The following is a 109,758-nucleotide window of genomic DNA, read 5'->3' on the forward strand; positions in this document are numbered from 1 at the left end:
AAGAGTGAAGAATTAAGAATTAAAGGAAAAAAAATTTAGGCTATGCCTAAATTTTAATCTAATAATTCTTAACTCTTAATTATTAATTCTTAATTGGAGTAAAGATTTCCTGTGTGTATTACTTCATCTCCCAGGTAAATGCTGTATGTTCCGCATGATAGGATATCCATGCCACTTAACAAAAACGGAACTGTAATATCAGTTTCAAAGCGTATTTCTTTTTTTTCTTCTTCTGTGAGGAGATAGCAGAAAGTGTCATTTATGAATACCGGTTTTCCATCAGGAGCTTTTCCTGCATACTGTCCCTTTTCCACTATTTGATAGCTCTTGTAATTTTCAAATACCCAGTCAAACATGGCATAGCTGTCGTTGAACCAGTATTGGTCATCTAAAACAACAACAATTATTTCAGTGCCTTCTTTTTCTGCCGAAGCTACAAGGCATCTGCCTGCAGCTTTTGTGTATCCTATTTTAATGCCGCTTCCGTACTGGTACTGATAAACAACTTTATTTTTATTGTACAGAGTTGTATTCAGGCTTTTTGCCGAATACTTCACCGAAGAAGCTATTTGTTTGAACAAATTGTTTTTCATTGCATACTGGCTTATAATTGCCAAATCATAAGCCGTTGAATAGTGGTTGTCATCATGAAGACCGCTTGGATTAACGAAGTTGGTATTGTATGCACCGATTTCAGCAGCCTTGTCATTCATCATGGCGACAAATCCTTCAGTGCTGTTTCTTCCTGCAAATGTAGCCAGTGTTTCAGCTGCGTCATTGCCTGAACGAAGCATTGTTCCGTACAGCAAATCCATTATGGAAACCATCTGCCTTGGCCTAAGATAAAGGCTTGAACCTTCAATTCCGGTGCATGAGGCTGGAACTTCGATTTTTCTTTCAAGATTACCTGAGTTTTCTATTGATAAAATAGTTGTCATTATTTTTGTGGTGCTGGCAATGGGAAGTTTCTCATCTGCATTTCTTGAGCCAATAATCCTTCCGGAATCAGCATCAATGACTATGTAGGACCTAGCTGCCGAAGAAGGAATTGCTTGGACTGTCTTACAGGCAATCAATGAAAAAGCAAAAATTAAAACAAAGACTTTATATCTATATTTCACTTTCCTTTTTCTCCCTTACATCTTTAATGAATGTCATGATGTTCATAATGGACGATGTCAAATCTGTAGATGTTGTTTCATTATTGATGTTGATGGTCCTTACATCTTTGTTTGGCGATTCATATATGAGAACTTGCGGATTTAACTGCAAATTTACATATGCTGCTCCGGCAAAAGGTTTCAAATCCACTGAACGGAATTTTTTGTCAATGTCACTTCCGCCAATTACGAAATTCATGTTTAGTTTTGAAATAGCAAGATAGTTTGTGTTGTCATAATTTATCTTGCTGCTTATGAGTTTTTCGTTCTCAGTAAGATTGTTGATGTTGTCTAAAGTTGTTTTAATGATGCTTTCTATGTCGTTGCTCATTTTTATCCCCTTTCTGTTTTCATTTTAATACAGTATGCCCTAAAAAAGGAGAAATAAACATTATTCGTTAAGCAGAGATTTTTTTAAAATATTGTTCACTACAACAAATTCCAGTGCAAATGTTGAAGAATCATCACGAATCTCGGGATATAAAGATATGTTCTTTATTATGAATGCCTTCATGATTTTTCTCGCATACTTTCTTACATAATGAATGTAATCAAAATGTGCTTTAACCTTCTTTACTGATTTTGTTCTTTTGTACCTTGATAGTATTTTTTCTGCAAAAACCGAGTAAAATACTTTTTTGTAAATGTAATGTTTTTTTCTGAAAAGTATCATGTATATGTTCAGGCATACAAAAGACGATGCAACATTTAGTTTGCACCATATTTTAACGTTGAAATACACAAATAAAAGTCCCCCGACTGTTAACAAAATTATCCATATTCCCATATTAAAAATAAAAGCAACGTCCTACGTTGCTTTTTTCTCCTCTTCTGTTTCTATTTTCAGTGCAGGAAGTTCGTTAATTGAATTTAATCCAAAATGCCTTAAAAACTCATCAGTTGTGGAATAAATGGCAGGTCTTCCAGGTTTGTCAAGTCTGCCAACTTCCTTTATAAGGTTTTTATCAAGAAGTCCTTTGATTACGTTTGAGCATTTGACTCCTCGAATAAGCTCGATTTCTACTTTTGTAACAGGCTGCTTGTAAGCAATTATGGACAATGTTTCCATAGCTGCTGTTGAAAGGCTCTTGTTTACTGTTGTCTGAAGAAGGCTTTGAATAAAGTCATAATTTTCTTTTTTTGTTGTTATCTGATACGAATTGCCGAATTTTTGTATTACCAGGCCTCTGTCTGTATCTTGGTTGAATGAAATCATCATTTCTTCCAGTATATGGTTAACATTGCCGGTGGACATATCCAGTATTCTTGAAATTTCATTGATGTTCAACGGTTCGCCCCATGCAAAAAGAAGGCTTTCTAACACACTTTTAATATTCATTATTTCTCCTATGCAGCGATTATTATGATGTCGCTGTATGTATTGTCTTGATATATTTTCATTCCTTGTTTGTTTGAAATTTCCAGCACTGCCAGGAAAGTTGTAATGACATATTCCTTTGTAATCTGCTGTTTTTCTCTGAATGTTGAAAACAGAGACACACGGCCTGATAATTTTAACTTTTTCAGCAGTTCGTCAACACAGTCTTTCACGCTGTAATTTTCCCTGTAGACCTTGAAAGTGTCCTCTGTAACTATTTTTATGTTTTGATTTTTTATAAGCGACAAAAATACATTGTACAGCTCATAAATGTTTATTTCATTCAATGAAAGCTGTTCTACCTTCACATCTGAAGTGAGGGCCAGTTCTTCCTTTGGCTTTGAAAAATAGTAACTGCTTTCATCTTCATATTTTTTAAGAGTTTCTGAAACATCCTTAAACAACTTGTATTCCAAAAGTTTGTTGACAAGTTCCTGCCTGGGGTCCTCACTCTTTTCCTTTTGAGGCAGCAACATCTGTGATTTTATTTCAATGAGAGTAGATGCCATTAAAATAAATTCGCTGGCCACATTCATGTTAAACTGCATCATTTGTTCAAGATATTCGATGTATTGATCTGTTATTTCAGCTATGGGGATATCGTATATGTCGATTTCCTTTTTCTCAATAAGGTGGTACAATAAATCGAAAGGGCCTTGAAACACGTTGATGTTTACAGAATATTCCATTTTTAACCTCTGTTATCTTATTATGTTCTCTAACACATTATTTAGATAAAATTTAAAAAAGTTTTCCTTTTCAATGTCTTTCTCAGGATACAGTTTGTACTCGCCCAACATTTTACCATCTTTGTACAAGACTGCTTTTCCTATGGCAATATCTTTGCTTAAAGGAGCTTTTAAATTTTCTTCTAATACATATTCTAAATTAAAATCTTCAGCCTTGCAATTACTTTCTGTAAAATAGTAGATATTTTCTTCGCTCACAACGTTAAAATCATCATTTTCGCCGCAGTATACAGGTGAAGTTCTGATAACATCACCCTTTGAATGGAATATGATGTTTTTGTAATTTGCAAATCCTTCGTTAAGAATCTTTTGAATTTCAGCAAACCTTATTTTTGTTGTGTCGCTGCCCAGAACAACTGCAATTAGAGTTGTGTCGTTTCTTTTGGCTGCTGCAGAAAGGCAGTATTTTGCTTCATTTGTAAATCCGGTCTTGCCTGCTAAAAGACCTTCATAGTTGTTTATTAACCTGTTTGTGTTTACAAGAACCTGTTCTGAATCCTTTTCTTTTCCAACGTATACTGAATCCATCCATGTAAGCATATATTCGTTTACATAATCATACTTCAGTAACTCTTTTGTCATTAATGCAATATCATATGCAGTTGTCAGATGTTCTGGCTCAGGTAATCCTGTTACATTCACAAAATGTGTGTTGTTCATTCCAAGTTCCTTTGCTCTGTCATTCATCGCCTTAACGCATCCTTCAACAGAACCGTACATGAATTCAGCCATGGCCACTGAAGCGTCGTTTGCCGAACGCATGGATATAGCCTTAAGCATATTTTCCACTGTCTGTGTTTCATAGGCTTCAAGATAAATCTGGCTGCCTCCCATGCCCGCTGCGTTTTCAGAAATTGTAAGTTCCTGTTCTAATTTTATTTCACCATTATCCATTTTTTCTGAAATTAAAAGCAAAAGCATTATTTTTGTTATGCTTGCTGGTGCCATCTTGTCACTCATGTTTTTTTCAAACAATACCTGACCGTCATCGGCATTTATAAGCACTGCTGAACGAGATTGAAGACTGCCTGCTTCAAGACCGTACACCGGAATAACAGCAGTATTTGCCGCTAAAAGCATCAAAAAAAATATGGCTATAAATTTCTTCATAAAAAGTACCTCCTTTTTATGATTTATAATAACCATATTTAGCTCATATATACAATTGTACTGCATTCATAGATGAATTTTTTGAAATTATCAATGAAGAAACAGCATGATTACATCTCTTTTAAAAACTTCTGCTTCCATATTAATTACAATTTGTTTATTAATTAAACAAAATACTTGTATTTTGTCGAAAATGTTGTAATTTAGTCTATTTCCTGGAAAATCAACTCAATATATTTCCCAGAAAACTTGTTCCTTCTATATGATTTTCTATTTTAAAAATATCAAGTATTGTCTTTCCAATAGATGCATATGAGTCAACAATTCCAAGGTTGTTATTTTCCTTTATATTTTTTCCGAACACAAGAAGCGGAATATATTCCCTGGAATGGTCAGTGCTTTCCGTTGTAGGATCGCAGCCGTGGTCAGCAGTAATAATAAGAACGTCATCGTCCTTAAGATTTGCTGTTATTTCCAGAAGTTTATCATCAAAATATTTAAGAGCCTGCGCATATCCTTCAACGTCATTTCTGTGTCCGTAAATCATGTCAAAGTCAACAAGGTTCGTGAATATCAGTCCTTCAAAATCTTCTTTCAGAGCTGAAATTGTAGCTTCTATTCCTTCTTTGTTGTTCTTGGTATGATTTGATCTTGTAATTCCTTTGTTCACAAATATGTCTTCAATTTTACCTATTGCATATACTTCCCTGCCGCTGTTTTTGATGTAATCAAGCATTGTATCATGCGGAGGAATCAGAGAAAAATCTTTTCTGTTGCCTGTTCTTGTATAATTTCCTTCAGTTCCTGTGAATGGTCTTGCTATTACCCTTCCTACTCCGTGTTCACCCTGAAGAAGAGCTCTTGCTGTTTCACATATTTTGTATAGTTCATCAAGAGGAACAACATCTTCGTGAGCTGCAATCTGAAAAACAGAATCTGCAGATGTGTAAACAATGAGATTTCCTGTATCCACATGTTCTTTACCAAGTTCTTTTATTATTTCTGTTCCTGAAGCAGGATAATTTCCAATAGTCTTTCTTCCAACTTTTTCTTCAAATTCTTTTATGAAATCATCCGGAAACCCCTTAGGATACGTTGGAAATGGATGTTTAAGAACCAGGCCGCTGATTTCCCAGTGTCCTGTAGTTGTATCCTTGCCCTTTGACTTTTCGTTGCATTTTGCAACCGTGCCAGTGAACTTGTGGTTCTTATTTATGTCTTCGTTTCCGACTATATTTAAAAGCCCCATTTTTTCCAAATTAGGCAGGGAAAAATTTTCAACATTCATATAAATATTTTTAATTGTGTTGCTGCCAACATCGCCGTAATCTGCCGCATCAGGCAGTTCACCGATACCGACGCTGTCTAGTACTATCAATACTGCTCTTTTTATCATATTCTTCTCCTTCATATTGCTATTATAAATGTCCTTATGAAATAAGAAAGTTTCATTTATACATTTTATACATATATTATACTCTCGGAAATGTCTTTTTAAACACTTCCAATGATTTAAATTCTACACTTCCCAAATAATTCTGTGCAGCTGCAAAACTAGACAGACCCATAAGCTCCTGTACAGTTCCTAAATCCGCACCGTGAGACAAAAGATGGACAGCAAAAGAATTCCTTAATATCTGCGGTGAAAGCTCATTTGTAAGATTTGCTTTTTTTTCGTAAAATTTAAGTATTTTCCATATTCCCTGTCTTGAAATTGGTTCTCCGTCTATGTTCACAAACAAAAAGTCAATATGGTCCTTGCAGCGTGTGTTTCTGAAGTTGTTCAAATAGTTTGTGATTGCATTTTTCGCATATTGGCTCAATGGAACAATTCTTTCCTTAGATCCTTCTATGTTTATTATGCCCGCATTTAAGTTTATATGGCTGATTTTTATGTTAATGAGTTCTGTAACCTTTATTCCAGATGAATACAACAGTTCAAGTATGGCACTGTCACGGCTTCCTTTGAATGTGGTTATATCAGCAATTTTCATTAGCTGACTCACTTCATCCTCAGACAGCACAGACGGTATTTTTTTGATTTGTTTTGGGCTGTGAATGCTTGTGGCAGGGTTGTCCTCTATGTACTTTTCCTTTTTCAGAAATTCAAAAAAGTTTTTCAATGCAGAAATAGTCCTTGATATAGTAGAAGAACTTTTGCCCTGTTTTTGCAGATTAACCAAGTATGTCAATATCTGAGCTTTTCTGGTTTTTGTAATATCAAGATTGTAATTATCGTTTAAATAATCCTTGAAACTGTTAATATCATAAATATATGAGCTCACTGTATTTGGGCTCAGTCGTTTTAAATTCAGGTAATGTTTATAATTTTCAATGCTGTTTTCCATTATCTCACCACAATCTGCTTAATATCAATATATAATAACTATAGACGAAGCTGTATGCAACTACAAATAATATGTATATTAAAGAAAGTTTTATATAACTATTTATAATTATATCAAATTTATGGGAAATAGTCTCTATGTTTTTTGTCTTTTTTGTATATTTGGATATGGTGCTTGAAACAAATGTGAAATAAAAAAGTATGGGAAAAAACACAAAGTAATCCGTGAAGTTAAGAACGAAATATTTCACGTCCATGTTGAGAGTTCGGATAAGATAGATGATAGATAAGCCGTAATAAATGCTTATAAGAATAAACAATAAGTTTATGATTTTGCCCTGACCCATGCATGTTAGAAGAATTATTGCTATAAAATATATTAAATTTCGTTTCAAGGTCATAATAAAAACTTCCATAAACAACATTTTGCTTATGCTTTCGTAGTTTATGCTTATTGCTGCTTTTGATCCTGTTAATATGTAAATAAGTGCTGATAATATTAGGGAAATGATTAAAATTATTGTTAAATATAAGAGTCTTTTGTTTTCCGATCTAACCAGTTTCTTCAGTGTATTGTTCATAAAAAAAACCTCCTGCTCTTTTTACAATATATGCTTGTACAGAAGGTTTAATTCTCATTTTTAATTTTCATTAATCCAGTAAAGCATTGCTATTAATGTCTTACTGTCATTTATTCTTCCTGTTTCCACCATTTTTTTAGCTTCTTCCTTGCTTACAGCTATTGTTTCAATAAACTCATCTTCATCAAATTTTGTTGATGTGAAAGTCAAGTTTTCAGCCTTGAACAAGTATATTTTTTCATTGGTGAAACCAGGGGATGTATAAAATTCAAAAATAGAATTTATTATGTCTGCTTCATATCCCGTTTCTTCTTTTAGTTCTCTCAATGCACATTCATCAGGTTCTTCGGCAATGTTCATTATTCCTGCCGGAACTTCATAAATGAAATCTTCGATTGCTTTTCTGTATTGTCTTACTAAAAGCATTTCATTTTTATCGTTTATTGCAACAATAGCTGATGCGCTTTTATGTTCAACAATTTCTCTTTTTGCATATTTCTGATTTTCCAGCTCGACAGTATCCACTCTTAAATTAATCATTCTGCCTTCAAAAATCTTTTCACTTTTTACTGTAATTTCAGTATTCAAAATTGCCTCCTGCAAATTCTTGCAATTTACCTAATTTTCCAATTTTATTTGCAAAATTTTTTGATGTTCGCTTAATTGTAATAATTATAAGGGTTTTTGTCAAGCCCAATTATGAAATACACATAACTCCTTGCCATGGACAAGGAGCAAAGAAAAATTATTATAATTCCAAAAATCTGTTGCTAATTTAAGAAACTTTTTGCTCAAGACGAAGCTTGTTGGCTATCATGGCAATAAATTCTGAATTAGTTGGTTTACCCTTGTTATTATGAATTGTGTAGCCGAAAATGTTATTTATTGTTTCAATTTTTCCTCTTGTCCATGCCACTTCAATTGCATGCCTTATAGCACGTTCAACTCTGCTTGGAGTAGTGGTGTATTTCTGAGCTATCATAGGATACAGTTCTTTTGTGATTGCTCCTAGAAGTTCGACATTATTAACTACATCAATTATGGATGTCCTTAAGTACTGGTACCCCTTTATGTGAGCAGGAACTCCAACTTCATGGAGAATTTCAGTGATCTTCACTTCAAGACTCAGTTCTTCGTTCACTTTCTCATTATATGCTATTTCTTTGCTCTTATTTTGAACTTTTGAAGTTTCCAGTTCAGAAATCTGAATCAGTCTGTCTGCAAAAGATTCAAAATTAAATGGTTTGACAATGTAATACTCAACACCCATGTTAATTGCTCTTTGAGTAACCTTGTCATGACCTACTGCTGATAAAATGATAACCTTCGGAAACTTCTTCAATTCTTTTTTGTGAAGTTTCTCCAATACACCCAGTCCATCAAGATGTGGCATTATAATATCCAGAATCAGGATGTCAGGCTCATACTTTTCAACTGCCTCAAGAGCTTTTAATCCGTCATCTGCCATTTCAACCACATCAAATACATTTTTGCTGATTAAGAAATCCTTTAATATCAATCTGAATTCCTTGTTGTCATCGGCAATTACAACTCTAACTTTTTTTAACATTTAGTAAATCCCCCTGATCTAAAATATATTTCTCATATCAATATACGCAGGAAAACTAAAAACCCTTTTTTTAAAATATTTTTAATAATTTATAAATTTTTCTAAAACCCTATAAAACATTGTTTTTCAGTCTCTTTACTCTAATTATATTACATTTTTACAAAATATACCAAAAATAATATTTTTTTAATGTGTATTGTAAATTTCATCAAAAATCCACTCTATATATATTCCGTATCCTTTAGTAGGGTCGTTCATGAACACATGAGTTACAGCTCCAACAATTTTGTTGTTTTGAATGATGGGGCATCCGCTCATCCCTTGTATTATTCCGTTTGTTAGTTCAAGCAAATCCTGATCCACAATTTTAATCACAAAGCTTTTTTCATCTGGTTTGTTCTGGTAAAAGATTTTTGTAATTTCAATATCATAAACCTGTATTTCATTGTTGACACAAGAATAGATTTTTGCTGGACCAAGTTTCAATTCTTCCTTTTTACCTACTTCAATTAAATCTTTGCTGAAATAACCCATGCTTTTTTCATTTATTTTGCCGTATATTCCAAAATCCGTGTTGTTTTCAACAGTACCAAGGCTGGTTTCATTCTTTAAGATATAACCTATAATTTCACCTGGTTCTCCCTTTTTTCCAAGTTTAATGCTTGTTATGTTTGCCTTGGAAATTGTACCTGTTTCAATATCAATGAGTGTGCCTGTGTCAGAATCGGAAATTCCATGTCCTATGGCGCTGAATTTACCAGTGTCGGGATCAATAAATGTTACTGTTCCTATTCCTGCAATGTCATCTCTTGCCCAAAAACCAAACTTTATTTCATCGCTGTTGTATATTTGAACAGGAGTTACGTCTACATTCATTAATTTACCTGCTCTTTCAATTTTGAAGTCGTAATTTTTTACTCCTTCAATTGCTGTGTAATTAAGTATGTCGTCGGTGTTTCCAATTCGAAGAGAGTCTATTTCTAAAATTTTATCACCCAATTGAACTCCTGCAAGTTTTGCAGGTGATGTTGATAAATTTTCAGTATTTACTATATCAGCCAGGCCTACAACCAATACTCCTTCTGTTTTTAATTCAACACCTATTGTCTGCCCTCCTGGAATTACATACTTACCTTCTGTTTCTGATACTGTCTCGAGTTTTGTTAATACATATGGATGTGTCTTAAGATCAAATCCGAGATAAACAGCTGTCAGAAGCGAAGCAATAAAAAAAATAAAGAATAAAACTCTTCTAGCGAAATTTTTCATCTTGCTCTCCTTAAAGTTTTATCCTTAATTTCTCCATGTGGCTATTAATTTATTCTATAGTTTAGAGTTAATATTTATGAAATCATACTTAAAGGTTTAACTGCAGGAGAAAAATTCGTTAAATTATTGAATATTGTTGTTGGATTCTATGAGTTCTTTGGCATTGTTAAGAGATTTGTCTGTAATCTTCATGCCGCTTAAAAGTCTTGCGATTTCATAAATTTTATTTTCTTCATCAAGCTTTCTTACAGTGCTGTAAGTATTATCTCCAACAACTTTTTTTTCAATGAAAAAATGATTTTTTGAAATTGATGCAATTTGCGGTGAATGTGTAACGCAAATAACCTGATGCTTAGCAGAAATGTAATTCATTTTTATACCTGACATCTGAGAAGTCTTCCCGCTGATGCCTGAATCAATTTCATCAAAAATCATGGTTTGATCACTTTCAATATCGCTTGTAATTTTTTTGAATGCAAGCATTATTCGTGAGGCTTCTCCTCCTGATACAACTTTCTGAACGGAATTTAAATCGCTTCCCACATTTGTGGATATTAAAAACTCCACTTGGTCAATGCCGTCAGCTGCAAAAGAATTTCTTTTTTGTGTATCAACCTTAAACTTAATGTTTTTCATGTTAAGGTCGTCCAGTTCCTTCAGTATTTGTTTTTCAAGCATTGAAGCTGCATTTTTTCTTATTTTTGAAATTTCTTCTGCGCATTTTTTTAAGTCTTTATATAGTATGTCTTTTTCTTTTACCAACATGCTTAGTTTTGTTTCTGCTTCAGTAAGTATGTTTAATTCTTCCTGTGAAGAATTTTTGTATTCAATTATTTTATCAATAGAATAACCGTACTTCCTTTTGAGCCTGCTTATGAGAGACATTCTATTTTCAATGAAATTAAGCTTGCTTTCATCAAGATCAAGCTTTTCTGAATAATCCCTTATGTCATGAGCAAAAAACTGCTGTTCTTCAAGTATTATTTCAAGCCTTGAAAGAAAACTTTCCAGCTTTTCATCATAGCTTTTGATTTTGTTCAGTAGACTGTAAACGTTATTCATGCCGGCACTGGCACTTAAAATTTTATTTGCCTCATAAAGAGAACCTTTTATTTCCTGTACATTTGAAAGCTTTTTAATTTCCTTCAGAAGTTCATCCTCTTCTTCTGCCTTCAAATCGGCCTCTTCAATTTCATTGATTTCATAGTTGAGCTGCTCAATTTTAAGATCCTTGTTTTCAAGCTTATCTTTTATTGTTTCGATTTCACGGCATTTTTTGCTGTGCTCTGAATACAGACTTGAATATACCTCAAATAATGGGCTCAATTCCCTTTGAACAAGACTATCAAGAAGAATTATGTGATTTTCTTTTTTAAATAAACTTTCATGGCCGAACTGTCCGTATATGTCTATTAGGTACTTCCCAACTTCTTTTAACATATTAAGAGGTACTGTTCTTGTATTGATCTTATTTATGCTTTTTCCGTTTTCAAGTAATTCTCTTGAAATTATAAGATAATCTTCCTGGCTTATTTCAATGTTGTTGCTTTCTAAAAACTCTTCGAGATATTTATTTCCTGATATGTCAAAAATTGCTTCAATCAGTGCACTTTTCTTACCTTTTCTTATTAAGTCTTTAGAAGATCTTTCTCCTAATATAAGAGACAAAGCTTCAATTAAAACTGATTTACCGGAACCTGTTTCTCCAGTGAAAACATTAAATCCGTTTTCAAAGTTAATAGTTTCATTTTCAAACACAGCAAAATTGCTGATGTTTAAACTTATCAGCATATTATCACCATTATCTTATATTCTTTTTAAATTCCTGAAGCACATATTCAACACTTTCTAAGGATCTGATTGCAACAAATACTGTGTCATCTCCTGCCAATGTGCCTACAATTTCGTCAACGCCCATGTAATCAATGGCAGATGCGCATATTTGTGCAGCTCCGGGTATTGTCTTAATAACAACTACGTTCATGGCATTGTCAATTGAAACAACGGAGTTTTCGAAAATTTTGTACAGTCTGTCAGTGATGCCTTCCTGGCTTTGTCCGATTGTAGCATATTTGTATTTTCCGTTTTTTGACATAACCTTAACAAGTCTTAATTCCTTAATATCTCTGGAAATAGTGGCTTGTGTTACGTCAATGCCCATGGCTTTCAAACCTTCGGCAAGTTCTTCCTGAGTTTCAACTTCTCTCTTTGAAATAAGCTCAAGAATTTTTGATTGTCTGGTATACTTTTTCATTTGTCACCTCATAAATTTTTTATAATATTTCAAAAGCTTCTTTTATTAAGTCTTTGAAATTGATTGCTTTTTTATCCCTTTTGTGTTTGCTTATTAAAGCAAGGTATTCAATATTTCCGTCTCCGCCTTTTATGGGAGAATAGGTAATGCTTTCTAAATGTAAATCATTGTTGCTCAAGTACTTTTCTATGTTGTTTAAAACCATCAAATGGACTTTCTTGTCCTTGACAATTCCATTTTTTCCTATGTTTTCTCTTCCAGCTTCAAACTGTGGTTTTATCAACACAACAATTTTCGTATTATCGTGACCGATTTCGACAATTTTAGGTAAAATTAAATTTAAAGATATAAAAGACACATCAACAGTAACAATATCAATTGGTTCAGCAAACACTGATGCATCAGCATATCTGATGTTTGTATCTTCCATGTTGATAACTCTTTTGTCATTTTTTAATGATTCATGAAGCTGGTCATGACCAACGTCCACGGCATATACTTTTTTTGCTCCATGTTTTAACAGATAGTCGGTAAAACCTCCGGTGGAAGCACCAATGTCAACTGCTGTCATTCCTTCGAAATCAATTTTAAAAAACTCTGCAGCTTTTTTAAGTTTGTCTGCCCCTCGTCCTACATAGCTGAAAATATTGTTTACTTTTATTAAATCTTCGTCTGTAACCTTAATTGAAGGCTTTTCTGCCAACTTGTCATTGACATACACACAACTTTCTTGAATGAGCTGTTTAGCCCTTTCGCGGCTGCTTGCATAACCTTTGTTGTGCAGATATACATCAAGCCTATATTCTTCCATTAAATACCCTTCCATCACTTTACATAATTATTCTGCAAAAAAAAACAAATATAGGAACAATTCAATAAAATTATAGCATAGTGATTAATAAATATCAATTAATATTTTTAATAATATTTACATTTTATTCATCATTTTGTATGACGTACTTTATTTTTATTCATAAGATTCATCAATTATCTTAATCTTTTTTTGTGTGTCTTCCAATTTCCTGCTGCAATAAGAATAAGCACTCATTCCCTGCTCATAATTCTTAAGCAGTTCGTCAATGGATATGTCTTCGCCACTTTCAAAATTCTGTACTATTCGTTTCAAATCTTCTAAAGCGCTCTCAAAGCTATGGTATTTATCCTTCATTTTGCACCTCCTGCACATTTAGTGTTTCTGCTTGTACTTTGAAGTCTTTAAACCTTAAGTTAAGTACTCTATTAATTACAACCTGATCAATATTTTTTATAACATTTCCTTCCTCATCAGAAACTATGGCAAATCCGTTTTCAAGCTTATTCAGGTAATTGTGCACTGATAGCTTTTCCTGCAAAATATTAAGTTCAAAGTTCAAGTCCTTAAGCCTTCTGACAGCAGAATTTTTCATTATGTTGTTGTAAGATTCAAGCTCCATTTTCAATTTATATAAATTTTCAACAGGAAGATAACTTTTCATGATGTATTTTGACGATTTTAAATCTGCTGACTTAAGTTTAAGCATGTTGTATGTTCCTTGTTTTAAGGAAGACGCCAGTCTTTTCAACCTATCTTCAATATCCTTATAGCCGATTATAATTCTTTCTGCTGCAGCTGTAGGTGTGTGACAGTACACATCAGCCACATAATCAGTGAGCGTTCGGTCCGTTTCATGTCCTATACCGGTTACAACGGGAACATCTGATTTATATACTTCTTCGGCAACTTTAAGGTCATTGAAGACGTTAAGGTCCTCAAAGCTTCCTCCGCCTCTAGAAATTAAAATTACGTCTGCTTTTGTATCATTGAAGTATTTTATTCCGCTTATTATATTTTCTTTTGATTTTTCTCCCTGCACCAATACGTTGTACACAACAACTTCGAAGCTTGACTTTACAGTTTCAAATGTTTTTAAAATATCTTTGATTGCAGCACCGGACTTTGATGTTATAATTCCGATTTTTGCTGGATATAGTGGTATATCTCGGCTACGGTCAAACATTCCCTGGGCTTTTAATTTTTCCTTCAGCATTTCCAGATCAAGAAGAATTTTCCCTAAACCAACCCTCTCAATGTTTCTCACAACAAGCTGGTATGTTCCTTTTGGTTCGTAAACCGAAAGTTCTCCTTCGGCAATTATTTTGTCTCCATTTTTTGAAATTTCATCAGCAAAAAAAGCAACACAATTAATACAGGAAGTTTCATCACACAAGGAAAAGTAAGTATAACCTGTCTTGCTCATTCTTATGTTTGATATTTCCCCCTCTACTCTGAGGTTATTTAAAATTGAGTTGCTCATGAGATACTTTTTGATATACTGGTTTAATACAGAAACTTTAATAGGTTTTAATTTCATTGTACCACCTGTCTATAATGGGAAGAAATGCTGTTCCGACAGCATTGTCAGATGAATTTTCCCTTTGCGGAAGAATTATGTTGTATTCATGTTTAAGATTTTCCAATATCAAATTCCTGATTGTGCTGTTTGATGCTACGCCGCCGGCTATAATGATATTTTCAAAGTCAAATTCATGTTTTATCTGCTCAATGATGCTTAAAATGCAGTCAGCAACATAATTGAACAAGGAAAAGATTATGTCTTGTTTTGAATAATTTTTTTGAGTGTACAAATTGCCGTAAAAGTTTTCCATACCTGACAAGTTGATGTATGGCTCTTTTCTAATGGCAGGCGGCTTGATTTTAATTTCATTTTTTTTGTTTTCTAAATATTTTTCCATGTGAATGCCGCAAGGAAACGGAAATTCCATCATGGTTCCTATTCTGTCTATGAGCTGCCCAAATGTTATGTCCTTTGTTCCTCCGAGAATTTCAGAAGAATATCCTTTGTGAGCTTTCTTAACGCTTAAAAATTCTGTTGTTCCGCCGGACATGTGGATGGCAAGTATTTTGTCATTAATAGATTTATATCCGTTAAATAAAGAAGCAGCAATATGATTTTCCTGGTGAGAATACTCAATATAGCTGCAGTCTAAGGTTTTGGCAATTATTTTTCCATAATTCTGACCAACTGTGAACACGGGCATGTACGATCCGTCAATATTTCTTGGTCTTGAACTTACGGCAACAGTCTTAATGTTTTTAAAATCTGTTTCTATTTCTCCGTATAGCTCATGGAAGTTTTTAAGGTGCTGAAAAACTGCGTCCTGCTGCCTGAGACCTTTTTGTCCAAAAGGAACCAGAAGAACCTTTCTTTTGTCTGCAACAATTTTGTTATTATTTGCATCAACCAATGCAATAGATGTGGTGTATGCACTTGTGTCAATGCCAAGCACATATTCTGTCATTTCTTGTTCCTTACAACTGTGCCGAGAATTCCGTTGATGAACTTGTGTGAATCATCGCTTGAATATTTCTTGCTTATTTCAACAGCCTCATTAATTGAAACACTGTCTGGAATGCTTTCATTGTATAATAGTTCAGCAAGAGCAACTCGTAAAACCGCAAGATCTACTTTAGCAATCCTTGTTATTTTCCAATCTTTTGAATTATCAGTAATATTTTTGTCAATTTCATCCATGTGATCAATCATGTCACTTATTGTTTTGTTGAGATATTCCATATCCACATCATCAAGTTCAAAATGCTCAACATATCTGGACGGACAGATTTTGTCAAATTCCTTGTTCACATCCATGCAATATGCTATTTTAACTGCTTCTTCTCTTGTATCTTTTCGTTTCATATTTCCTCCGTTAATTCTTGTAACAAAATGCTTATGTAACAAACAATTATAGATTGACAATTAATAATTGTCAATCTATATTGTTATATTATTCAATTGTTAAATCAGATTCAACAATTTCTTTTTCTTTATCTTTTTCTTTTTCCTGTATTATATTCTGCACATGTACATTAACGGAAGCCACTTGCAAATCTGTCATTGTTTCTATTTCCTTTTTAACAGCTGCCTGAACTTCTTTTGCTACCTCGCTGATTTTGTAGCCATATTCCACATTTATGAAAATGTCTAAAACAACAGTATTTTCATTTATTTCTACTTTTATTCCCTTAGAGTAATTGTTCTTTGAAAATAAGTTTGAAATTCCTTCAGCTACACCCGTGCGGGCAGTACTTACGCCTTTAACTCCGCTGGTTGCAATACCAGCAATGATTATTACAACATCGTCAGAAATCTTTACCTGGCCATATTCAAAAGTTTCATTATTCATATTAGCACCTCCTTAAATCAGTATATCAGAAGTTGAAAATTTTTACAAATCAATATTATCAAATTTCACTATTTTTATTTGAGAAGGCGTATATTCTGTTTCTGAAACTATTACATCAAGAATCTTTGTTGCATCAGCCTGTTCAATAGTTTCATTTGTAACAACTTTTACAGTGTCAGAGTCTACTATTACCACTGTCTCATTGTATCCCTTAGACTGAAGCATTATTTCAATATTTTGTTCCGCTTCTATGTAAGAATTCTTGTTTAAAAGAAGTGATTCAAACTGTTTTTTTGTATCTTCAGATATTGAAGCATTGCTTATGCTTTCTTCAAGATGATCAACAACGTCCATGTTTTTCTTTTCTTTATTTAGCTTGAAACTTGAAAAGCTGGCACTGAGTGTATCTAAAATGCCTGTAGAAGAAGCTGCAGCTGAATTCATGTCTGTAATGTCAGTTATATCACCAAGAATTTCATAGTCTGATTCTTCTTCAGTATCTTCTGATTCAGCAGTTTCAAAGTCTTCTTTTACAGCTTCACCTTCAGAAGTTTCAACCGGAGTTTCATCTTCTGCAACTTCTTCACCTGCGGTATTTTCTTCACCTTCTACAAATTCAGCAATGTCTTCCTCTAGTGTATCTGCCCCTGGTGCTACAACCTGTGCGTAATCATCAGCATCAAAGGTGTCCTTCGGAGACATGGTCAAATTCACATAGCCAATAATAAATATTATTGCCAAAGAAGTTATAAAAACCAGTGTTTCTTTTTTCATAATCATAATTACCCCCTTAGTTCATTTCTGATAAAATTATTTCAATATCATTTAATTTGATATCTAATAAAGTCTTTACGCTGTTAGCCAGAACAGCATAAATATCTTTACTTCCTCTATAATCTGCAACTACTAAAACTCCTGAAATTTCAGGGTATTGATAAGTTTTTTCCACTACTTGGTTATCGCCTCCCAGAACAACTTGACTTTGTCTGGTCTCACTTTTCACCTCTCTTCTTGTACCGTCGCTGTTCACTTCAATATTTGTTTCATTGCTTATGTTTTCATCATAAACAGGCTCCATTTCCGGAGTTTTCTTTGTGTAAATCATGACATCGACGCTTTTCATATTTTCTATTTTCCCCAGTATTTCTTCTAACCTCTTTTCCAATGATTGTACATAGCTGTCTGTTAAGTCTTCCTGAGTGTTCACATAAACTGTCTTTGCATCGGAGAAATTACCTGTTATTTTCGTGGTGTCAAAATTAAGTATCAAAGAAATGATAACAAGCAATATAAATATGTTTACCGCATATTTAAGATTTTTGTTGTCTTTAAACATTTTAATAAAATTATTCATAGGTTCCTCCTGATGTAACTCTTATATTATCTGAACTGATTTTAAATACTTCAGCTATGTTCTTTTTTTATTTTTTTTGTTGTGTCGGTACTCATAAGCCCTTTTGTTGTTACCAAGACATCAATATCCATGTTTCCTGTAAAATTCAGCTCAATGTTTTTAATCACTTCTTCTCCTTCATAAAAATCCTGATTTAATTTCTCTATGAATTCAGGGTCAATGTTTTGTATGCTCATTTCCCTCTGATAATCCGGTGAAATATCAGGCATATCCAATAAGTTTAAATTAATGCTTCCATTAAGAAATATATTGTCCAATATATAAATCATGATAAAAAGTTTTAAAGAAATTCTGCAAAATTTTTGTGTCTTGCCTTCAGGAAAAATTATCATGATAAGGTTGAACATCAATATTAATACCAGTATGTTTACAATTGTACTTTTCATAGATTACCCGAATATGTTATTCATATAGTTTAGTAAAATGGAATAATAAACAGTCACAATGATTATGGGAGTTAAAAGACATATGAGGTATATGTAAAACAAGTCTGCCATCTCATAAATAAGCTTGGATATATTTTCATTGAACGGCTCTGTAAGAACTCCCACTGCCTTGTACAAAACAAGTGCAAGCGCAATTTTTACAAGAGAACCTCCAAATGCCGTCAGGAGGAAAACAATCACTACAACACCAAGTACATCCTTTATCATCAATATGCTTTTTAAAAACACTCCGAAGAAATTTGTCACTGCACTTCCTATAACAGGCACAGCCGAGGGACTCAGTGCTTTTATGGAACTTATAAAAATATTATCCGTTTTATATAATATATATCCTTGTACAGAAAAATTTATGACAACAATAATCATATAACCGGACAAAATTAAGAGCGTAACCTTTTTTAATGCCCCATAAAAAAGCTTCATGTTTATGAGTTTACTCATGTTGTTTACAAGAATTACAGCAATCATTATTACAGTAACTATGTCCGTGAAGCTGTATACAAACTGTGTTGTTATTCCTATGACATAATTAAGTGATGTCTGGAAGAACTGCAGCATGCTTAACTTACCAAATGTGAGCATTGCGGCCATAAACACGGCATTCATTTCTTCTGTAATGATCTTGAAGCTTGAAAAATCATTTCTAAGCATGTCCTTTATGGACAGCACATCCTTCAATATTATTGTGAATATTATTATTACGGAAAATAAAACCACAATATCTGAGACACTTTGATTGTTTATTTCATCTGCAAAATACTTTATTATGGTTAAAAGCATGCAAATTGCTACTACGTTCATTCCGGTTTTTAACAAATCCCTGTAAAAATCCTTTTTGTTTTCAAGCTCATACCTGATGTAATCCTTCAGGCTTATTTCAAGTTCTCCTTTGAAAGCTTTTTTTATGATGTCCTTTATTTCTATGTTGTTGTATTTAAAGTATGAACTTCCGCTGTTTATATACTCCTCTATGTCATGAACAGGAACTTTATCCAATGCTTCATCCAGAGTATTTGCGTATGTTGTCTTTGTTAAGCACAAAATCAAAACCAGAATTAAAACCATTATTTTTTTTTTCATTTCATCACCCGTTAACAAGCAGAAGTATTTGATCTAGGAAAATCTTTATAACATCCATGGAATAGATTAGTATTATTATTTTTCCTGCAATTTCAACCTTCTTGCCTACGGATTCATAACTTAAATCCTTACAAAGGAGTGATATGAAATCACATATATACGCTATTCCCACAATTTTTAATATGGTGCTGAAATATTCGGTCTTCAGGTTATACCTGTTAAACAGATTTACAATCTCCAGGACATAGGTTCTGAGCTCCCGAAACAGTATGTAAACCACAAGTATTCCGAATATTGCAGTAATGTAGACTTTGAACTCAGGATTGAACTTTGAAATGGTAATGCTCAATATTACTGTTATAACTGCAATGAATATTATTTTAGCAAGCAACATATCATTTTTATCAATACAAGTTGAATACTGATTTAACCTCCATGAACAAATCATTCATCATTCCAACTATGAGAGTCATTACCACTATGACGCCTGCAAGCGTCACAAACATTGCCTGTTCATCCCTTCCGGTTTTAGCCAAAATCTGATTAAATACTGCAACTACAATACCTATTGCACCAACTTTAAAAATTAAATCTACATCCATAGCTCCCCTCCTAAATCAAAATTACAGCAGTCAGGCATCCCACAAGCAATGATATCCTGTTGTTAAGGTTTTTCTTCTCACTGTTTGATATTTCATGTTTTTTCATTGAATTCTCCATTTCGTTCACTGTGTATAAAAGCTTTTTGTCAAGAATATCCGAATAGGTGCTCCCGTAAAAATCAACTACTTCGGCAAAATGTCTGTTGAAATCATCTGGAGTCATCAAAACATTTCCAATCATTGTTAAATAATCTCTTCTACCAGTTTTTTCTTCAAGAGATTCAATCATTTTTTCGCAAACTTTCTTGACTTCATTGCTTTTGAAGTCGTATTGATCGTATATTTCACCTATTGACATTTTCATGTGACAGGAATAAATTCTCAAATATTCAGTGAACTCCGTCAGTTCCTTCATTCGCGCAATAATTTTGTCCCCGGAGTCGTTTATATATTTGAAAATGAATTTAACTGATATTATTATGAGAACAAATATGGTGCTTTTAGCCCACATCACTGTATATCACCTTATTTCTCTGCAAATCATAGATTTCTTTTACGGCGGTTGGTTTATTTGAACTTTTTAAAATCACTGCTCTGTCAAAAAAATTATTTTCTAAAATTGACTTCATATAAATATTTTTTTTCACATCATCGAGGCTGAAGCCATGAGCTGTAGTTATTATATTAACGCCGCTTTTCAAAGCATACTGCACTGTTTCAAAGTCATCCATGGACCCTAGCTCGTCTGATATTATTGCCTTTGGAGAAAGAGATCTTATGCTCATAAAGAAACCCTCCCTTTTCATGCAGTAGGACAATACGTCAGATCTTCTTCCCACATACATTTGTGGAACACCTCCGAACACAGATGATATTTCTCCCCTTTCATCAATGATCGATATGTCGCAGCCTTCAAAATGAGGATTTGAGAATCCATCGCTTAAATTTGCAGCTACATCTCTTATGAATGTTGTCTTGCCCGACATGGGAGGACCTATAATCAATGTGTTGAAAATATTTTGCTTTGAACTGACGAAAAATTTTAGAAAATTTTTAGAACATCCGGGGAATTCCCTTGCAATTCTAATGTTAAGACTTGTTATGTTTTTAAAACCCTTGAATAAATCACCTTCATAGATGCAATCACCTCCAAGACCAATTCTGTGTCCCCCTTCCACTGTAATGTATCCGTTTCTTATTTCTTTTTCATAAGCATGAATCGAGTTTTTTGTTACGATAGAAATTGTTTCATCAATGTCTTTTTTGCTGAGCCTCAAGTCATTATCCATAAAAATTTCATTTCTGATAAATTTTATAAACACAGGGCTGTTGACCCGAAGCCTTATTTCAACGGCTTCCCTTTCAATTAGCTCAGACTGCTTGGACACTATGTTTCTTATGTTGTTTCCCAATAATTTTAAAATGCTGTTCATTTTCATCTCCATCCTTGTCCTCTTAATCTATAATATTATGCTTAATTGATTTTATGATAAAATGTATATATAAATTTATATAACAAGAGATAGTTTTAAATTAAAAAATCAAATTATTTTTGTAAAATGTGTTTACAAATGAAAAATTAATGGTATAATGACTTTGTAAATATCTTCAGGGCAGGGTTAAATTCCCGACCGGCGGTAAAGTCCGCGAGCCGAAAGGTTGACTTGGTGAAATTCCAGGACCGACAGTATAGTCTGGATGGTAGGAGAGATTACTTGCATTTTGTGAGCAAATTACTATCGACATTTAGGCCTCTGAAGATTTCAGAGGTTTTTTATATTCTCTGACAATCTTTATATGCACAAGGAGGAAAATAATGAAAAGTGAAATTTCAGTAAATCAAAGAGGAAGTGCTAAAGTAATAGCAAAAGTAGGTGTATTATCAGCAGTGGCAACAGTTTTAATGTTGTTTGACTTCCCGCTGTGGTTCGCCCCTAATTTTTATCAATTGGATTTCAGTGAGGTTCCTGTTCTTTTAGGAGCATTTGCTTTAGGACCTGCTGCCGGAGCTGCAATTGAACTGGTAAAAATTTTAATTAACTTTGTTTTAAACGGAACTGATACAGGCGGTGTAGGCGAACTTGCAAACTTTATTATAGGATGCTCATTGGTTATTCCTGCAGGTTTTATCTACAAACATAATAAATCTTATAAAACTGCAATCATAGGCTTTATAGCAGGAACACTGGCAATGGCAATTGCTGGAGCATTCATGAACTATTACTTGCTTCTCCCTGTTTATTCAAAAGTGTACGGAGCTCCGGTTCAGGCTTTTATAGAAATGGGAAAAGCGCTTAACCCTGCAATTACAGATTTAAAAACTTTTGTACTTTATGCAGTCGTTCCTTTCAATATATTCAAAGGAATTGTAGTGTCTGCAGCCGTACTACTCATTTACAAAAGAATATCACCGATACTGCACAAATAAATATATGATTTAAAGCCGCGTTAATTAAAAAATGCGGCTTTTTTTGTTGCTTTATTTTTCTTGACTACAAAGCACATTTAATATTATAATTAATTGTTGGTTAACGTTATCATGATATATGATTTATAAATAGAGGGGAATTCTTATGAAAATAAAAATTTATTCGGTTTTATACTTCCTTAATTTTTATCTGTCAGGACTTTTGATTCCTGTACTCAGTCTTCTGTTGATTGAAAAAGGCGCAACGCTTAGCAACCTGTCTATTATTTTAGGATTTTACGCTTTTACTGTTGTCTTGCTGGAACTTCCAACAGGAATCATGGCAGATTTGTTTGGGAGGAAAAAAACTTTCAGTCTTTCACTTATTATTTCAACCATAGGTTTTATAATAATTTTGTTTGGAAAAGGTTTTTTGTTTATGTGCCTTGGAATTATGTTTTATGGTATCAGCAAAGCCCTGGCATCCGGTTCCTTTGATGCCTTATTTATTGATTATTACATAGAACACAACGGAAAAGATCACCTTCACAACATAACAACAAGACTTTCAGTTCTTGAAGCCCTTGGTCTTTCAGCAGGTGCTGTATCAGGAGGTTTTTTCCCAAAAATATCTGCTCTATACTTCCCTGCTTTAGGCATGTATGATTTAAACCTTATTGTAAGAATTGTTTTGTCACTTCTTGTCTCTTGTATGTCCATGATATATATTGTTGAAACAAAAAAACCGGAAAAAACAGAGAGAATTTCAATCAAACAGCACGTAATTAACAGTTCGAATCTTGTGATGAAAAACACAACTGTCATATGTATTTTCATTTCAGTTTTTGCAACAGGAATTTTTCTGAGTTCTCTTGAAACTTATTGGCAGCCGCATTTTATTTCACTTCTCCCTAATGATAACATGATGGGACTTTTGGGTGTTATGGCATTTTTGTACCTGGCTGCTGCAACTGTAGGTAGCATTGCTTCAAACAAATTAATTAAGAAACACAAATTAAACTCAAAAAAATTGTACTTGTTCATGAGGCTTATGATGTCATTGTTTCTTGTGGCTACATCTTTGCAGACAAAAATATATCCCTTCATTGGGTTTTATTCGATTATTTATATGATGTTTGGAATGGCCAGTGTACCGGAAGGAGCAATATTAAACGGTGAAGTTCCAAATGAAATAAGAGCCAGCGTGCTTTCGGTTTATTCTTTCGTCTTTCAAATCGGAGGACTCTCAGGGTCTCTTATTTACAGCATTATAATAAACTATGTTTCAATTCCAATAATCTGGACTATTGCAGCATGTATAATACTTGTAACTGTTTTAATAACTGCAAAGAAATTTTTATCCCATGTTCCTGAAACTTTAACTGCAAAATAAAAACAAGCTGTTTATTATAACAGCTTTTTTTTATACATAGGTCCCCCTAGCGGAGTTGCGGAGCAACTTTTTTATTGAAATTAATGTCACATCTCACTGCACTTTTAGCATTAATACGACACATTCTGTCAATTTGGTCATATGATATATTATTATTGTATGAAAGGAAGAACTATATGAACAACACTTTTAATAGAAATACAAATTTTAATGCACCATCTTTAAATAGAAACACAATGCTTACATCTTACAATTCATATACAAATGATTATGTCAGAGATACAACTCCAATAAATTCAAATTATTACAATCAGTATATTCCCAGTGTTTACGAAAAATATGATTTGAAGAAAAATGCACATTATGCAAAAACAGAAAAAGAAATGAAGGACTATGGACCTGAACCATTCACAGTGAACATTGAAGAAATTACAACGCAAAACAAAAATTTCCGTACTGTATTGTGGACAGGTGAACACTTGCAGCTTACTCTCATGAGCATAAATCCTGGTGAAGACATAGGACTTGAAATTCATCCTGAGCTTGATCAATTCCTTCGAATAGAAGACGGTCAGGGAATTGTTAAAATGGGTGATAATGAGAATAATTTGGAATATCAGGAGGATGTGTTCGAAGATTTTGCATTTATAATACCTGCAGGTAAATGGCACAATATTTTAAATACAGGCACAAAGGCGCTTAAGTTATACTCTATTTATGCTCCCCCTCAGCATCCTTACGGCACAGTCCATAAAACTAAAGAAGATGCAATGGCCGCTGAAGAAAATCACAGTCATTAAAATATTGTCAATTTCACTACCTGCAACATATCTTATAAGAGGAGGTGAAGTAAATAAATGTATAATATACGAGCTTCACAATACGGACCAATAATAGTGAACGGTTATGCATACCCATTTATCAATCAATCGGTTTTTCAGCAATGGACAAATAACATGACATATGTATCTTCTTTCAGTTATGGATTTAACAGAAATGGAGATTTGATTCCATTATTTGACGAGAGTTTAATACAGACAGCATACAGAAACCGCGTAGCGCCTATCATGACATTGACTCCGTTAGATGAAGCGGGAAATTTCAGCAATGAACTGGCCAGCTATGTATTAAATAATGAAGTTTCAAGAAATAGATTGATAAATAATATTTTCAACACTGTCATAAGAAAGGATTATTATGGTGTGGATTTTGACTTCGAGTTTTTGTTTGCTGATGATGCTGACGAATATGTTGAGTTAGTATCGCAGATGCAGCAAAGGCTTAATCCAATAGGAGCTGTGACATTGGTTGCTCTGGCACCAAAGACTTACACTGAACAACCGGGGTTGTTATATGAAGGTCATGACTACAGAGGTCTTGGAGAAGCAGCAGATTTATCGCTTCTAATGACTTATGAATGGGGTTACACCTACGGTCCTCCAATGGCTGTTGCTCCCATAAACAACGTGCGACAGGTACTTGAGTACGGTATAACTCAGATACCACCCAATAAAATATTAATGGGAATTCCAAACTATGGTTATGATTGGACACTGCCATTTGTACAGGGGCAATCTGTTGCTGAAAATCTTTCAAATCCGGAAGCAGTAGCAAGAGCGGCAAGCGTCGGAGCACAAATCCAATTTGATGAAACTGCTCAAACACCATTTTATGAATATACAGATAGTCAGGGACGACAGCATGTAGTATGGTTTGAAGATGAAAGAAGCTTAAGAGCAAAGCTTGAACTTGTAAATGAATACGGTCTGGCGGGAGTAAGCTTCTGGACAGTAATGAATCCGTTTCCTGCTGCCACAAAATTGTTAAATGAAATGTATGATGTTGTTAAGGTTATTTAGAAATTTTTAAATGGTAAAATAAAAAAGTCCGAGAAATCTCGGACTTTATTTATCTAATCACAAATTCCGTTGTCACACATGCAAAATAGAACAACCAATAGCAAGAAGAAAAACAACAATGTTGATCCATCTCCTAAAAATCCGCCTATTCCGCCTATATTATCTCTGTTGCATCCCATGTTTAAACCTCCCAAATAAATTATTTTAACTTATTATATGAGTGGTAGTTTTTCTTGTTACATAGAATCAGAGTAATTTATTTCTTCTTAACAGGAATCCAGACTTCGCTGTAAGCATAATCTTTTAATTTCTCATCCATTTTAGTATAAGAAAATGTTGGGACATTAATAACTTCATAATTTGAAGAAGGAAGCCATTCAGAATATACTTTTGCCATGGTCTCTTGTAATGTGGAAGGAAACGGTCCTTCATTTGGGAATACAGCCCAGCTACATGCTTCTACCTGCACTATATCTAAATGTTCACTTACCTTATTTTCAGTTGTTAAAACACCTATCAGGTGTGTTAAGTCCCCCTCTTCTTTTAAAAAGTCAGCATCTGCATCATAAGAAGCATTGACAATTTCACAAGGCTCCATATTTTGCAAAGAATGCATTTCTTCTTTTTGTTCTTTTGTTATGCTCATTGCAAGCTTTACAATTTCATTGTTGACACCTTCAAATTGCATGGGTACACGCTTACTCACTCCCACTAGATTAAATGCTGGTTTTTCTTCAATCCTAAATTCCATAGATATTCCTCCCTTAACGGTTATTATGAATGAAAGCTTGGGAAATGACTTGCTAATGCCAGTTTTTGTTACATCAGATGGTAAAAATCCACTCCATTTTTTAAATGCTCTTGTGAAGCCGTCCAATGACTGATATCCAAATTTAAAAGCAACATCTGTCACCTTTTCTCCCTTTAACAAATCCTTATTTGCTTCTGACAATTTTCTGTTTTTGATATATTCGTTAAGCGTCATCCCTGAAAGATAAAAAAATATCTTTCTAAAGTGATAATCAGAAACACCAGCATATTCGGAAATTATTTCAAGAGATAAATCATCTGTTAAATGCTCATCAATATAGTCCATCACCTGATTTAATTCTTTTAGCATTGTATCCCTCCTTTTCATGTCTACATAATACCAAAGTAATTTTAATAATGCTCGACATTTTTAATGCAAAAATTATCGGATATATTAATAATAAAAAACACCCGATAACAATCGAGTGTTTAAGTTCGTTTTGGTGAGTAAATACATAAGCCGAGTTCTGTATTAAACAGTCATCTATCTACGCCTGCCGTTACCGGCAGACTCCAGCAACCTACCATTTGGACTGTGACGAGCAGCCACTCTACGGTCCGTTCTTGGTCTTGCTCCAGGTGGGGTTTACATAGCCAATTAGTCGCCTAATTGCTGGTGAGCTCTTACCTCGCCTTTCCATCCTTACCGCTTGCGCGGCGGTCTCTTTCTGTTGCACTATCCTTAAGGTCACCCTCACTGGGTATTACCCAGCACCCTGCTCTATGGAGCTCGGACTTTCCTCATGCATCGCTGCATGCGACTGTATAATTTACTCTATGTTATAATACAGTATTTTTCATTTGTTGTCAAATGAATTATTAACCATTACTGTCATTTATTATTTTAAGTAATTAAGTTTTTTAAGCCACAATTGGTATGAAGCATCGCTTGGCATTCTCCAGTCGCCCCTTGGGGAAAGAGAAACTGAACCAACTTTTACACCATCAGGCATACATGAACGTTTAAACTGTTGAGTAAAAAATCTTTTGTAGAATATCTTCAGAGTTTCAAGAATTACTTCATCAGAAAATTCTCCCTTGAATGCTGTTTTTGCAAGAAAATATATTTTTTCAGGCTCATAGCCGTTACGCATCATGTTGTATAGGAAAAAGTCATTAAGGTCGTATGAGCCAACTGCTTTTTCAGTGAACTGCTGAATATTTCCTTCTTTGTCAGGAGGCAGGAGTTCCGGGCTTACAGGTGTGTCACACACATCAAGAAGCGCAGTCTTTATGTCCCCTTCTGTTTCTTCATCAGCATACCATTTAACAAGGTATCTCACAAGAGTCTTTGGAATGCTTGAGTTTACTCCGTACATGGACATATGGTCTCCGTTGTATGTGCACCATCCAAGTGCAAGCTCTGACAAGTCTCCTGTTCCAACCACAATTCCGTCTTCCTTGTTTGCAATATCCATCAATATCTGTGTTCTTTCCCTTGCTTGGGAATTTTCATATGTTATATCGTGAATATCCATACTGTGTTCTATATCCTTGAAATGCTGAATGCATGCATCCTTTATAGAAATTTCCTTCAGTGTAACACCAAGTTCCTTCATGAGGGTGACAGCATTGTTATATGTCCTGCTTGTTGTTCCAAAGCCTGGCATGGTTACTGCAATAATGTTTTTTAATGGCAGGTGGAGCTTTTTAAAGGCTTCAACAGTAACAATAAGAGCAAGAGTGCTGTCAAGTCCACCGGATATTCCAACAACCGATTTTTGCGAACCGATTTTTTTCATTCGCTGATATAGTCCAGTTGATTGAATGTTTAGTATTTCTTTGCAGCGTTTGTCTCTTTCTTCCCTGTTTGAAGGAACAAATGGCCTGGAATCAATATATCTTTCTATTTTTTCATTTTCGCTGTATCCAAGATCAAAATAAATATTTTCATAATCAAGTTTGTTGTTCTTACCCATGTATGTGTTGAATTTCACACGATCATTCATGAGTTTTTCAAGGTCAATATCACAAATCACAATACTTTCTTCATCAGAAAATCTGTTTTCTTTTAATATTGCTCCGTTTTCAGCAATTATTGCGTGTCCTGAAAATACAACATCAGTTGTGCTTTCACTTTGTCCTGCAGAACTATATGCATAAGCAGTGATGCATTTTGCAGACTGAACTTTCACAATATCTTTCCTGTAATCATTTTTAGCAATGGTTTCATTGCTGGCAGACATGTTCAATATAAGATTTGCACCTTGAAGAGTGTGATAGGAGCTTGGTGGAATGTTGACCCATAAATCTTCACAGACATCTATTCCAATGCATAAATTTGATAAATTGTCCTTGAAAAGAATGTTCTCATTGAAAGGAACACTTTGTCCGCACAACATGACACGGTTGCTTATTCTTGAAATTGAAGAAGCAAACCATCTTTTTTCATAAAATTCATTGTAATTTGGAATGTATGTCTTAGGAACTGCTCCAAGAATTTTACCATTTTTGAAAACTACGGCACAGTTAAAAAGCTGATTGTCTGCCTTCACAGGCATTCCCACAGCTATGACGGCATCAAGGTCTTTTGTTTGTTCAAGCAATATCACAAGTGCTTCTTCTGCTCCTGAAATAAGTGTTTTTTGATTGAACAAATCTGCACAAGTGTAACCTGTAACAGAGAGTTCAGGAAACAAAATTACTTTTGCTTTGTCTGTTACTGCTGCTCTTCTAGCCATTTCAGCAATTTCTTTAGCATTATAATCCGGATCTGCAACTTTTACAGCAGGTACAGCTGCTGCAACTCTTATGTATTCAAAGCTTTTCATGTCATTACCTCTATATTATTATTTCTTCTACAGTGTTTGTTTCATAAATTATAACATTAAGATCTGATTTTTTCTCAATTATTGTTTTTATAAATTCTATCACAGGAAATTCAGTGTTGAAGTGCCCTGCATCTATGATGCATAAATTTTTTTTTAGAGCTGTTTGAGCCTGGTGATATTTAATATCTCCTGTTATGTAGACGTGGGCACCTTTTTTTTCTGCATCAGGAATAAAATCGCTGCCGCTTCCCCCGCAAAATGCTGCCTTTGTTATTTTTAAATGTTTGTCCGGTGTATATAATTTTATCATGCTGCAGTTAAGTGATTGTTTAACTTTCTTTGTAAATTCTAGAATTCCTGTTTCTTCTATATCTCCAATGCCGCCGTAACCGCTGCTGTCTTCATTTATCTCATGCAGAACACTGCAGTTATTAATGTTTAATTTTTCAGCTAAAGCCCGGGTTACTCCCATATCAGCCATGTCAAGGCTCGTGTGCATGCTGTATACGTTTATGTTGTTTTGAATTAATAATTTGATTATTTTTCCGTCATAACTGTTCAAGTCAATTGATTTTATGGAATCAAACAAAAATGGATGATGGGCAAGAATTAAATCAACATTTTTGTCTTTTGCGTAATTTACAGTATTTAAATCCAAGTCAAGAGTTAACATAACTGTTTTTATGTTACAATCCATGTTACCTATCTGCAGTCCGCTGTTGTCCCAATCTTCCTGTTTTTTCAACTTTAAAGAGTCTTCCAGCAATTTAACAATTTCATGAAATTTAATAAGACATCAGCTCCCTTATTTTATTGTTTTTATCTTTTAGTGCTTTTATTTTTTCATTATATTCCTCATTGCTGTTTTTTTCAATACTTGCAATTATATTTTCATTTGTCTTAAGAACCTTTTTAAGATATTCATGCATGAGAGGGTCTTTCTTTTCAATGAGATGGCGGCTGTATTCGTAAAAAAACTCATCTGGTTTTTCAGCTGCACTTGGAATTGCCTTTATGATAAAATAGTAGTGGTGGTATTCCTTAACAATTTTCTCGTCTTCAATAACAAATCCATTTTCATACAGATATTTTCTTAATACTTCAATTGCTGACATAGGCTGAAGAACAAGTTCACGAGCATTAAGTGCAGTTATTTTTGAAGTTTCAATAATTCCTGAAATTAAATCTCCTCCCATTCCTGCAATTATCAATAATTCTGCTTCATGTTCCCCAAGGACTTCAAGTCCGCTTCCAAGCCTGAAATCACACCTGTGGGCTAATCCTTTTGCTGTAAGATATTCAGTAGCCCTTTTTAATGGACCGTGATTTAAATCTGTTGCAATGACCTTTTGGCATGTGTCATCAGAGAGCAGCATTTCTGCCACATATCCGTGGTCCGTACCAATGTCCGCAGCAGTACCGCACTTTATACACATTGACTTAATACATTCTAATCGGTTCATAACGCCTCCGGATTCTTTAATTAAGAATTAAGAGTTAAGAATTGTTGTAAGAATTTAATCGAAGAATAAATTCTTTTTAAATAAATAGAAAACAAATGGAATGTCTACATTCCATTTGCTCCATAATTCTTAATTCTTCATTCTTAATTCTTCATTCTTAATTCTTCATTCTTAATTCTTCATTCTTAATTCTTCATTGAATAAAATTGCAGTGCAATTTTATTCCAGATAGTCTTTCAGTTTCTTGCTTCTGCTTGGATGTCTTAATTTTCTCAGAGCTTTTGCTTCAATTTGTCTTATTCTTTCTCTTGTTACGTCGAATTCTTTACCCACTTCTTCAAGAGTTCTTGCTCTTCCGTCATCAAGACCAAATCTCAGCCTCAGTACTTTTTGTTCTCTGTCTGTCAAAGTAAACAACACAGCAGAAAGCTGTTCTCTTAGTAGTGTGAATGTGGCCACATCAGAAGGTGCCTGAACTTCGTCATCAGGAATGAAGTCTCCCAAATGGCTGTCTTCCTCTTCACCTATTGGTGTTTCCAAAGACACAGGTTCCTGAGCAATTTTAAGGATTTCTCTTACCTTGTCAGGTTCCATTTCCATTTCCAGAGCTATTTCTTCTGGAGTAGCATCACGACCAAGTTCCTGCAAAAGCTGTCTTTTGATTCTTATAAGCTTGTTTATTGTTTCAACCATGTGAACCGGTATTCTTATGGTTCTTGCCTGATCTGCAATTGCTCTTGTTATTGCCTGGCGAATCCACCATGTTGCATATGTGCTGAATTTAAATCCTTTTGTGTAATCAAATTTTTCAACAGCTTTAATGAGTCCAAGGTTACCTTCCTGAATCAAGTCAAGAAACAGCATTCCTCTTCCAACATATCTCTTGGCAATGCTTACAACAAGTCTTAAATTTGCTTCTGCCAGTCTTTTCTTTGCCTCTTCATCTCCGTCCTGCATGCGCTTTGCCAGTTCAATTTCTTCTGTTGCGCTTAAGAGAGGAACTTTGCCTATTTCCTTCAAATACATTCTTACGGGGTCGTCTATGTTTACCCCTTTCAAAATGTCGTCGTCGGACTGGCTTACAAAAAAGTCCGGGTCATCTTTTATTTCAAGATCCTCAGTGTCATCTACCTTTTCAAGTATCATGTCATCCTGAAAACCAAGGATTTCCAAGTCATTGTCTTCTGCCTGTTTGTAAAAATCATCTATAAATTCAGGGTTAATGTCTAGTTTTTCAAAAGATCTCAAAACTTCCTTATATGTTATAAAACCGTTTCTCTTACCTTTTTCAATTAACTTGTTTTTTATAGTATCAATTTTCTGCAGTACTTCTGCATTTCTGTCTGATTCTTCATCTATATTTGCCAGATTTTTATTTTCACTCATGGGTTAGTTAACCTCCTCTTTAGTTGATTTAATTTTTTTAGCGAGGCTAAAAATTTCATTCATAATTTCTTTGCTGTTTGCTGAATTTTCAGATTGTTTTAAACTTTCTGTCAATATTGTTCTCTTCTGTTCATAATATTTAATTTTAAGTCTTTTAATACAATCTTTGAAATAAGCCTCTAAATTATCATAATCAACATCGTCATTCTGCAGAAAAACACTCACATCCATATTATCCATTATCATATCGTTCAGGCTGTCTTTATCTATACTCTTATCATTTAATTTGCATTCATACATCTCTTTGAATGTTTGATAGTATTTCAAGTCCTTAAAGGTGTCTTCATTGACTATTTCTTTCAGTTGATATGCAAAATCGTTATTGATAAGTATTAGTCTGACCAGCTCTTCTTCATGTGATGTAGTGATTTTTACTGCCTGTTTTTTCTCTTCAGGCAGAGCAGCTTTAACAAAAGTTCCTTGTTTAGTACTTCTCTTATTGTATTCTTTTATTATAGACTCTTTGGAAACACCCACTTTACTTGATAATTTTTCAAATATGAGCTCTTTTTCTATTTCACTGCTTACATTTACTATGTTGTCAAAAAATTTATTTATATATTCAACTTTGTTAGAATTTTCATAAAATTCTTTATAATGGAATTCTAAAAAGCTATAATAATCTAAAGAATTTTCTAGTAATTTGTCGAAATTAACCTTGCCGAATTTGTTCAAAAATTCATCCGGATCCTTTGCACCAGGTATTATGACAACTCTTCCTTCAAGGTTGTTCTTCTTGAAGATGTTGATTGCCTTAAGGGCAGCAGTCTGCCCTGCGTTGTCTGAATCAAGAGCCAGATAAAAACTTTTTGAATATTTTTTCATGAGTTTTACCTGATTTTCTGTCAACGCTGTTCCAAGTGCAGCAACGGCTGTGTCATAACCATGTACGTGCATTTTTATTACATCCATGTAGCCTTCAACAAGTATGAAGCTTTTATCCCTTACAGCTTCCTTTGCCAGGTGTATGCCGTACAGGTTGTAGCCTTTGCTGAAAATAGGACTTTCTGGTGAATTCAAATATTTTGGAAGTGAGTCATCAAGCACTCTTCCTCCAAATCCTATTATTCTGTTTTTTATGTCAAATATGGGAAATATCACTCTGTTTCTGAATCTGTCGTAATAATTGTTCTTGGTTTTCTTTTCTATTATGAGGCCGGCTTTTAAAATGTCTTTTTCATTGAATCCCTTGCCGGTTAAATATTTTAGCAAATTATCCCATTCACTGCTAGCATAACCAATTCCAAACTTTTTTATTACATCGGCATCAATTTTTCTGCCTTTCAAGTATTCTGCCACGTGGGGGAACTTTCTCAGGTTTCTGTAAAAGTATGCTGCAGCTTCTCTGTTTATTTTATACAGCTTGTCAGTGAGCTGTTTGTTTTCATTTTTAGAGGAACTTGTTTCCTCAAGTATTATACCTGCTCTTCTTGCAAGATATTCAGCAGCTTCCACAAAAGTGTAATTCTTATATTTTGTCAAAAAACTAATGCTGTCTCCGCTTTCACCGCATCCGAAGCAATGAAACATCTGCTTGTCTGGAGACACAATAAAAGAAGGTGTTTTTTCTTTGTGAAACGGGCAATTTGTATTGTAGTTTGCACCTGCTTTTTTCAGAGGCAGATATTCTTCAATAACATCTACAATATTATTTTGTTCCAAAATCCTGCTGATTACATCCGAATCTAATCTATAGGGCATAATATCACCATTATCTTTACATTGAAGACAAATTATAACACAACAAAATAAGCTTGTCAACTAATATTTTAATTATTGTTTCCAAGGTTTTGGCATATAAAGATCTTCAAAAACTTTCATAGCATATCTGTCTGTCATTCCGGCTATGTAATCTTTAATTATTTCACTTTTTGTAAAATCATTGTCCTTGTATATTTTAAGATAAAATTCCGGAAGACAGTCAAAGTTGTTGATGTAGTACTCAAATATTTTTGTAACAATGAACGTTGTTTTGTTTTCTTCGCTCTTTGCTATTTTGTTGTAATACACATTTTCGAACAAAAAATCACGAAGCTCCTTAGTGAGATCAGATATACCCGTGCTCATTATTATTTTGTTTTTGTTCATGCTGTTGTTTATTACATCAAGGATCATGGTATTTATTCTTTGACCATGAGAGGAACCAAGTTCATTTAAAAACTTTTCCGGTATTTGACCGGGTTTTATGATGTTTGCCCTGGAAGCGTCGTCTATGTCGTGGTTTATGTACGCAATTCTGTCTGATATGCTTACAATCTGACCTTCCAATGTTGCAGCCTTGTATCCCATGGGATGATTTAAAATTCCGTCCCTGACTTCATATGTTAGGTTAAGTCCTTGTTTATCATTTCTTATTTCAAGAAAATCAACAACCCTTAAACTTTGCTCGTTATGCTTGAAACCCGTGAGGCAAAGCTGATTTAATATTCTCTCCCCTGTATGACCGAAGGGTGTGTGTCCCAAATCATGGCCAAGAGCTATTGCTTCTGTTAAATCTTCATTGAGATTTAAACTTCTTGCTATGGTTCTTGATATCTGAGATACTTCAAGTGTGTGTGTAAGTCTTGTTCTGTAGTGGTCTCCCTCCGGAGACAAGAAAACTTGAGTTTTGTGCTTAAGCCTTCTGAAGGCTTTTGAATGAAGAATTCTGTCTCGATCTCTTTGATAATCAGTCCTGATTTCACATTGAGGCTCTTCAACTGCTCTACCTTTAGAAAATCTGCTTTTAGCAGCATTTTCCGATAAATGATCCAATTCAAGTTGTTCGTATCTCTCTCTTATATTCACTACATCACCTTCTATTTTTATTTGTTACTGTCTGCTATGTAATCAAGTATTATAGAAGCCGTTTCTTCCACAGCCTTGTCTGTTGTGTCTATAACTTTGCATTTAAGCATTTTCATCACTTTTTCCGAATAATCAAGTTCAGCAAAAATTCTTTCCATGCTTGCGTAATTTGCAGTATCTTTAAGTCCCATTGCCTTGAGTCTTTCTTTTCTTATTTTATTAAGATTATCAACATTCAAAGTAAGACCTATAATCTTTTTAGGAGAAATAAGCTTTAATTCTTCAGGCGGACTCACTTCCGGCACAAGTGGTATGTTTGCAACCTTTAAATTTTTATGTGCCAGGTACATGGATAACGGTGTTTTTGAAGTTCTTGACACACCAACAAGGACAACATCCGCAAGAAGTATTCCCCTTGTGTCTTTACCGTCGTCATATTTAACTGCAAATTCAACTGCTTCAACTTTTTTGAAATATTTTTCATCAAGCTTCCTCAAGAGCCCCGGTTCATTTTTAGGAGACAATCCAAGCTGCTTAACAAGAGGAACCAGTATAGGCGTCATAACATCAACTGCTCCTATTTTGTATTCTGCTGCTTTTAGTGTAAGATAATCTCTCAGTTCTTCCACTACAAGGGTGAAAACTATAAATGAATTTTCCTTGGACGCTTTTGCAATTAAATTGTCTATTGCTTCCTTGTCGTTTACATATGATATTCTTTTAACGTCAAACTCTGCTGTTTCAAATTGTCTGATAACAGCCTTTGCAACTTGTTCTGCAGTTTCTCCGATTGAGTCGGAAACCGCATATATGTTTATTTTTTCCATAGATACCTCTTTACTTGGTTATTTCCAACAGAGCTTTTGTCAAGTTAGTCTTTGAAATTCTACCAACGGCCTTTATTTTGCCGTTAGGAAGCTCTGTAACGATTGGTATGCAGTCTATTTCATTATCTATTATTTTTTCGGCTGCTTCAACTATTGTGTCATCTTCAGTGCAGTACACTATTTTAGGCATTCTTGTCATTATGACACCCACAGGAACAAGATTCAGGTCTTTTCCGCCCATGGCTGCTTTCAAAAGGTCTTTTCTCGATATTACACCTTTCAGAGCATCATCTTCAACAACAAAAAGGGTCCCGACATTCTCCAAAAAAAGAGCAACTATAGCGTCGTAAACGCTTGTAGATTCTACAACGTTTATTGGAAGTGACTTTATGTCGGAAACCTTTATGCTGGACAATTTTTCATATATGTCCTTATTGTTTTTTTTGTTTGAAATATAATATCCAACCTTTGGTTTAGCATCGATTAAACCGCACATAGACAATACAGCTAAATCAGGCCTTAATGTTGCTCTGGTAAGGCCTACTTTTTCAGCTATGGATTCACCTGTTATGGGCTGATGTTTTTCTATTATTTCTATAATAAGATTTTGTCTGTCCGATAGTTTAATAGGAATCTCCTCTTTTCATTAGCAATTGAGTTAATATAAAAATGAATTTAACAATTGGATAGCTTTTTGCTATCCAATTGTATTAAAAGTATCAATTGTTAGAAGTTTATTTTTGCATTTATGAAATCAACTAAATCATCTATTTTAACTCTTACCTGTTCCATTGTGTCTCTGTCTCTAACTGTTACAGCGTTGTCTTCTAATGAGTCAAAGTCAAATGTTATGCAGTATGGAGTTCCGATTTCATCATGTCTTCTGTATCTTTTTCCAATGCTTCCTGCATCATCATAATCGACATTGAAGTTTTTCTGCAGTTTGTGGTAAAGTTCTGTAGCCTGATCATTTAGCTTCTTTGTAAGCGGGAATATTGCTGCTTTATATGGAGCCAGTGCAGGATGAAGCTTAAGAACAACTCTGTCTGTTCCGTCTTCAAGTACTTCTTCGTTGAATGCGTCAAGAAGAAGTGCAAGCATAACACGGTCAGCTCCAAGTGATGGCTCGATGCAGTACGGTACATATTTTTCGTTTGTAACAGGATCCTGATATGTTAAATCTTCACCTGAAGTTGTTATGTGTGCCTTCAGGTCAAAATCTGTACGATCTGCAATTCCCCAGAGTTCTCCCCATCCAAACGGGAACAGGTACTCTATGTCAGAAGTTGCATTGCTGTAATGTGAAAGCTCAGCTTTTTCATGATCTCTGAAACGAACATTTTCTTTTGTCATACCAAGGTTCAAAAGCCAGTTCATGGCATACTCTTTCCAGTAGTAGAACCATTCCATGTCTTCTCCCGGTTTACAGAAAAATTCTAGTTCCATTTGCTCGAACTCTCTTGTTCTGAATGTAAAGTTGCCAGGAGTTATTTCGTTACGGAATGACTTGCCTATTTGTCCTATTCCGAAAGGAATTTTCTTGCGTGTGGAACGAGCCACATTTTTAAAGTTTACAAATATGCCCTGTGCAGTTTCAGGTCTTAAAAATATTTCAGCCTGAGAATCTTCAGTAACTCCCTGGAATGTTTTAAACATCAGGTTGAATTTTCTGATTGAAGTAAAATTTGATTTGCCGCATTCAGGACATTCAATTTTATTTTCTATTATGTATGTTTCCATTTCAGAGTTTGACCAACCGTCAACAACCTGAGATTCGCCTTTTTCATGCATGAAATCTTCAATCAATTTGTCAGCTCTGAATCTTGACTTGCATTCTTTGCAGTCCATAAGAGGATCACTGAATCCTCCAACGTGTCCTGATGCAACCCATGTTGTAGGATTCATGAGTATAGCAGCATCAAGTCCAACATTGTATGGGCTTTCCTGTATGAATTTTTTCCACCATGCTCTTTTTACATTGTTTTTAATTTCAACTCCCAAGGGACCGTAATCCCACGTGTTTGCCAATCCACCGTAAATTTCTGAGCCAGGAAATATTATACCTCTTGATTTTGAAAGAGAAACTAATTTCTCCAGCTTGTTTTTTTCATTTTTTGCCATGATTTCCTCCATTTAATAAATATTATTTTAGGATGAACTGATTAAATACAAAAAAATCTCTCATCCCGTATAGGGACGAAAGATTAATTCCGCGGTTCCACCCTATTTGATGAAGCTTTTGCTTCATCCTCTTTAAACAAAGGACTCCAAAGTTCCCTTCATCCATAATTCATTACCGTATCCCACCAACTCCGGCTCTCTTAGAAATCACTATGGACTACTCCTCTTTATCACAGTCTCAACATTAACTATAATGTAACAAATTAAAGTTTTTATGTCAAGATTTTCTTTTAAAATTCGTCATTATTTTTATTGAAAGAGTTTGTTATGTCGTCCTTTAGGTTTTCTGCGCCTTCCTTCATATCCTGCATTGCATCCTTCACTGCGTCAACTCCCTGATCAACCTTTTGTCCAAGGTCAATAACATTGCCGTCTGCCTGAGTAATTTCAACAGTACACTGAGTAAGAAGAGCTGCTGTGATTCCTGCCGCAGACAAAAAAGGTGCTATAAAAGCTCCAATAAGGCCTGCAGTAATAGGAACATTGATTATAACTTCATTGTTTTTCTTGATTGTAAGCCTTGTTGCATTGCCCTTGGATAAAATGTCCTTGAGCTGATTCATGAGCTGTTCGCCTTTATTTTGACCAGAACTTGTTTTGCTTTTGTTCATGTTTTCAATGAGAATTATTGCTTCAAGAACATCTCCCCCTGCATCATCAAGAGCTTGTTTTGCAGTTGAGTAATCAGTGTTTGTACGTCTTAAAATCTCGTCGATTTTTTGTAAATTGTCATTTTCCATAGTTTACCTTCCTTTTAAATGAGCTTCAATGTAGTAAAATTATCTCTCCCTATGTAATAAAACAAAAATTTTCTGATTATATTCATAGATTTAATATTTACTTCAATTGAGCCTAAATTTTCAAATTTTGTCTTTAAAATTTTATCCAAAGTTAGTATTTCACCATAAGTGACATTTATACCGTTTCCATATTTTACGCAGTCGCTGCAGAACAAGCCTCCTTCACTGATTGAAAACCTCGCATCTTCCTTAATTGTTTTGCCGCATGAAATGCAGTGAACAAAGTCCGGCTTGTACCCAAGCATTGATGCAAGTTTAAGTTCATAGGCAGCAACAAGCTTATCAAGATTTTCCACGCTGTTTGCAAGGTATCCAAGAACCGCCACAGTCATGTCAAAAATTCTGTAATCATATTCATTTTCCTGAGCCACATAGCTTATGAGCTCAAGAATGTAGCTTCCTCTGTAATATGAATCGATATTGTTTTTAAGTCCGTAAAAATTATCAATGAGTTCTGCCGATGTTATTATATACATATCCCTTGAAAATGTCAGAGAACATTTTGAATATGCAAAAATCTGAGACACATTGACAAGATGTGAGTTAGGCTTTTTGGAGCCTTTTGACATGAGCTGAATTTTGCCTCTTGTTCTTGAAATAACGTGAAGAATTTTATCATTCTCCTTGTAGCTTACATCTCTGACAACAAGAACATCCTCGGTTATCATTTCTGATCATAGCCAAGGCTTTTTAAAAGATAATTGTTGTCGCGCCAGTTTTCTGAAATTTTAACAAAAAGCTGCAGATTCACCTGACTTCCAAGGAGTTTTTCTATGTCTTCCCTGGCACTTTTACCTATGCCTTTTATCTTTCTGCCTTCTTTTCCTATAATAATGCTTTTATGTGATTTTTTCTCACACAAAATACTGGCTCTTATGTCAACGAGATTCCTGTTTTTTCTTTCCTTCATTTCCTCAATTTCAACGGCAATTCCATGGGGAACTTCATCCTGCAGATACATAAGCGCCTTTTCTCTTATTATTTCTGCAACAACAAAACGCTCCGGTCTGTCTGTTATAAAATCGCCGGGAAAATACATGGGTCCAGGCTTTAAATATTTTTTTATGATGCTTACAAGCGAATCAACTCCCAGATTTTTAAGTGCTGATATGGGAATAATATCGTCAAATACATTGTATTTTCCGAATTCTTGTGCCATGCGAATTGCTCCAGCCTGATCAAACATGTCAACCTTGTTTATAATAAGTATTTTTTTCGAATTGACATTCTTGATTTTTTCAATTATGAACTCGTCACCAGGCCCTATTTTATTGAACTCGTCTGTTATCATAATTAATACGTCCATTTCTTCAAGAGCAGCATCAACTTCAGTGTTCATAAATTCGCCCAGCTGATTTTTTGGCTTGTGAATTCCCGGCGTATCCAGAAATACTATTTGTGCTTCTTCGTCAGTGTATACAGTCCTAATTTTATTTCTAGTTGTCTGTGGCTTATCTGACATTATTGAAATTTTTTCACCTATCATTGTGTTCATCAATGTTGATTTCCCAACATTTGGTCTGCCTATTATTGTTACAAATCCTGATTTAAACATTATTTCCCTCTTTCTTTTGTTAATCCAAGTCTTCCGGCCCGAAACTGTTCGGGAGAAGTTCTTCCAATGTATGTACTTCGTACTGATCTATATTTTTAGCACATATAACCTTTATATCTCTACCAAATTCTCTAAGAAACTGCCTGCACACACCGCATGGGAAAGAAATTTTCTTATCACTTCCCACAACTGCAATTTTTTCTATATCTTTGTATCCTTCTGATATGCTTTTTGAAAGAGCAACTCTCTCTGCACATATGGTTGGAGTGAACGCTGCAGATTCTATGTTGCATCCTGTGAAAATTTTTCCGCTTTTAGTGTATACGGCTGCTCCTACCTTAAAGTTAGAATATGGACTGTATGATTTTTCCCTGGCCTCCATGGCAATTTTTATCAATAGTTTATCTTCCATAATACCCGCCTTTTTAATTCTTTTCTATTTCTACATTGTCTAAAAAATTCACAACCTGTATCCAGGTATTGCCCGGATTTAATTTTATTTCTTCATTTCCTGAGTAAAATTTAGTCCTTGAAGCTTCTTTGCTTTTGCTCCAGGTTATTTCAACTGCTTCACCATTTGTTATGTATATACCTCTTCCTTCACCAACTGTGCCTATATACAGCCTTCCTGCGCTGTCAAGCACACTTTTTTTTGTTTCAATAATTATTATGTTTTTTGTACTGAGCTGTTTTTTATCTAGTTCATCAACATGCTTCTGACCGTCTTTGAACCTTAAATATACTTGAAGCTCTTTGTCATATTCATAGCTGGTTGTGTTGCTTTTATTATATGTAATATTTATATTTTGTGCAGAAATGATGTCTTTGTAATCTTTTGAAATGTTATGAGGCTTTTCATTGAACAGATACCCTTCAAAGTTACCTTCTTTTCTGTAACCGTATGAAGCTGCCTCATCACGTATAGATTTAACAGTTGTGTACATGTTGTGAGGCGCCTTCTTTCCAGTGTCGTAATATCTCCACATGGCTCCTGAATAAAGCCCGTCAACATCCGGGCAATCAAGGCGGTCAATTTCTGAAAAAGCGTCTTCACTTCCGCCTACATGGACAAAAATTCCGTCATTTTCCATTGCATAATAAATTATATAAGGCCTTGCGCTCCTCACGGGACCTATCATTTCAGGCTCTTGAGCATGAAAAATACACAGATACCTCGTGTATGGATACTCAACTTCAAACTCATATATTATTTCAGCCTGAGAAAGTCCTGCTTGCCATCTGGCATCCGGATGGTTGTCAATTGAAACAGCCACAGGACGATTTTTAAGTTGTTCGGGAAAATATTTAAGCCCGTCAAGAGGAGAAACAACCTTGCCTTTATCTTCATCTGTTTTGTCTTCAGCATTTTCTTCAGAATCTATTATTTCCATTTCACCCGATGTATTTTCTTCGGAAGGAACTGCTTCTTCCGCCGGGTTTTCAGAAACAGAAGTTTTCTTTGAACATGCTGCTGCAAATAAAAGCATTGCAATAATTAAAACAATAAAAGTCTTTTTTATCATGGATCATCCTTTGCAATTTATTTAAACAACTGAAGTTCTTTCATGATTTCTTTTTCTCTTTGTCTCATTTCTTCCTTTTCAGAAGTTGTCATGTGGTCATATCCAAGGAGGTGCAGCATACTGTGGACCGTAAGATAAATCATTTCTCTTTCAAGGCTATGTCCGAACTCATTGGCTTGTTCAATTATTCTTTGAGTTGAAAGGACAATATCACCCAGGATTATAACGCCGTCAAATTCATCATCGTCATCCATAGGAAATGACAATACATCTGTTTCGCTGTCAACATTTCTGAAGTCTTTGTTAAGACTTCTTATTTCTTCATTTGAGACAAAAGAAACGCTGACTTCATAGTTCCCTGACTGATTTTCTGCCTTTAGGACTGTTTCGACAGCAGTTTCTATTGCCTTTTCATTAGCCTCTGTAATTTCCATTATGTCTTGTCTGTTATCAAATAAAACACTTATCATTATTTGGCCTCAAATCTTTCATATGCTTTTATAATATCCTGCACAAGCTTGTGTCTTACAACATCTGATGTGTGGAAAAACATGAATCCTATATCTTCCACATCCTTTAAAATATTGATGACGGATTTAAGTCCTGATTTCTTGTCTCCCGGAAGGTCTATCTGAGTTATATCTCCAGTTATAACAGCTTTTGAGCCGTATCCAAGACGTGTCAGGAACATTTTCATCTGCTCATTTGTTGTGTTTTGAGCTTCATCAAGAATTATAAATGATGAATCTAATGTTCTTCCCCTCATGTATGCCAGAGGAGCAACCTCAATCAGCTGTTTTTCAACATTTTTCATGAAGTTTTCAATTCCCATTATGTCAAAAAGAGCATCATAAAGAGGTCTTAAATACGGGTCAACTTTATCCTGCAAATCTCCAGGCAGGAACCCGAGCTTTTCTCCTGCTTCAACAGCAGGCCTTGTAAGAATTATTCTTTCGACTTCTTTCTTCCTGAACGCATTGACAGCGGCAGCAACTGCAAGATATGTCTTTCCTGTACCTGCAGGGCCAATGCCGAATGTTATGTCCTTATTGTTTATCATGTCGATATATCTTTTTTGTCCCACGGTTTTTGCTTTTATGACTCTTCCTGATGCTGATGTTACAATGACATCCTTTAAAATTTCATTATAATCTATGTTGTAATTTGTTTTATTTGCTTCAATGAGATAGACTACTTTCTGGTCGCTTATTTCTCCTTCAGTATCTATTACGTTTATCATATCTTTCAATATTTTGCTCACGGATTCAACTTTAGACTTTTCGCCGGTTACTTTAATCTCTTCGTTTCTCACCAGAATGTTAACAGCAAAATAACTTTTTATTATTTTAATGTTTTTGTCGTGTATTCCCAAAAGTCTGATTAAATCATCTTCACCCGACAGTATTATGCTTTCTTCAAATAACTCCATTTATCCTCCTTGGTTTTCTTCATTTATTTCGTCTTGTGCATCAGTCATGGGATAAATTTTTACCGATTCGCCAATGTCTTCCATAACTTCTATCTGTGCTCTTAAATAATAAAACTGGTCATCCTCTGTGAAGTTTATGGATGATTTCAATATTTTTGAGTCATTATTGCATTTTTTTATAAGGTCGTCGTACATGGCAACCTTCATTTTATTCTGAGCCGTATTTTCATCTATTTCGATTTTTTTTACAGTCTCTTCATAGTATACACTTTTTACAATCTTTATATTAGTTAAACTTGACAGTATGGGAACAGCAATTGTTCTCTCTTTATAAGTATAATTTTCATATGGTGCTTTGTCACCTATTATTTTAACATTTTTACCATTAATTTTCAAGAAGAAACGAACTTTGCTGCTATCTGTTGATATATTCACATCCCGTATTTTTTCTTCTTTCATTTCAAAATTATAATATGTCTTTGCATAAATAATTCCGTCCGATGGAACCATTACAAATTCTTCGGAATTTTTATTTTTTATAATGCCCATAATCAACGTCTGACCTTCATAAACAACGTCTCCTTCTTTTACTACAGGCTGACCGCTTTTAGCTATGACCTTGCTAATGATTGCATTTTTCTTTGATACGATGCTTGAGGGCTCATTGTTCTTGAATTCTGCAGGTTCTATATTTTTTTCCTTTACAAATATGATCAGGTTTGAACCTTCCACATAGACTTCAACAAACTTAAAGTTGTCAAAATTTTTATAAAGCATTGTTTCAATAGATTTTGTCTCAAGACTTCCCTGAGATACAGGAACCTTTATTTCATTTTCTTCTAGAACCAATTTAATTTTTTTTGCAGTTAAATTGTTTGTTCCTATTACTTCAACATTCCATACAAGAGAAGACAAAAGATAAAGGCATATGGAAAGTATGAAAATGCCTGCAACAAATCCCTTGCGCACCTTAATTTTTCTTAAATTAAGTGCAAATCCCTTCTTTTTTATTGTTTCCATCTTAGTTTCTTTTATAATGTCCTGGTATTTTCGGTAATCATCGTAGGATATTTTAAACTTGATTTCGTCATTTTTCTTTTCAATATCCCACATAACAATTCCTTTTTTTCTGAGTAAATTCATGATTTTTTCGAAGTTTGCATCTTTTAGGCGAACCAGTACATAGCCCCTTATTAAATACATCAACTTAAATATCAGCATATTTACTCCTTGCTAAATATAATTTCTTTTATTTCTCCTTTTACTATAACTTTAAAGCTGTTAATTTCTTCTATTTTAAATTTTGAACCCTTTATCAAAATGTTCTGCTCATTGGTTTTTATTCCAACTTCATTGTCTTCGTATACTATAATTCCTGTGTGGTTTTCAATTATTACTTTTTTGTTGCCGTGCATTCGAAGATCAAAATTGTCCGAAAACGCATCATTTGGAATTTCCAGATTGTCTGCCAGATAGCTTCTAAAATTGTTAAATTTGCTCATACTGTCCTCCCTCCATATATCCTTACAATAAATTATGCTTGTTTATGGAATACTATGATACGCGTTTTGGTACAAATAAAAAAACCCCGTTATTTTCGGGGTCTTTACCTACTTTATATATTTAGCCACGATTTCATTTATGTGTTTGCCGTCAGCTTTGCCTTTTGTTTTAGGCATTATGAGAGCCATTACCTTACCCAGATCTTTTTTGGTCTGAGCGCCGGTTGTTTCGATTGCTTCTTTAACAATCGATTCAAGCTCTTCATCTGACAGTTGAGGCGGTAAATATTCTAATAGTATTTTGATTTCTTCATTGGTAAGATCAATAAGATCTTGTCTGTTGCCTTTTTCAAAGTCAGTAATTGAATCTTTTTTTTGTTTGATTTGTTTAGCTATTATATCCAGAACATCGTCATCGCTTAATTCTACTCGGTTGTCAACTTCTTTTTGTTTAACAGCTGCTCTTACCATTGTAACAACATTTTTTCTGACTTTTTCTTTAGATTTCATGGCTTCTTTAAGGTCATCCATGAGTTTCTCTTTTAAAGGCATACTTTCACCTCTTTATCTTGCTTTTTTGTTTTTCTTTCTACGAGCTGCTTCAGCCTTCTTTTTACGCTTAACGCTTGGCTTTTCATAGTGCTCTCTTTTTCTTACTTCAGACATAACACCTGTAAGTGCACATTGTCTTTTAAATCTTCTAAGAGCATTATCGATAGACTCGTTTTCTCTAACCTTTACCTCTGTCATTTTGCTACCCTCCCCTCGTCTTCTACTACTGTATGTCCAAGACACCAGCGAGTTTGAAATAGCACTCATTTATTATATAACATAGAATAAGTAAATGCAAGAAATTTATGATAAAGTTTCTGACAATTTTTTTCCACCAACTAAGTGGAAATGCAGATGCTTTACAGACTGGCATCCGTCTTCGCCGCAATTGCTGATAACTCTGTATCCAGAATCTTTAATATTTTCCTTTTCAGCAATTTTATTAATAACTTCGAATATTTCTGCTACTATATGACTGTTTTCACTTGTAATTTCGTTCATTGAAGAAATATGCATTTTGGGTACTACAAGTATATGTACAGGCGCCTGAGGATTTAAATCTTTGAAGGCTACTAAATTATCATTTTCAAATACTAATTGTGATGGTATTTCTTTGTTTGCAATTGCGCAAAATATGCAATCCATTTTTTCACCTCTCATATATTATAATCAAATAGCCGTATATTCACCCGTTAAATAATCATTTTCAACATTATTCACATGAACATCAACTATTGTGTTTCTAATATTAATATCACTTTTTAACAAAACTTTCAAGTAGTTTGTTGAGTATCCTTCAAATAAATTTTCTGTTTTTTCAGTTTCGACGAGCACAGACACATCTTTTCCCACATATTTTTTCATGAACTCGTTGGATACTTCTTCGCCGAGCTCAATTAAAACCTTGCTTCTTTCAGATTTAACCATGTCGTCAACCTGATTAGTCATTTCTGCAGCTTTTGTTCCTTCCCTTATGGAATATTTGAACACATGGATTCTGGAAAAACGTATTGCTTTTACAAATTCCATTGTTTCATTAAATTCCTCTTCAGTTTCTCCGGGGAAGCCCACAATTATGTCAGTTGTAATTCCGGCATGAGGCATATATTTTCTTATAAGCTCCACATTATTTTTATACTGCTCGGCTGTGTATTTTCTGTTCATTCTTTCAAGAACAGAATTGCTTCCGCTTTGCAGCGACAAATGGAAGTGGTCACAGGTTTTTTCAAGAGATGAATATCGTCTGATGAAATCTTCTGTTATAAGATTTGGTTCAAGTGAACCAAGTCTTATCCTTTCAATTCCTTCAACTTTATTCATGTCTTCTATAAGCTTTATAAGGGCATCCTGCTCTTTTATTTCCTTGCCGTATGAAGAAATGTGTATACCGTTTAGAACAATTTCCTTGTAGCCGTTTGCTGCAATGTCTTTAACTTCCTTCACTATGTCGTCGTGGTTTCTGCTTCTTATAGGACCTCTCACATAAGGAATTATGCAGTAAGAGCAAAACTGGCTGCAGCCGTCCTGTATTTTTATGTTGGCTCTTGTTTTGTCATGGACAGAGCTTATTTTTAATTCTTCAAAACATTCCTGTCCATGGAAATTTTCAATTATAACCTCTGAATCCTGTTCCATGTGGGATAATTTTTCTTTAAGCAATTTTCCGATGTTTCCTTTGTTTTTTGTTCCTATTATAATGTCAGCAGTTGTATCCTTGCTTATTTTTTCACCGTGAAGCTGGACGCTACACCCAACAGCTACAACAATTGCATTTGGATTAACTCTTTTTGCCTTGTTTATAAATTGTCTTGATTTTCTTTCACTTTCATTTGTAACTGCACATGTGTTTATTATATATATGTCGCTGACACTTTCCTGAACAACTTCAAAGCCTTCTTTTTCAAGAAGTTCTGACATTGCTTCGGTTTCAAACTGATTTACCTTGCAGCCTAATGTAGTAAATGAAACTGTATATTTTTTATTTGTATCTTTGTTGTTCAAATTTCTTCTCCTAATATGATATGTCCTTCATTTGATTAAGGAACTTTTAGATAATAACATACTTGGTCAAAACTTTCAAGATGAAAGCCAAAAAGCATTTTCTACAATGTTAATTGAATTTTCTTCCTGAATTATTTCCACAACGTCAAACTGGCAAAAAATATCATCCCTTCCTATTTGCATAAGGTAATATTTTGCCGCAGAAATAATTCTTCTTTGTTTGTAAGGAGTTACAGCTTCTCTGGGATAGCCGTGCTTTGTATTTATTCTTCCTTTAACTTCTATGAAGTGGGTAACACCGTCTTTTTCTGCGATTATATCTATTTCCCCAAGGCGGCAGAAGAAATTTCTATTTTTGATGTTAAAATTATTTTCCAGCAAGTATTTTTCAGCAATTTTCTCATATTCAAATCCCTTGTTCTTATCGTACATAGGAACCTCACAATATGCCTTAAATGTAGTACATCATGGAATCCGTACCCTTGTTGTATTCGTTGATTAAATCTTCCAGAGTCATGTTGTCAATTATCTGGTACAGTTTCTGGTCTATTTTGTCCCATAAATTCATTTTAATGCAATGTTCGATTTTACTGTTGCTTTGTTCTTCCTTGACAACTGACAAATCGCCTTCAAGTGCTCTTAATATGTTTCCTATGGTCACTTCTGATGTCTTGCCGTTAAGAAGATAACCTCCCTGTGAACCTTTTACACTTTTTACTATTCCTGTTTTTCTCAGAGCGGAAAAAACCTGCTCCAGATAATTTTTTGAAATATTCTGCCTTTCTGCAATGCTAATCAATGAAACATAATCACCGTTTGAATTGATACACAGATCCATTACTGCACGCAGACCATATCTGCCTTTTGTTGATATTTTCATATTTTCACCCTGCCGCTATCTTTTCAAGGAACCAAGAATTCCTCTTATGAGCGACTTTCCTATTTCTCTTCCGATGGCACTCATAGCTGAATTTGCAGCCTTTTCGGTAGGTGTCATCCTGTTGGATTTTTTACTGTTTTTTTTATACTTTTTTGCTTCTTTTTCTTTTTGTTCTCTTATTTTTTGTTTTTCTATTCTTTCTTTTTGACTGTCAATGTATTCCTGTTGTATTCTTTTTTCTTCCCTAATAACTTCAAATGCTGATTTTCTGTCCACTTCCTCTGAATATTTGCTGTATAATTTTGAGCCTGCAATAATTTGATTTCTTAATAGATCATCAATTGTTCCGAACTTACTTTGAGGAGGCAGTACAAAAGCTCTTTCTACAACAGAAGGTCTTCCTTTTTCATCAAGCATGGAAATTAAAGCTTCTCCTGTGGCAAGTTCTGTTATTGCTTCAACTGTGCTGAATTTCTGGTTCTGGCGGAAAGTTTCAGCAGCTGCAATAACTTTTTTTCTTTCAGCGGGAGTATACGCTCTTAAGGCGTGCTGAATTCTGTTTCCAAGCTGAGATAGAACATCATCAGGCAAGTCCGTAGGGCTTTGAGTTATAAAATATACTCCGACTCCTTTGGAGCGTATGAGTCGTACCACCTGTTCAATTTTATCAAGCAATATCTTTGGAGCATCCTCAAACAACAAATGTGCTTCATCAAAGAAAAATACCATTTTCGGCTTTTCCAAGTCTCCTTCCTCAGGAAGATTTTCAAAAAGCTCTGACAGCATCCACAATAAAAATGTTGAATACAAAGAAGGATTTAAAAATAGTCTAGGACTGTGTAAGATATTTATGTAGCCTTTATTATCTGAGTCAACTTTCATCCAGTCATTGAAATCAAGCTCAGGTTCACCAAAGAAATATTCTCCTCCCTGGTCTTCAAGGGCAATCATGTTTCTTAAAATGGCTCCAATGCTTTGAGAAGATATGTTGCCGTAGTCAAGGGTATATTCCTTTGCATTATCTCCCCTATCCATACTTTATTATCAGAAAACATAATTTCTCCTTTCATCTTCATCGTTTATTTATATTATTTTACCAATATGCATACTATTTTACAACATAAAAAAATCGCCGTAGCGATTTTATCTGATTCCCTTGTCGTATGGAATACCTTCAGCCCTGGGTGCCTGTGAACTCTTGGAGAAAAATGCAAGCACAATAAGAGTTGCAATGTAAGGAATCATTTTGTAAACCTCGTTGGAAATGGGAAGACCTTTTAAAAAAGGAATTCCTGAATATGCTGATGCAAATGTCTTCATAATGCCAAAGAAAAATGCTGCAACAAATATTTTTTTTGTTCTCCATTGTCCGAATATAAGCACGGCTAATGCCAAGAATCCATAGCCTGCTACCGTTGCATTGAAGTTTGTTGATGTTGGTACTACAAAAACAAGCCCTCCTATGCCTGCAAGCGTGCCGGAAATAATAACACCTGCGTATCGGATTTTATATACATTTATTCCAACTGAATCTGCAGCTTGTGGATATTCTCCGCATGCCCGAAGCCTCAAGCCAAATTTTGTGTGGTTTATTACTACTTCAGAAATTATTGCTATGGTAATTCCTATAAAAGTTGTTATGTAACAGTTTTGAAATAAAATTGGTCCTATTAACGGAATGTCTCCTAAAATAGGTACTTTTGCAATATGGAATGTATCCGAAAACTGAATTTGCTGGACACCCTGCACCATTCTGGCAACAAATATTGCAAATGCAGGAGCAAACATGTTCAGCGCCGTCCCGCTTATTGTTTGGTCAGCCTTCATATTTATAGATGCAAAGGCATGAAGCAGCGAAAATATTGCACCTGAAAGTCCTGCAACTAAAATTGCAAGTATCAGAAGAAGCTGTCCGCTTAATCTATCCTGAAAAATGCTTATGAAAGAAATGCTTATGAAAGCTCCCATAACCATTATTCCTTCAAGGGCAATGTTTACAATACCGCTTCTTTCGGAAAACATTCCTCCCAGGGCAACAATGAGAAGAGGTATGGCAAAAAACATGGTCTGCTGGGAAATGAAATATATGGTGTTCATATGCTTTCATCCTCCTTTACTTTTTTCTTGCTGAACTTGAAAATTATGTTTTTAAAAAGAAGAGCAAATGCTCCGCAGTAAATAATCGCAGCAATGATTATGTCTATTACTTCAGGGGCAAATGAATAAAGCTGAAGATTCACTCCGCCTACTGTTATGTGGGCAATGAAAAGACCAGCAAATAAAATTCCAATTGGATTTGACATTCCAAGAAGTGCAACTGAAATCCCGTTGAAACCCTGAGGAGCAAGGATGTCAACAACCTGCAGATATTTTCCTGAACCTGCCAGATACAAAAGACCTCCTCCTAATCCTGAGAGAGCTCCAGCAATAACCATTGAAAGAATTATGTTTCTTCTTGCATTTATTCCTGCATACTTGCTTGCATCCTTGCTGTAGCCGCATGCCTTGAGCTCATAGCCGAAAGTTGTTTTATTTATAAGAAAATATATGATTACAACCATTAAGACAGCTATTAAAATTCCTATGTTTATATTCTGGCTTCCAAAAATCTTGTCAAGGCCTGCTTTTGGAATTATTGCAGATTTTAAAACAGGAAGGCTTTGATTTTTGATTTTGTCATGTATGTTTGAAACTATGAGCATGTTCACAAAGTACATTCCTATGTAGTTCATCATTATGGAAGAAATTACTTCATGGACGTTAGCAACTGCTTTAAGTATTCCAGGCAAGAGTCCCCACAGAGCTCCTGCAATACATGCTGCCAGTAGGGCAACAATCCAGTGGCTGCTTCCTGATAGAAATGTCCACTTTATTCCAACATACACAGCAGCAAAAGCTCCCATGGTAAACTGTCCCGACGAACCTATGTTGAACAGTCCTGTTTTAAAAGCAAAGCCCACGGAAAGGCCTGTCATTATTATGGGTGTTGCATTGTACAGCACATCTCCTATTCCCTTAGCACCGTCAGCAAAACCTCCCTGAATTATTGCTGCAAATCCTGACAACGCTTCAGAGGCATTACTTACAAGAAGTATCACAAGGCCAAAAAGAAGACCTATGGCAATGGCCATAACAGCCGACAAGAAGCTTACACCCCAAGCTGAGTTTATTAAATTAAGCTTTGCTTTTGCTTTCATAGCTATCACTCCTTTTTGAACCTGACATGTAAAGACCAAGCTCCTGCACAGTTGTACTTTTAGGATTTAAATCTCCAACGATTTCTCCTTCAAACATTACAAGGATTCTATCACTTACATTCATAACTTCATCCAGATCAAATGATACAAGTAGTACAGCCTTTCCATCTTCTCTTTGAGACAAGAGCTGATGGTGGATATATTCAATTGCACCAACGTCCAGTCCCCTTGTCGGTTGCACAGCTATGACTATTTCAGGATTCCTGTCTATTTCTCTTGCAACAATAAGCTTTTGCTGATTTCCGCCAGACATTCCTCTTACAATTGAATCTTCGCCCTGACTGCTTCTTATGTCATACTGGCTGATAAGTTTTTTTGCATAATCCCTAACAGCATCAAACTTTATGATTCCATTTTTCTGAAAACGCTGCTGGTAATATGTTTGTAAAACAGCGTTTTCCTTTAAGCTGTAGTCAAGCACAAGTCCATATCTTTGTCTGTCTTCAGGTATGTGAGCAATTCCTTCAATGCATTTGTGACGTATTGATTTTTTTGTAATATCTTTGCCGTTTAAAAATATGTGCCCTGAGTTTATTGCCATTAGGCCTGTTATTCCCTGCACAAGTTCAGACTGTCCGTTACCGTCGATTCCGGCTATACAAAGTATCTCACCCTTTTTAACATCAAAGGAAACATTTTTTACAACGCTTTTCTTTGTAAACTTGTTTGTGATTGTCATGTTTTTCACTTCAAGAACAGGACTTAGATTTTTTACATCTGATTTTTCTATTATGAAACTTACTTTTCTTCCAACCATCATTTCAGACATCTGTTCTTTCGAGGTTGTTTTTACATCCACAGTTCCAATGTACTTACCCTTTCTAAGCACTGTGCACCTATCTGCTGCTTCCTTGATTTCATTCAGCTTGTGTGTAATGAATATTATGGATTTTCCTTCTTCCGTCAATTCTCTCATAATTTTCATGAGCTCTTCAATTTCCTGCTGGGTAAGTACTGCCGTAGGCTCATCAAAAATCAATATGTCGTTGTCCCTGTAAAGCATTTTAAGTATTTCAACTCTTTGCTGCATTCCAACTGTAATATCTGAAATATATGCATCGGAATCAATTTTCAGCTTGTATCGGTCGCTTAATTTCTCGACTTTTTTTCTTGCTTCATCCATTTTTAAAAAACCGTTTATTGTGTCTTCCTTGCCCAAGACTATGCTTTCAAGGACGGTAAAGTTGTGAACAAGCTTGAAATGCTGGTGCACCATGCCTATTCCTAAATCATTGGCATCATTGGGGTTGTTTATTTTTACTTTTTTCTTATCAATGATTATTTCTCCGGCTTCAGGAGTGTACAAACCAAACAGCACGCTCATCAATGTAGATTTGCCTGCTCCGTTTTCTCCCAAAAGGGCATGTATTTCTCCGCGTTCAACCTTGAGAGTAACATCATCCACAGCTTTGAAGTCTCCAAATCTTTTAGTGATATTGTTCATCTCAATCACATAATCCATAATTTCTCCTTCTTCAATATCAAAAAAGTGTCTTCATTATTAAATTTTTTGAAGACACTTTTTACAATTGAATATGCAAATTAATCTATTAAATCTACCACTACTTTTGTTGTTTCAAGTTTAGATGCATCCGCAGCATCCTGATCTCCAAGTATTTTTATTTCTTTGTTTATGATTTTGTTGTAAATAGTATCGTAGTCTTTTTGAGTGAATTTTTCAAATTTTGAAGACTCCATAGGAAGCTGAACTCCTCCTACACCTGCATCAAGATATAAAATTTCTCCGCCTCTGAATTTTCCGCCGTAATATTCAGTCAATGCATCATAAACTGATTTTGTCAGATTTTTCATTGATGAAGTTATTACTGTTTCTGACTCTGAAGACTGATCAACGTCAACGCCTATAACTTTTGTTTTTGCTGTTTCTGCTGCTTTCATTACTGAATTTCCTACGGCTCCGCCGCATGCAAATATAACTTCTGTTCCTTCGTTGTACCATGATGCTGCTTTAGCCATGTTTTCCGGTGTTGCATCAAAGTTTCCTACATATGTGTACTTGATTTTAACTGAACCATCAGCAAGTCCCAGTTCCTTAGCTGCATAATCTGCTCCCTGCACATATCCGAATCCGAAACGTATAACAGCAGGAACTGCAATTCCGCCCATGAAGCCCATTTTTGTATAACCGTCTTTAACTGCTGCGTAGCCTGCCAAAAATCCTGCTTCCTGTTCTGTGTAGAATATAGATAATGTGTTTTCTTTTACTACCGGGGTGTAGTCTCCTGTATGAGGATATCCGTCAAGAATTATGAATTTTATGTCAGGATATTTATCCTGTGCATTGTATACAGGCTTTTCAAACAAATATCCAGGGCACACAATTATTTTTGCTCCTGCTTTCACTGCAAGATCAATTGAAGTAAGATAAGCGTCGTCTGATTTTTCAGAAGGCTTGTAATACTTGTATGTAAGCTTATTCTCTTCTGCGTAAGCAACTACGCCTTCCCAAGCTCCCTGATTGAATGATTTGTCGTCAATTGTTCCTACGTCTGTAATAAGTGCTATTTCATATTTTCCCGATGCACTGTCGCTGCTGGCTTGATTTCCTTGGTCCTTTGTACATGCTGTCATTGCAAATACCATTGCTGTAGCCAATATTAATGAGGCTATCTTTCTCCAAGTTTTCATAATAATCTCCTTATTTTATTGTTTTTTAATTTAAATAAATTTAATAAATCAATAAAAATTTACAACGAACAATATCCTCCCCCCTGTTAATATTCTTTAACATTACCGCCTTTTATCAATTTAATCGCTGAGCTGGTTCCGATTCTGGAACACCCTTCATTGATAAATGCTTCTAAATCATCAAGTGTTTTAATTCCCCCTGCAGCCTTTATTTTCACATTTTTACCTATGTGTTTTTTAAATAACCTTATATCCTCCATGGTTGCACCTCCTGTGCCAAAACCTGTGGATGTCTTAATATAATCTGCAGCAGCTTGTGTAACAGCATGGCACATAGCTATTTTTTCTTCTTCTGTGAGATAGCATGTTTCAATTATAACCTTGACTATTTTTTCACCTGCTGCTTTTTTAACTGCTTCGATTTCTTCTTTTGCCTTGTCATAATCCTTGTTTTTAACATGGCTTATGTTTATGACCATGTCTATTTCATCTACTCCATCCTTAATTGCCTGTTCACATTCTGTTATTTTTGATTCAAGGCAGGAATATCCCAAAGGGAAACCTATTACGGTGCAAATACTGATTTTGTCATGGTATTTCTCGCGAATTCGTTTTATATAAGTGGGAGGTATGCATACAGTTGCTGTCTTGTATTCTATTGCTTCTTCACAAAGAATTTGTATGTCTTCCCATGTTGCAAACGATTTCAAAAGTGTGTGATCAATATGTTTCATCAATTCAAACTGTTCCATTTGTTGACTCCTTATTATCTTTTTACCATTACAGTCTAGCATAAAAAAGTTAATTAGTCAATTTAAAGTCACTGACTAATAATCTTCTATGATTATTCATGTTTATTTACCAGAAGTGAAAACATGTCATAATATTTTTTGTTTTCTTTTTTTAGTGACATGAGTCTTCCGTTTTTTCCAAGAAAACAGTGGCTGCTACTTCCCTCAGCCCTTATTTCGCCAGTGACAAGGTCCGTTACTTCGTAAGTGATAGAAAATGTAATTCCATTGAAGCTTTGGAGTTTTACGCTAATATTTACCGACTGACCGAACCTGGCAGGTGACTTGTACTTGCATTCAACTGCTGTTACAGGGCTAATTATTCCTTCGGCTTCAAGATTTTCATAATTAAGATTTGACTGTTCCAAATAATAAATTCTTGCTTCTTCAAACCATCTTATGTAATTGGAGTGATGAACAATTCCCATCTGATCTGTTTCATAATACTGTACTTTGTGTATGTATTTTTTAATGTCCATAAATACTCCTTTACAAGAAATTCATCTGCTCGTCTGTGTTCAGAATTTTTTTCAAAAATGTTTTTCGATGAATTTTAATGGGTCCAAACTTAAGAAGTGCCTTTACATGATCCTTTGTGCCGTAGCCCTTGTTTTTAGAAAAACTGTAAAGAGGAAACTCTTTGTCCAGTTCTTCCATTTGCCTGTCGCGGGTCACCTTTGCGATAATAGATGCTGCAGCAATTCCGTGGCATCTTGCATCTCCATGTATTATGTTTGACTGAGGTATGGAAAGATCAAGTTTTTCAGCATCAATGAGAAGGTAGTCAGGAATTACAGCATTTCCTTCGTTATCTCTCAAATTTGCTATTGCCTGTATCATGGCAAGCTTAGTGGCATTTTTAATATTTATCTCATCAACTGTTGTGCAGTCCATTTCGCCTATTCCTACAGCAACAGCAGAATCCATGATGAGGTCGTACATCTTGTCTCTTTTTTTGGCAGTGAGTTTTTTAGAATCATTCACACCTTCTATCAATAAGCCCTTAGGCATTATAACAGCACATGCAACAACGCTACCTGCCAGGCAGCCTCTGCCTACTTCATCAATGCAAGCAATATAATTGTAACCCTTGTCCCAAATTTCTTTTTCAATTGTAAGCATATTTCCCTCCCATATAAAATTAAGAGTGAAGAATTAAGAATGAAGAATTGTGGTTAAAATCAGGCTCTGCCTGATTTTTTCTTTTAATTATTAACTCTTAACTCTTAATTCTTAATTGCACTTTCTGGTGTTTCTAAAGTAATTTTTCCTAATTTTCCTGCTCTGAAGTCATTCAACAACAAATTTGCAACCCTTAAATAATCAATATCCTTGTTGGGTAGAATGTATCCTTTTTTAAATGCAATGTTGTCTAAAATATCAAGGGGTTTTTGTCCTGCTTCAATATCATACTTTTCCAGTATTGCATCGACTTTACCCATTTCAGCCATTTTTTCAACAAACTTCAATGAAATTTCTTCAAGCTCAAGCACTTCATCCTTTATGGCTCCCGTAAATGTAAGGTTCAAAGCACCAATTTTATCTTCAAATTTCGGCCACAGTATTCCGGGCGTATCTAAAAGATCAATGTTGCCGGCAAGATGCATCCACTGCTTGCCCTTTGTGATGCCCGGCATATTTCCTGTCTTGGCACTTTTTCTTTTGCACAGGGAATTTATGAGAGTTGATTTGCCCACATTTGGGATTCCAACTATCATTGCTTTTATGGTCCTGTTAAGAATTCCTTTATTTTTATATCTTTCTACAATTTCCTTTGAAGCTTCAGCAATTGCTGCTTCCAGTTTCTTTAATTCCTTGTTGTTTGTTGAGTTGTAAAGAACAACGCTCCAACCCTTGCTTCTGTAATACTCTTCCCACTGTTTGTTTAAGTTTGGATCTGAAAGGTCGTATTTGTTTAAAACTATGAGCCTTTTCTTGTCTTTGAACAAACTGTCAAAGTCCGGATTCTTGCTGCTTGCAGGAATCCTCGCATCTATTACTTCAATTACAATATTGACCAGCTTTATATTTTCCTGAAGCAGATCTTTTGTTTTTTTCATGTGACCCGGATACCAATTTATATTCATATATACCTCTTCTTTCAAAAAAAATTGAGGACATCCGCCCTCAATTAATAATTCTTCAACTCTTTAACTTTAGTTGCCTTACCAGTTCTTTCTCTCAGGTAGAACAATTTAGCACGTCTAACTTGACCACGTCTAGTTACTTCGATTTTTTCAATCTTTGGTGAATGTACAGGGAATGTTCTTTCAACTCCAATTCCGTAAGAAATTTTTCTTACTGTGAAAGTTTCTCTGTTGCTTCCGTGTTGTCTTCTAATAACAACGCCTTCGAAAACCTGGATTCTTTCTCTGTTACCTTCTTTTATTTTAACGTGTACTTTTATTGTATCTCCAACATTGAAAGGTGTAACATCACCTTTAAGCTGTTCGTTTTCTATAGATTTAATTAAGTCCATTTGTATACCTCCCTTCGCCTAAGCGTTCTTGTTACTCTTTGTACAGAGGACCGCCGTATACTCTAGTGCATTATATCACAGAGCTTGAACACATACAACCTTTATTTGTATTTCACAGATAATTTGTTGTATTTTTCAATTATGCTGCTGTCCTTTATCATATCAGGACGTCTTTTTAAGGTAATTTCAATTGCCTTATATAAACGCCATTCTTCTATGTTTTTATGATGCCCGGACAATAAAATTTCCGGAACTTCCATGTCTTTATATTTTTCCGGTCTGGTGTATTGCGGATATTCCAGTAAACTTCCGCTGTGAGATTCCTCTACAGAAGATTCATCACATCCCAAGACTCCAGGCAACAATCTTCCGACTGCATCAATAAGCATGAGTGCAGGAAGCTCGCCGCTTGTGAGGACATAATCTCCCATAGATATTTCCTCATCCACATATCTGTCTATGATTCTTTGATCTATGCCTTCATAATGCCCTGCAATGAGCACAATATGCTCTTTTTTGGATAGTTCTTTTGCTTTATTTTGATTAAACAAACTGCCTTTTGGTGATAAATAAATAATATATGAATTATCTTTTTTTATAGCATCTAGGGCGTTAAACATGGGCTCAGGCTTTATAAGCATGCCGGGTCCACCGCCATAGGGATAATCATCTACCTTTTTATGCTTGTCTTCAGAATAATCCCGAAGATTGGCATATCCAATGTTAAACAGGCTGTTTTCAACAGCTCTGCCGATGATTCCGTTTTTTGTATAAATATCAATAAGCTCTGGAAATAATGTAACTATGTCAAATTTCATTCCAGCAACCCCTCAATGACATGTATAACCATTTTCTTTTCTTTAACGCTGACTTCCTTGATAACTTCCTTGACAGCAGGTATTAAATATGATTTATTTTTGTCCTTAACTTCGTAGACATCATTAGCTCCGGTCTGATAAATTTCACTTATCTTTCCGATATATTCTCCTAAATCAGAATATACTTCCATTCCTTCAAGATCAAACAAATAATAAGAACCTTCAGGCAATTCTCTAAGCTGGTCATCATATATGGAAATAAATGTGTTTCTTAGAGATTCTGCAGCATCCATATCATTAATATCTTCAAGCTCCAGATAAACCAATCCTTTGCGGTACCACACATTTTTGATTTTTCGCTTTTTGTTGTCTTTTTCAGTATAGACATACAGAAGTTCATCAAATCTTTCCATATCATCGGTCAACGGTATGCATTTCAAACATCCCTTGACTCCATGAGTGTTTACTATTTTTCCAACTTTTATATATTCTTTCATCTTTACCTCTGTCCATTACATGGAACTACTGAATAATCTCAACTATAACTCTTTTGTTTTCTTTTGTGGCAGCAGCTTTGACTACAGTTCTTATAGCCTTTGCGATTCTGCCTTGTTTTCCGATTACCTTACCCATGTCATCAGGAGCAACTTTTAATTCTATTATCAGTGATTGACTGCCTTCAACTTCATTGACCGTTACAAGATCGGGATTATCAACTAGTGATTTTGCTATATATTCTACTAATTCACCCATTATATCACCTCTTATTTATTTTCATCTCTTTTTTCATAAATACCGTTAGTCTTGAATAACATGCTAACTGTATCTGTAGGTTTTGCTCCGTTGTTCAACCATTTTATTGCGCTTTCATCGTTGATTTTTATTTCTTTTGGTTCAGAAACTGGATTGTAGAATCCTATTTCTTCAATGAAACGTCCATCTCTTGGAGAACGAGAATCAGCAACTACTATTCTGTAAAAAGGTTTCTTTTTGGAACCCATTCTTTTTAATCTAATTTTAACTGACATATTGTCACCTCCTTATAATCTTTTTATATATGAAAAAGGAAAATCCTAATTCTAACAACTGTAATACATCCCGCAGGGTTAGGGCATCTTAGAACGGCATTTTAAATCTGCCCATACCGCCTAAACCTTTTTTCTTGCCCATTGTCTTCTCCATGGCGGAGAATTTTTTCATCATTTTCTTCATATCATCGTATTGTTTCAAGAGCTGATTTACTCTTTGAACTGATGTGCCGCTTCCAGCTGCAATTCTTTTTCTTCTGCTTCCATTTATGATATTTGGGTTTGCTCTTTCTTTCTTTGTCATGGACTGTATTATGGCTTCAGTGAAAACCAGTTCTTTTTCATTGATTTTCAAATCCTTAAGCTTTTTGTTCTGTCCTATGCCCGGTATCATTCCAAGCAAATCTTCAAGAGGTCCCATGTTTTTCATCTGCTGAAGCTGCTGCAAGAAGTCATCAAGATTGAAGTCTTGTTTCTTTAGCTTCTTCTGCATTTCTATGGCTTGTTTTTCATCAAAAGCATCCTGTGCCTTTTCAATTATTGAAAGAACATCTCCCATGCCAAGGATTCTTGAAGCCATTCTGTCAGGATAGAAAATTTCAAGCTGATCCATTTTCTCGCCCACTGACAGGAACTTAATAGGTTTTTCCACAACATTTCTTATGGACAATGCAGCTCCACCTCTGGCGTCGCCGTCAACCTTTGTGAGGATTACTCCCGTTATGTCAAGGTACTGGTTGAATGTTTCAGCAACCTTTACAGCATCCTGACCTGTCATTGCATCCAAAAGGAGCAATATTTCTTCCGGCTTGACTGTCTGTTTTATCTGAACAAGCTCATCCATTAGGCTTTCATCTATGTGCAGACGACCGGCGGTATCTATTATCACAACGTCAATGCCGTGCTTCATGGCATATTTCGTCGCTTCTTTGGCTATTGTTACAGGGCTTGTTTTATCGCCCATCTGGAACACAGGAACTCCTACGCTTTCACCCACAACTTCAAGCTGCTTAATGGCAGCAGGTCTGTATATGTCGCAGGCAACCAACAGAGGTTTTTTCCCATCTTTTTTAAGTTTTCTTGCAAGCTTTCCTGTTGCAGTAGTCTTACCTGCACCTTGAAGACCGCACATCATAAAGTATGTTATGTCATTAGGATTAAATTTAAGTTTGCTTTCGCCCTGCTGTCCCATGGTCTTAACAAGTTCTTCGTGAACTATTTTCACAACCTGTTGTCCCGGTGTAAGGCTTTCCATTACTTCTGAGCCTAATGCTCTTTCCTTTACGTTATTAACAAATGTTTTAACAACTTTATAGTTTACATCTGCTTCAAGCAAGGACATCTTGACTTCCTTCATTGCAAGGTCTATATCTTTTTCAGAAAGCTTTCCTTTGCCTTTAAGTTTTTGCAGCGTGCTTTGCAGTTTATCAGATAAATTCTCAAACATTCGATTCTACCCTTCGTTTAATATTTTTCCGGCTTCGTTAACTATATTTTCAACAGTATCTTTGTATTTTTCGTCATTTATGAGTGAGCACAGCCTCAAAATATTTTCAGCTGCTTTATAATATCTGTCATACTTGTAATGAAGTTTCATTTTATCTTCATACTCTGTCAAACTCTTTTCAGCCTTTTTCAATGCATCGTGGACACCTTGCCTGCTGATGTTCATGTCTTCGGCAATTTCAGATAAGCTCAGGTCCTGATTGTAATAAAGGTCTATTATGTTTGCCTGGTTGTCTTTAAGCAAATCTCCATAATAATCGTACAGGATGCTATATAAAAAATTTTTCTCTGACATATAACCACCTACTGTAAAGTATTTTGCTTGACAGTGAATTCTACCTTACTTCAGACCATTTGTCAACTGTTTTTAGAAAATTTTTTTAAAATTTTTCTAAATGAAAAATTAAGAGTTAAGAATTAAGAATTAAATGAAGAAATCAGGCATAGCCTGATTTCAATCAATAATTCTTCACTCTTCATTCTTAATTCTTAATTAATAAGAGTTCTTAATTGAATACCGTTATTCAAAGATTGCATTGACAAAGTCTTCTGCATTGAAGTCCTGAAGGTCGTCGATTTTTTCTCCCACTCCAACATACTTTATAGGTATCTTAAGTTCATTTACTATTGGGAATGCAATTCCGCCCTTGGCTGTGCCGTCAAGCTTTGTGAGAATCAGACCATTTATGCTGCAAGTTTCGCTGAAAAGCTTCGCTTGAATGATTCCGTTTTGACCTGTTGTAGCATCTATTACAAGATATACGTCAATTTTAGCCTCCGAAAACTCCTTGTCTACTATTTTGAAAATCTTGCTCAATTCATTCATTAGATTTTTCTTGTTGTGAAGTCTTCCTGCTGTGTCGCAAATAAGTATGTCGCTTTTACGGGCCTTAGCAGCCTGAATGGCATCAAATATAACCGCTCCCGGATCAGTGCCGTTTTCTGAAGCAATTATTTCTACATCAGCTCTTGTACACCACTCTTTCAGCTGCTCAACTGCTGCGGCTCTGAATGTGTCTGCTGCTGCAACAATTACTTTTTCACCCTGCTCCTTGAACCTGTATGCTAATTTCCCAATGGAAGTTGTTTTACCAACTCCGTTAACTCCCACAATAAGAATTATTCTTTGCTGATTTTCAGATGGTTCTTTGTCTTCGTGTTCCTCAAGCATGTTCACAAGATATTTTTTTATTACATTTTTAATTTCAGAAGTGTCTTCAAGCTTGTTTTTTCTTACTTCCTGCTTGATATATTCAATGATGTCCATGGTAGTTTCCATTCCCATGTCAGAAGTAATAAGAATTTCTTCAAGTTCCTCCAGAAATTCATCATCGATTTTTCTGTGTGCAAATACAATATTTTCAATTTGTTCAGTTAGGTTTTTTTTTGTTTTTGAAAGGCCTTCTTTTAACCTGGCAAAAAAGCCCTTTTTTTCTTTTTCCTTATCCATGTGTTCTCCTTTTTTATGAATAATGAATACTAATAATTGATGTAGAGATTTATGCTTCACATAAATCTCCACAATTAATTCCTAATTCTTAATTCTTCACTCTTAATTGTTATATGGCGTCTGACAGCTTCAGTGACACCAGCTTTGTAACACCCTTTTCTTCCATAGTGGCACCGTAAAGAGTGTCTGCGCATTCCATTGTTCCTTTTCTGTGAGTTATTACTATAAACTGAGTTTCTCTTGAAAATTCCTTCAGGTATTGAGAAAAGCGATTTATGTTTACATCATCAAGTGCTGCTTCAATCTCGTCAAGGATGCAGAATGGTGTTGGTTTTGTCTTTAAAATTGCAAACAAAAGTGCAATGGCCGTAAGAGCCTTTTCTCCTCCTGATAAAAGAGTTATTTTGCTGAGTTTCTTTCCTGGAGGCTGGACCGTTATTTCAATGTTGCTGTTGAGTGCATCGTCTTCGTCTTCCAGATACACATCTCCGTTTCCTCCGTTGAAAAGTTTCTTGAACACTTCATTAAACTTAACTCTGATGCTGGCAAATTCCTCAACGAACTTATCACGCATTTGAACTTCAAGTTCTTTTATAACGTCATTTAACTGTTCCTTGGCATCTACAAGGTCCTTTTGCTGACTTTTAAGGAAGTCGTACCTTTCTTTAACTTCCTCATATTCTTCAATTGCGTCTATGTTTATGTTTCCAAGGTCCTTAATTGCCTTCTTGCATGCATTAACTTCGCTGTACAGTCTTGACTGACTTATGGAGTCATCCTTATACTTTAAAGCCATGGCGTAGTTTAATTCATAGTCTTCCCAAAGTTTCGAGGATATTTCTTCAACCTTTGAAATTTCTCTTTCAATTTTCACATTCATCTTGTTTTCATCATCAAGAATTTCTGTGATTGTTTTGTTTGCTTCATTTATTTTATTCTGATATTCGTATATTTCATTTTGGCTTATATCAAGATTTTCCTTGTTCGTTTTGAAAACTTCATTAATCTTATTTATTTCTTCCTTGAGTGTTTCTGCTTTTTTGCTAAAATCAGCAATTGCATTTTCAGCAGTAAGGATTTCTGTGTAAATGCTTTTCAAATTTTCATCCTTTGAAAATTTAAGCATGTTGTTTCTTTCAATTTCAGATTGTATGTTGTTGATTTTTTCTTCCTTCAGTTTTATTTGCTGAATTATTTCAGCAACATGATCTCTCTGACCTAAAATAACAGCGTTGTATTCATCATACTTTGTTTTATTTGCTTCATTTTCCAGGGAAATTGCTTCAATTGCCTTTTCTTTTTCTTCGACTTGTTTTTTAAGCTCTTCCGTTTGTAAAAATATTTTCTTAAGGTCTTCTTTGTATTTTGTACTTTCTTCCTGTATATAATGCATTTCTTCAGTGTATTTTTTTATGGCCGAAGCAGTCTTGTCCGCCTGTTCCTGAAGCATGTTTATCTTTGAAGCGTTCATTCCAATTAAATTTGTTTTGTCGTTTATTGTTGCCTTAATATCACTGATTGCTTCGCTTATATTTTTGATTGCTTTTATAGCATTGTTTAATTTATCATTCTTATCATTTAAAAGAGCGGTATATTTTTCTGCAGCTTCCTTCAATTCTTCAATTTCTCTTTTTCTTCCCAAAAGGTTTTGGTTGCTGCTTATGTGTCCACCTGTTACGGAACCCCCTGCATTGATCACATCTCCTGCAAGAGTGACTATTTTTAATGAGTTTCCAAGACGTCTTGAAATTTTAAATCCGTTGTCCAGGTTGTCCACAACCAGGATTCTGCCAAGCAGAAACTTAATTACTCTTTCATATTCCGGATTTGTGTTTACAAGCAAGTCAGCAGTATTGATTACGCTTTTATCCTTGAGAACTTCCTGCTCTTTTGCAGACAATCCTCTTTCCTGAAGCATGTTTATTGGCAGGAATGTGACTCGTCCCACCTTGTTTCTTTTCAGATAATCAATTATATTACCTGCTTCCTGCTCAGTTTTTACAATTATATTTTGAATTGCTGAACCAAGAGCTATTTCAATTGCAGTTTCATATTCCTTTTCAGTCTTAATAATGTCTGCCACTGTTCCAAGTATGGATTTTAAAACAGGTTCCTTGTCCTTGTTGTTCATTACAGTCTTGATACTTTTATAGTATCCGTCGTAGTAAGCTTCCATGTTTGAAAGTATGTTCATTTTTGACCTGGCGCTGCTTAGGTCTTCACCAGTCTTTTTGATGTCTTGATTAAGAGATTCTCTTTCATTTTCCTTTTTACTGAGATTACCGGATTCTTTATTCAGCTCGGTTCTTTTTTCAGCTATGTATTCTTTTGTACTTTCCTGCTCTTCCTTAAGCTTTGTGATTATGTCAAGCTTACTTTTCATGTCTTCTTCTTCTGTGGACACTTCTTTAGCAAGATGTTCAATTCTTTCCTCATCGTTAGAAATGAATGAATCAATAGTGCTTTTCTGGCTGTTCAGTTTGTTTATTTCCTTGTGAAGCTCGAAAAGGCTGCTTTTTTGTTCCTCGATTTTTGCTACAACATCGTCAATTTTAGCTTTGTATTCCTTGATTTCCTCATTCATTGAGTTGAATTTTTTAGTGTCTTTGTTCAATGTTTCTTCAAGGTCTTTTTTTTCTGCACACAACAATTCTATACTTTCATTTAGAGCTGCATTTCTATTGTTTGTCTCTTCTATTTCTTTTTCTATGTTTTCAATGTTGCTCTTGTAAAGTATTTTCTTTTCACGATGAACCTGGCACAGGCTCTGACAGCTTTCAAATTCCTTGTTTCGTATGTCTCTTTCAGCTTCAAGCTCCTTAATTATTAACTGAAGGTCGCTTATTTTTTCCTTTTGAGATACAATTGTTTCAGCAATGGCATCCCTTCTTTTTTGGAGATTTTGCTTTTCTTCAATTGCAATGTTCTTTTGATTTTCAAGGGCCCTCAGCTGCTCGTTGTGCTTTTCGTATTCATGGGCCAGATAGTTTAGCTCATACAGCTTTAAATTGTTTTTGATGTCAATGTACTGCTTTGCACGCTTGCTTTGTTCGTGAAGAGGCTCAATGCGCTCTTCAAGCTCATGGATTATGTCTTCGATTCTGTCAAGGTTGTCGCTTGTTTTTTCAAGCTTCCTTTCAGATTCTTCCTTTCTTGACTTGTACTTCACAATGCCTGAGGCTTCTTCAAAAACCTGTCTTCTTGTTTCAGAGTTGGGGCTTAAGATGTCCTCAACGCGGCCTTGTCCTATAAATGAATAGCCGTCTCTTCCTATTCCCGTGTCCATGAACAGTTCCTTGATATCTTTAAGCCTGCACTGTTGCTTGTTTATGTAATATTCGCTTTCACCTGTTTTGTAAAGCTTTCTTTTGATGCTTACTTCCTTGTATTCCACAGGAATAATTCCTGATTCGTTGTCAAAAATCAGGTTTACTTCTGCATATCCCAGAGGCATTCTCTTTTCAGTTCCAGCAAAAATAACATCATCCATTTTGCCCCCTCTTAAAGACTTGGCACTTTGCTCTCCAAGAACCCATTTGATTGCATCGGATATGTTGCTTTTGCCGCTTCCGTTTGGACCTACAACTGCAGTTATTCCATGTTCAACTACAATTTCAGTTTTTTCTGCAAAAGATTTAAATCCATTGACATATACCTTTTTTAAAAACATATTTCCCCCTATTGCAGATCTAGATAGTTTTGAAAAATAAGGCTTTTGTCAAAACTTCCTATTTTCTTATTTTTGTCATATATTATTATTTCGTCAGTATTGTTTAATTTTTTAAATGAAATTTGCTTTAGATGAAAAATTTCCATTAGTTTCTTAACGTTTGACTTTTTTTGTCCTGCAAGAAAACTCATGAGTTTGTCATCAGCCTCTATTATTATATGTTTGTCATTAAGTTCTTCATTATTTAAAGCTGCAATTAAAGAAGACAAATATAATTTTTCTTCAACCAGCTGCCTGAAGGCAGGATGAAACGGACCTGCAGCCACATCTTCCCCTTCATTGATGGAATCTGAGTTTTGAAGGCCTATTCTTATAACATTTATATTGTTTACAGCATAATGGCTGTAAATGACTGCTGAAATATCAACGGCTTCTTCCAAAGAGAGGGGCTTGTAAGCACCTTCCTCATACATGTTTAAAAGTTCCGTGTCCTTGATTGTAAGGGTGGGGTAAATTCTAACCATGTCAGGATGCATTGCTATGGAGTCAAGACAAGTCTTTATATCCTTTTTTCTTGTGCTTCCCGGAAGTCCAGGCATAATCTGATGACCCAGAACAAATCCGTGTTTTTTTATGAGCATGCTGGCATTTATGGAATCATTTCTGCTGTGACCACGGTTTGATTTCTTAAGAACCTCATCATCAAGACTTTGAATTCCAAGTTCTATGATGTCCATGCCGTATTTTTTTTGCAATATTAAAATATCGTCCGTAATGGCATCAGGTCTTGTGGAACACCTTATAGAATCAACAACTCCCATGTCCTTGTAATGTTTGCCTGCAGCAAGAAGCTCTTCCTGCATATTTATATCAATTGCCGTAAAAGATCCTCCAAAAAATGCCAGCTCTGTGTAGGTGTCTTCATTGATTGTTTTTCTGTATTCTTCCACAATATCTTTGACATATTTGCCGCTTGGGGCAACTGTGCCCATGCCTGTAATTTTTTTCTGATTGCAGAACACACAGTCATTGGGACATCCAATATGAGGAACAAACACAGGAATTATTTTCATTTTTTTATTCATTTAACTGACCTTCTGACTTCAATGCATTTTTAGCGGCATCTTGTTCAGCAAGCTTCTTGCTTTTACCTGTTCCTTTACCAACAACGGTCTTGTTAACAAGGACATTTACATGGAACATCTTTTCATGGTCAGGTCCTTCTTCTTTTGTCACCACATATCTGATTTTGCACGACTGACTTTTGCTCTGGTAATATTCCTGAAGATATGATTTAAAATCTGTGACTATTTTTCCTTTCACCGCCAGCTGAATATACTTTGTGAGATTGTCAAGTACAAATTCCTCAGCCTTTCTATATCCTCCGTCAATGTAAATAGCTGCAATTATTGCTTCTACAGCATCGGCAAGTATTGATTTTCTTTCTCTTCCTCCTGATGCTTCCTCGCCCTTTCCAAGAAGAAGGAATCTTCCAATTTGAAGATTTGCCGCAACAAGGCTTAATGTGTCTTCGCACACAACCTGAGATCTTAGTTTTGTAAGGTCTCCTTCCGGATAATCCGGAAATTTATCAAAAATGAAGCGGCTTACAGTAATACTTAATACAGCATCACCTAAAAATTCTAGCCTTTCGTTGTTTACCTTGCTGTATGATTTATCTTCATTTGAATAGGAGCTGTGTGTAAGAGATTTTTCCAATATTTCAATGTTCTTAAAACTGTAACCGATTATTTCCTCAAATTCGTTTAGTTCCTTAATATCTATAATCACTGTTCCTCCCAATGATTATAATTGTTTATTATGCTCACGAAAAGTTTCATAAATATAATAAATAATTATAACTTAATTTAATATACAGGACGCATTTCTGCGTCCCTAAATTATGTTCTCAATATATTATTATAAAATAAATATAATTACATATCAATGCTTTCTTCTAAGTAATTGACAATATCTCCCACTGTATTGATTTGTTCAATGCTCTCGTCATCAATTTCGATATCAAATTCGTCTTCGATAGCCATTACCAATTCAAACAATGTTATAGAATCAGCTTCCAGGTCATCTGTAAAAGATGTTTCCAGTGTTATATCTTCAGGATCAACACCTAATTTATCAGCTATAAGCTCTTTAATTCTTTCAAACACATCAATCACCTCCTTGTTATACTTTCTTCAATCAATTCATTTACATTGCTCTCGCAGCACATTTTAGCCTGACGAATGGCATTTTTAATTGCTTTTTCATCGGAACTTCCATGAGCTTTTATTACAGGAGCTTTTACTCCCAATAAAGGTGCTCCTCCATGTTCTGAATAATCAAATTTGTTTTTGAAATTCATCAATGCAGGCTTTATAAGTGCTGCGCCTATTTTTGTCCTCGTTGATGACATAAGTTCATTTTTGAGTCCCTTCATAAGTTCCAGCACAGTTCCCTCTAAAGTTTTTAAAATCATATTACCAACAAAACCGTCACAAACTATTATATCCGCTTTTCCCTGAAGTATTTCTCTTGCTTCAATATTACCGATAAAATTCATTGGTAATTTTGTGTTTTCAAGAAGTTCATAAGTTTCGACAGTTAATTTGTCTCCCTTTGACTTCTCTGCTCCAATATTGGCAAGTGCAATACGGGGATTTTCAACATTCATGACTTTTTTGAGGTATATGTCTCCCATCATAGCGAAATCATATAGAAATTCGGGTTTTGAATCCACATTTGCGCCGGAATCAATTAAAAGTGCAAAACCTCCGCTCATGTTTGGTATGAGCGAGCCTATTGCAGGTCTTTGAATACCTTCAATTCTTCCGACAATGAGTGTTCCTCCGCTTAACAGCGCTCCTGTGCTTCCGGCAGAAACAACAGCATCAGCTTCTTTATTTTTAACTGCATTGCATGCTACCACCAATGATGAATCTTTCTTGCGCCTGATTGCCATTACAGGCTTGTCATCGTTAGTGATAACTTCTTCTGCATTAATAATTTCAATTTTGTTAAAGCTTGATGTGTACTTTTCAAGCAATTGTTTTACTTCCTTTTCTTTTCCGGAAAGTATAACACTTAAGTTGTACTCATCTCTGGCAAGTATGCTGCCCTTGACAATAGCCTCAGGCGCATTGTCGCCACCCATGGCGTCTACTGCGACTTTCATATAGCACCTCTTGTTCCTATATTTTTCTCATAGACTAGTATAACGTAGACGCATTTGTTTTGCAATAAAAAAATAGTGCATTCGCACTACTTTTTACTCAACGCTCATAACTTCTTTGCCGTTATAAAATCCACAAGCTCCACATACTCTGTGAGGAAGCTTTGGTTCATGACACTGTGGGCATTCTATAGTATTTGGAACTGTTAATCTAGATTTCGCAGTTCTTCTTCTATCTCTTCTAGCTTTGGAAGTTTTTCTCTTAGGTACTGCCATTGTAACACCTCCTTAATCCTTCAACAGGTCTTTTAATTTATTAAATCGCGGATCTGTTAAATTGTTTTCGCATTTGCATTCTTCTAAATTTAAATTTACTCCGCAAGTCGGGCATATACCTTTGCAGTCTTGTTTACACAAGGACTTCATAGGCATGGACAAATAAATCATCTGTTTTATAATTTCGTCCAAATTAACACATCCGTCTGTAATTACTAGCTGAATTTCATCAGATTCTTCATCTTCGCTTAATTTTGACACAATAACCGCTTCAAACTTTGTTACAACAGTATTGTCAAAGTCTTCCAGGCACCTTGCACAAACATCCGCAAAGGTGTACTTGATTGTGCCCGTTAACAAAACACTGTCTTCAACCTTGAAAATATCTCCTCTGAATTCAATGTTCTTATCAAGATGTGTTTTTGCTAAAAAATCTTCGTCATCTATGACAAAATTTTCATTAACATTAAAAGATAATGCATCAGATGATAAAAACTTATTTACTCGAATTAACATAGTACCACCCTTTTCATTCGCAGAGTTAATTATAAGAGAAATTAAATCTTTTGTCAAGCAATTTATTTTACACTTTTATTTGTGTGCAAGTGCTTTTGTGTCTCTTGCTATCATCAATTCCTCGTTTGTAGGAATAACATATACTTTAACTTTTGAGTTATCTTTGGAAATTTCTGCTTCTTTTCCTCTTGTGTTGTTCTTTGCATCATCAATTTCAACTCCAAGGAATTCAAGTCCTTCACAAACCTGTTTTCTTGCAGGAGCAGAGTTTTCGCCAAGACCGGCTGTGAATACCAATACATCAACGCCGCCCATTGCTGCAGCATATGAACCTATATATTTCTTAACTGTGTACGCAAATTTATCCAAAGCAAGCTGTGCTCTTGTATTTCCTTCATCTGCTGCACCCTCAATGTCTCTGAAGTCGCTGCTTACGCCTGAAATTCCAAGAACTCCTGATTTTTTGTTCATGAGGTTATCAACTTGTTCAGCTGAAATGTTTTTCTTGTTCATTAGGAATGTAACTATTGCAGGGTCTATGTCTCCGCATCTTGTTCCCATTACGAGTCCTTCAAGAGGAGTCATTCCCATACTTGTGTCAAATGATTTTCCATCTTTTATAGCTGTAAGACTTGCTCCGTTACCTAAATGGCAAGTGATTATTTTCATTCCTTCAAGTTCTTTGCCTGTTAAAGCTTCAACTCTTTCAGAAACATATTTGTGAGATGTTCCGTGGAATCCATATCTTCTGATTCCAAGTTCTTCATATAATTCGTATGGAAGCGGATATATGTAAGATACAGGAGGCATTGTCTGGTGGAAAGCTGTGTCAAATACTCCTACCATAGGTACTGATGGCAACAATTCCTGGCAAGCTTCAATACCGATTATGTTTGGTGGGTTGTGAAGAGGTGCAAGTTCAATGCATTCCTTCATAGCCTTTATAACTTCATCAGTAATAAGTACTGAATCAGCAAATTTTTCTCCGCCGTGTACAACTCTGTGTCCAACAGCATCAACTTCATCTAATGACTTAACAGCTCCGTAGTTAGCATCAACAAGAGCAGTCAACACATGATTGATTGCATCCTTGTGGTCTTTCATAGGTTCCTGGATAACAACCTTATCCATTCCTGTTTTTTCATGTTTCAAAACACTGCCTTCGATACCTATTCTTTCAACAAGACCCTTAGCCAATACACTTTCATCATTCATATTTATTAACTGGTATTTTAATGATGAACTTCCGCAGTTAATTACTAATACATTCATTTTATTCCTCCATGAGTTATTTATATATAAAATCATAAGATTTTAAAAACTTTTGTCATTTGCTGATGCCGTTTCCGGACAGCATTTTATTATTTTTTCAAATTTGTTATTGTTTAATACCACTATGTCGCAGTTTGATATTTCATATTTCCACAAATCTTTATCGTCGGCAATTTTAAGGTAGAGCAAAGCCGATTGTATTACTCCGAAGTGAGTTACCACAACGGAATTGTCAGGAACCTTGTCGAAAAAACCCGATACTCTTTTTATTATGTCTTCATATGATTCCCCTTGAGGAAATTTATATTTATGTCTTAAAGAGATCCATTTTTCAGTTTCTTCAAGGTGATTCTCCCGCATTTCTTCCCATGTCATATTTTCAAAAATTCCAAAATTCACTTCAATAAGTTTTTTTTCAACAGCAATTTTATTTATGTCAAAATTGTTTTCTTTTGAAATGATTTTTGCAGTATCAAATGCTCTCTTAAGAGGGCTTGAGAATATATTTGAAATATGAGCATCTTTTAAATTCATTGCAGCTATAAGCGCCTGTTCCCTGCCGTTTTCTGACAGTTCCACATCAGTTATGCCGCTGTATCTTTTTGTTATATTGGACAGGGATTCCCCATGCCGAACTAAGTATATCATAATTATCCTTTTAAAAAAGTACTAATATCATAAAAATTATTTGGCTTGTTTCAATGATAAAACCGCATGTGTCCCCTGTCATTCCGCCAATTTTGTCTTCAATCCACCCTGATATGAAAAGTGTTGCAGCGATTGTCGCAAAACATGATACTGAAAAAATCATCCTGTAAGGGGTTATAACAACAAAAATAGCCAGGAAAATCAAATTGACAGCCACTGTTTTCGTATCCATGGACTCAATGAATGTTGTACCCATTCCCTTTGTTTTTTTTGCATATTTTTTACCCATGCATGAGACAGTAAGGCATGCTCTTCCCACAACTGGCATCAAGAAACATGTGAACATGTCAGCAAAAGAAAACAAAACAAACTGCGAAAGAATTATCACAATAAGACATATTACTCCAAATGCTCCAATGTGAGAATCACTCATGATTTCAAATACACGTTCTCCTGTCCTTCCTGAAAACAGACCGTCAGAAGTATCTGCAGCTCCGTCAAGATGAATGCCCCCGGTTATTGCAACATATCCGATGGTAAGAACCAAACCTCTTAAAAAAGCTATGTACGTCCTACCGAATAAAAAGTAAACTGCAACAAGCAAAATGCCAATGACTGCTCCCATAAGAGTGTACAAAGACAATGCTCTTTTGAAATTATTTTCATCGTATGTGATTTTTCTTCCCACAGGAATGCGGGTAAAAAATGAAATCAAAGTTAGAAATCCTGAGGCCATTTAACCATTTCTCCCTTATGTTTAAGTTTGATGGGAATGCCTGAAAATATAAAATACATGAAATCTGACTTAATGCTAATCTTGCTGTTGATTCTCCCGCTTATATCTCTGAAATAATTTCCCATATAATAAGAAGGAACAACTCCCATTCCTGTTTCGTTTGAAACAATAATGAGTTTTTTGTTGTTACAGTTGCATACATCAATCAATGACATGACTTCAAGAGTAATTTTTTCCTCAAGTTCATTGACATTTTCAATGCTGCAAGTATTAAAGTCAAGCTTGCTGTCAAACATGAAGTTACCAATCAATGTTGTGATGCAGTCAATCATTATGGCATCAGAATTCATAAACTCCGGGAAATTAACAAGATTTTTAAAATCCCTGTAAATTTCAAGAGTGCTCCATGATTTTGGACGCTGCTCTTTGTGTTTTTTTACTCTGTCAGCCATAGCCTGGTCAGTTACTACTGCCGTGGCCAGGTACAGCACGTTTTCAGCATATTCTTTTGCTTTCATTTCTGCAAATGTGCTTTTTCCGCTTCTTGCTCCGCCTATTACAAATGTCACGCTCATAATTTCACCATTTTATAATTTTTACCATTAACTCTAGTATTATAACATTTAAAATGCAAAAATCAAACAAATTTCTGCAAAAAAATGTATGATTTAATTCCTGTTTTGTTTGACTTTATCATAAAATAAAATTAATATATAGTAAAACGATTAAAGGTGAACTATGAAAATAACCGGCATTGTAGCAGAATACAACCCCTTTCACATGGGTCATGAATATCAGCTGAAGAAAGCACGTGAATTATCAGGCTGCGATGCAGTTGCTGTTGTTATGAGCGGAAATTTCGTGCAGCGCGGAGAACCGGCAATAATAGACAAATTCAGACGTGCTGAGGCAGCCGTCAACGCAGGAGCCGACATCGTCATTGAACTTCCCATGCCTTTTTCATGCCAGAATGCAGAAATGTTTGCTTTTGCAGCAGTAAATGAATTAAAAAAGCTTCATGTAACGTCTTTGAGCTTTGGATGCGAAAATGAAGACCCCAAAATGCTTTTAAAAATTGCTAAAACACAGCTTTCAGATACATATGTTAAAATTCTGAAAGAAGAAATAAAAAAAGGAATATCATTTCCAGCCGCCATGACAAATGCATTGACATTAATCCTTGGAGAAGAATCACGTGATACGGTCCTTTCCCCTAACAATGTGCTGGCTATTGAATACATGAAAAGCATCATGAAGCAAGACTTAAAGTGGGACTTTTACCCTGTACGACGCATGGGAAAAAATCACAACGATGAAGATATATCAGGTTTTTTTGACAGCGCAACTGCAATCAGAAAAGCCATTTTAAATAACTCTTCCCAAACCATAAGCGCCACAGAAAAAAGCATAGAATTAATTGATGATTTTTACGAAAAATTCTATGGGTTTAATAGTCTTGATAATTATGTGGATATTTTGTACTACAAGATAATTGATCTGGGTGCCGATGGACTTAGTGAAATATTTGAAGTTTCAGAAGGCCTCAACAATAAAATATATGACAATATCTACAAACATTCAACAATGGATGATTTCATCATGAGCCTTAAATCCAAGCGCTATACATATTCCAAATTAAGGCGTGCAATGCTTAATATAATTTTAGACATAAAACATAATGACATAAAATATTTTATGTTACCTAATAATCATGAATATGTTAAGGTTTTAGCTTTTAACAATGTGGGAAGAAATGTAATAAAACATGCAAGAACATTTAACACTGCAGCAATAAACCGTTTTTCAGACTACAAAAAAAACAGTTTAATAGCTGAAGACCTTCACCTGTTCCGCCTCACAAACAAATCAACAGACTTGTACTACCTGCCTTTCAGAAACCGTGAGACAAATGTTGAATACAAGGAAAATGCTGTATATATAAATGATAAATAATTCATATTTCCCCCTGAATGCAATAAAATGTGTTATGGGGGTTGTATTATGTTGAAGCGAAACTTTATTCCTGTTCTTATTTTAGTTTTTATAAGCTTATTTATACTAAAACCTGACATTGTGTCTGAAGGAGCTTTCAGAGGACTTAACATTTGGGTTAACAACATAGTTCCATTTTTGTTTCCAATGTCTGTATTGTCAAACATCCTGCTTCAGTACAACTTCTTGTACAGTTTGTTCGGGCGCATGTCTTATTTGTCAACTAAACTTTTTAAAAGCAAGTTTGCTCTCATTCCATTTTTCATAAGTTTCATATCAGGCTACCCTTCAGGAGCCATGGCTGTGAACATAATGGCAGGAGGCAAACGAATAAATGAAGAAGAAGCAAATTATTTGACCGTATTTGCCAATGATTGCAGTTTTCAGTTCATTGCAGGAGCTGTTTCATTTTCAATGCTCGGAAATTTTCATCTGTACCGTTTCATTGCAATTCCGCATTTTCTCGGCGCTCTGGCAATAGGAATGATGATGTCAAAAAAAGAGTCTAGGCTTGGAATGAACATAAGCGCCTTGAGAAAACCTGTCATGTCTTTTAACAAAGCTTTCAGCACAGCTATTTACAAATCAGTTTCAAGCATATTGTCAGTGGGCGGAGTCATTGTTATTTTTTCGGTTATATCACACTTTTTAAGTGACAGTCTAGAAAGCATTGCAGCTTTACTTAATCTGAAAATGTACATAAGTGACATCATTTATTCTCTTTTGATTGGGATACTGGAACTTACAAACGGCTGCAGCATCATTACATCATCATCATTTGTTCCTCTTGAAATGAAGCTCATAGTAATTAATTTTCTCATAAGCTTTTCTGGAATGTCAGTAATCTTTCAGACAATGGCCGTAGTGGATGAATTTGATTTTGACGCTAAAAGCTACATATTTTATAAATTCATGCAAGGCGTCATGTCTTCACTCATATGTACGCTCATGTTCATTTTTGCAGGGAATATATATTGATTATACAACAAATAATATGTATAATGGTAACAGCATATATACAAGGTGATAAAATGATAAATGTTATAATTACAGGAACAGGCGGCATGATCCCTCTTCCCGACAGATTTCTGGCATCATGCGTAATTGAATATAACGGAAGAAAAATTCTTATTGACTGCGGAGAAGGAACACAGGTTTCTCTTCACAAGGGGAAAATCAGCATTAGTAAAATTGATGTGATACTGCTCACCCACTGCCATGCAGATCACATAACCGGACTTCCGGGGCTTTTGCTGACAATTGGAAACAGCGGAAGAACAGAACCCTTAGACATTATAGGACCAAGAGGAAGTATGAGTATTATAAACTCATTGCTGGTTGTGTGCGGCTATCTTCCATTTGAAGTGAGAATGTCAGAACTTCATGATACAAAGCCAGTTGAATTTGAGCAGATAGGGCTGAATATAACATCCATACCTCTTAAACATCACATGAACTGCGTTGGTTACAGTCTTGAGCTTAAGTTAAAACCCCACTTCAACCCTGAAAAGGCAAAACAATTAAATATTCCAGTAAACTTCTGGAGAACTCTGCATGGCGGAGAAAGTGTAAAAGTCATGGACAAAACAATTACTCCTGACATGGTCTTAGGAGAAGAAAGACCCCCCATTAAAATTTCCTATGTAACTGACACAAGACCTGTTGATTGGATAAATAAAATAGTGAGAAACTCAGATTTGTTCATATGCGAAGGAATGTACGGAGATGATGAGCAAAAAGAAAAAACATCAGAAAAAATGCACATGATTTTTTCGGAAGCAGCTGAAATTGCACGTGATTCCAATGTAAAAGAGCTTTGGCTAACTCATTTCAGCCCTGCCATGCCAAATCCCGGTGAATACATAAACTTTGCAAAAGTTATATTTTCAAACACTTTTGTTGGCCATGACCATATGACTAAATATTTAAAGCCAGAAGAATAACTAAATATTAATTAAGAATGAAGAGTTATGCTGAAGAATTAAAAGAAGGGATTGTGCCGCGGCACAATCCCAACTAATAATTCTTAATTTTTAACTCTTAATTCTTAATTGTATTTATTTCTTTCCTTTCAATCTTTTCAGACGGAAGAAGTCTTCTCTTTCCTTTTCTTCCAAGACTTCCTGGATATATTTTACCTGTTCTCTGTACTTTGGTATTTGAACATGCTGCAAAGCATTTGTTCTTTTTTGTGTTTTTTGTATTTCCTTGGCAAGCTTGAAAACTGAATTTTCAATTTCTGCCAGTTCGTACATTTTAAGCTTTGCTTTGCAAAACATCTGTCTTGCTTCATCGAGAGATGCATTTGTTGAATAAAAGCCATAGGCTGGAAGAATGTCATCTTCCTTGTACTTCAGTGTGGGAATGTCCACGCCCATGACGCTTTTTAAAAGAATGTCGTAGTGTTCGTCAGTGGGTATGCCATAGCTTATGTCTTCAACATTTTTTACACCCAATGTCATGTTTGCTTTTTGCAATACTGCATAAGCTTCAGTCATTACGTCATAAATTTCATTTTGCATGTTTCGTGCCTTGTCTACAAATACCATCATTTCTTTTATAAGAATGTTCCTTTTTTTATCTAAAAGCTCATATCCCTTTTTTGAAAGCTCCAGAGATGACTTTGCTTTTATGAGGTTAGATTTTGTAGGTGCAACCATCACTGCCATAACTATCTCTCCCTGTTGTGTACGTAATATTTAGACAACATTTCAGGTTTCACACGATCAAGTTCTGTTTCAGGCAATATTGACAAAACATACCATCCAAGATCAAGAGTTTCATTTATGTTTCTGTTTTCATTCTTATCCTGAGCAATAAATTTGTTTTCAAGCTCACGTCCAAACTGCAGATACAATTTATCTGTTTCCCCCAGGTCGTCTTCACCGATTATCTGAGAAAGACTTCGTATATCCTGAACCTTTGAATATGAAGCGTAAATCTGGCTCTGCAGGTCTGAATGGTCTTCTCTTGTAAATTCAGCACCTATACCGTCCTTCATAAGACGTGAAAGTGACGGCAGAATGTCTATTGGTGGGTATATTCCTTTATGGTTCAATTCCCTGTTAAGAACTACCTGTCCTTCTGTGATGAATCCTGTCAAGTCAGGTATTGGATGTGTTATATCATCATTAGGCATTGTCAGTATTGGTATAAGGGTTATTGAACCTTCACAGCTCTTAAGCATTCCGGCTCTTTCATAAATTGTTGAAAGGTCTGAATACAAATATCCCGGGTATCCTTTACGTGATGGAACTTCTTCCTTTGCTGATGAAATTTCACGCAGTGCTTCAGCATAACTTGTCATGTCTGTCAAAATAACCAATACGTGCATGTTGTTTTCAAAAGCAAGATACTCTGCTGCAGTAAGGGCACATCTTGGAGTCGAAATTCTTTCTATAATAGGAGCATCTGCTGTGTTAAGATACATTACAACGTGATCCAGAACTCCAGCAGATTCAAAGCTTTTTCTGAAGTAGTCAGCATCATCGTGACGAACTCCCATTGCACCGAAAACAACTGCAAAATTGTCCTTTGTTGCTCCCTTTATTTTAGCTTGTTTAACTATCTGAGCTGCCAGTTCATTGTGTGACATACCATTTCCTGAGAATATAGGAAGCTTCTGTCCTCTAATGAGTGTCATAAGTGAATCTATTGCAGAAATACCTGTCTGAATGAAGTTCTTAGGGTATCTTCTTGCAACCGGATTTATAGGTCTTCCGTTAATATTTTGTTTTACCGGTGAAATTACCTGGTATGCATTATCTATTGGTTCCCCAACGCCATTGAATGTTCTTCCCAGTATTTCTTTTGACAAAGGAATAGTAAGCGGTTCAGCAAGAAACTTTACAGAAGAGTTGTCTGTTGAAATTCCTGTTGTACCTTCAAAAACCTGAGCGATTATTTTGTCGCCTTCGATTTTGATTATTTTTCCTTTTCTTGTTTCATTTTCATCAACCCTGATGTTTATTGTTTCACCATAGGAAGCATCTTCAATGCCTGTAAGAACTATTAACGGGCCTGCAATTTTTTGTATTTTTAAATATTCCTTTTTCATATCAACACTCCCTATTCATACTTTAATCTCAAGCTGCTGTAAACATCAACAATCTTGTTCATCAATTCATCAAGCAGCTCTAATTTATCATTCGGGATTTCATATTTGATTTTCAATATATCTTGAATAACAGACTCGCCTCTAATTACAGAAATCGGAATGCCAATTTTAACGCAGGCCAATGCTTCTTCATAGAATGTATCTATAACTTTAAGCATCAAATATTGTTTTTTAAGCACAACGTAAGTGTCTTCCGCGTGCATTGCATTTTGCTGCAAAAATCCTTTTTTGATTATTCTTGCTGTTTCAAGTACCAGCGCCTGGTCATTAGGAAGAACATCTTCTCCGACCAATTGAACAATTTCATTTAATTTCTCTTCTTCCTGAAGAAGAACAATCATTTTATGTCTTAGTTCAAGCATGTCAGGAGCAACATTTTCTTCATACCATTCTGAAAGCATGTCAACATATCCTGAATAGCTTGTAAGGTAGTTGATTGCCGGATAATGTCTTGCATAAGCAAGCTTCTTATCAAGTCCTAAGAATGCTGAAACGAAACGCTTAGTGTTTTCTGTAACAGGTTCTGAGAAGTCCCCTCCAGGAGGTGACACTGCTCCGATTATTGTAATTGTAGCTTCGTCATCATTTAAAGTCTTAACACAGCCAGCTCTTTCATAAAATTCTGCAAGCCTTGAAGGCAAATATGCCGGGTATCCTTCTTCCGCAGGCATTTGTTCAAGACGTCCTGAAATTTCACGAAGAGCTTCTGCCCATCTTGAAGTAGAATCTGCCATTATAGCAACGTCATAACCCATGTCTCTGAAGTATTCAGCCATAGTGATTCCTGTGTATATGCTGGCTTCACGGGCAGCAACAGGCATGTTAGATGTGTTGGCTATAAGAATAGTTCTTTCCATCAACGGTCTGTTTGTACGAGGGTCTATAAGTTTTGGAAATTCTTCCAAAACGTCTGTCATTTCGTTTCCACGTTCACCGCAGCCTATATAGACTATTATGTCGGCATCACACCATTTTGCAAGCTGATGCTGAGTAACAGTCTTTCCGGTACCGAATCCTCCAGGAAGACCAACAGTTCCGCCCTTAGCTATTGGATAGAATGAGTCAATAACTCTTTGGCCGGTAATAAGCGGCTTGTATATTGGAATTCTTCTGTTTATAGGTCTTGCTTTTCTTACAGGCCATTTTGTTGACAGTGTAAGGTTTAAAAGTTCTGTGTTGTCTTTTGTGAGCACAACAACTGTATCATTTATAGTGTATTGTCCGTTTGGTTTAACTTCTTTTACTGTTCCGCTTACATTGATTGGAACAAGCAATTTATGAAGAATTCTTTGAGTTTCCTGAACAGTTGCGTAAACTTCGCCGGGTTTTAATTTATCTCCTGGCTTAACTGTAATTGTAACATCCCATTTCTTTTCTTCATCCAGTGTCAAAAGACCAATTCCTTCTGGAATGAAGTCCTGTGACATATTTTGAATTTTGTTCAACGGTCTTTGAATTCCGTCAAATATGTTGCCTATCATGCCTGGGCCTAAAGTTACAGACAAAGGGCTTCCTGTTGAATAAATTTTTTCCCCAGCCTTCAGTCCTTCTGTTTCTTCGTATACCTGGACTGTAGCAATATCTCCGTCCAAAGAAACAACTTCTCCTATAAGCTTTTGAGTTCCTACTGTAACCATTTCGTTTACTTTGAATGAACCCATATTGAGCCCTTTGACAACAGGTCCGTTTATTGAGTTAACAATACCTTCGTTTCTATTCATTTAAGTCACCTGCCTCTAAAGCCTCAAATATTGTCTGCATGATATATGTCTTGTTGTCTTCAAGAACAGCGTCTATTGACAAATCCATTTTGATGTCCTTGTCGGGAATAACTGCTATGAAGCCGCCCATAATATCATTTGTTGTTTTAAATTCTATATTTTTGCAGCTTTTATTTTTAGAAAGTTCCTTTTGTATAAAATCTGCATGCCTTTGTTTGTCGTTTTCTGTCAATTGAATAACCAGGTTGCATTCACCATAGCTGTTCAATAAATTTTCCAAATTTGAAATCAAGCTGTTCAAATATGTTTTGTACTTTTCTGAAACAATGAAATCAGATAATCTTTTTTTGAATGTTTCCATGAAAGTATAATAATATTTTTCTTTTAATACTATAATCTCTCGTTTTATGATTACCTTTGATCTGCTCAAGCTTTCAGTCTTTTTCATTTCAGCCTTTTTAGCAGCTCTTTCCTCGATGGACTTTGCCATCTGATTTGCTTCATCCATGCTTTTCTTGATTTTCAAATCATATTGCTTATCCATTTCCTTTAATTCTTCATTGAGACTTTTGTCCATGGAATTGTTTATGAGCTTGGAAAACAGTAATAATTTTTGTTCTATCGTAACCATAAATCACCTCATATATGAATGCCGACGGATTCTCGTATGTTATCCGCAATGGCATTTGATTCCCTTATAGATCCATGTCTGTCAGGGATTTCTATAATGAGTGGAGTTTTAGATTTAAGTTTCATTTCCATAACCACATCATTAAGCATGTCAACTATTTTTTCAGTAAGGATCAGTATTCCAATTTCCTTATCCTGCATTGCATTTTTTAAAGCTTTGTTGGCTTCATCCCTGTCATGCACAATTGTTCCGTTTATGCCTGCAAGCCTTAAGCCAACCCAAGTGTCTCTGTTATCACTTATTAAAAATGACTTCATATTAAGTTCTCTTTTCTATTGATTTTATTATACGAACAGAATCAATATAGATATAATCAAACCGTAAATTGCGATACCTTCAGACATACCAACGAATATCAATGTCTTACCAAGAAGTGATGAATCTTCTGAAATAGCTCCGATTGCTGAAGAACCAACTGATCCAACTGCGATACCTGTTGCTATTGTTGCAATACCTGTTGAAAGAGCTGCTGACAAATACTTAAGACCTTCACCGATTCCAATTGCTCCTGCTGCAGCTTCTGTTGTAGCTTCAGCTGTTTCTGCAAATACGTTGCCTCCGAATATTGTTGATACTATAGCTCCGATCATGATCAAAGCGAATGCTGATACAGTTGTCAATATTGCCTTTTTGATGTTTCCTTTTTTACCGCTTTTCATAACTTTTCTTCCATATAATGTTGTTCCGATTGATACTGCAGCTGCAGCTATAATAAATAAAATTTGCATAATTTTTACTTCCCTTTCTTTTAATTGTTTTATTTTGTAAGTTTAAGTGGTTTAAATTCTACGCCTTCACCCTTGAAATATTTACTGAACATTTCATAATATTGAAGACGAAGACCCTGAATAAATACTACAACACCCTCAAGTGTTAAGATCAAAATATTGCCTACTACCAAAATAAGAATTTTGGCTAAAATGTTGTCCATCATTTCTGAAATTACCATGAATGCTAGGAACAATCCGGCATGGTTCAGTGCAAATGCGCCAACACGGACGAATGAAATTGAATTTGACATTGCTCCCAGGAATGTTTCAACGGCTTCAAATATGCTTTCAGTGAAATATTCTCCTGGAGATTCATGGAACAATGGTCTGTGATTTTTCACCATGTTTGCCAGAGGTTGTTTTAAAATGATCAATAAAATGCTTACAAGCAATACCATTAGAGGAGCTATCACAGGAACAGCTATAATTTTAGTCAAAGCTACAATTGTCATTATGAAGCTCATGAAAAAGATATAACCGAATATACCGTTCTTTCCAAACACGCCTTCTTCTATGTTTCCATTTTTAAGGGAATTCGTGATTCCATATATAAAAGAAACAGTAAGAGCAAATATACCATAAAGAATTCCTGCTGCAAGAATCATCGGAATGTTGTCCGGACTTAAGGGTCCGCCGTGAATCAAGCTTGGAAGCCAAGGCAGCTGTTCATGTTCCAAACCGAACATACTTCCATAAACAAATCCGAATACAATTGAACTTGCACCCAGTCTCATTACAATTTCAGCAAAATCGCCGATTTTCTTCTTTAATGCCAGGCCTAGCAGAAAATATACAAGTCCTTGTCCTATATCGCCAAACATTATACCAAAAGCCAGGCAGAAAGTTATTGCAAGAAATGGTGTAGGGTCAAGCTCATAATATGAAGGAAGACTGTACATTTTAACTATTGTTTCAAATGGTCTAGTGAACCAGTTGTTTTTTAACTTTGTAGGCGGAACAACCTGTGTACCAAGTTCTTCTGCTGTCTTCTGAGTGAGCATGTATTTCTTGGAAACCTTGGAAATGTCTTTTTTAACATTTTCAAGGTCGCTTTCCTGAACCCATACGTCAACTGCAAATATATTGTTTCCTATTTCAGCCTTATCTGTTACATCTTTGATTCTTTCTTCAAGGTTAAGAATGTTGTAAAGTCTGTTGATTGAGTTTGAATTTGTCTTCTTTTCAGCTTCAATGGCTGCAGTTAATCTATCAATTTCATTGTTAAGCTTGTTTAAGCGCTCATCAATTTGGCTTATCATTTCCAAAGGTGTGCCTGTAATTCCTTCAGGTCTTTCAAGCCTGCTCCAGTTCAATGATTTTAATAGGTTATCAGTTTCTCCCTTGAATTGTTTAGGATACATAATCATATATATATCCTCATCTGAAGCATTGATAATACCTATTCTCATTACTATGGCACTAAGATTTTCATAATTTTTCTTCAAGCGCCACTTGTTTTCTTTTGATAATAGCCCCAGTTCATACTCAAAGCAGTTTAAGTGAGCAATTTTGTCAAGCTCAAGTGTTTTGTCACCTATGCTGTCAACTTTTAATCTGAAGTTCTGAAGTTCTTTTATGATTTCTCTCTTGTCATTTATTTCTTTAACTTTTACACCAAGTGAAGAGTCAATGTTCATTAATTCATTGTAAACATCTTTAATTTTGTAGTTTTCAGATAAAATGTTTTTATCAACGGTTAATTTAACACCCATTCCTTTTGCAAGGTTCTCAACAGTAACCATACCATCCATGTGTTTATCTTCATCATTCCAGGAATTTTCCAAACCCAGGTTAGATGAGCCAAGAATATCTGATTCATATTGGTGTATTACATAGTAGTTTGCATATGCATTGCTGTTTTCAACGTTTAAGTTTAAATGCACATTTTCGTTTAATATAAGTTCTTTAATGATTGGATTCATATCTTCAGTTGAACCCACAACCTTTAAAAGAACCATTTTTTCTATGGACATCCTTTAAGTTCCTCCCTTCCTTTCATCCTTACATCTTAAAAGCAAGATAACTTTTAAGCTTTTCTTTTGGTACATTGTACTGTATACCTTCAACAATTGTAGTAAAATCATCAACAATGATACCAATCAGATAGATATATGAAACAGCTGCACCGATATTATGAAATTTTTTCTTTTTCAGATATTCATACAAATATGCATTTACCGATAAATCAATTCCTGAAACACCAATATCGTCAAATATGTCCAGTTTCAAATATGATTTTACCAATAAGAAGAATTCATCCAATGATTTACTGTAGCACAACTTCTTCAATTTCTTGTAGTCTATTGAGGTTCCCCCCACCAGACTGTAGTTTAAAATTTCTTCCGGTGAAATTTTATAATAATTTAATGCCCTGTAAATCCACTGTACATTGAGAAGATCAATTTTAAGCCCTATAATGCCAAGAGCTGCATCTGTGTCCTCTTTGTCGAGTTTCTTTGCACCTTCCATTAAATTTTTATATAATTCCACATAAAGTTTCATTTCAATATGAAATTCACGATTGATGGCATCATCTTTTGTTAAGTTTTTCAATCCCGAATAATAAGGTGTGCCTTTGAGATTTTCAGTAAATTGAGCTACATTTTTTGAAGACATGAGTTTGTCAAAAGGCAGAGTTTCATGTTTGCCGGAATGAATAAAACGTGCTTCAACTCCTTCTAAACTTTCTTCCCTAGCGATTTTTCGTAAAATCAAGCTTAAATCCTGCAGTTCCCCTTCAAGCAGCAAAGATTCAATGAAATCCTTGTAGTTACCGGAAAAATAATGAAGCAAATCTTCAGTTTCAAGGGTCTTAAACTTTCCTAACAAGACTTCCATCTTGTCTCTGCTCAGTTCTTCATTCTTAACTTCATTCAGCAGTTTGCTGAATTCCGTGTTTTCTAACAAAAGCGATTTTAATTGCTCTACCGACTTGCAATCCAATAATTTTTCCCAGTCAAGACCTCTCAGTATACGGCCTTTTTTTGAAATAATTTTGGTTTGAATAGCATAGTATGCCATGTTAGGGTTCATACTATCCCTCCAGTACAAATAACTTGTTAAATATTTCTTCTACCAAAGATTTTTCCGCTTTTTTATAGTTTTTGTCTATATCAGCAGATATTTTAATGATTCTTTCCTTTTCAGCCTTATCTGTTTCAGCTACGTATACATCAGCTTCATCGGCCAACTGTTGTGCTCTTTTCTTAGCCTCTTCAAGTTTGTCGTTTTTATAACTTGAAAGAGTGCTTTCATACTCCTGCTTTTTTTTGAGCAAAAAATTGTCGTTCTTAGTTTTGTTCTCAAAAGCCAAAGAGTCTATCTCGATAATTTGATTAATTATTTCGTTCAAAAAATCACTCCTTGTTTAATTTTATACAACATTTGACATTATATCACCCTTTAATATGTTCAGCAAATATAAAACATTCACGATTATGGACATTTAAGGAATATTTTAGTTAATAATATTTTATTGCTTTAAAATGCTAGAAAAAGCTTCCGTTTAAATCAAATATCTTCCGTTTTCTTTCATTGTGAAATGTATAACAATAAAATAAAAACTTATAAATTTAAAAGCAATGAATTAAATACCTTTTTATGACAGATAAGAAAAATTTATCAATAGTAATATTTTACAAACTATATAGAATATTCTTGATAATTGAATACTATTGAATTAGAATATGGATATATTCACACAGGAGGCATATATGATAAACAAAGAAATTTTAAAAGAATATTTTTTAATAGCCCTAGGAACGCTAATTGTGGCATTTGGCGTATATTATTTCATGGTGCCGGAAAATCTGGCAACCGGAGGAGTTTCAGGTTTGTCAATTGTGCTCAGCAACTACATTTCAATTCCTATTTCTTTAATAAATTTTATACTTAACATTATATTATTAATAATAGGTTTTATTTTTCTCGGTAAGGAATTCGGCGGAAAAACAATTTTTTCTGTTTTTTTCCTTTCATTTTTCATGTACATCATGGAAAGTGTTCATCCTGCAACAAAGCCTGTCACTGATGAAATTTTGTTAAACCTCTTATGCGGCATAGTGATTTCAGCAATGGGACTTTCCATTGTGTTCAATCAAAATGCTTCTACCGGCGGTACGGACATAGTAGCCAAAATATTCAGCAAGTATTTTAACATGAATATGGGAACAGGTCTCATGGCAGCTGATATTGTGGTAGTTATTTCTGCATTTTTTACGTATGGTATTAAGACAGGAACTGTGGGAGCTTTCGGATGGTTCATAAACGGCCTTGTTGTCAATTACTTCATAGACGGGTTCTCCGTGAAGAACGAAGTAGTTATAATATCAGAAAAACATGCAGAAATTAAACAGTATATTTTCGACAAGCTTGACAGAGGTGTTACAGTCTATAAGGCTGAAGGCGGTTACACCAACGATGAGAAGGAAATTATAGTTACAATTCTTGACAGAAAAGAATATTTTGTTCTAAAAAACCAGCTGAAGCATATTGATCCCGGCGTATTTGTAATAGTCAGGACTGTGCAGGAAGTTTATGGTTTTGGATTTTCAAAATTTTAACTTTTGTTTGTAAAATTAATCTTCCTTTATTTGTAAAATTAATCTTCCTTTAATAATAGAGATTTACAATTAGTTAAAAAGAAGCATAGGAGGTATTTTAATGAATGCGCAAAAATTTACTCAAAAATCATTGGAGGCTATCCAGGATGCTCACAAAGAAGCAATAGAAAATTCAAACATGCAGATTGAACAGGAGCATCTTTTATACGCTCTCGCAAGTCAGGAAGACGGCCTTATCGGACAGCTTCTTACTAAAATGAACATAGATAAGGATGTCTTTAATAAAAGCGTAAATCGAATTGTAGAAGCTCTGCCGAGAGTTACCGGCCCCGGCCGTGAGAGCGGAAAAATTTACATTGCTCCCGACGTGGACAAAATATTGGCTGAAGCGGAAAATCAAGCTGAAAGAATGAAGGATGAGTATGTATCGGTAGAACATATTATGATTGCAATGCTTGATTATCCAAAACAAAGTTTAAAAAAATTTTTTCAGGAGTTCGGTCTTACAAAGGACAAATTTCTCTCTTCCCTGTCCTCTGTGAGAGGCAACACCCGTGTAACAAGCGACTCCCCAGAATCAACATATGACGTACTTGCAAAATATGGTTCTGATCTTGTTGAACTGGCAAAAAACAACAAGCTTGACCCTGTAATCGGACGTGATTCAGAAATACGAAATGTTGTCAGGATTTTATCCAGAAAGACAAAAAACAACCCAGTGCTCATAGGTGAGCCAGGTGTAGGAAAAACCGCCATTGCAGAAGGACTTGCTATTCGTATAGTGCGTGGGGATGTTCCTGATAACCTGAAAGAAAGAAAAATTTTCTCCCTGGACATGAGTTCATTAGTAGCCGGAGCAAAATTCAGAGGTGAATTTGAAGAAAGGCTTAAGGCTGTTCTAGAGGAAGTCAAAAAAAGTGAAGGACGAATTATTTTATTTATTGACGAGCTTCATACAATAGTAGGTGCAGGCAAGACTGAAGGTGCCATGGATGCAGGCAACATGCTAAAACCAATGCTTGCAAGAGGTGAACTTCACTGCATTGGTGCTACTACGCTTAATGAATACAGGCAGTACATTGAAAAAGATGCTGCACTTGAAAGAAGGTTCCAGCCGGTCTTGGTTGATGAACCAACAGTTGAAGATACAATTTCCATCTTAAGGGGTCTTAAGGAAAGGTACGAGGTTTTCCACGGAGTTAAAATTCAGGACCAATCATTGATTGCTGCTGCTGTTCTTTCTAGCAGATACATTACAGACCGCTTCCTTCCTGACAAGGCAATAGACCTAATAGATGAAGCATGCGCCATGATCAGGACAGAAATGGATTCAATGCCATCGGAGCTTGACGAAATATCAAGAAAAATAATGCAGCATGAGATAGAAGAAGCAGCTCTAAAAAAAGAACACGACAAGCTGTCAGACGAACATCTTAAAGAAATTCAAAGGGAATTGGCAGACATGAGATCTCAGTTCAAGGAAATGAAAGCTAAATGGGAAAATGAAAAAAATGCCATATCAAAAGTTCAGGGTCTCCGCGAAGAAATAGAAAGGGTAAATTCAGAAATTGAAAGAGCCGAAAGAAATTATGACCTTAACAAAGCTGCAGAGTTAAAGTATGGCAAACTCCCCACACTTATGAAATCCCTTGAAAACGAGGAACAAATAGCTGAAAAGTCCAAGAGTGATACAACTCTTTTAAGAGACAAAGTAACAGAAGAAGAAATCGCCCGTATTGTGGGACGATGGACAGGAATACCAGTTTCTAAGCTCATGGAAGGAGAACGGGAAAAATTACTGAGACTTGAAGATATTCTCCACCAGAGGGTTGTTGGGCAAAACGAAGCCGTAGAAAAAGTAACTGAAGCTATATTGCGCTCTAGGGCAGGAATTCAGGACCCTAACAGACCAATAGGATCATTTTTGTTCTTAGGGCCAACAGGAGTTGGTAAGACAGAACTTGCTAAGGCTTTGGCTGAATCTTTGTTTGATGATGAGCACAACATAATAAGAATCGATATGAGTGAATATATGGAAAAATTTTCAGTTTCACGACTCATAGGAGCTCCTCCGGGATACGTGGGATATGAAGAAGGCGGACAGCTTACAGAAGCTGTAAGAAGAAAGCCATATTCTGTTGTGTTGTTTGACGAAATTGAAAAAGCCCATCCTGAAGTATTCAACATATTGCTGCAGGTTCTAGATGACGGTAGAATTACTGATTCTCAAGGAAGGACTGTGGATTTTAAAAATACAATAATAATACTTACTTCAAATCTTGGCTCCAATTATATATTGGAAGGAATAAGCTCTCAGGGTGAAATAACAGATTCTGCAAAGGATGAAGTAAACAGCCTGTTGAGACATCAGTTCAGGCCTGAATTTTTAAACAGACTTGATGAAATTGTATTTTACAAGCCTCTTTCCAAGAATGAAATATTCACAATAATAGATCTGATGTTCAAAGACCTTCAGAGTAGGTTAAAAGACAAGCAACTCACTGTTTCTCTTACTGATAGAGCAAAAACATATATTGTTGATCAAGGCTATGATCCTGTATATGGTGCAAGACCTTTAAAAAGGTTCATTCAACGCAATGTTGAAACATTGATTGCAAGAATGATAATACAGCATGACATTCAGCCCGGAACGAACATGACGGTTGATTACGACGGCAACAAACTAATAATTAAGAATTAAGTGCTAATAATCAAATTAAGAATTAAGAGTGAAGAATTAAGAATTATGGTAAGGATTTGCGCAATGCGCAAATCCATATTTTATTTTAAAACAAAGATAAGATTTGTGCTCTGCACAAATTCTTCTATTAATTCTTAACTCTTAATTCTTCATTCTTAATTAAATTAGGAATATTTGTTTTGTTACAGGAAAAGATACTTTATAATTGAAAATTTGTAATAAGGAGAATTTTATGAAAAAATATGAATCAATGGATGGAAATAAAGCCGCTGCTTACGCTTCATATGCTTTGACTGAAGTGGCTTCAATCTTTCCTATTACTCCTTCAACGCCAATGGCTGAAGGAGTTGATGAATGGTCATCACATGGAATGAAAAATATTTTTGATCAGGAAGTAAAAGTAATTGAAATGCAGTCTGAAGCCGGTGCTGTTGGAACCATGAGAGGAGCCCTTCAGGCAGGAAGTCTCTCTTCCACCTACACTGCTTCCCAGGGACTTCTTTTGATGATTCCTAACCTTTACAAAATGGCCGGTGAACTTCTTCCGGGAGTTCTTCATGTTTCTGCAAGAGCCGTAGCAACCCATGCTCTTTCTATTTATGGCGACCACCAGGACGTCATGGCATGCCGTCAGACAGGGGCTGCCTTGTTATCTTCAGCAAGCGTTCAGGAAGCCATGGATCTCGGAGTAGTTTCACATTTATCTGCTATAAAGTCAAGACTGCCCTTCATTCATTTTTTTGATGGTTTCAGAACTTCTCATGAAATTCAAAAAGTAGAAAAAATAGATTATGAGGATATTAGTAAGCTGGTTGACTACAAAGCTATTGAAGAATTCAGAAACAGAGCTCTCAATCCCGAACATCCTGTAACAAGAGGAACAGCCCAGAATCCTGATATTTATTTTCAGCAAAGAGAAGGCCAGAATCCGTATTTTGATAAGACGCCTGAAATTGTTCAGACATATATGGATAAATTAGGTGAATTGACAGGCAGAAAATATAAGCTTTTTGATTATTACGGTGATAAAAATGCCGAATATGTTATTGTTGCCATGGGTTCGGTAACTGATACCATAAAAGAAACTATTGATTATTTAAGGGCAAAAAATGATAAGGTTGGTGTTGTGCAGGTTCATCTTTACAGACCTTTTTCTGAAAAACATCTTCTTGAGGCAATACCAACAACAGCTAAAAAAATTGCAGTGCTTGACAGAACAAAGGAACCCGGTTCCACCGGAGAACCATTGTACCTTGATGTAGTCAAATCATTCCAAAATTATGAAAATCCTCCACTAATAGTTGGCGGACGATATGGATTATCTTCAAAAGACACAAGGCCGAGCCAGATCATTGCAGTATTTGAAAACTTGAAGAAAAGTGAGCCAAAGGACAACTTTACAATTGGAATCGTTGATGACGTAACATTTACTTCCCTGCCTGAAACTGAAATTGTTGACACTTCTCCTGAAGGAACAATAAGCTGCCGAATCTGGGGTCTTGGTTCTGATGGAACAGTAGGAGCGAACAAGACTGCCATAAAAATAATTGGTGACAACACTGATTTGTATGTTCAAGGATATTTCTCATATGACAGCAAAAAATCAGGCGGAACAACAACTTCACATTTAAGGTTCGGTAAAAACCCAATCCGCTCCCCTTATCTTGTTTTTGACGCGGATTATATTGCCTGCCACAACAAATCATTTTTATATCACTATGATGTACTTAAAGGACTAAAAAAAGGCGGAACATTTGCTCTTAACTGCCCATGGAGCGAAAATGAACTTGACGGAAAGCTTCCTGCATCCATAAAAAGTTTCATAGCAAAAAATAACATCAATTTCTATATAATAGATGCCCTTGCCATAGCATCAAAAATTGGGCTTGGAAACAGAATCAACATGGTTATGCAGTCTGTATTTTTCAAGCTTGCCAATGTAATACCCGTTGACCAGGCTCTTGAGTATTTGAAAAAGAACATTGAAGACATGTACGGCAGAAAAGGTTCTGACATAGTTGTGATGAATCAAAAAGCAGTGGATAAATCCATTGATGCTTTAGTTAAGGTAAATGTGCCTGCTTCATGGGCAGACTCAAAGGAAGAAGAACTACCTGTTAAAGATGAGCCTGACTTTGTGAAAAATATTCAAAGACCTATGGCAAGAGACGAAGGTGATGAACTTCCTGTCAGCGCTTTTGCAGGAATGGAAGATGGAACATTCCCATCTGGAACAACTTCTTATGAAAAGCGTGGAATTGCTCCAATGATACCTGAATGGCAGATTGATAAATGCATTCAGTGCGGAAGATGTTCCTATGTGTGCCCTCATGCAACCATAAGACCGTTTTTACTAGATGATGAAGAAGAAAAAAGGAAACCTGATACATTCAAAACAGCTAAGACAATTGGCAAAGGTCTAGAAAATTACCACTGGAGAATTCAGGTTTCTCCAATGGACTGCACAGGATGTGCGAACTGCGCCGACATCTGCCCTGCTAAGGGAAAGGCTTTAATTATGAAGCCCGCCGAGCATGAAATGGAAATGGAATCTGAAAACTGGGAATTTGCTACTACAGTTAAATATAAGGAAAATGTAATGGATAAATACACTGTAAAAGGCAGCCAGTTCATGAGACCTTTGATGGAATTTTCAGGGGCTTGTCCGGGATGCGGTGAAACTCCATATGTAAAGCTTATCACTCAGCTTTTCGGAGACAGAATGATGATATCAAATGCAACCGGCTGCTCTTCTATTTGGGGAGCTTCTGCACCTGCCACTGCTTATTCCACAAATGAAGAAGGACGTGGACCTGCATGGATAAATCCTCTGTTTGAAGATGCTGCTGAATTCGGTCTTGGTTTGCAGGTTGGTGTTAAGCAGCTTAGAGAAAAATTAGCAGCTCTTGTTGAAAAAGCCATCGCATCACCAATCGACGAAAATCTTAAAAATGCTTTTAAAAACTGGATGGATAACTTTAATGACGGTGAAGGTTCTAAGAAAGCAACACAGATGATTTTTGATGCATTAAATAAGAACAATCACAGCGACAATCCTATTGTGCAGGAAATAATAAACAGAAAAGATCAGTTGATTAAGAAATCAGTTTGGTCCGTTGGAGGCGACGGATGGGCATATGACATAGGATATGGCGGATTGGACCACGCCCTTGCATCTGGTGAAGACATCAACATGCTTGTAATGGATACTGAAGTTTATTCAAACACAGGAGGACAATGCTCAAAAGCTACTCCTGCAGCAGCTGTTGCAAAATTTGCAGCTTCAGGCAAGAAAATCAGGAAAAAGGATTTAGGTCTCATTGCCATGACATACGGGTATATTTATGTAGCACAGGTTGCTATGGGAGCAGACATGAATCAAACCATAAAGGCAATAAAGGAAGCTGAAAGCTACAAAGGACCATCTTTAATAATTGCTTACTCCCCTTGCATCAATCATGGAATTAAAACAGGCATGGGAACAAGCATGATGGAAGAGAAAAAAGCAGTTGATTCAGGATACTGGCATATGTACAGGTTTAATCCTGAACTTAAGGAACAAGGCAAAAATCCGTTTATCCTTGATTCAAAAGAACCAACATCTGATTACAAGGAATTCATTCACGGCGAAATCCGTTACTCACAGCTTATGAATGTATTCCCAGAAATAGCTGAAAAAATGTTTGATATTTCAAGCGAACATGCAACTGACAGGTATAGAAGATATAAACAGCTCGCAGAACACGAAGTGTTTTAGTAAAAAAGAAAGCCCGTTTTAAAGGGCTTCTTTTTTTAAAAAATTACTTTTGATTTGAATCCACATATTCTTTGGCGTTTCTAACCTGAATTTCATCAGGAATGTTTACTTTAGACACTGCTTTTAGATTTGATTGGTTTGCCCATGCTGCAGTATCGTGGTTTTCAATAGGTTTTGCCATATTTTTTTCTTTAGATTTATTTTTAACCATACTTGCTCCTTTAATTTTATTTTTATTATTATTTAATAAAACAAAACTATTATTCCAATTATTAATTGACTATTTATATATCATTTGTAAATTGTTCTGAAAAAGTGAATATTTAATGAAATATTACTAAAAATAAATGTAGCAATACATTAAAATAAGGAGAAAAAAATGAGAACAGTAATGGCATTATTATTTAAATTGATAACAACTTTTATTGCATCATGGGTAGCTTTTACTCTTGTAGATTTAAACTCCATAACAATGATTTCCATTGTAGCAGTTATAGGAACAGTGCTCAATTATCTTCTAGGAGATCTTGTGATATTACCTTCAACAGGAAATATTATAGCATCTGTTGGCGACGGAGTTTTAGGTGCTGCTGTGGCATATGTGGTGGACATATTTTCATATAACTTCAATACAAGCGCAACAGGGCTGATAATATTTGCAGCCATAATAGCTGTTGCAGAATATTTATTCCACATATACTTATTAAAAGATGAAAAAGTTGCTCCCAACAGTTTTCACAGAGAACCTCCAATGGAATAATTGTAAATATTTAATTAACATGAGGCAGATACAAAAAAAGAGCGGAAAATCCGCTCTTTTCATTGATTATTTTTATTTAGAAAATTCCCATTCCGAAGAAGTCATCAATCTGTCCTATCAATACGAATAAAATTCCTATAGGAACTAAATATTTAAAGCAGATATCCCAGAAAGCGTAAGCTCTCATCTTTATTCCGCTATTTTCAATTTCTTCTTTGATAACACCAGTCTTGAGAACCCAACCAATCATTACAGACATAAGAATTGCACCAAGAGGCATGAATACGCCTTCAGAAATCATATCATAGAAATCAAGCCAGCAGTCAAATGCCATACGAACTTCATCCATACCGAACACAACAGCAGGAATATCAATAGTAGCACCACCGGCAACTCCTGAACCAAGTCCATCAAGACATACAGGAATTCCTATGATGAATATCAAGAATCCAACAATAGTTGAAAGTTTTTTACGATTAGGTTCTTCGCCTTTTTGAACTTTTCTGTCAATAAAGTACGCTGTACAAACTTCAAGCAGTGAAATAGATGAAGTTACTGCTGCAATGAACACAAGAAAATAGAACATGAAACCAAACAAATTGCCTATGAAGCCTCCCATACCAACGCTGAACACCTGATGAAGAGTTACAAACAATAGTCCAGGGCCTGCTCCGAAAGAAATACCTTCAACTCCCTGATACATAAAAGCTCCAACAGCTGGCATTACAGCACAACCTGCCATCAAAGCAAAAATAGTATCTGCAATAGGGATAATCATGGCATTTTTCTCCAGATCTTCATTCTTGCTTAGGTATGATCCATAAGTAATCATGCAACCCATACCAAGTGACAGTGAGAAGAACATTTGTCCTGCTGCTGTCTTCAAAACTTTCATGAATCCTAATTCCTGGAAAGCAGAAAAGTTAGGAGCAAACATGAAAGCCAAACCTGTAGAAGCACCTTCCAGTGTAACACTTCTTATAATAACTATTACAAGCATTACCAGCAGTGCCGGCATAGCTACTTTTGTAAACTTTTCAATACCGCTGGAAATTCCACCCATAACGATGAGTACTGTCAAAGCCATAAATATTCCATGAAACAATATGTTCTGTCCGCCATTAATAATAAAACTTCCGAAGAATGCTCCGCTTCCCAATCCTCCAAAGCCGGCACCTTCACTGAATAGCTCCATTAAAAATCCAAGTGCATATCTAAGTGTGTATCCACCAAGAACGCTGTAAAAAGATAGAATGAAGAAACCAGAAAGGAATCCCAACCAACCTACCCAAGCAAATTTTTGGCTTAAAACTTTATAAGTGCCTATTACTCCAAGACCTGTTTTTCTTCCTAACGCCAACTCGCCCAACATGGTAGCAAAACCGACAAATATAACCAATACTAAGTAAACTATAAGGAAAGCAAAACCTCCGCTAGCTCCCATTTTGTAAGGGAATCCCCAAATGTTTCCAAGTCCAACTGCAGAACCTACAGCTGCCATCAAGAAACCTATGTTACTAGCCCATTGACCTCTGTTATTTTCTTTATTCATTATTACTCATCCCTTCCTTTTTAAAATATTATAAATGATTTCTTCCCATTACGCTGTTGCTCTTATGCTTTGAAAATAAATTAAAAAATTGAAGCTGATGTTCACCTCCAGCAGAAAATTTTTAGTATTGCTTAACATTTACCATACATATAACAAATAATGTACGGAAAACGTAATCATGCTAACATTATAGTATAAAAAATGCAGTTTGTCTAGTAGAATTTAAACTCAAAGCATTGATGTTTTATATATTTATTTCGATAAAAATAAAATTATGATAAAACATAAAATAAAATTCGGCTTTACCGGACATACAAAAAAATCTGCAATTTTTGCAGGTTTTTAGTTTGTTTACTTATATATTTCCTATAGACAACATGAGATTAAGTGCTATGCCAACGACAGCTGCAGTTGCAATGGCTGGAATTTGAATTCCAAACATTGAAATCATTCCGCCTTCAAAACCAAAGCTTCCGCCAAGACCAACAATCAGTATAACCGCTATTACAGCTAGATTTTTGGAATTAAACATATCAACTTTTCTGTCCATCATTATTGCAATACCCTGTGCAGCTATTACTCCGAAGAGATAAATTGACAATCCTCCGATTACAGATGTAGGTATTGAATAGATTATGTTAATAAGCGGCGTGATACATGAAATTATCATTGTAAAAACAGCTGCAAACATAAGAACATATACAGAAAAATTTTTTGAGATTGCCATGGCACTTATGTTTTCGCCATAATTTGTTCCAGCAGGTCCTCCGATCAATCCTGATATAATGTCTCCTAAACCGTCACCCATAAGGTTTAATCCCAGCTTATTATCTATATCATATTTTTTTGTTATTCCTTTTTTCCTTGCAAGGTCATTTACATAAATATCAAGCTGATACACATGTGCTGTTGATTCAGGAATTGTTGCAATTGCTATAGGCATTATGGCAACAACTGCTGTTACTGATGGTTTAGGGAATGTGAAAATCGGGAGATTTAATATTCCTGCTGACTGAACTGTGTCAAATGTTATGAAATGAATCCCTGTTGCAATTCCTATTATGGCTGCAGCAGCATATCCGGTTAATAGGCCGAACAATATTGGAAGCTGGCTTAAACTTCCTTTTAAGTACACTGAATAAAGAATTGTTGATATCAAAGTCACAATGGCAATCACCCATGCCATGTTTCCTGCAAGAACTGCCTGGCTTTCTGCCACTGCTGCAGGATAAGATGCTGCATTTGTCATTGCATTGGCAGCCAATGATAGTCCTATTATAATTGCAATACTCCCTGTTACTGATGGTGGAAGAATTCTGTCAATTTTGTCTTTTCCTGAACGCTGGATTATAAATCCTGCTATTATGGATACAAAACCTGACATTATAATACCGAATTGCGCAATTGAGATTTTATCGTTTAATGAATATGCGGCAAATGCTTCAGCACTCATAATTGAAGCTATTGCAGAAATGTAAGAAAAGCTTGAGCCGTAATAAAGAGGGATTTGTCTTCCTGTTACAAATATAAATCCTAATGTTGCAAGACCGCTGGCAAAAATTGTTGTTGAAACATGAAAACCTGTAATGAGTGCAACCAGTACAGTTGCCGGAAACATTACAACAATTTGCTGTAATGCGAAAAATATAAGTCCCATAATTGGGGGACGCTCGTCTGGCAAATAGCCATAAATTTTATTTTTAGTTGACATATTACCTCCATAAATTTATTAATGCGTTTTTAGGCATAAAAAATCCTGACCATGCCGTCAGGATTATTATACACACTTATATAAAGCCTATTCATCTTCACAGTATCACGGTGAGTTAAAGATTAATTTTTTAAATATATAAGCAATTTTCAAATTATAACATTTTTAAGACATTCCGTTAAGTTCCATCTTTATGTTTTTCCAATGAGGAAGAAACTCATCCATATAATTGTAAAATATTTTGTTGTGGTAACGCTCAAGCAAATGAGTCAGTTCGTGAACAATAATATATTCAAGACAGTCTTTGCTTTTCTTTGCCAATTCAAGATTTATCCAGATTTTTCTGTTTCTTGTGTTGCATGTTCCCCACCTTGTTTTCATGATCTTTACTGCCCAGCTTTCTATGTTTACTCCTATTATATTTTCCCATTTTTCAATGTATTCAGGCACAACACTTTTCAATTTTTCCCTGTAGAACTCCTGAATTATTTTTTCTTTTTTTTCAAACGATGAATCTTTTCTAACATGCAAAATTATATGCTCACCATTGAGTTCTGCAAATTGTCTCACATTGTTTTCAACTACTTTGAGCTCATATTTTTTGCCAAAAAGGCAGTGAAGTTCGCCTGATTTATATTCAATGTTGAATTTTTCCTGAACCTTGAATTTTTCCCTTTGCTTTTTAATCCAATCAAGCTTTGATAAAGCAAAGCATTTAACTGCCTCATCGTTCATTTTTTTTGGAACTGAAAGCCTTACATCTCCATAGGGAGGATTGACTGAAAGATTTAAATTTTTTATATTTTTTTTAACAACTTCTATTTCAATGTTTTCTAAAGTTATTTTATTCATAAATTTTCCCTCTTATATTTACATATATTATAAGCTTAATTTCTTTTCACATCAATGAATTATTTACAGCGAATATTCATTGCTTAAATATCAATACTATAACTGACTACAATTATGAAAGGAACATATCATGAAAAACAATAAAAACAGAATGCGAGACAGAGATAAAAGTAATTCAGAACTGCGAAAAATGGAGCCGAAGGACAATGCTGACGTAGGCATAATTAACGGACAAATTATTGGTGTACATGAGGGCGGCAATGAAAAAAGAAGACCAGAAATAAAAAACATAAAAGACTGAAATCAGCCAATGCAAAATAAAAAGGAACACATATGTGTTCCTTTTTACGAGGGGGATAAAGAATATATAGTATTAGAAATCAGGTACAACTTAAATATCTGATTTGCTATGAATTACAAGCACAGGGCAAGGAGAATCTGAAATTACCCTTTGTGTAACTGAACCAACAAAAAACCTTTTTATTTTTGAAAAACCTCTGTTTCCCATTACAATCAAATCGAAGTTTTCATTTTTTGCTGTTTGAAGTATTACTTCATATGGTTCGCCGATCAATACTTCTTCTTCTGTATGGATATTTGAAAAATCCAGCTTTTCAACAATTGCATTCAATATCTTGCAAGAATTTTCCTTCATTTTGTCTTCTATTTTCTTTTGTTCGGGATCTAATTCTGATATTGCCGAACCATCTACCTGGCTCCATTGCTTTTTATATCTCAAGTAGTTTTGCAAACTTTCAATGTGAACAACAGATAGCAGTTTTATTGTCCCATTGAATTTTTTTGCTACTTCAATAGATTTTTTAACTGCGTTTATGGATGCTGTAGAACCATCAACTGGAACTAGTATTTTCATTAGCAACACTCCTTCATTTCTTATGTTGACTAATATATACCCGGGATTAAATTTTTGAAACTTAAATGTACACCTTATTTTCCTGTAATTATACCAATCAGTCTTTATATTGATCAAACATCATGTCTGTTTCGCCTTTCATGGCATTTGTATTTACACTGTCACATGTCTGACACACCCAGTCTTCTCCATCATAAATAAAATAAGTGAACTTTCCGCATACTGTGCAATAAGCTTCCATATTGCTGTCCATTTCAATTCCTCCTTCCGAGATATTTAATGAATCTTATATTTGAAATAATGTACTATTTTATTTTTACCCATCATTGGAAATTTAAACCTTGAAATAATAAAATTTCTCATTCAATATTATATTATACATATAAAAAGTTGCTCCGCAACTCCGCTAGGGGGACCTATGTCCCCCTTCGGCGTAAAAATGTATACGCGTTTTTGACTCCGCACCCCCCTTAAGGTTAAGGACGTCCCGTCCTTTGCAATCCTCGTTTTTATATAATAGGAAAGAGAACTTTCCTTATTATATAAAAATTGCCTGCATAATGTGCAGGCAGTTTTCTATTCAATTGTTGTTTCTATGATTACTGCATTTTGAACAGCGTCCCACATAACTTCAAAATCCAATGTTCCAGCGATATCACGAAGTTTAAAGTAGTTGTTACCGTCAATATTGTAAGCAGTTAGAGTGACTTTTTCTCCGTTCAAATAAACTTCAGAACTTGATTTAACAGCACCCTTACTTCTTTTTTCATTAGATGAAGCAAGCTCCAGACCAACTGGACTGTATTTTTTATTTTTCACAATATTTATTGCATTTTTGCTGTTGTCCCACTCAACATTGAAGCTTTTTTTGCTTCCATCGAGAATCTTTGCAATGTCCCTAAGCTTGAAGTAATTGCTGTTATCAATGTTGTAAGCTTCAATATTTACATCATTTCCATCAAGTAATACCTTTGATGATGTTGGCACTGCAGTGATACCTGTAATTTTTTCCTCAACAAACGCAAGTCCGTTGTTTATTTTTCTTCCGGAAGTTGAAACATTTGATGCAGGATGGTAAAGAGCAACTGAACCACCTCCATCAAGGCACATGGCGTTTACAAATCCCATTTGCTTCAAAGTTTCTGCTGCATTCTTCACTGTAGCCGATCCCATGTTGCCAATTGTTATGGTACCGTCGGATTTTGTTCCTATAAATGACCTTGCTGCACTGTTTGTGTTGATTTTCGCTTCAAAAAATCCTTCTGCAGGGCCATCGGCAGTAATGTTTCCGTTGATAATTAAGCTTGGACCTGCACCAAGTGCGCTTACAACATCATTCCAGTCTTCAGCATTTGTAAATGTTGTTTTTATGATTACCTTGTAATAAACTTCATCTCCTGTCTTAAAACGCTCATCAAGCAAATAAACAACTGATTGATTATATACTACAGCAAATCCGCCACTTGGAACTATAAAATCTGTAGTGGAAATTTCAGTAACCTTTCCGTTTTTTACTATTGCTGCTTTGGCTCCTGGTTGAAGATTGACTGTTGAACCATATTCAGGAGTAAAAATTGTTATTGCATCTGCTTCAGTGCTTGGATGATTTATTCTCCACGGTATTGACCTGAATTTACCGTTTATGTATACTTCAAAATCAAAGGAAAGCCTGTCTATGATTAATTTGCCTCCTGAAGAAATTCCTGCAACAGATCCGCCATTGCTAATGTGAATTATTTTTCCATTTTTGATTATTGTTCCCCATGGAACAGGAGTTCCATTGTAAGCTTCAAAATAAGTTCCGTTTATTGCAGCAAAAGCTCCTGAGCTTTTTGCCATGTTTGCAAGAGAATCAGAACTATTCATCTGGTTTTCTGCATTTAACACTACTGTCTTTATGTTTGAATTCATTTGTATATTAATATAATTAATGTTTATTCCATTTATGTTAGTGCTTCGGTACGAACTTGTTGCAGCAAAAGTTGGATTGTTGCATAATAGTACACCGGCTAATGTTAAACATAACACATGTTTGAAAAATTTCATATTTATCTCCTTATTCTTTATTTCTCCAATTTTTATAGTTACCTGACTTAATTCTCGCATCAGTAGGCTTTTCAGCATCTTTTGGTATTGCCCAGTCTCTTCCGAATTTTACTGCTCCGTCAATTCTTTTATTTGCACATAATAATTGAACTCTTCTTGGAGAAACACCCCACGAATCTGCTGCATCCTTTATTGTTATGAAGTCCATTTTTCACCTCAAAAAAAATAGCATTGCCATTCAATAGCAATGCAAACTGCAGCTGGCTGCCATTTTAAAGGCCCTTTAGCTTTGCGTCACAGACTTTCGCCTGTTTTGCCAATATGAATTTGTCATAATTATAGTCTTCTTGGCGAACGTTGTCAATACAATTTGTAAATAAAAGGAAAATTTTCTAAAATTATAAAGATTACAATTGTCACTATTAGTCAAATTATCAAACAACTGCTCATTATATTTATGTCTTTAATTGCAATAATAACTATGAAACTTTTAATAGTTTCATGTAGTAATTATTTGTTTTACCAGCTTAATATTAAGTGAGGAGAATATGTATGAAAAAAGTATCGGCATTTGCTTTAACTTTAGTTCTTGCATTGACACCAGTGCAGGCACTTGCATTTTCAAACTTTAACTGGAACGATTTTGACCCGAATAATTTCAACCTAGACAATTTCTACAATTTCAACACCACTGAACCTTCAGCTAATCCAACGGCAGATCCTTCAGTTGTTCCTTCAAGTTCTTCTTCTTATGAAAAAAGAGTAGCGGATCTTGTGAATGTTGAAAGGCAAAAAAACGGTTTGCCTGCACTCAGTTTCAATACAAAAATATCTGACGTGGCAAGATTAAAATCGAAGGATATGGCAGACAACAATTATTTTGCACACCAGTCTCCCACTTACGGGATGGCCGGAGATATGTTGTTAAAATATGGCGTAACTTATTCTGCATGGGGTGAAAATATAGCATCAGGGCAAGACACTCCTGAAGAAGTTGTTTCTCAGTGGATGGGTTCACCTTCACACAGAGCAAATATACTTTCACCTGAATTTATTTATATAGGTGTAGGATACTGGACAGACGCAAGCGGAAAAACGTTTTGGACTCAAATGTTTACCGGAGATGACAAATAATTGCTAACAGATATAATAAAAACTGCGCCAACAGCGCAGTTTTTATTTATTTTATTATAAAGGCATTATTTGCTTTTTAAATTCGTTGTTTACAACCTGAGCCAATGAAGTATATATTGCTGATGATCCGCAGAAAATTCCAACCCATCCTGCAGCAATTTTAATGCTGTGAATTCCTGTAAAATCTCCTATTGATAACATTAAAAACAGTATTGCAAGTGATAAGAATACAATTTGTGTGGCGCGGTTGTGCTTCAAAGTTCCAATAAACATAAATGCTGTAAATATACCCCAAAGCAGCAAGTAAAATCCCATACTTTTTTCATCGGCTGCTTTTATTCCTTCAAAAGGGTTAATCCAAATAAATATAAGCGACCACCAAAAAAATCCGTAAGCTGTAAATGCTGTAGCTCCAAAGGTGTTGTTCTTCAAAAATTCCATTATTCCTGCAATGATTTGAGCTGCTCCGCCCAATGCAAATCCCATTGCTACTATTACTACTGAAAGCGGAATAATATCTGCATTGTGAAGATTGAGAAGCACAGTTGTCAATCCAAATCCTAAAAGGCCTAATGGAGACGGGTTGGCAATTGCCATTTGATTCTCTTTGTTCATGTTTCCTCCAATAAATTTTTATTAATTATTTTAAAATCGTTAGTATGTTAACATACAGAATAGATTTATGCAAGAAATAAATATTCACTTATATAACATTTTTTGCAACTAGCTGGAGAAAACAATTATTGGTAATTCGTCCAAGGAACTTTCATATATTAATTTCAAAATTAAAGTTTTATTTCAACAAAGTTCATTGCAGTTATGCTGTCTTCTTTTACATCACAATCAAGAGCAATTATGTTGACACCTTTTTGTCTTGCTTTAATGAGAGTATCAGCAAATTCCTTGTGTGTTTTAACATTTGAGGTAAAATATTTCACATCCTTCATTTGGACAATGAAAAAAACATAAGCTTCATATCCTTCATCAATGCAGGAGGACAGCTCGTTCAAGTGCTTCAGCCCTCTTTCAGTGGGAGCATCCGGAAACATTACTATTCCGTCCTCTTCCAGTGTTACTCCCTTCACTTCAACGAATATTTTTTTATCATCAGCTTCCAGATAAAAATCAAATCTGGAATTTTTGTATTTCTGTTCTGCTTTTATTAGCTTTATATTTTCAAACACGCTGCTATTTCTTACCCATTCCCCAAACACCTTGTTCGGAACCTGACTGTCCATGTTAATGAGGCGTTCTCCCTTGTAAACAGATATAAGATCATATTTTGTTTTTCGTATTTTGCTGTCAAATTCCTGAACATATATATCAACATAAGGTGTTAAGAGTTCTTTGCATCGGCCTGTGTTTTTAACATGACAAATTTCAATCTTACCGTCTATTTCAATATTAGCTATAAACCTGTTTGGCCTGCTGATAAACTTAGCCCTTCTTATATTTTCATATTTCATTTCATTATGTCCCTTCAATTATGCTGAGTATGGTTATTTTGCTTTTTTGATTCTCTCATTCACTGATTTGCTCATAATCTTGTATGCTGTGGCTGCAACCGGAACCCCAAAAATAATTCCTGCAATGCCCATAAAGCCTCCTCCTACAATTACTGCAGCAAACACCCATATGCCAGGAAGCCCTATACTATTTCCAACTACTTTTGGATAAATCAAGTTTCCTTCCAACTGTTGCAAAACAACAATGAATACAATAAACAACAAAGCCTTCAGAGGATTCACAGCTACAATAAGTAAAAATCCAAGAGCTGCACCTATGTAGGCTCCTATCATAGGTATAAGCGCCGTTAAACCCATTACAGGACCGATGATGGTTGAATATGGAAAACTAAGTATTATCATTCCTGCAGTGCAAAGAGTTCCTAATATAACAGCTTCCTTGCATTGACCAACTATATAGCTTGAAAATGATTCATTTGCAGTGTTTAGCACATCATAAATTCTTGTTCTTTTTTCTTTTGCTGATATATGCTTTAAAAAGTTTTTTAAATTTATTTTTTAGGTCTTCCTTATCAGCAAGTATATAAATGGAAAATGTAACTGCAAGAATAAATTCCACCATAGCTCCAAATGCTGAACCTATGAATGACACAGTCCCAAATGTCCAGTTTCCCAAAAGACCAAGCACTTTATTTAGTACAGCATAGCCATCCATGTCAAGCTCTTTTATTTTTTGCTGAAGCGCAGGAATTTCATGTGAATTTTCAACAATCCATTTAACAACACTTTCATAAACTCCCGGAAATTTTTCCACCAGCAATGTGATGAACTTTACAAGCTGTGGTATAACAATTCTCAGAGCAAAGAAAACAACAAGAATTATTGTCATTATTGCCAGCAAAATGCACACAAACCTGCGAGAACTAACAACAAACTTGTTTTTGTTTCCCGGAAAATATTGTTTTTCATATTTAACAACTAAAATGTTAAGCACAAAAGCCATAACAGCCCCAAGCAGAAGAGGATAAACAATTCCGTAAATTTTTATTAATAAATCAACTGCTTCGTGATAGTTAATAACTGCCAGCAGCATCAAAGCTGCTGTAATTATAATTTTTAATATTGTTTTATAATTGTTTTTGGAATAATCAATCATACGTAATCCTTTCTATGCTACTGGTAATATTGGTATGTTATCCAGTGTCAGTAATTACATTATCCAATAAAGATTTTTGATTGTCAACAAATACATGTAATGTTACTCAATAGAAACACGATGAATACAAAAAGGGCTTGTTCATTTTGAACTAACCCTAACATCCCATTATTATTGTTTTAAATAATCACTTATTTCATTGATATATATCTGAAAATTCAACCAGAATGTTGTCAACCTTTCCACTGCTGTAGTAAGGGCTGCATAGATTCTCTTCCTTTTCATCTATTAGTGTTACAGGCAGCTCCACAATAAACTCGCTTCCTTCCCCTACCTTGCTATTTACAGATATGCTGCCGCCGTGAATTTCTACTAGGTTTTTTACAAGAGACAATCCAATTCCTGTGCCTTCCTTGTTTCTTGTAAGTGTTTTTTCAACCTGGCCAAACCTGTCAAATATTATTTTAAGCTTATCCTCAGGAATTCCCACTCCCGTATCCTTGACAGAAATTTTAACAGTTTCTTCTTCATCTTTAACAAAGACAAATATGTCATCTCCGCTGTTTGTAAACTTTATGGCATTTGAAAGAAGGTTTAATATTATCCTTTCAATTTTGTCACAGTCAACAGCCATAAGTACTTCTTCCACTTCAGTATCGAAAATTATATTTACGCCCTTTGATTTTATATAATCTGCTACTGAAAGCGTTATATCTTCCACAATGCTAACTATGTTTTCATTGCAAAGATTTAGCTTCAGGAAGCCGGAATCAAATTTTGACATATCAAGTAAATTGTTTACAAGTCTTATAAGCCTGTACCCATTTTGCTTTATAACATTCAAAAGCTTAGCGGATTTTTCATTGTAAACACTGCTGTCATCGACGCATTTTATCATAAGAAGCTGTATTGCACTCAATATAACATTAATAGGTGTTTTAAGTTCATGAGATATGTTTGAAAAAAATTCTGTTATTATTTTGTTGTGTTCATTTGATTTTACCAGTTGTTCCTCATTTTCTATCAAATCATTTTTTAGAAGCTTTATTTCTTTTTTAAGGCCCAAGTCCTTTAGTATGAGAATCCTGGCAGGTTTTCCTCTGTATGAAATATTATCTGATGAGAATTCTATATCAACACATTCATTTTTCAAATTTGTAATTTTAATTTCCTTAAATCCATTAAATAAATCAGATGAATTATACTCTTTAACAATATTATCTTCATAGTTGTTCTTTAGGAACTCATTTTGATCAATTCCTAGGATATCCATTAAACTGCCTGCTCCTAATATTTTTGCAGCTGTAATGTTTGCATAGATTATTTTATTATCTCTTAGTATCACAATACCGTTTCCTGAATTTTCAATTATCCAATCATAACACTGATCGTTATGCATTATTATGTCTTCCATGCACTTTCTTTGTTTTTCTTTTTCTATTACAGCAGCATCAGCCTTGTTTAAATTGATATTAATCATTTCAAAGGGCCTTTCCAGTCCGTTAACTATTATACCCATGTAAATGAAATAATAAGAATTAACTTTGAATATATGGCCAAGCATATTATATATGTCTGTAACATCTCCATATAAAGTAAAAAACAGTTCGGAAATAACTTTGCATACCAGAGCAGCTTCAATCATAACAAATAAATTGCGGTCCATATTTTTTCTTGCCAGAAACACAATGAGGCAACACATGAAAAACCCAAAAGCTATGATATATTCTGCATATATTTTAGCATTAGTGATTCCGTCTTCAGGAGTTCTCATAACAGGAATAAAGAATTGAAGATAGACTATGTCATAAATAATAAACCCTACAAAAACAAAATACACCATAAATATTAGATAATTATTTGTTCTTATATTATTTTTAATTAAAAAAACAAATGAAATGAGCAGAGTTACCAGCTCAACACCCCTTGAAACAATCCAAAATTTCGTATCCATGTCATACATCTCATTTGATAACATAATCAAATCACCGTATGAATATGTATGAAATAAATCCAAAATAAGAATAAATACATAACCAATACCCAGAAACATAAAAAAACTGTTTTTTGATATCCTGTTTGTATGAATTGAAACTATCAGTATTCCCATGGCTATAAAACAGCTGAATGTTTCTGCAAGGCTGTGAAACACGTAGTAATTTACATTCCGAAGCATTACTAATCCTATAAGAATCATAATGAATAAAAAGTGCTGAAAAATATCCGTGCTGTCTTTTACAAACAACGTTTTCAAATCTGTGTTACCAATCTCAGATCTAACTGATGATTCTGTTGTTTCCATTGTATCCCCCTATATTCTTTAAATATATGATGCCTATATTGTTATAACATACATTTTATAAAATCATATGTTATTTCAAAAGTCACACCAATTATGATATACCCACTTTTAAAAATTTTAACTTCATATTTTCTTACAAATTTCGACTTTTTAAATATCAGCTTAATATAATTCATAAATAAATAGCAATAAAAAATGCTCTTAAATTTAAGAGCATTTGAATTATCGTTAATATTATTGTGCAGCTAAAGCAGCGTTTACTGCTTCTATTATTGCCTTGCTTGTATATGTTGCTCCTGATATTACTTCAACTTCTGTTGAATCTGCTTCAACTATTTTTGCAGGTAACTGTTCAATTGCATTTGAACCAATACCTGGAGTTTCGTCTGCGCCAACTGCTTCAACAGTCAGTATGTCATCTCCGTCAACTGTTACAGTAACTGTAACGTCCCCGCCAAAGCCCTTAGCTGTTCCTGTAAGAGCTCCTTCAGCTGCCGGTGCTGCTGCTTCGCCCTTGCTTGCCAATGCTTCTTCAACAGCTTTTTTTATTGCATCACTTGTATAAGTTGCTCCAGAAACTCCATCAACATCTGTTGAATCAGCTTCAGCGATTTTTCCAGGCAACTGTTCAAGTGCATTTGATCCTATACCAGGTGTTTCGTCTGCGCCAACTGCTGTAACAGAAACTATGTCATCACCTTCAACCACTACTGTAACTGTAACATCACCACCAAAACCTTTTGCTGTTGCAGTAAGTGCTCCTTCAGGAGCTGGTTCTGCAGGTTTTGCAGAAGTTTCTTTTGCAGGTTCTTCAGCAGGGGCTGCAGGTTCTTCAGCGCTTTCAATTCCCAATGCAGCCTTTACAGCTGTCTTAATAGCATTACTTGTTATTGTAGCACCTGATACTCCATCTACATCTGCAGAATCAGCATCAGCTATTAATGCAGGCAGCTGATCAATAGCGTTAGAGCCTATACCCTGAGTTTCGCTTGCACCAACTGCTGTAACTGAAACTATATCATCACCATCTACTATCAATGTAACTGTTACGTCACCGCCAAAACCTTTAGCTGTTGCTGTTAGTGTTTCTCCCTGTGAAGTTAAATTCGTAGCTACTTGTAAAAAACCAAAAGACAGCACAAAAACCAACACAATAATTAATCCTTTTTTCATTTCCTTCCTCCTTAAAAATATAATCACTCTAGTCAAAATCCATTGAAAAGAGCAATATAGTGGATGTTTATGATGTTAAAATATTACCCACTGATTTTTGATTATACTATACTTCTTTGATTATGTAAAGTTTATGTGTGACAAAAAAATGATTTTCTTAAACTAAAACACTTGTAAAATCTGCCACATTATTTCTTATAAAATGATTTTCATAACTGCAGCTTATTAATTTATTTTTTATCCATTCTATTAATAAATTATAATTAAATGTCTTCATTATCACAATTAGAATACTACCAAATAAAAAAGCTCCTTATTTAAGGAGCTTTTCTTAAATTACAGTCCTAATTCACCTTTTAGCTTGTTCAGTTCTTCATCAACAGAGGCATTGCCCATAGATGCGTATTTTTCTTCTAAGGCTTTTGCTTCATCAATAGGCTTAGTGTTAAGCTCTGCCATTGCTGTTGCTTCATCAAGCATCTTGTTTGCCTTGTCTTCCATGCGAAGAAAAGCATTTTCTGCATCTTGAAGTCTGTCTGCTGCCGATGTGTATTGATTTAAAGTTTCCTGAGTTTTAGCAACTTTTACTTTTGATTTTATCATTTCACGTCTTGCCTTGAGGCTTTCAATGTCCGAAGCAAGCTTGTCGTGCATTTGTCTCATTTTTATTGCATTTTCATGTGCTGTTGCATATGCTGTCATAAGGCCAGCCCCCAGGTTTTCAAGTTCCTGTTTTTTAGCCAAAAACGTCCTTGCATCTCCTTCGTTGCCTGCTATCAGTGCTTTTTTTGCATATTCCGCATATTTGGCAACTTCAGCCTGATTTTCATCAGCCAGACGTTTTGACCTTGTTTCTTCTGCAATAACAGAAGCAGTACTTTTTTTTACTTCTGCCAAATCCTCTATGGCATCATGCAGATACTGGTCAATCATTTTTGACGGATCCTCCATCTTGTCCAATACTTCATTGATGTTTGCTTTGATAATATCTGTGAATCTTTCTAAAATTGACATTTTGTTACCTCCTTGAAATCATATAGCAATGTCTTTTAGACATTATGCTTCGTAGTAAAACATTCATCTTTTGTTTATTGATTAAAATCATTATCATCATATTTTCTGGCTAAATTTTCAGCCTCATCTTCTTCAAATTTATGAATAGGTGTATTTAAAATGTCCTCTGTCTGTTTGGCTTCCAGATTTTTTTGTTTCTTGTAGTTTTTCCACCATACAAAAAGTATCAAAACTAATACAATCACTCCAAACACAGTCATTACACTAATCCATGGAGACTTTGTGACAGTCATGATTCTGTCAGCAGCATCGCTGAAAGAATTGCTGAAAAATTCCTCATCAGTCAAATCATTGTTATAATAGTTCCTATCCAGATAATCAAGCAATATATCTGCAGCTTCTGAATCTATTACAGTCTTGGCCTGTGTGCCGCAAACATACCTGTCCATATAGCCTTCATTATCATATTCGAAGAAAACTAAAAGTATATGTGCTTCATCTGTAAACAACTCATCATACAAATTGCGTGCATATGCGTCAAGTTCACTCTCTGATGGATAATGGGAACCGTCGACAGTATCGGTTATGTATAAATATGGCTGAACTCCCGTTTTTTCATAAAAATATTTTAGTCCTCTCACAAGCTTTGTTTCATTGCTGATCCATCCAAGCTCATCAGTATAATAATCAGTTTCATTTACAGAACCTTTAGGAAGGGCTTCCCTTTCTATAGTGGATGTTGTAATGCCGGAGCTTTCCGTTGAGCCGCTGTCAAATGAACTTAGTCCGTTAATCATTGCAAAAAATATAA

Annotated in this window: 120 protein-coding genes, 1 other RNA gene, 2 riboswitches and 1 other annotated feature; of the genes, 13 read left to right on the forward strand and 108 right to left on the reverse strand. The window is 35.1% G+C overall.

The window, feature by feature from the left end:
* Positions 1 to 89: 89 nt before the first annotated feature.
* The 28 genes from BN358_RS14285 to spoIIIAA form a co-directional block, all read right to left on the reverse strand.
* A complete protein-coding gene (locus BN358_RS14285; RefSeq protein WP_019227055.1) occupies positions 90 to 1,121 on the reverse strand; it encodes a D-alanyl-D-alanine carboxypeptidase family protein in 1,032 nt (343 codons plus the stop codon).
* The gene (locus BN358_RS14290) at positions 1,111 to 1,491 is read right to left on the reverse strand and encodes a hypothetical protein (RefSeq protein WP_019227056.1); all 381 of its coding nucleotides are present in this window, start codon (positions 1,489 to 1,491) and stop codon (positions 1,111 to 1,113) included. Before BN358_RS14290 ends, BN358_RS14285 begins: the two co-directional genes overlap by 11 nt.
* A 60-nt stretch (positions 1,492 to 1,551) precedes the next feature.
* Positions 1,552 to 1,902 carry a hypothetical protein gene (locus BN358_RS14295; RefSeq protein WP_019227057.1) on the reverse strand — a complete coding sequence of 117 codons (351 nt, stop codon included), beginning with the start codon at positions 1,900 to 1,902 and terminating at the stop codon, positions 1,552 to 1,554.
* 66 nt (positions 1,903 to 1,968) lie between these two features.
* On the reverse strand, positions 1,969 to 2,499 hold the full coding sequence (gene scpB, locus BN358_RS14300) for an SMC-Scp complex subunit ScpB (protein WP_019227058.1): 531 nt from the start codon (positions 2,497 to 2,499) through the stop codon (positions 1,969 to 1,971).
* Between the two features lie 8 nt (positions 2,500 to 2,507).
* On the reverse strand, positions 2,508 to 3,227 hold the full coding sequence (locus BN358_RS14305; RefSeq protein WP_019227059.1) for a ScpA family protein: 720 nt from the start codon (positions 3,225 to 3,227) through the stop codon (positions 2,508 to 2,510).
* A 12-nt stretch (positions 3,228 to 3,239) separates the two neighbouring features.
* Entirely contained in the window at positions 3,240 to 4,397 is a 1,158-nt protein-coding gene (locus tag BN358_RS14310; RefSeq protein WP_019227060.1) for a D-alanyl-D-alanine carboxypeptidase family protein, read from the reverse strand.
* 223 nt (positions 4,398 to 4,620) lie between these two features.
* Positions 4,621 to 5,793: a phosphopentomutase gene (locus BN358_RS14315; RefSeq protein WP_019227061.1), complete on the reverse strand. Its 1,173-nt coding sequence runs from the start codon at positions 5,791 to 5,793 to the stop codon at positions 4,621 to 4,623.
* 76 nt (positions 5,794 to 5,869) lie between these two features.
* Positions 5,870 to 6,745 (reverse strand): tyrosine-type recombinase/integrase, encoded by an 876-nt coding sequence (locus BN358_RS14320; RefSeq protein WP_019227062.1) that lies wholly within the window; start codon positions 6,743 to 6,745, stop codon positions 5,870 to 5,872.
* Between the two features lie 4 nt (positions 6,746 to 6,749).
* Positions 6,750 to 7,325, reverse strand: a complete 576-nt coding sequence (locus BN358_RS14325) for a hypothetical protein (protein ID WP_019227063.1) — start codon at positions 7,323 to 7,325, stop codon at positions 6,750 to 6,752.
* 60 nt (positions 7,326 to 7,385) lie between these two features.
* Positions 7,386 to 7,913 (reverse strand): NUDIX hydrolase, encoded by a 528-nt coding sequence (locus BN358_RS14330; protein WP_019227064.1) that lies wholly within the window; start codon positions 7,911 to 7,913, stop codon positions 7,386 to 7,388.
* Between the two features lie 187 nt (positions 7,914 to 8,100).
* Positions 8,101 to 8,895, reverse strand: a complete 795-nt coding sequence (gene spo0A, locus BN358_RS14335) for a sporulation transcription factor Spo0A (protein ID WP_019227066.1) — start codon at positions 8,893 to 8,895, stop codon at positions 8,101 to 8,103.
* Positions 8,896 to 9,081: 186 nt separating this feature from the next.
* Positions 9,082 to 10,164, reverse strand: a complete 1,083-nt coding sequence (gene spoIVB, locus BN358_RS14340; RefSeq protein WP_019227067.1) for a SpoIVB peptidase — start codon at positions 10,162 to 10,164, stop codon at positions 9,082 to 9,084.
* Between the two features lie 123 nt (positions 10,165 to 10,287).
* The gene (gene recN / locus BN358_RS14345; RefSeq protein ID WP_019227068.1) at positions 10,288 to 11,955 is read right to left on the reverse strand and encodes a DNA repair protein RecN; all 1,668 of its coding nucleotides are present in this window, start codon (positions 11,953 to 11,955) and stop codon (positions 10,288 to 10,290) included.
* 10 nt (positions 11,956 to 11,965) lie between these two features.
* A complete protein-coding gene (locus BN358_RS14350; protein ID WP_019227069.1) occupies positions 11,966 to 12,418 on the reverse strand; it encodes an arginine repressor in 453 nt (150 codons plus the stop codon).
* A 19-nt stretch (positions 12,419 to 12,437) separates the two neighbouring features.
* Positions 12,438 to 13,229: a TlyA family RNA methyltransferase gene (locus BN358_RS14355; protein ID WP_019227070.1), complete on the reverse strand. Its 792-nt coding sequence runs from the start codon at positions 13,227 to 13,229 to the stop codon at positions 12,438 to 12,440.
* Between the two features lie 156 nt (positions 13,230 to 13,385).
* A complete protein-coding gene (xseB, locus tag BN358_RS14360; RefSeq protein ID WP_019227071.1) occupies positions 13,386 to 13,586 on the reverse strand; it encodes an exodeoxyribonuclease VII small subunit in 201 nt (66 codons plus the stop codon).
* Entirely contained in the window at positions 13,576 to 14,769 is a 1,194-nt protein-coding gene (gene xseA, locus BN358_RS14365; RefSeq protein WP_019227072.1) for an exodeoxyribonuclease VII large subunit, read from the reverse strand. The genes xseB and xseA overlap by 11 nt, the downstream gene beginning before the upstream one ends.
* Positions 14,750 to 15,718: a hypothetical protein gene (locus tag BN358_RS14370; RefSeq protein WP_019227073.1), complete on the reverse strand. Its 969-nt coding sequence runs from the start codon at positions 15,716 to 15,718 to the stop codon at positions 14,750 to 14,752. The genes xseA and BN358_RS14370 overlap by 20 nt, the downstream gene beginning before the upstream one ends.
* Positions 15,715 to 16,116 carry a transcription antitermination factor NusB gene (nusB, locus tag BN358_RS14375; RefSeq protein WP_019227074.1) on the reverse strand — a complete coding sequence of 134 codons (402 nt, stop codon included), beginning with the start codon at positions 16,114 to 16,116 and terminating at the stop codon, positions 15,715 to 15,717. Before nusB ends, BN358_RS14370 begins: the two co-directional genes overlap by 4 nt.
* Before the next feature lie 88 nt (positions 16,117 to 16,204).
* Complete coding sequence (locus BN358_RS14380; RefSeq protein WP_019227075.1) at positions 16,205 to 16,603, reverse strand: Asp23/Gls24 family envelope stress response protein; 399 nt, start codon at positions 16,601 to 16,603, stop codon at positions 16,205 to 16,207.
* A 42-nt stretch (positions 16,604 to 16,645) separates the two neighbouring features.
* Positions 16,646 to 17,383, reverse strand: coding sequence for a SpoIIIAH-like family protein (locus BN358_RS14385; RefSeq protein ID WP_019227076.1), 738 nt, complete (start codon positions 17,381 to 17,383; stop codon positions 16,646 to 16,648).
* 10 nt (positions 17,384 to 17,393) lie between these two features.
* Complete coding sequence (locus BN358_RS14390; protein ID WP_019227077.1) at positions 17,394 to 17,957, reverse strand: hypothetical protein; 564 nt, start codon at positions 17,955 to 17,957, stop codon at positions 17,394 to 17,396.
* 50 nt (positions 17,958 to 18,007) lie between these two features.
* On the reverse strand, positions 18,008 to 18,403 hold the full coding sequence (locus BN358_RS14395; protein ID WP_019227078.1) for a hypothetical protein: 396 nt from the start codon (positions 18,401 to 18,403) through the stop codon (positions 18,008 to 18,010).
* A 3-nt stretch (positions 18,404 to 18,406) separates the two neighbouring features.
* Positions 18,407 to 19,543, reverse strand: a complete 1,137-nt coding sequence (locus BN358_RS14400) for a hypothetical protein (RefSeq protein WP_019227079.1) — start codon at positions 19,541 to 19,543, stop codon at positions 18,407 to 18,409.
* A gap of 4 nt (positions 19,544 to 19,547) precedes the next feature.
* Complete coding sequence (locus BN358_RS14405) at positions 19,548 to 19,991, reverse strand: SpoIIIAC/SpoIIIAD family protein (RefSeq protein ID WP_232233322.1); 444 nt, start codon at positions 19,989 to 19,991, stop codon at positions 19,548 to 19,550.
* Positions 19,948 to 20,145 (reverse strand): stage III sporulation protein AC, encoded by a 198-nt coding sequence (spoIIIAC, locus tag BN358_RS14410; RefSeq protein ID WP_019227081.1) that lies wholly within the window; start codon positions 20,143 to 20,145, stop codon positions 19,948 to 19,950. The genes BN358_RS14405 and spoIIIAC overlap by 44 nt, the downstream gene beginning before the upstream one ends.
* Positions 20,146 to 20,155: 10 nt before the next feature.
* Positions 20,156 to 20,656, reverse strand: a complete 501-nt coding sequence (locus tag BN358_RS14415) for a hypothetical protein (RefSeq protein WP_019227082.1) — start codon at positions 20,654 to 20,656, stop codon at positions 20,156 to 20,158.
* A complete protein-coding gene (spoIIIAA, locus tag BN358_RS14420; protein ID WP_232233333.1) occupies positions 20,646 to 21,578 on the reverse strand; it encodes a stage III sporulation protein AA in 933 nt (310 codons plus the stop codon). The genes BN358_RS14415 and spoIIIAA overlap by 11 nt, the downstream gene beginning before the upstream one ends.
* A 167-nt stretch (positions 21,579 to 21,745) precedes the next feature.
* Positions 21,746 to 21,859: riboswitch (FMN riboswitch) on the forward strand.
* Between the two features lie 102 nt (positions 21,860 to 21,961).
* Between spoIIIAA and BN358_RS14425 the strand changes: the two genes are divergently transcribed.
* From BN358_RS14425 to BN358_RS14440, 4 genes are all read left to right on the forward strand, one after another.
* Complete coding sequence (locus tag BN358_RS14425) at positions 21,962 to 22,573, forward strand: ECF transporter S component (protein WP_019227084.1); 612 nt, start codon at positions 21,962 to 21,964, stop codon at positions 22,571 to 22,573.
* A gap of 145 nt (positions 22,574 to 22,718) precedes the next feature.
* Positions 22,719 to 23,945 carry an MFS transporter gene (locus BN358_RS14430; protein WP_019227085.1) on the forward strand — a complete coding sequence of 409 codons (1,227 nt, stop codon included), beginning with the start codon at positions 22,719 to 22,721 and terminating at the stop codon, positions 23,943 to 23,945.
* A gap of 176 nt (positions 23,946 to 24,121) precedes the next feature.
* Positions 24,122 to 24,745, forward strand: a complete 624-nt coding sequence (locus BN358_RS14435; RefSeq protein ID WP_019227086.1) for a cupin domain-containing protein — start codon at positions 24,122 to 24,124, stop codon at positions 24,743 to 24,745.
* A 57-nt stretch (positions 24,746 to 24,802) separates the two neighbouring features.
* Positions 24,803 to 25,804: a glycosyl hydrolase family 18 protein gene (locus tag BN358_RS14440; RefSeq protein WP_019227087.1), complete on the forward strand. Its 1,002-nt coding sequence runs from the start codon at positions 24,803 to 24,805 to the stop codon at positions 25,802 to 25,804.
* 53 nt (positions 25,805 to 25,857) lie between these two features.
* Here the strand turns inward: BN358_RS14440 and BN358_RS28390 are convergent, their stop codons facing one another.
* The 55 genes from BN358_RS28390 to cobU all read right to left on the reverse strand — a co-directional run bounded on the left by BN358_RS28390 (position 25,858) and on the right by cobU (position 73,171).
* Positions 25,858 to 25,983 carry a hypothetical protein gene (locus BN358_RS28390; RefSeq protein WP_019229329.1) on the reverse strand — a complete coding sequence of 42 codons (126 nt, stop codon included), beginning with the start codon at positions 25,981 to 25,983 and terminating at the stop codon, positions 25,858 to 25,860.
* Between the two features lie 77 nt (positions 25,984 to 26,060).
* On the reverse strand, positions 26,061 to 26,924 hold the full coding sequence (locus BN358_RS14445; protein ID WP_019227088.1) for an AraC family transcriptional regulator: 864 nt from the start codon (positions 26,922 to 26,924) through the stop codon (positions 26,061 to 26,063).
* 130 nt (positions 26,925 to 27,054) lie between these two features.
* Positions 27,055 to 27,391: RNase P RNA component class A (gene rnpB, locus BN358_RS22465), an RNA gene on the reverse strand.
* A gap of 62 nt (positions 27,392 to 27,453) precedes the next feature.
* Positions 27,454 to 29,385, reverse strand: a complete 1,932-nt coding sequence (locus BN358_RS14450) for an NAD(+) synthase (protein ID WP_019227089.1) — start codon at positions 29,383 to 29,385, stop codon at positions 27,454 to 27,456.
* Between the two features lie 10 nt (positions 29,386 to 29,395).
* A complete protein-coding gene (locus BN358_RS14455; protein WP_026071910.1) occupies positions 29,396 to 30,175 on the reverse strand; it encodes a Nif3-like dinuclear metal center hexameric protein in 780 nt (259 codons plus the stop codon).
* Positions 30,171 to 30,848 (reverse strand): class I SAM-dependent methyltransferase, encoded by a 678-nt coding sequence (locus BN358_RS14460; RefSeq protein WP_019229331.1) that lies wholly within the window; start codon positions 30,846 to 30,848, stop codon positions 30,171 to 30,173. The genes BN358_RS14455 and BN358_RS14460 overlap by 5 nt, the downstream gene beginning before the upstream one ends.
* Positions 30,849 to 31,067: 219 nt before the next feature.
* A complete protein-coding gene (gene rpoD, locus BN358_RS14465; protein ID WP_019227092.1) occupies positions 31,068 to 32,234 on the reverse strand; it encodes an RNA polymerase sigma factor RpoD in 1,167 nt (388 codons plus the stop codon).
* A 3-nt stretch (positions 32,235 to 32,237) separates the two neighbouring features.
* Entirely contained in the window at positions 32,238 to 33,995 is a 1,758-nt protein-coding gene (gene dnaG / locus BN358_RS14470; protein ID WP_019227093.1) for a DNA primase, read from the reverse strand.
* A gap of 72 nt (positions 33,996 to 34,067) precedes the next feature.
* Positions 34,068 to 35,081, reverse strand: a complete 1,014-nt coding sequence (locus tag BN358_RS14475; RefSeq protein WP_019227094.1) for a deoxyguanosinetriphosphate triphosphohydrolase — start codon at positions 35,079 to 35,081, stop codon at positions 34,068 to 34,070.
* A gap of 17 nt (positions 35,082 to 35,098) precedes the next feature.
* The gene (locus BN358_RS14480) at positions 35,099 to 35,908 is read right to left on the reverse strand and encodes a pyruvate, water dikinase regulatory protein (RefSeq protein ID WP_019227095.1); all 810 of its coding nucleotides are present in this window, start codon (positions 35,906 to 35,908) and stop codon (positions 35,099 to 35,101) included.
* A gap of 10 nt (positions 35,909 to 35,918) precedes the next feature.
* On the reverse strand, positions 35,919 to 36,542 hold the full coding sequence (locus BN358_RS14485; protein ID WP_306461333.1) for a helix-turn-helix transcriptional regulator: 624 nt from the start codon (positions 36,540 to 36,542) through the stop codon (positions 35,919 to 35,921).
* Between the two features lie 92 nt (positions 36,543 to 36,634).
* A complete protein-coding gene (locus BN358_RS14490) occupies positions 36,635 to 38,029 on the reverse strand; it encodes a glycine--tRNA ligase (RefSeq protein ID WP_019227097.1) in 1,395 nt (464 codons plus the stop codon).
* A 68-nt stretch (positions 38,030 to 38,097) separates the two neighbouring features.
* Positions 38,098 to 38,272, reverse strand: a binding site (T-box leader).
* 47 nt (positions 38,273 to 38,319) lie between these two features.
* Complete coding sequence (locus tag BN358_RS14495) at positions 38,320 to 38,829, reverse strand: DUF4342 domain-containing protein (RefSeq protein WP_019227098.1); 510 nt, start codon at positions 38,827 to 38,829, stop codon at positions 38,320 to 38,322.
* Between the two features lie 14 nt (positions 38,830 to 38,843).
* Positions 38,844 to 39,557, reverse strand: a complete 714-nt coding sequence (recO, locus tag BN358_RS14500; protein WP_019227099.1) for a DNA repair protein RecO — start codon at positions 39,555 to 39,557, stop codon at positions 38,844 to 38,846.
* Positions 39,554 to 40,444 carry a GTPase Era gene (era, locus tag BN358_RS14505; protein ID WP_019227100.1) on the reverse strand — a complete coding sequence of 297 codons (891 nt, stop codon included), beginning with the start codon at positions 40,442 to 40,444 and terminating at the stop codon, positions 39,554 to 39,556. The genes recO and era overlap by 4 nt, the downstream gene beginning before the upstream one ends.
* Positions 40,445 to 40,463: 19 nt before the next feature.
* Positions 40,464 to 40,856, reverse strand: a complete 393-nt coding sequence (cdd, locus tag BN358_RS14510; RefSeq protein ID WP_019227101.1) for a cytidine deaminase — start codon at positions 40,854 to 40,856, stop codon at positions 40,464 to 40,466.
* A 13-nt stretch (positions 40,857 to 40,869) separates the two neighbouring features.
* The gene (locus BN358_RS14515) at positions 40,870 to 41,967 is read right to left on the reverse strand and encodes a DUF3048 domain-containing protein (protein WP_019227102.1); all 1,098 of its coding nucleotides are present in this window, start codon (positions 41,965 to 41,967) and stop codon (positions 40,870 to 40,872) included.
* A 17-nt stretch (positions 41,968 to 41,984) separates the two neighbouring features.
* Positions 41,985 to 42,437, reverse strand: coding sequence for an rRNA maturation RNase YbeY (gene ybeY, locus BN358_RS14520; RefSeq protein ID WP_019227103.1), 453 nt, complete (start codon positions 42,435 to 42,437; stop codon positions 41,985 to 41,987).
* Positions 42,437 to 43,396, reverse strand: coding sequence for a PhoH family protein (locus BN358_RS14525; RefSeq protein ID WP_019227104.1), 960 nt, complete (start codon positions 43,394 to 43,396; stop codon positions 42,437 to 42,439). The genes ybeY and BN358_RS14525 overlap by 1 nt, the downstream gene beginning before the upstream one ends.
* A complete protein-coding gene (locus BN358_RS14530) occupies positions 43,397 to 44,617 on the reverse strand; it encodes a sporulation protein YqfD (RefSeq protein ID WP_019227105.1) in 1,221 nt (406 codons plus the stop codon).
* A gap of 2 nt (positions 44,618 to 44,619) precedes the next feature.
* Entirely contained in the window at positions 44,620 to 44,898 is a 279-nt protein-coding gene (locus tag BN358_RS14535) for a YabP/YqfC family sporulation protein (RefSeq protein ID WP_019227106.1), read from the reverse strand.
* A 108-nt stretch (positions 44,899 to 45,006) separates the two neighbouring features.
* Positions 45,007 to 45,450, reverse strand: a complete 444-nt coding sequence (locus tag BN358_RS14540; protein WP_019227107.1) for a GatB/YqeY domain-containing protein — start codon at positions 45,448 to 45,450, stop codon at positions 45,007 to 45,009.
* A 12-nt stretch (positions 45,451 to 45,462) separates the two neighbouring features.
* Positions 45,463 to 45,648 (reverse strand): 30S ribosomal protein S21, encoded by a 186-nt coding sequence (gene rpsU / locus BN358_RS14545; protein WP_019227108.1) that lies wholly within the window; start codon positions 45,646 to 45,648, stop codon positions 45,463 to 45,465.
* A gap of 105 nt (positions 45,649 to 45,753) precedes the next feature.
* Positions 45,754 to 46,095, reverse strand: a complete 342-nt coding sequence (locus BN358_RS14550; protein ID WP_019227109.1) for a histidine triad nucleotide-binding protein — start codon at positions 46,093 to 46,095, stop codon at positions 45,754 to 45,756.
* Positions 46,096 to 46,119: 24 nt separating this feature from the next.
* Positions 46,120 to 47,451 (reverse strand): tRNA (N(6)-L-threonylcarbamoyladenosine(37)-C(2))-methylthiotransferase MtaB, encoded by a 1,332-nt coding sequence (gene mtaB / locus BN358_RS14555; protein WP_019227110.1) that lies wholly within the window; start codon positions 47,449 to 47,451, stop codon positions 46,120 to 46,122.
* A 75-nt stretch (positions 47,452 to 47,526) separates the two neighbouring features.
* A complete protein-coding gene (locus BN358_RS14560) occupies positions 47,527 to 47,883 on the reverse strand; it encodes a YraN family protein (protein WP_019227111.1) in 357 nt (118 codons plus the stop codon).
* Between the two features lie 19 nt (positions 47,884 to 47,902).
* Positions 47,903 to 48,331, reverse strand: a complete 429-nt coding sequence (locus BN358_RS14565) for an Rrf2 family transcriptional regulator (RefSeq protein WP_019227112.1) — start codon at positions 48,329 to 48,331, stop codon at positions 47,903 to 47,905.
* 15 nt (positions 48,332 to 48,346) lie between these two features.
* Positions 48,347 to 49,366 carry a helicase HerA-like domain-containing protein gene (locus BN358_RS14570; protein ID WP_019229333.1) on the reverse strand — a complete coding sequence of 340 codons (1,020 nt, stop codon included), beginning with the start codon at positions 49,364 to 49,366 and terminating at the stop codon, positions 48,347 to 48,349.
* A gap of 108 nt (positions 49,367 to 49,474) precedes the next feature.
* On the reverse strand, positions 49,475 to 50,428 hold the full coding sequence (locus BN358_RS14575; protein WP_019227114.1) for an ABC transporter permease: 954 nt from the start codon (positions 50,426 to 50,428) through the stop codon (positions 49,475 to 49,477).
* Entirely contained in the window at positions 50,425 to 51,528 is a 1,104-nt protein-coding gene (locus BN358_RS14580) for an ABC transporter permease (protein WP_019227115.1), read from the reverse strand. Before BN358_RS14580 ends, BN358_RS14575 begins: the two co-directional genes overlap by 4 nt.
* On the reverse strand, positions 51,506 to 53,050 hold the full coding sequence (locus BN358_RS14585) for an ABC transporter ATP-binding protein (RefSeq protein ID WP_019227116.1): 1,545 nt from the start codon (positions 53,048 to 53,050) through the stop codon (positions 51,506 to 51,508). The genes BN358_RS14580 and BN358_RS14585 overlap by 23 nt, the downstream gene beginning before the upstream one ends.
* An 80-nt stretch (positions 53,051 to 53,130) precedes the next feature.
* A complete protein-coding gene (locus tag BN358_RS14590) occupies positions 53,131 to 54,237 on the reverse strand; it encodes a BMP family protein (protein ID WP_019227117.1) in 1,107 nt (368 codons plus the stop codon).
* A gap of 86 nt (positions 54,238 to 54,323) precedes the next feature.
* On the reverse strand, positions 54,324 to 54,989 hold the full coding sequence (gene deoC / locus BN358_RS14595) for a deoxyribose-phosphate aldolase (protein ID WP_019227118.1): 666 nt from the start codon (positions 54,987 to 54,989) through the stop codon (positions 54,324 to 54,326).
* A 92-nt stretch (positions 54,990 to 55,081) separates the two neighbouring features.
* Positions 55,082 to 55,507: a thioesterase family protein gene (locus BN358_RS14600; RefSeq protein WP_019227119.1), complete on the reverse strand. Its 426-nt coding sequence runs from the start codon at positions 55,505 to 55,507 to the stop codon at positions 55,082 to 55,084.
* A gap of 10 nt (positions 55,508 to 55,517) precedes the next feature.
* Positions 55,518 to 56,150, reverse strand: coding sequence for a ribonuclease HII (locus BN358_RS14605; protein WP_019227120.1), 633 nt, complete (start codon positions 56,148 to 56,150; stop codon positions 55,518 to 55,520).
* A gap of 104 nt (positions 56,151 to 56,254) precedes the next feature.
* Positions 56,255 to 57,115 carry a ribosome biogenesis GTPase YlqF gene (gene ylqF, locus BN358_RS14610; protein WP_019227121.1) on the reverse strand — a complete coding sequence of 287 codons (861 nt, stop codon included), beginning with the start codon at positions 57,113 to 57,115 and terminating at the stop codon, positions 56,255 to 56,257.
* Between the two features lie 44 nt (positions 57,116 to 57,159).
* Positions 57,160 to 57,507: a 50S ribosomal protein L19 gene (rplS, locus tag BN358_RS14615; protein WP_019227122.1), complete on the reverse strand. Its 348-nt coding sequence runs from the start codon at positions 57,505 to 57,507 to the stop codon at positions 57,160 to 57,162.
* Positions 57,508 to 57,608: 101 nt separating this feature from the next.
* The gene (trmD, locus tag BN358_RS14620) at positions 57,609 to 58,325 is read right to left on the reverse strand and encodes a tRNA (guanosine(37)-N1)-methyltransferase TrmD (protein ID WP_019227123.1); all 717 of its coding nucleotides are present in this window, start codon (positions 58,323 to 58,325) and stop codon (positions 57,609 to 57,611) included.
* Positions 58,322 to 58,822 carry a ribosome maturation factor RimM gene (rimM, locus tag BN358_RS14625; protein WP_019227124.1) on the reverse strand — a complete coding sequence of 167 codons (501 nt, stop codon included), beginning with the start codon at positions 58,820 to 58,822 and terminating at the stop codon, positions 58,322 to 58,324. The genes trmD and rimM overlap by 4 nt, the downstream gene beginning before the upstream one ends.
* A 25-nt stretch (positions 58,823 to 58,847) precedes the next feature.
* Positions 58,848 to 59,078 (reverse strand): KH domain-containing protein, encoded by a 231-nt coding sequence (locus tag BN358_RS14630; protein ID WP_019227125.1) that lies wholly within the window; start codon positions 59,076 to 59,078, stop codon positions 58,848 to 58,850.
* Positions 59,079 to 59,089: 11 nt separating this feature from the next.
* Positions 59,090 to 59,353: a 30S ribosomal protein S16 gene (rpsP, locus tag BN358_RS14635; protein WP_019227126.1), complete on the reverse strand. Its 264-nt coding sequence runs from the start codon at positions 59,351 to 59,353 to the stop codon at positions 59,090 to 59,092.
* A gap of 88 nt (positions 59,354 to 59,441) precedes the next feature.
* A complete protein-coding gene (gene ffh, locus BN358_RS14640) occupies positions 59,442 to 60,800 on the reverse strand; it encodes a signal recognition particle protein (RefSeq protein WP_019227127.1) in 1,359 nt (452 codons plus the stop codon).
* A 6-nt stretch (positions 60,801 to 60,806) separates the two neighbouring features.
* On the reverse strand, positions 60,807 to 61,154 hold the full coding sequence (ylxM, locus tag BN358_RS14645) for a YlxM family DNA-binding protein (RefSeq protein WP_019227128.1): 348 nt from the start codon (positions 61,152 to 61,154) through the stop codon (positions 60,807 to 60,809).
* A 225-nt stretch (positions 61,155 to 61,379) separates the two neighbouring features.
* The gene (gene ftsY / locus BN358_RS14650) at positions 61,380 to 62,309 is read right to left on the reverse strand and encodes a signal recognition particle-docking protein FtsY (RefSeq protein ID WP_019227129.1); all 930 of its coding nucleotides are present in this window, start codon (positions 62,307 to 62,309) and stop codon (positions 61,380 to 61,382) included.
* Between the two features lie 109 nt (positions 62,310 to 62,418).
* Positions 62,419 to 65,979, reverse strand: a complete 3,561-nt coding sequence (gene smc, locus BN358_RS14655) for a chromosome segregation protein SMC (protein WP_019227130.1) — start codon at positions 65,977 to 65,979, stop codon at positions 62,419 to 62,421.
* An 8-nt stretch (positions 65,980 to 65,987) separates the two neighbouring features.
* Positions 65,988 to 67,064, reverse strand: coding sequence for an elongator complex protein 3 (locus BN358_RS14660; RefSeq protein WP_019227131.1), 1,077 nt, complete (start codon positions 67,062 to 67,064; stop codon positions 65,988 to 65,990).
* The gene (rnc, locus tag BN358_RS14665) at positions 67,057 to 67,770 is read right to left on the reverse strand and encodes a ribonuclease III (protein WP_019227132.1); all 714 of its coding nucleotides are present in this window, start codon (positions 67,768 to 67,770) and stop codon (positions 67,057 to 67,059) included. The genes BN358_RS14660 and rnc overlap by 8 nt, the downstream gene beginning before the upstream one ends.
* 146 nt (positions 67,771 to 67,916) lie before the next feature.
* A complete protein-coding gene (gene acpP, locus BN358_RS14670) occupies positions 67,917 to 68,156 on the reverse strand; it encodes an acyl carrier protein (RefSeq protein ID WP_019227133.1) in 240 nt (79 codons plus the stop codon).
* Positions 68,153 to 69,151, reverse strand: coding sequence for a phosphate acyltransferase PlsX (plsX, locus tag BN358_RS14675; RefSeq protein WP_019227134.1), 999 nt, complete (start codon positions 69,149 to 69,151; stop codon positions 68,153 to 68,155). Before plsX ends, acpP begins: the two co-directional genes overlap by 4 nt.
* 93 nt (positions 69,152 to 69,244) lie before the next feature.
* Complete coding sequence (rpmF, locus tag BN358_RS14680; protein WP_019227135.1) at positions 69,245 to 69,424, reverse strand: 50S ribosomal protein L32; 180 nt, start codon at positions 69,422 to 69,424, stop codon at positions 69,245 to 69,247.
* A gap of 12 nt (positions 69,425 to 69,436) precedes the next feature.
* The gene (locus BN358_RS14685) at positions 69,437 to 69,940 is read right to left on the reverse strand and encodes a DUF177 domain-containing protein (protein ID WP_019227136.1); all 504 of its coding nucleotides are present in this window, start codon (positions 69,938 to 69,940) and stop codon (positions 69,437 to 69,439) included.
* 75 nt (positions 69,941 to 70,015) lie between these two features.
* The gene (locus BN358_RS14690; protein WP_019227137.1) at positions 70,016 to 71,212 is read right to left on the reverse strand and encodes an acetate/propionate family kinase; all 1,197 of its coding nucleotides are present in this window, start codon (positions 71,210 to 71,212) and stop codon (positions 70,016 to 70,018) included.
* 42 nt (positions 71,213 to 71,254) lie between these two features.
* A complete protein-coding gene (locus BN358_RS14695; RefSeq protein WP_019227138.1) occupies positions 71,255 to 71,860 on the reverse strand; it encodes a histidine phosphatase family protein in 606 nt (201 codons plus the stop codon).
* Positions 71,861 to 71,870: 10 nt separating this feature from the next.
* Positions 71,871 to 72,596: an adenosylcobinamide-GDP ribazoletransferase gene (gene cobS / locus BN358_RS14700; RefSeq protein ID WP_019227139.1), complete on the reverse strand. Its 726-nt coding sequence runs from the start codon at positions 72,594 to 72,596 to the stop codon at positions 71,871 to 71,873.
* Positions 72,578 to 73,171, reverse strand: a complete 594-nt coding sequence (cobU, locus tag BN358_RS14705) for a bifunctional adenosylcobinamide kinase/adenosylcobinamide-phosphate guanylyltransferase (protein WP_019227140.1) — start codon at positions 73,169 to 73,171, stop codon at positions 72,578 to 72,580. The genes cobS and cobU overlap by 19 nt, the downstream gene beginning before the upstream one ends.
* A gap of 163 nt (positions 73,172 to 73,334) precedes the next feature.
* Between cobU and BN358_RS14710 the strand changes: the two genes are divergently transcribed.
* Genes BN358_RS14710 through BN358_RS14720 form a run of 3 tightly spaced genes read left to right on the forward strand, consistent with a single transcriptional unit; the run spans position 73,335 to position 76,531 of the window.
* Entirely contained in the window at positions 73,335 to 74,549 is a 1,215-nt protein-coding gene (locus BN358_RS14710) for a nucleotidyltransferase (protein WP_019227141.1), read from the forward strand.
* A gap of 48 nt (positions 74,550 to 74,597) precedes the next feature.
* Positions 74,598 to 75,566 (forward strand): hypothetical protein, encoded by a 969-nt coding sequence (locus tag BN358_RS14715; protein ID WP_019227142.1) that lies wholly within the window; start codon positions 74,598 to 74,600, stop codon positions 75,564 to 75,566.
* 53 nt (positions 75,567 to 75,619) lie between these two features.
* The gene (locus BN358_RS14720; protein WP_019227143.1) at positions 75,620 to 76,531 is read left to right on the forward strand and encodes a ribonuclease Z; all 912 of its coding nucleotides are present in this window, start codon (positions 75,620 to 75,622) and stop codon (positions 76,529 to 76,531) included.
* A 114-nt stretch (positions 76,532 to 76,645) separates the two neighbouring features.
* On the opposite strand, the gene BN358_RS14725 is transcribed toward BN358_RS14720, so the two are convergent.
* Genes BN358_RS14725 through BN358_RS14765 form a run of 9 tightly spaced genes read right to left on the reverse strand, consistent with a single transcriptional unit; the run spans position 76,646 to position 85,239 of the window.
* Positions 76,646 to 77,257, reverse strand: a complete 612-nt coding sequence (locus BN358_RS14725; protein ID WP_019227144.1) for a V-type ATP synthase subunit D — start codon at positions 77,255 to 77,257, stop codon at positions 76,646 to 76,648.
* 2 nt (positions 77,258 to 77,259) lie between these two features.
* Positions 77,260 to 78,645 carry a V-type ATP synthase subunit B gene (locus BN358_RS14730; protein WP_019227145.1) on the reverse strand — a complete coding sequence of 462 codons (1,386 nt, stop codon included), beginning with the start codon at positions 78,643 to 78,645 and terminating at the stop codon, positions 77,260 to 77,262.
* An 11-nt stretch (positions 78,646 to 78,656) separates the two neighbouring features.
* On the reverse strand, positions 78,657 to 80,426 hold the full coding sequence (locus BN358_RS14735; protein WP_019227146.1) for a V-type ATP synthase subunit A: 1,770 nt from the start codon (positions 80,424 to 80,426) through the stop codon (positions 78,657 to 78,659).
* Positions 80,419 to 81,057, reverse strand: coding sequence for a V-type ATP synthase subunit E (locus BN358_RS14740; RefSeq protein WP_019227147.1), 639 nt, complete (start codon positions 81,055 to 81,057; stop codon positions 80,419 to 80,421). Before BN358_RS14740 ends, BN358_RS14735 begins: the two co-directional genes overlap by 8 nt.
* A gap of 8 nt (positions 81,058 to 81,065) precedes the next feature.
* The gene (locus BN358_RS14745) at positions 81,066 to 81,374 is read right to left on the reverse strand and encodes a V-type ATP synthase subunit F (RefSeq protein ID WP_019227148.1); all 309 of its coding nucleotides are present in this window, start codon (positions 81,372 to 81,374) and stop codon (positions 81,066 to 81,068) included.
* Positions 81,375 to 81,401: 27 nt separating this feature from the next.
* A complete protein-coding gene (locus BN358_RS14750) occupies positions 81,402 to 81,845 on the reverse strand; it encodes an ATP synthase subunit C (RefSeq protein WP_019227149.1) in 444 nt (147 codons plus the stop codon).
* Positions 81,846 to 81,874: 29 nt separating this feature from the next.
* Positions 81,875 to 83,860, reverse strand: coding sequence for a V-type ATP synthase subunit I (locus BN358_RS14755; RefSeq protein ID WP_019227150.1), 1,986 nt, complete (start codon positions 83,858 to 83,860; stop codon positions 81,875 to 81,877).
* A gap of 28 nt (positions 83,861 to 83,888) precedes the next feature.
* The gene (locus tag BN358_RS14760) at positions 83,889 to 84,920 is read right to left on the reverse strand and encodes a V-type ATPase subunit (RefSeq protein WP_019227151.1); all 1,032 of its coding nucleotides are present in this window, start codon (positions 84,918 to 84,920) and stop codon (positions 83,889 to 83,891) included.
* A 1-nt stretch (position 84,921) separates the two neighbouring features.
* A complete protein-coding gene (locus tag BN358_RS14765) occupies positions 84,922 to 85,239 on the reverse strand; it encodes a hypothetical protein (protein WP_019229335.1) in 318 nt (105 codons plus the stop codon).
* Positions 85,240 to 85,600: 361 nt separating this feature from the next.
* Between BN358_RS14765 and BN358_RS14770 the strand changes: the two genes are divergently transcribed.
* From BN358_RS14770 to nifJ, 3 genes are all read left to right on the forward strand, one after another.
* Positions 85,601 to 86,449: a YitT family protein gene (locus BN358_RS14770; protein WP_019227153.1), complete on the forward strand. Its 849-nt coding sequence runs from the start codon at positions 85,601 to 85,603 to the stop codon at positions 86,447 to 86,449.
* A 100-nt stretch (positions 86,450 to 86,549) separates the two neighbouring features.
* Positions 86,550 to 89,150, forward strand: a complete 2,601-nt coding sequence (gene clpB, locus BN358_RS14775; protein ID WP_019227154.1) for an ATP-dependent chaperone ClpB — start codon at positions 86,550 to 86,552, stop codon at positions 89,148 to 89,150.
* Positions 89,151 to 89,382: 232 nt separating this feature from the next.
* The gene (nifJ, locus tag BN358_RS14780) at positions 89,383 to 92,907 is read left to right on the forward strand and encodes a pyruvate:ferredoxin (flavodoxin) oxidoreductase (protein WP_019227155.1); all 3,525 of its coding nucleotides are present in this window, start codon (positions 89,383 to 89,385) and stop codon (positions 92,905 to 92,907) included.
* Positions 92,908 to 92,950: 43 nt separating this feature from the next.
* On the opposite strand, the gene BN358_RS24625 is transcribed toward nifJ, so the two are convergent.
* The gene (locus BN358_RS24625) at positions 92,951 to 93,118 is read right to left on the reverse strand and encodes a DUF3787 domain-containing protein (protein WP_019227156.1); all 168 of its coding nucleotides are present in this window, start codon (positions 93,116 to 93,118) and stop codon (positions 92,951 to 92,953) included.
* Positions 93,119 to 93,286: 168 nt separating this feature from the next.
* Between BN358_RS24625 and BN358_RS14785 the strand changes: the two genes are divergently transcribed.
* On the forward strand, positions 93,287 to 93,667 hold the full coding sequence (locus BN358_RS14785; RefSeq protein WP_019227157.1) for a DUF2512 family protein: 381 nt from the start codon (positions 93,287 to 93,289) through the stop codon (positions 93,665 to 93,667).
* 76 nt (positions 93,668 to 93,743) lie between these two features.
* On the opposite strand, the gene BN358_RS14790 is transcribed toward BN358_RS14785, so the two are convergent.
* The 3 genes from BN358_RS14790 to BN358_RS14800 form a co-directional block, all read right to left on the reverse strand.
* A complete protein-coding gene (locus BN358_RS14790; protein ID WP_019227158.1) occupies positions 93,744 to 95,219 on the reverse strand; it encodes a sodium-dependent transporter in 1,476 nt (491 codons plus the stop codon).
* A 355-nt stretch (positions 95,220 to 95,574) separates the two neighbouring features.
* Complete coding sequence (locus BN358_RS14795) at positions 95,575 to 96,930, reverse strand: uracil-xanthine permease family protein (RefSeq protein WP_019227159.1); 1,356 nt, start codon at positions 96,928 to 96,930, stop codon at positions 95,575 to 95,577.
* Between the two features lie 165 nt (positions 96,931 to 97,095).
* Positions 97,096 to 97,782 carry a M48 family metallopeptidase gene (locus BN358_RS14800; protein WP_019227160.1) on the reverse strand — a complete coding sequence of 229 codons (687 nt, stop codon included), beginning with the start codon at positions 97,780 to 97,782 and terminating at the stop codon, positions 97,096 to 97,098.
* A 130-nt stretch (positions 97,783 to 97,912) separates the two neighbouring features.
* Between BN358_RS14800 and BN358_RS27115 the strand changes: the two genes are divergently transcribed.
* Entirely contained in the window at positions 97,913 to 98,083 is a 171-nt protein-coding gene (locus tag BN358_RS27115; RefSeq protein WP_019227161.1) for a hypothetical protein, read from the forward strand.
* Between the two features lie 90 nt (positions 98,084 to 98,173).
* On the opposite strand, the gene BN358_RS14805 is transcribed toward BN358_RS27115, so the two are convergent.
* The 4 genes from BN358_RS14805 to BN358_RS14815 all read right to left on the reverse strand — a co-directional run bounded on the left by BN358_RS14805 (position 98,174) and on the right by BN358_RS14815 (position 100,910).
* Positions 98,174 to 98,656, reverse strand: coding sequence for a universal stress protein (locus tag BN358_RS14805; protein ID WP_019227162.1), 483 nt, complete (start codon positions 98,654 to 98,656; stop codon positions 98,174 to 98,176).
* 97 nt (positions 98,657 to 98,753) lie between these two features.
* Positions 98,754 to 98,909: a hypothetical protein gene (locus BN358_RS27120; RefSeq protein WP_019227163.1), complete on the reverse strand. Its 156-nt coding sequence runs from the start codon at positions 98,907 to 98,909 to the stop codon at positions 98,754 to 98,756.
* A 323-nt stretch (positions 98,910 to 99,232) separates the two neighbouring features.
* Entirely contained in the window at positions 99,233 to 100,702 is a 1,470-nt protein-coding gene (locus BN358_RS14810) for a phosphodiester glycosidase family protein (RefSeq protein WP_019227164.1), read from the reverse strand.
* A gap of 10 nt (positions 100,703 to 100,712) precedes the next feature.
* Positions 100,713 to 100,910 carry a helix-turn-helix domain-containing protein gene (locus BN358_RS14815; RefSeq protein WP_019227165.1) on the reverse strand — a complete coding sequence of 66 codons (198 nt, stop codon included), beginning with the start codon at positions 100,908 to 100,910 and terminating at the stop codon, positions 100,713 to 100,715.
* Positions 100,911 to 100,954: 44 nt separating this feature from the next.
* A riboswitch (cyclic di-GMP riboswitch) is annotated at positions 100,955 to 101,030 on the reverse strand.
* 224 nt (positions 101,031 to 101,254) lie between these two features.
* On the opposite strand from BN358_RS14815, the gene BN358_RS14820 reads away from it, so the two are divergent.
* Positions 101,255 to 101,836, forward strand: a complete 582-nt coding sequence (locus BN358_RS14820; protein WP_019227166.1) for a CAP domain-containing protein — start codon at positions 101,255 to 101,257, stop codon at positions 101,834 to 101,836.
* Between the two features lie 54 nt (positions 101,837 to 101,890).
* Here BN358_RS14820 and BN358_RS14825 read toward each other — a convergent pair whose 3' ends face one another.
* The 8 genes from BN358_RS14825 to BN358_RS27125 form a co-directional block, all read right to left on the reverse strand.
* Positions 101,891 to 102,451 carry a GPR1/FUN34/YaaH family transporter gene (locus BN358_RS14825; protein WP_019227167.1) on the reverse strand — a complete coding sequence of 187 codons (561 nt, stop codon included), beginning with the start codon at positions 102,449 to 102,451 and terminating at the stop codon, positions 101,891 to 101,893.
* Between the two features lie 170 nt (positions 102,452 to 102,621).
* Complete coding sequence (gene sfsA, locus BN358_RS14830; RefSeq protein ID WP_019227168.1) at positions 102,622 to 103,302, reverse strand: DNA/RNA nuclease SfsA; 681 nt, start codon at positions 103,300 to 103,302, stop codon at positions 102,622 to 102,624.
* 33 nt (positions 103,303 to 103,335) lie between these two features.
* On the reverse strand, positions 103,336 to 103,794 hold the full coding sequence (locus tag BN358_RS22455; RefSeq protein WP_051011019.1) for an AI-2E family transporter: 459 nt from the start codon (positions 103,792 to 103,794) through the stop codon (positions 103,336 to 103,338).
* A 1-nt stretch (position 103,795) separates the two neighbouring features.
* Positions 103,796 to 104,458 (reverse strand): AI-2E family transporter, encoded by a 663-nt coding sequence (locus BN358_RS22460; protein ID WP_051011020.1) that lies wholly within the window; start codon positions 104,456 to 104,458, stop codon positions 103,796 to 103,798.
* Positions 104,459 to 104,654: 196 nt separating this feature from the next.
* Complete coding sequence (locus BN358_RS14840; RefSeq protein ID WP_019227169.1) at positions 104,655 to 106,760, reverse strand: MASE3 domain-containing protein; 2,106 nt, start codon at positions 106,758 to 106,760, stop codon at positions 104,655 to 104,657.
* Between the two features lie 234 nt (positions 106,761 to 106,994).
* Complete coding sequence (locus BN358_RS14845) at positions 106,995 to 107,933, reverse strand: FMN-binding protein (RefSeq protein WP_019227170.1); 939 nt, start codon at positions 107,931 to 107,933, stop codon at positions 106,995 to 106,997.
* A gap of 336 nt (positions 107,934 to 108,269) precedes the next feature.
* Positions 108,270 to 108,947, reverse strand: a complete 678-nt coding sequence (locus BN358_RS14850) for a PspA/IM30 family protein (protein WP_019227171.1) — start codon at positions 108,945 to 108,947, stop codon at positions 108,270 to 108,272.
* Positions 108,948 to 109,021: 74 nt separating this feature from the next.
* A complete protein-coding gene (locus tag BN358_RS27125; protein ID WP_232233335.1) occupies positions 109,022 to 109,756 on the reverse strand; it encodes a hypothetical protein in 735 nt (244 codons plus the stop codon).
* Positions 109,757 to 109,758: the final 2 nt, after the last annotated feature.

This window comes from Sedimentibacter sp. B4 (assembly GCF_000309315.1).
Lineage (GTDB): Bacteria > Bacillota > Clostridia > Tissierellales > Sedimentibacteraceae > Sedimentibacter > Sedimentibacter saalensis.

Excerpts from the sequence above, each read along its gene's own strand:
- BN358_RS14290 (WP_019227056.1), bottom strand. The coding sequence starts at position 1,491 with ATGAGCAACGACATAGAAAGCATCATTAAAACAACTTTAGACAACATC.
- scpB (WP_019227058.1), bottom strand. The coding sequence starts at position 2,499 with ATGAATATTAAAAGTGTGTTAGAAAGCCTTCTTTTTGCATGGGGCGAA.
- BN358_RS14305 (WP_019227059.1), bottom strand. The coding sequence starts at position 3,227 with ATGGAATATTCTGTAAACATCAACGTGTTTCAAGGCCCTTTCGATTTA.
- BN358_RS14310 (WP_019227060.1), bottom strand. The coding sequence starts at position 4,397 with ATGAAGAAATTTATAGCCATATTTTTTTTGATGCTTTTAGCGGCAAAT.
- BN358_RS14315 (WP_019227061.1), bottom strand. The coding sequence starts at position 5,793 with ATGATAAAAAGAGCAGTATTGATAGTACTAGACAGCGTCGGTATCGGT.
- BN358_RS14320 (WP_019227062.1), bottom strand. The coding sequence starts at position 6,745 with ATGGAAAACAGCATTGAAAATTATAAACATTACCTGAATTTAAAACGA.
- BN358_RS14325 (WP_019227063.1), bottom strand. The coding sequence starts at position 7,325 with ATGAACAATACACTGAAGAAACTGGTTAGATCGGAAAACAAAAGACTC.
- spo0A (WP_019227066.1), bottom strand. The coding sequence starts at position 8,895 with ATGTTAAAAAAAGTTAGAGTTGTAATTGCCGATGACAACAAGGAATTC.
- spoIVB (WP_019227067.1), bottom strand. The coding sequence starts at position 10,164 with ATGAAAAATTTCGCTAGAAGAGTTTTATTCTTTATTTTTTTTATTGCT.
- recN (WP_019227068.1), bottom strand. The coding sequence starts at position 11,955 with ATGCTGATAAGTTTAAACATCAGCAATTTTGCTGTGTTTGAAAATGAA.
- BN358_RS14350 (WP_019227069.1), bottom strand. The coding sequence starts at position 12,418 with ATGAAAAAGTATACCAGACAATCAAAAATTCTTGAGCTTATTTCAAAG.
- BN358_RS14355 (WP_019227070.1), bottom strand. The coding sequence starts at position 13,229 with ATGGAAGAATATAGGCTTGATGTATATCTGCACAACAAAGGTTATGCA.
- xseB (WP_019227071.1), bottom strand. The coding sequence starts at position 13,586 with ATGAAGGATAAATACCATAGCTTTGAGAGCGCTTTAGAAGATTTGAAA.
- xseA (WP_019227072.1), bottom strand. The coding sequence starts at position 14,769 with ATGAAATTAAAACCTATTAAAGTTTCTGTATTAAACCAGTATATCAAA.
- BN358_RS14370 (WP_019227073.1), bottom strand. The coding sequence starts at position 15,718 with ATGACAGAATATGTGCTTGGCATTGACACAAGTGCATACACCACATCT.
- nusB (WP_019227074.1), bottom strand. The coding sequence starts at position 16,116 with ATGAAACGAAAAGATACAAGAGAAGAAGCAGTTAAAATAGCATATTGC.
- BN358_RS14380 (WP_019227075.1), bottom strand. The coding sequence starts at position 16,603 with ATGAATAATGAAACTTTTGAATATGGCCAGGTAAAGATTTCTGACGAT.
- BN358_RS14385 (WP_019227076.1), bottom strand. The coding sequence starts at position 17,383 with ATGATTATGAAAAAAGAAACACTGGTTTTTATAACTTCTTTGGCAATA.
- BN358_RS14390 (WP_019227077.1), bottom strand. The coding sequence starts at position 17,957 with ATGAATAATTTTATTAAAATGTTTAAAGACAACAAAAATCTTAAATAT.
- BN358_RS14395 (WP_019227078.1), bottom strand. The coding sequence starts at position 18,403 with ATGAAAAGTACAATTGTAAACATACTGGTATTAATATTGATGTTCAAC.
- BN358_RS14400 (WP_019227079.1), bottom strand. The coding sequence starts at position 19,543 with ATGAAAAAAAAAATAATGGTTTTAATTCTGGTTTTGATTTTGTGCTTA.
- BN358_RS14405 (WP_232233322.1), bottom strand. The coding sequence starts at position 19,991 with ATGATTTGTTCATGGAGGTTAAATCAGTATTCAACTTGTATTGATAAA.
- spoIIIAC (WP_019227081.1), bottom strand. The coding sequence starts at position 20,145 with ATGGATGTAGATTTAATTTTTAAAGTTGGTGCAATAGGTATTGTAGTT.
- BN358_RS14415 (WP_019227082.1), bottom strand. The coding sequence starts at position 20,656 with ATGTGGGCTAAAAGCACCATATTTGTTCTCATAATAATATCAGTTAAA.
- spoIIIAA (WP_232233333.1), bottom strand. The coding sequence starts at position 21,578 with ATGAACAGCATTTTAAAATTATTGGGAAACAACATAAGAAACATAGTG.
- BN358_RS14425 (WP_019227084.1), top strand. The coding sequence starts at position 21,962 with ATGAAAAGTGAAATTTCAGTAAATCAAAGAGGAAGTGCTAAAGTAATA.
- BN358_RS14430 (WP_019227085.1), top strand. The coding sequence starts at position 22,719 with ATGAAAATAAAAATTTATTCGGTTTTATACTTCCTTAATTTTTATCTG.
- BN358_RS14435 (WP_019227086.1), top strand. The coding sequence starts at position 24,122 with ATGAACAACACTTTTAATAGAAATACAAATTTTAATGCACCATCTTTA.
- BN358_RS14440 (WP_019227087.1), top strand. The coding sequence starts at position 24,803 with ATGTATAATATACGAGCTTCACAATACGGACCAATAATAGTGAACGGT.
- BN358_RS28390 (WP_019229329.1), bottom strand. The coding sequence starts at position 25,983 with ATGGGATGCAACAGAGATAATATAGGCGGAATAGGCGGATTTTTAGGA.
- BN358_RS14445 (WP_019227088.1), bottom strand. The coding sequence starts at position 26,924 with ATGCTAAAAGAATTAAATCAGGTGATGGACTATATTGATGAGCATTTA.
- BN358_RS14450 (WP_019227089.1), bottom strand. The coding sequence starts at position 29,385 with ATGAAAAGCTTTGAATACATAAGAGTTGCAGCAGCTGTACCTGCTGTA.
- BN358_RS14460 (WP_019229331.1), bottom strand. The coding sequence starts at position 30,848 with ATGAACCGATTAGAATGTATTAAGTCAATGTGTATAAAGTGCGGTACT.
- rpoD (WP_019227092.1), bottom strand. The coding sequence starts at position 32,234 with ATGAGTGAAAATAAAAATCTGGCAAATATAGATGAAGAATCAGACAGA.
- dnaG (WP_019227093.1), bottom strand. The coding sequence starts at position 33,995 with ATGCCCTATAGATTAGATTCGGATGTAATCAGCAGGATTTTGGAACAA.
- BN358_RS14480 (WP_019227095.1), bottom strand. The coding sequence starts at position 35,908 with ATGGAAAAAATAAACATATATGCGGTTTCCGACTCAATCGGAGAAACT.
- BN358_RS14490 (WP_019227097.1), bottom strand. The coding sequence starts at position 38,029 with ATGGCAAAAAATGAAAAAAACAAGCTGGAGAAATTAGTTTCTCTTTCA.
- BN358_RS14495 (WP_019227098.1), bottom strand. The coding sequence starts at position 38,829 with ATGGAAAATGACAATTTACAAAAAATCGACGAGATTTTAAGACGTACA.
- recO (WP_019227099.1), bottom strand. The coding sequence starts at position 39,557 with ATGATAACCGAGGATGTTCTTGTTGTCAGAGATGTAAGCTACAAGGAG.
- era (WP_019227100.1), bottom strand. The coding sequence starts at position 40,444 with ATGTTTAAATCAGGATTTGTAACAATAATAGGCAGACCAAATGTTGGG.
- cdd (WP_019227101.1), bottom strand. The coding sequence starts at position 40,856 with ATGGAAGATAAACTATTGATAAAAATTGCCATGGAGGCCAGGGAAAAA.
- BN358_RS14515 (WP_019227102.1), bottom strand. The coding sequence starts at position 41,967 with ATGATAAAAAAGACTTTTATTGTTTTAATTATTGCAATGCTTTTATTT.
- ybeY (WP_019227103.1), bottom strand. The coding sequence starts at position 42,437 with ATGATAAGTGTTTTATTTGATAACAGACAAGACATAATGGAAATTACA.
- BN358_RS14525 (WP_019227104.1), bottom strand. The coding sequence starts at position 43,396 with ATGGAGTTATTTGAAGAAAGCATAATACTGTCGGGTGAAGATGATTTA.
- BN358_RS14530 (WP_019227105.1), bottom strand. The coding sequence starts at position 44,617 with ATGCTGATATTTAAGTTGATGTATTTAATAAGGGGCTATGTACTGGTT.
- BN358_RS14535 (WP_019227106.1), bottom strand. The coding sequence starts at position 44,898 with ATGAGCAAATTTAACAATTTTAGAAGCTATCTGGCAGACAATCTGGAA.
- BN358_RS14540 (WP_019227107.1), bottom strand. The coding sequence starts at position 45,450 with ATGCCTTTAAAAGAGAAACTCATGGATGACCTTAAAGAAGCCATGAAA.
- rpsU (WP_019227108.1), bottom strand. The coding sequence starts at position 45,648 with ATGACAGAGGTAAAGGTTAGAGAAAACGAGTCTATCGATAATGCTCTT.
- BN358_RS14550 (WP_019227109.1), bottom strand. The coding sequence starts at position 46,095 with ATGGATTGCATATTTTGCGCAATTGCAAACAAAGAAATACCATCACAA.
- BN358_RS14560 (WP_019227111.1), bottom strand. The coding sequence starts at position 47,883 with ATGTACGATAAGAACAAGGGATTTGAATATGAGAAAATTGCTGAAAAA.
- BN358_RS14565 (WP_019227112.1), bottom strand. The coding sequence starts at position 48,331 with ATGAAAATATCAACAAAAGGCAGATATGGTCTGCGTGCAGTAATGGAT.
- BN358_RS14570 (WP_019229333.1), bottom strand. The coding sequence starts at position 49,366 with ATGGATAGGGGAGATAATGCAAAGGAATATACCCTTGACTACGGCAAC.
- BN358_RS14575 (WP_019227114.1), bottom strand. The coding sequence starts at position 50,428 with ATGAACACCATATATTTCATTTCCCAGCAGACCATGTTTTTTGCCATA.
- BN358_RS14580 (WP_019227115.1), bottom strand. The coding sequence starts at position 51,528 with ATGAAAGCAAAAGCAAAGCTTAATTTAATAAACTCAGCTTGGGGTGTA.
- BN358_RS14585 (WP_019227116.1), bottom strand. The coding sequence starts at position 53,050 with ATGGATTATGTGATTGAGATGAACAATATCACTAAAAGATTTGGAGAC.
- BN358_RS14590 (WP_019227117.1), bottom strand. The coding sequence starts at position 54,237 with ATGAAAACTTGGAGAAAGATAGCCTCATTAATATTGGCTACAGCAATG.
- deoC (WP_019227118.1), bottom strand. The coding sequence starts at position 54,989 with ATGGAACAGTTTGAATTGATGAAACATATTGATCACACACTTTTGAAA.
- BN358_RS14600 (WP_019227119.1), bottom strand. The coding sequence starts at position 55,507 with ATGGACATTAAAAAATACATACACAAAGTACAGTATTATGAAACAGAT.
- BN358_RS14605 (WP_019227120.1), bottom strand. The coding sequence starts at position 56,150 with ATGCTTACAATTGAAAAAGAAATTTGGGACAAGGGTTACAATTATATT.
- ylqF (WP_019227121.1), bottom strand. The coding sequence starts at position 57,115 with ATGAATATAAATTGGTATCCGGGTCACATGAAAAAAACAAAAGATCTG.
- rplS (WP_019227122.1), bottom strand. The coding sequence starts at position 57,507 with ATGGACTTAATTAAATCTATAGAAAACGAACAGCTTAAAGGTGATGTT.
- trmD (WP_019227123.1), bottom strand. The coding sequence starts at position 58,325 with ATGAAATTTGACATAGTTACATTATTTCCAGAGCTTATTGATATTTAT.
- rimM (WP_019227124.1), bottom strand. The coding sequence starts at position 58,822 with ATGAAAGAATATATAAAAGTTGGAAAAATAGTAAACACTCATGGAGTC.
- BN358_RS14630 (WP_019227125.1), bottom strand. The coding sequence starts at position 59,078 with ATGGGTGAATTAGTAGAATATATAGCAAAATCACTAGTTGATAATCCC.
- rpsP (WP_019227126.1), bottom strand. The coding sequence starts at position 59,353 with ATGTCAGTTAAAATTAGATTAAAAAGAATGGGTTCCAAAAAGAAACCT.
- ffh (WP_019227127.1), bottom strand. The coding sequence starts at position 60,800 with ATGTTTGAGAATTTATCTGATAAACTGCAAAGCACGCTGCAAAAACTT.
- ylxM (WP_019227128.1), bottom strand. The coding sequence starts at position 61,154 with ATGTCAGAGAAAAATTTTTTATATAGCATCCTGTACGATTATTATGGA.
- ftsY (WP_019227129.1), bottom strand. The coding sequence starts at position 62,309 with ATGGATAAGGAAAAAGAAAAAAAGGGCTTTTTTGCCAGGTTAAAAGAA.
- smc (WP_019227130.1), bottom strand. The coding sequence starts at position 65,979 with ATGTTTTTAAAAAAGGTATATGTCAATGGATTTAAATCTTTTGCAGAA.
- BN358_RS14660 (WP_019227131.1), bottom strand. The coding sequence starts at position 67,064 with ATGAATAAAAAAATGAAAATAATTCCTGTGTTTGTTCCTCATATTGGA.
- plsX (WP_019227134.1), bottom strand. The coding sequence starts at position 69,151 with ATGAAAGTCGCAGTAGACGCCATGGGTGGCGACAATGCGCCTGAGGCT.
- rpmF (WP_019227135.1), bottom strand. The coding sequence starts at position 69,424 with ATGGCAGTACCTAAGAGAAAAACTTCCAAAGCTAGAAGAGATAGAAGA.
- BN358_RS14685 (WP_019227136.1), bottom strand. The coding sequence starts at position 69,940 with ATGTTAATTCGAGTAAATAAGTTTTTATCATCTGATGCATTATCTTTT.
- BN358_RS14690 (WP_019227137.1), bottom strand. The coding sequence starts at position 71,212 with ATGAATGTATTAGTAATTAACTGCGGAAGTTCATCATTAAAATACCAG.
- BN358_RS14695 (WP_019227138.1), bottom strand. The coding sequence starts at position 71,860 with ATGATATACTTAGTTCGGCATGGGGAATCCCTGTCCAATATAACAAAA.
- cobS (WP_019227139.1), bottom strand. The coding sequence starts at position 72,596 with ATGGCCTCAGGATTTCTAACTTTGATTTCATTTTTTACCCGCATTCCT.
- cobU (WP_019227140.1), bottom strand. The coding sequence starts at position 73,171 with ATGAGCGTGACATTTGTAATAGGCGGAGCAAGAAGCGGAAAAAGCACA.
- BN358_RS14710 (WP_019227141.1), top strand. The coding sequence starts at position 73,335 with ATGAAAATAACCGGCATTGTAGCAGAATACAACCCCTTTCACATGGGT.
- BN358_RS14715 (WP_019227142.1), top strand. The coding sequence starts at position 74,598 with ATGTTGAAGCGAAACTTTATTCCTGTTCTTATTTTAGTTTTTATAAGC.
- BN358_RS14720 (WP_019227143.1), top strand. The coding sequence starts at position 75,620 with ATGATAAATGTTATAATTACAGGAACAGGCGGCATGATCCCTCTTCCC.
- BN358_RS14725 (WP_019227144.1), bottom strand. The coding sequence starts at position 77,257 with ATGGCAGTGATGGTTGCACCTACAAAATCTAACCTCATAAAAGCAAAG.
- BN358_RS14730 (WP_019227145.1), bottom strand. The coding sequence starts at position 78,645 with ATGAAAAAGGAATATTTAAAAATACAAAAAATTGCAGGCCCGTTAATA.
- BN358_RS14735 (WP_019227146.1), bottom strand. The coding sequence starts at position 80,426 with ATGAATAGAAACGAAGGTATTGTTAACTCAATAAACGGACCTGTTGTC.
- BN358_RS14740 (WP_019227147.1), bottom strand. The coding sequence starts at position 81,057 with ATGGTTACGATAGAACAAAAATTATTACTGTTTTCCAAGCTCATAAAC.
- BN358_RS14745 (WP_019227148.1), bottom strand. The coding sequence starts at position 81,374 with ATGAAGTCATTTTTAATAAGTGATAACAGAGACACTTGGGTTGGCTTA.
- BN358_RS14750 (WP_019227149.1), bottom strand. The coding sequence starts at position 81,845 with ATGCAAATTTTATTTATTATAGCTGCAGCTGCAGTATCAATCGGAACA.
- BN358_RS14755 (WP_019227150.1), bottom strand. The coding sequence starts at position 83,860 with ATGTCCATAGAAAAAATGGTTCTTTTAAAGGTTGTGGGTTCAACTGAA.
- BN358_RS14760 (WP_019227151.1), bottom strand. The coding sequence starts at position 84,920 with ATGAACCCTAACATGGCATACTATGCTATTCAAACCAAAATTATTTCA.
- BN358_RS14770 (WP_019227153.1), top strand. The coding sequence starts at position 85,601 with ATGATAAACAAAGAAATTTTAAAAGAATATTTTTTAATAGCCCTAGGA.
- clpB (WP_019227154.1), top strand. The coding sequence starts at position 86,550 with ATGAATGCGCAAAAATTTACTCAAAAATCATTGGAGGCTATCCAGGAT.
- nifJ (WP_019227155.1), top strand. The coding sequence starts at position 89,383 with ATGAAAAAATATGAATCAATGGATGGAAATAAAGCCGCTGCTTACGCT.
- BN358_RS24625 (WP_019227156.1), bottom strand. The coding sequence starts at position 93,118 with ATGGTTAAAAATAAATCTAAAGAAAAAAATATGGCAAAACCTATTGAA.
- BN358_RS14785 (WP_019227157.1), top strand. The coding sequence starts at position 93,287 with ATGAGAACAGTAATGGCATTATTATTTAAATTGATAACAACTTTTATT.
- BN358_RS14790 (WP_019227158.1), bottom strand. The coding sequence starts at position 95,219 with ATGAATAAAGAAAATAACAGAGGTCAATGGGCTAGTAACATAGGTTTC.
- BN358_RS14795 (WP_019227159.1), bottom strand. The coding sequence starts at position 96,930 with ATGTCAACTAAAAATAAAATTTATGGCTATTTGCCAGACGAGCGTCCC.
- BN358_RS14800 (WP_019227160.1), bottom strand. The coding sequence starts at position 97,782 with ATGAATAAAATAACTTTAGAAAACATTGAAATAGAAGTTGTTAAAAAA.
- BN358_RS27115 (WP_019227161.1), top strand. The coding sequence starts at position 97,913 with ATGAAAAACAATAAAAACAGAATGCGAGACAGAGATAAAAGTAATTCA.
- BN358_RS14805 (WP_019227162.1), bottom strand. The coding sequence starts at position 98,656 with ATGAAAATACTAGTTCCAGTTGATGGTTCTACAGCATCCATAAACGCA.
- BN358_RS27120 (WP_019227163.1), bottom strand. The coding sequence starts at position 98,909 with ATGGACAGCAATATGGAAGCTTATTGCACAGTATGCGGAAAGTTCACT.
- BN358_RS14810 (WP_019227164.1), bottom strand. The coding sequence starts at position 100,702 with ATGAAATTTTTCAAACATGTGTTATGTTTAACATTAGCCGGTGTACTA.
- BN358_RS14815 (WP_019227165.1), bottom strand. The coding sequence starts at position 100,910 with ATGGACTTCATAACAATAAAGGATGCAGCAGATTCGTGGGGTGTTTCT.
- BN358_RS14820 (WP_019227166.1), top strand. The coding sequence starts at position 101,255 with ATGAAAAAAGTATCGGCATTTGCTTTAACTTTAGTTCTTGCATTGACA.
- BN358_RS14825 (WP_019227167.1), bottom strand. The coding sequence starts at position 102,451 with ATGAACAAAGAGAATCAAATGGCAATTGCCAACCCGTCTCCATTAGGC.
- sfsA (WP_019227168.1), bottom strand. The coding sequence starts at position 103,302 with ATGAAATATGAAAATATAAGAAGGGCTAAGTTTATCAGCAGGCCAAAC.
- BN358_RS22460 (WP_051011020.1), bottom strand. The coding sequence starts at position 104,458 with ATGATTGATTATTCCAAAAACAATTATAAAACAATATTAAAAATTATA.
- BN358_RS14840 (WP_019227169.1), bottom strand. The coding sequence starts at position 106,760 with ATGGAAACAACAGAATCATCAGTTAGATCTGAGATTGGTAACACAGAT.
- BN358_RS14845 (WP_019227170.1), bottom strand. The coding sequence starts at position 107,933 with ATGAAAAAAGGATTAATTATTGTGTTGGTTTTTGTGCTGTCTTTTGGT.
- BN358_RS14850 (WP_019227171.1), bottom strand. The coding sequence starts at position 108,947 with ATGTCAATTTTAGAAAGATTCACAGATATTATCAAAGCAAACATCAAT.